We start from the raw sequence: 115,343 nt of genomic DNA, 5'->3' as shown, positions 1-115,343 counted from the left end.
GGCCTACGTCAACGCGCTGAACGCCCAGCAACTGGACATGATTAGCGAGCAGGAAGCCCAGGGCGAAACCCTGGTGATTGTGCTGCGTAATGGCGATGCGCTGGGTGCACTCGCGTTGCGCGATCGGCTGCGCAGTGAAACGCCTGCCGCGTTGCAGGCGTTAAAGGCGCTCGGCATCAACAGCATTATGCTCACAGGGGATAACCCGCGAGCGGCGGCTGTGGTGGCGCAACAACTGGATATCGCGTGGCACGCAGGCTTATTACCCGCCGACAAGGTTGAGCGGGTTCGCCAGCTCAGTCAGCATCAGGTTGTGGCAATGGTGGGCGACGGCATCAATGATGCGCCAGCAATGAAGGCGGCCACGCTGGGCATCGCCATGGGCAGCGGCACCGATGTCGCGCTGGAAGCAGCCGATGCGGCCCTGACGAGCAATCAGCTCAGCCATCTGGCTCCGATGATCGGTCTGGCGCGTCGCACCCGGGCAATTATTCGTCAGAATATCGGCATTGCGTTAGGGCTTAAGGCGCTGTTTCTGGTTACCACGCTTCTCGGACTGACCGGATTGTGGCTGGCGGTGCTGGCTGATTCTGGCGCGACCGCGCTGGTCACGGCGAACGCGTTGCGGCTGCTGCGCACGCGGGATTAACAACCTGACGGCGGCAGGTGCCGCCGTTATTCGCCCATCCCTTTTCTGATCAAAAACTGATAAGGCAGCGTGTCGGTTTGCGCGACCAACAGGCGATGCTCCATAAAGCGGCAAAAACCGGGAATATCCCGCGTGGTCGCCGGATCGTCAGCCACGATCAGTAGCGTTTCACCGTCCTGCATCCCGCGCACGGTTTTGCGAACCATCATGACCGGTTCGGGACAGCGCAGGCCTAATGCATCCAGTTGATGGTCGGCGGAAGAAAATGCATCACTCATCACGATCTCAATTCAGGTTGGCGGGCGCTTATTCTAGCGCGTCAGCCCTTTGACGCAAGGCGATAACGATTGCGTTAAAATTAGCCATTGCATTAATAGCACACCAGGGTAAGATGCGGCCGTTTTTTGTTCATGAAACCGTAGTGCGCGGACCGTTCTGCGCCCTGCAATGGGTTCCCTCACCCCACGATTAAAAAGGCTAACTATGCTCGCATTTACCCCGCGTCAGCGCACTTATGCGCTTTTCTGGCTGTCCCTGTTTCACCTGCTGGTGATTACCTCCAGTAATTATCTGGTGCAGTTGCCCGTCTCCCTTTTTGGTTTCCATACCACCTGGGGCGCCTTTAGTTTCCCGTTTATCTTCCTGGCGACCGATCTGACCGTCCGCATTTTTGGCGCGCCGCTTGCACGGCGGATTATTCTGGCGGTCATGGTGCCGGCGTTGTTTATCTCCTATACCATCTCCAGCCTGTTTTATCAGGGCGAGTGGCAAGGCTGGCAGGCATTGCAGCAGGTGAACCTGTTTGTCGCCCGTATCGCCTGCGCCAGCTTTATGGCTTACGCGCTGGGCCAGATTCTGGATGTGCATGTCTTTAACCGCCTGCGTCGCCTGCCGCAGTGGTGGATAGCGCCCGGCTGTGCCATGTTTTTAGGTAATATCAGCGACACGCTGGCGTTCTTTTTTATCGCCTTCTATAAAAGCTCCGATGCGTTTATGGCGCAGCACTGGGTGGAAATCGCCCTGGTCGATTACAGTTTCAAGGTGCTGATCTGCATGGTGTTCTTCCTGCCTGCCTATGGTGTGTTGCTCAATGCGGCGTTGAAACGTCTGGCCGAACGCCAGGCTCAACCACAGATACATTTCAGCTAACCGGCAATACAGCCTTTCCTGACAATCCGCTAAAATCTTCTGACAATACTCAGGTTGCGTTTGCAGCCTGATTCCTGTTGTATAAACGCCTGAGTGGAAATTTAAAAAGGGATTCTGATGCGTAATTTAGTGAAATATGCGGGAATTGGTTTGCTGGTCCTCGGCCTTGCCGCCTGTGACCAAAAGAAAGATGACGCGGCAAACGACAACGGCGCATCTGCCAGTCAGTCGGCACAAACCGTGACGCTGATGGATGGCAAGTTAAGCTTCGCCTTACCGCCGGGCATGTCCGATAAGAGCGGCAAGCTGGGCTCACAAAGCACCAATATGCACGTGTATGCTGATGAAAGCGGCGCGCGGGCGATTATCGTCATTGCAGGTGATCCCACTAACGAAGGGCTGGATGTTTTATCACAGCGCATGGAACAACAGCAGCGTAACCGCGATCCGCAGCTACAGGTTGTCTCTAACAAAGCGGTCACCCTGGGCGGCGAACCTGCACAGCAGCTGGACACCGTGATCTCAGCCAATAACCAGACCTCCTGGTCTTCCGTCGTGTTGGCAAAGGTGGATGGTAAGCTGATGACCATGCAGATCACGCTGCCGGGCCAGAACCAGCAGCAGGCGCAAAGCGATGCTGAAACGGTAGTGAAGAGCATTAAACTGAAATAACCGCAACAGGCCCTTGCCTGATATGGGTGTTATTTCAGGTTCCCGCCCTGAAAACAGCGAGCCGCGTGGGAAAGCACGTCTCCACACGGCTCGATTCTGGTTCTTTTCACGCCTGCTCGCGTGCCGTGCGCCAGTAATCAATCAAACGCAGATAGTTATCTTTTACAGCCGTTACCAGCGCCGCGTCGTCAATTTCACCCTGCAACCACTGACTTGAAGGCTGGGCAAAAATCGTCCGTCCCACCGCGAAGCCTTTCACCCATGGCGCAGCCGCAGCCGCAGCGAAACCGAGTTTCAGCGTCTCCTCTGGCGCATCCAGCCCGAGCAACAGGATACCGCGACAGTGAGGATCCTGCGCCTCAATCAGGGTGCCAATGGCCTGCCAGCTCGCTGTTGACAGGGGCGGTAATTTCCACCAGTCCGGCTTGATTCCCAACGCATAAAAGTGGCTCAGAACCGCCAGATAACAGGCTTCGTTACGGTCTGGCTGCCCCTCTGGCAGAATCACTTCCAACAGCAGTTCATGCCCGCTTTTGTTACAGCCTTTCCAGACATCCAGCAACACGGCATCCTGCTCTTCACGCAGTTCGGCGCTGTCATGCGGGTGATAAAACACCAGACATTTTACCACGTGCTCCATTGGCCAGTTGGCAAGCTGTGTGCCGATATCGCCGTGTTCAAGGCGTAACGGTCGGGATCCCGGTAACTCTATCGGCCGCCCGATCCATCTGTTCTTGCCGGTAATGGCGTTAAGCGTCCGTTGCCCGAAGGTGGTATCGGCCAGAATGCCGCTTTTGCTTTCAATGCCTGCCTGCTGTACCGCCTGCTCTGCGGCCTGGAGCAGCAGGAGCTTGAGTTGAGGAATGTGGCTGACGTCAGCCCCCGCTGCCTTGGCCATATCGACCAGTTGCTTACGATGGTCAAAGGCAAAGATATTGAGTTCCGGCCAGGCACGCTGCCGGGTGGTCACGCGGTGCAGGTGCGTTAATCGACTGTCCAGATCCGGACGCTTGACGGCGTTTTCGCGGCTCAGAAAATCGTCCAGTTCTTCTCGGGTCGGCATCGCCGGCGCGCAACCATGGCGTGAAACCACCAACGCACCGCAGGCATTGGCATAACGGCAGGCCTGCTCCCAGCCTTCATCATTTAACCAGCCACGCAGCAGGCCCGACATAAACGCGTCACCTGCGCCCAGCACGTTTAACACCTCGACGCGCACGCCGCTGTGCAGCGTTACCTGCTCCCAGCTTTCCGGAATCTCATGTTCAAAGACAACGCATCCCATTGCACCCCGCTTACAGACCAGCGTAGCCTTACTGACCTCACGGACATTTCTCAGCGCCGTCAGCGTATCGGTGCTGCCGCCCGCGATATGGAATTCTTCTTCGGTGCCTACGATAAGATCGAAATAGTGGACGACCTGCTGCAGTTGCGCCGTTACCTCTGACGATGCAATGAAACGTGTTTCACCGTCACCCAGCGAGGTTAATCCCCACAATACTGGCCGGTAGTCGATATCCAGCGCCGTTCGCAGGCCGTTTTTGCGGGCGAGCTCCAGCGCCTTTAGCACAGCCGCCCGGGTCTGGGGATGTGACAAGTGCGTGCCGGTGACCGCTACCGAGCGGGAGGAGGCGATAAAGGACTCCTCGATATCCTCTGGCACCAGCCCCATATCGGCGCAGTTATCACGATAAAAAATGAGTGGGAACGTTTCGTCGTCTTTGATGCCGAGAATCACCAGGGCAGTAAGGCGTTTTTTATCCGTTATCAGCGCATCGGTATTACACCCAACCCTTTGCAGGCTTTCACGTAAAAAACGGCCGTTATGCTCATCGCCCACGCGCGCCAGCATGGCTGAACGCAACCCCTGAATAGCGGTGCCATAAGCGACGTTACCCGATGAACCGCCAAGATATTTGGCAAAGGACGTGGTGTCCTCCAGTCGCGCGCCAATTTGCTGACCATAGAAGTCTACGGCGATGCGTCCAATACAAATCACATCAAGACGCTTCTGTTGTGTACTCATGCTTCTGGTTTCCTTCTGTGATGAGCAGACACTGTGGACAAGTTGGATATCGGGGTCTGAAGGTGTCTGATTAGCGATAAACACAGTATGAGGAACAAATATTCCAAACTCAATTCAAAATGAAACTTACAATGCAATTATGTGAACCAGTTAAAAATCTGTCGCTCCCCGGTACTTTATCGCCATGCCCTGCGCACCGCGTACCACAAGGCGGCAGACTCACCGCCCGTCTTTTAGGGCTGACCTGACAATGAAATGAAATATCTTAAAAAACGGCAACTCTCACCAATCATTCCAGTTCCCCCCTTTCCTGCGTATTACGTGGGATCGGCAGGAATGTAAATTTGATCCCCCTCGCAAAATGAAATATTTCTTCTGTAATTGTATTTTATGAAAAATGCATTTGTTTATAATCCTCTGACATTTCAGTTATCCCGGTAGCTCTCTCCGTTACGTCACGCCGTTTATACGCGGGGCCGGACGCCGCTACAGCCAGCACGTTGAGGAAAGTTTATGGCCACCATCAAACTGACTACCGCACAGGCATTAGTTAAATTTCTTGATAATCAATACATTGACGTAGACGGGCATGAGACGAAGTTTGTCCATGGCATTTTTGCCATTTTTGGCCATGGCAATGTACTGGGTCTGGGCCAGGCACTGGAACAGGACAGTGGGGATCTGGTGGTATACCAGGGACGCAATGAGCAGGGAATGGCGCACGCTGCAACCGGCTTTGCCAAACAATCCCTGCGGCGTCAGATCATCGCCTGCACCTCTTCTGTTGGCCCGGGTGCGGCCAACATGTTAACGGCGGCGGCCACGGCGACGGCGAACCGAATTCCCCTGCTGCTGCTGCCCGGTGACGTTTTTGCCACCCGACAACCTGACCCGGTGTTGCAACAGATTGAGCAATCCTGGGATCTGAGCATCAGCACCAATGATGCCTTCAGAGCGGTCAGTAAATACTGGGATCGCATCAGCCGCCCTGAACAGTTAATGAGCGCCTGTATTAATGCGATGCGCGTGCTCACCGACCCCGCTGAAACCGGGGCCGTCACGCTCTCTTTACCGCAAGATGTGCAAGGCGAAGCCTGGGATTACCCCGACTATTTCTTCCAGAAACGCGTGCACCGACTGGACCGTCGTCAGCCCACCGTGGCCCAACTTGAAGATGCGCTGAAGCTTATTATCCGCAAACGTAAGCCGCTGATTATCTGCGGCGGTGGCGTCAAATATTCGGGGGCGGGCGAGGCGCTGCAGGCGTTCGCTGAACGGTATCAGATTCCGTTCGCTGAAACGCAGGCCGGAAAAGGGACGCTGCTGTCCGATCATCCGCTCAACGTTGGCGGCGTAGGTGAAACCGGCTGTCTGGCGGCAAACCTGCTGGCAAAAGACGCCGATCTGGTGATTGGGATTGGCACACGCTATACCGATTTTACCACCTCATCGAAATGGATTTTCCGGCATCCGGAAGTGAGCTTTCTTAACATCAACGTCAGCAATTTTGACAGCTACAAACTGGACGGCGTGCAGCTGCTTGCCGATGCGCGTGAAGCCCTGCTGGCGCTCAGTCATGGGCTGGTTTCGCAGCACTACGGCAACGACTGGGGCACGCAGGTTGCCGAGGCGCGGCACCAGTTAGAAGAAGAAAGACAGCGCGTGTATCACGTTACACATAACGATGCTGAATTTGTGCCCGAGATTGCCGACCATCTGGATCGGGACGCCGTCTACGCCGAATTCAATCGCTTGACGCAGTCTCTGCTGACCCAAAGCAGTGTCTTGGGTACCCTCAACCAACATTTGCCTGCCGATGCCGTCATCGTCGGTGCTGCAGGCAGCCTGCCCGGCGACCTGCAACGCGTCTGGCGCACGCGCGGCTATAACGGCTATCACCTCGAATACGGCTATTCCTGTATGGGATATGAAGTGAATGCGGCGTTAGGCGTTAAGCTTGCGGAGCCCCAGCGGGAAGTCTATGCCCTGGTCGGCGACGGCTCTTTTATGATGCTGCATTCCGAGCTGGTGACCTCCATTCAGGAGGGTGCCAAAATCAACGTGGTGCTGCTGGATAACATGAGCAATGGCTGCATTAACAACCTGCAAATGGAGCACGGTATGGACAGCTTCATTACCGAGTTTCGCTTCCGCAATACGGACAGCGGTAAGCTAAACGGCAGCCTGGTGCCGGTAGACTTTGCCGCAATTGCTGCCGGTTATGGGTGCAAGACCTATCGCGTCAGCACGCTGGAACAGCTTAAGGCTGCGCTGGACGATGCGAAAACACAGCAGGTTTCTACGCTGATAGATATTAAAGTACTGCCCAAGACCATGATTCATAAATATTTCAGCTGGTGGCACGTTGGCGTTGCACAAACTGCCCAATCGGCGCGCACGCAGGATGTGGCGGACAAACTGAATGCGCATCTGGCACAGGCCCGCAAATACTGATTTCCGGGCCGTCTGACGGCCCTTGTTTCTTCTCTTCGATTTAACCCTACAGGTGTAATTATGACATTGAAACTTGGTGTGATTGGAACAGGCGCGATTGGTCAGGAACACATTCGCCGCTGCAACAATGTCTTACAAGGGGCAAGAGTGGTCGCGGTATCCGATATCAACGTTGAAGGCGCGCAGGCTGCACTGCAACGGCTGAATAGTGATGCGCAAGTCTGCAAGGATGGCTATGAGGTGATTCAGTCACCTGATGTGGATGCGGTGCTGGTGACCTCATGGGATCCGACGCATGAAGAGTTTACCCTGGCGGCCATCGCGGCGGGTAAGCCGGTGTTCTGTGAAAAACCGCTGGCCATGAGCGCAGAGGGTTGCCGTCGGGTAGTCGAAGCAGAAATTCAGCACGGTAAGCGGCTGGTTCAGGTGGGTTTTATGCGGCCTTACGATGCCGGCTACCGGGCGCTGAAAAAAGTGATTACCGACGGTGAAATCGGCGAGCCGCTCATGCTGCATTGCGCGCATCGCAATCCGACGGTGCCCGAAAATTACAATACGGAAATGGCGATCACCAATACGTTAATTCATGAACTTGACGTACTGCGCTGGCTGACGAGTGACGACTACAAAAGCGTGCAGGTGGTTTTCCCGCGCGTCAGTTCCAAAGCGCGTCCGCATCTGAAAGATCCGCAAATCGTCCTGTTTGAAACGCAAAAAGGGGTGCGCATCGATGTAGAAATTTTTGTTAACTGTACCTACGGCTACGACATTCAGTGTGAGGTAGTGGGTGAAGAAGGCATCGCCAGACTGCCGGAGCCTTCGTCAGTGCAGCTGCGCAAACAGGCCAAACTTTCCAACACCATTTTAGTCGACTGGAAAGACCGCTTTATCGAGGCTTACGACGTCGAACTGCAGGCGTTTATCAACGACGTGAAAGCCGGGCAGTTAACCGGTCCGTCTGCCTGGGATGGTTTTGCCGCCTCCGTCGCCGCTGACGCCTGTATCAAGGCGCAGAAAAGCGGTGCCATTGAACCGATTGAAATGCCCGCTCGTCCGGCATTCTATAACTAAATCTCTCGCCTTTGGAAGGTAAACAATGAACAACGATAACGTAAAGCTGGCGATAGCGCCCATTGGCTGGACAAATGATGATATGCCCGAGCTGGGCAGCGAGAATACCTTTCAGCAAACCGTCAGCGAGATGGCACTGGCGGGCTTCTCAGGGAGTGAAGTGGGTAGCAAATACCCACGCGATCCTGCCATTCTCAAGCCAATGCTCGATATTCGCGGCATTCAGATCTGCAACGCCTGGTTCAGCACATTTTTTGCGCAGGGTGACAAAGATGAGACCCTTGAGGGTTTTACGGCGCACATGAATTTTCTCTATGAAATGGGTGCCCGGGTGATCGGCTGTTCAGAGCAGAGTAAAAGTATTCAGGGCACAGCACGGGCAGTGTTCGATCACAAACCGGTGTTTAACGATGACGAGTGGCAGAGAACGGCGGAAGGCTACAATACGCTTGCCGACCTTGCCGCCGCGAAAGGGATGCGCGTTTGCCTGCACCACCATATGGGCACCGGCATTCAGACGCCCGCGGAAATCGACCGTTTCATGGCGCTCACGCATGACAATGTCGGTTTACTCTATGATACCGGCCACATCTATTATTCTGAAGGCTCACAGGACGTGATGCTGGCAGTGCTGAAAACCCATCTGCCGCGCATTTTCCACGTTCATCTGAAAGACGTGCGGGATGAGATTGTCGCAGAAGTGCGTGACCAGCACCTGTCGTTTCTGGACGGTGTGAAAAAGGGCACATTCACCGTTCCAGGCGACGGCGTGATTGATTTTAAACCGGTTTTCAAAATTCTTGATGACTACGGCTATCAAGGCTGGATGGTGGTTGAGGCTGAACAGGATCCTGCGTTGGCCAATCCGTTCGAGTACGCGGTAAAGGCAAGAAAATATATTCGGGAGAATACCGGACTGTAAGACTGTTATCCGCCTTGAAGAGAATGATCAGGTCTTGTGTAAGGCTGTGCCCTCATCGGATGCAGCCTGTTTTAGTGGCCAGCTCGCCCGCGCGTCGCCCCTGTCGCGGTGAATCTGTGAGTCATTTCATAAACCAATGAAATAAAAGCTGCATACATAACAAAAAAATGAAATTTTCCAACCATCTGATATCATAGCGTTCATTATCCAGCCACGTTTTCCGCAAATGAGCAGATGTCATGAGTAATAATCCCTCCCAACTTTCACTGCTGCAGGACGAGATTCGCCGTCGCTACGAAACGCTGAGCAAGCGTCTGAAGCAGGTGGCTCGTTATATCCTTGATAACAGTAACAGTATTGCTTTTGACACCGTGGCCTCTATTGCGCAGCAGGCCGACGTTCCGCCATCTACGCTGATTCGCTTTGCTAATGCATTTGGCTTCAGCGGTTTCAATGAAATGAAACAGGTTTTTCGTCAGCATCTGATGGAAGAGACCGTCAACTATACAGAACGAGCGCGGCTGTTTCGTCAGACAGCAGTGGACGATGCTGCGAATTCGCCCGAAAGTCCGGCTGAAATTCTCAATGTTTTCACCATGGTCAACAGTCAGGCCCTGCAGCAGCTGGCCATGCAGGTGAGCCCGGACCAGTTAGACAAAACCGTGCAGCTTCTGAACGAAGCCGAAAATGTCTACGTAATCGGCCTGCGGCGGTCGTTTAGCGTTGCCTCCTATCTAGTGTATGCCCTGCGCCATCTGGAACGCCGTGCCTTCCTGATTGACGGGCTGGGCGGCATGTTTACAGAACAGCTTAATCTGGTTACGCCCAAAGATGTGGTGATTGCCATCAGCTGTTCACCCTATGCAAGGGAGGCGGTAGAAGTGGTCGAGTTGGGGGCCAAACGCGGTGCCAGCTTAATCGCGATCACTGACAGCCAGGTCAGCCCACTTGCCGCCTTCAGTGACGTCTGTTTCGTTGTACGCGAAGCCCAGGTTGACGGTTTTCGCTCTCAGGTTGCCTCGCTGTGCCTGGCACAAACGCTGGCCGTATCCCTGGCGCTGGCGAATGCGCAGTCCGGTCAGCTCTCCTGACATGCCGCCAGCTGCGGCGGCACTGCTTACACGTCATACCTGAACACATGATACACGCGCCCTCAGTAAAGCCGGGAGCATGACGCCCCCGCGCGTCCCGGCGAGAAACGCCCTCTGCAGCAACAAAAACGCAGCCCTCAGGCTCAATGCTGGTCACTTAGGTGACCAGCTTTTTTTTATCGGCATATTTCCGTGATCTTATTCGCAGCTCCCGCGGGGAGTTTCGTTCTCTTCGCCCCGGCAGTATCAGCCATCTCGCCCTTTTCATACGGCGTTCTCAGTTCGCCCGGAACCGTGCCCGGGGTAACTCATCAGGAGCCGCGATATCTCACTGATAGCTCTGCTGAAGCTCAGCGGGAATAAGATCAGAGAGCGAGCGGGCGCGTTCGGGAAAAGTGGAATGAATGATGCCCAGAGCCTGTGAGAGTTCTATAAAAAAGGGTTCATGATGAACATGAACCCCTTTGATACCTGCCACTGGATCGGTCAACCGGGCCTTAAATGACCCGCATTAGCCCTCAGGCTGCCGTTTTGCTTTCAGCCGTGATTAACGTGACGGATAGCGATCGCTGTTGATCCAGGCATGATCCTGTTCCCAGCTGAATTTCCACAGGCGAACCGGCCCTGCCATAACGTTAAGGTAGTAATTGTTATAGCCAGCCAGGGTTGCTACAGGATGGTAACCGCGCGGTACGGTGACGACATCCCGGTTATAAACAGCCATGCACTCATCCAGAGAACGATCGTCCGTATAAACGCGCTGCATCGCGAAGCCCTGTTCGGGTTCAAAACGGTGGTAATAGGTTTCTTCCAGATAGGTTTCGTTCTCGCTGTTTTCCTGGTCGTGCTTGTGACTCGGATACGAACTGGTATTGCCCTCATCGGTAAACACTTCCACCACCAGCAAGCTATTTGCCGGTTCACTGTCCGGCAGAATGTTGTGCACAAGTCGCTGGTTGTGGCCTTTGCCGCGCCGCTCAACGCCGACATCTTCTGGCGCAATCAGTCGGGCGGGCAGGTTGTCGCCCTGCCCCGGTGCCTTGCAGACCGCCAGCTCAAGATCGCTGTCCGCTCTTACCGTCACTGCATCATCATGAGGGACATACACGGAATAAGGCGGCGTACGTTCAAACGGCGACATTCGCTTACCTAACCCCGGAAAGTTTGCATGACGCGTGCTAATCGAGGCCAGGCCTGCCACCAGCACCAGGCAAAGCTCGCTGTCACCGCTGGCCATGTCGAGCGTCTGTCCTTGTTTTAACAGGAAAGACTCGAAACCCACATAGCGCCAGCCCGCACTGTCTGGCGTTACCTGCTGTATGCGCCCCTGCTCATCGGGTTGTTTTACCTTTGAGAGTAATGACATCCGCCGTCTCCTAATCCATCGCCCTTTATCGTCAATACGCTGTCACTCAGCGCCCACTCAACCCAACGTCGGCATACTGAATTCAGAAACCGTTTGCTGGCCGCTCGGCCAACGGACGGTCGCTGTTTTCATGCGCGTATAAAAACGTACGCCGTCCGGACCGTGGACATTCAGTGCGCCAAACACCGAGCGCTTCCAGCCACCAAAACTGTGGAATGCCATTGGCACCGGCACGGGCACGTTGACGCCGACCATTCCGGCTTCGACGTTTTGGACAAATTCACGCGCCGTGTGACCATTACTGGTAAAAATGGCGCTGCCGTTGCCGAATTCGTGACTGTTAACCAGTTTCAGCGCACTGTCGTAATCCGGCGCGCGCATGATGCTCAGCACCGGGCCAAAGATTTCTTCACGCCAGATCACCATCTCTGGGGTTACGTGATCGAATAACGTTCCACCGACATAGTAGCCGTCCTCATAGCCTGCAACCTTCTGGTGACGACCATCCACAACCAGCGTTGCCCCTTCCTGCTCGCCGATGTCGATATAACCCAGCACTTTCTTCTGATGGGCGGCCGAAACGACAGGCCCCATTTCATTCTCGTCACTGCCCTTACTCATGCCCGGCCCGACGCGTAATGCTTTAATCAGCGGCGTCAGGCGCGAAATCAGTTTATCGGCGGTGTCATCGCCTACTGCGACCACGACAGGCAACGCCATGCAGCGTTCACCCGCCGAGCCAAATGCGCCCCCCATGATGGCATTGACCGTGGCGTCCAGGTCAGCATCAGGCATGACGATAGCGTGGTTTTTGGCCGCGCCAAATGCCTGCACGCGTTTGCCGTGCGCGCTGGCCGTTTTGTAAATGTGCTCAGCCACACCCGACGAACCCACAAAGCTAACGGCCGCAATTCGGGGATCTTTGTAAAGCTGTTCTGCATTCTCATTCGAACTGTGTACCACGTTGAAAACGCCATCCGGCAGGCCCGCTTCTTTCAGTAACTCCGCCATGCGCACGGCGGCAGACGGATCCAGCGCCGGGGGTTTAAGTACAAAGGTGTTGCCGCAGGCCAGGGCAATAGGGAACATCCACAGTGGCACCATGGCGGGGAAATTGAAGGGGGTAATCCCTGCAACCACGCCGACCGGCTGCATGAGCGAGTAGCTGTCTACGCCGCCGCCCACGTTAGGCGAGTTCTCCCCCTTAAGCAGGTGAGGAATGCCGCAGGCGAACTCAATCACCTCAATCCCGCGCGTCAGTTCACCCAACGCATCAGACCAGACTTTGCCGTGCTCGGACACGATCAGCGCCGCCAGCTCATCACGATGCTGTTCCATTAAGGCTTTAAAGTTGAACATCACGCGTGCGCGGCGCAGCGGGGCGGTTTTGGACCAGGCAGGAAAGGCTGCATGCGCCACGTCGATTGCCTGGGCCACTTCGTCTGCGCTGCATTGGGTAAGTTCACGGATCACCTTGCCGGTTGCCGGATCGAACACAGGAATGGTTTCGTTGCTGGCACTGAACGTGGTTTTACCGCCAATAAAATTTCCTACGATAGTCATGATGTTGCCTCTTTGGTATGTACGGTTCCAGCAGGCAAAGCACAAGAAGTGGCATGCTGGCTGGGCAGGAAAAGCCAAAAGCATGCTGAGAAGCTATTACAATGGAATAAATTTTTCAAATAAATATTTTTGAAAAATTACTTTTTAGCGGGGCAGATCGCATTTTTGCATGTCGCTCTGAACGGCTCGCCAGCAATGGCTGTACATGACTTGTCTGGGGGGAAGTTAGTGCCTGTATGCTGTGACGACAAGCGCCAGCGTGAAGCCTGCACTGATGCGGTCGTCCCTTCCCGGTCAGGCGTCAAAATAAGCAGGGAGAGACAAAACACCGCCTTCCTTTTAAGTTTCATTAAATCGCATAGTGAAATGAATATTTCTTTTTACGCACCTCTTGCCCTCAGCCTGCCTTTGACAAGGTTCACTCTGCTGGCGCAACGCCCTTAAGCCAAACTGGTGCACGACAGTGGTGCAAAATCCCTCAACCACGGCCATTTTCTGAACCAATAATTTCCTGATTGCAAATCAGGAATCATGTGTTTCACAGCTTACCGCCTTTCCTGCATCGCAGAGTAACGGTCTATCTGTATGATTATTAGCATTATTTATGAGATCCCTCGACACAACGCAAAACCTGGCCTGCTTTATGCAATATCGTCGGACCTCCCTGCACCCGAAAGAGATAATCATGTCTGACCCAAAAAACAGCGGCTTACTGTACGGACTGGACCAGCGAATCCCACCACTCCAGGCTTTCTTCAGCGCTTTACAGCATGTGCTGGCGGGCCTGGTTGGCATTATTACGCCCCCGTTGCTGATCGGCACGGCGCTGGGTCTGGATGCGTGGCTGCCTTATTTGATCAGCATGTCGCTCCTTGCCTCCGGCATCGGGACGTTTCTGCAGTCAAACCGGGTATGGGGCATAGGTGCCGGCATGATATGCATGCAGGGCACCAGTTTTGCCTTTCTTGGTGTGGCCATCTCCGGCGGCCTGTGGGTCAAAGCACAGGGCGGCAGTCCAGAAGACATCATGGCGATGCTGTTTGGCGTCAACTTTGTCGCGGCGCTGGTGCCGGTCATCGTCAGCCGCTTCATCGATACCTTAAAGCGGGTCTTTACGCCGGTGGTGACGGGGAGCGTGATTGCGCTGATTGGTATCAGCCTGATAAAAGTCAGTGTGATTAACTGGTGCGGCGGTGAGAAAGCCCAGGATTTTGCCAGCCTCAGTAACCTGGCGCTGGGTGCGTTAACGCTTGGCGTCATCGTTGTGCTGAGCTGCTCCGGTAACCGCTGGCTACGCCTTTCATCGGTCGTGGCCGGCATCGCAGCAGGCTGTATTGCCGCTGCCCTGAGTGGCAAATTTCAGGTTCACGATCTGGGTGAGAGCGTCTTTCGTTTACCCTCTCTGTTTCCGTTTGGCTTTCACTTCAACAGTACGCTTTTCATTCCGGTGGTGCTGGTCTCTCTGGTCTGCATCATCGAGGCGGTGGGCGATCTTACTGCTAACAGCCTGATTTCCGGTAAATCTATTACCGACAAGACCTTTAGCGCCCGTCTCAAGGGCGGCATTCTGGCAGACGGACTGAGCTGCATGATTGCGGCGATGCTGAGCGCCTTTCCCAACACCACCTTTGCGCAAAATAACGGCGTGATCCAGATGACGGGCGTGGCGAGTCGTTTTGTCGGCCGTTACGTCGGCGTCATTCTTATCCTGCTGGGGCTGTTTCCGCCTTTCAGCGAAGCGCTGCGTCAGATTCCCACACCGGTGCTGGGGGGAGCCACAATGGTGATGTTCGGCTGCGTCGTCACGGCGGGGATTCGCATCCTAAGCCAGGCTCCGCTAACGCGCAGGGAAATACTGATTGTCGGTCTGGCGTTTAGTTTCGGGCTGGGAATCGAATCCGTTCCCGCTTCGCTTTCCCATCTGCCGCCCATGTTTGAGAATCTGTTTGGCTCCGCGGCCACCACCGGCGGCCTGGTCGCCATTGTCCTGAATCTTCTTATTCCTGGCGCAGACAAGCCGGCACGTGAAGAAGTAGAAGAGGGCGAATCCGCACAGTCATTATAATCCTGCCACATTCACCCGCGACGCAGTCGTTGCGGGTGACCGCCTGTGCGCTCATGCCCCCTGCCCTTGATGTCTCCGACAGCTTTCTCACTGGATCCGCCCCAGAATCCTTTAACACCCAGACGGCAACACAGCAGGAAATCCGGCTTATTCCGCCATTTATCGGGTAAAAAACTCGCCTGATTTACCGTTTCCCTTAACAAATCAGACCGTTACTTTTCCTTCAACTACACTTTCATCAGTTATTTATGCGTAGAGATACAGAATGAACGCGTTACAGCAGGAAAAAATTGGACAAAATATCTTAATCAAACTCGCGATGCTGGTGATTATCCTTGCCGGGATAAGAGCGGCCTCCGACATTCTGGTCCCGTTACTTCTGGCGGCCTTTTTTGCCATCGTACTGAATCCGTTAGTCACGATACTGATGCGGCGCGGGCTGCGGCGGGGGTTGGCGATTACCCTGGTGATTACGGTGATTTTTATCGTGATTCTGCTGCTGGGAGCCATACTGGCAAGCTCGATGAGTGAGTTTTCCGACCTCTATCCTCAACTGCGCACCATCATGGAAAAGAAAATGGCGGTGGTTCAGCATCTGGCAGCCAGCATCCATCTCAATATCTCAACCGATGCCCTGGTTCAGCGCTTCGACCCTAATACCGTTATGAATCTGGCCAGTGTGGCGCTGAGTGGCTTTTCAGGCGCGATGACCAATACCGTGTTACTGATCCTCACCGTGGTCTTTATGCTGTTTGAGGTGCACCATCTGCCTTATAAAATGCGTAACTCGTTTGTGAACCCCAAAATTCGTATCGCCGGTTTACACAAGGCCTTAAAAGGGGTGACGCATTATCTGGCACTGAAGACGCTAATCAGCCTGATCACCGGCATCGCGGTCTGGCTGACGCTCTACCTGCTGGACGTGAAATTTGCGTTACTGTGGGGCGTGGTGGCCTTTATCCTTAACTTTATTCCCAATATCGGGCCGATTATTGCCGGTATTCCTCCTTTCCTGCAGGCGCTGCTGCTCAACAGCGTGTTTGACGCGGCGATGGTGGCGGCGCTGTTTACTGCCATTCACATGGTTTTCGGCAATATGCTTGAGCCACGCATCATGGGGCGCGGTCTGGGCTTATCAACATTGGTGGTGTTTCTGTCATTGATATTTTGGGGCTGGCTGCTGGGCCCGGTCGGCATGCTGCTGTCCGTTCCTCTGACCAGCATCACTAAAATTTTAATGGAAACCACCCCGGGCGGGAGCCGTCTGGCCATTATGCTGGGAACCGGCCGACCCAAGCCTTCGCGGCTGTTAACCAAGTAAACGCTGCTGCACATGCTGCAGATGATCTCTCATCGCCGCCTGTGCAGCCTGCTCATCACCGGACGCAATTGCCTCGGCGATGCGCTGATGGTCCGCGTTCATTTCATCTGCAAAGGTATTGTCGGCATAATGACGTTCCAGCCGGCGGAAATGGGCGCTGTCGCGTTTGTTCCACAGATTTTCCATCATTTCCCGCAACAGATCATTGCCGCTCATCTCGCTAATCAGCAGATGAAAGCCTTTGTCCTGCTCGATGAAAGCCGCGTCGTTTTCATTAAATGCCTGGAGCGCTGCGCTCAGGGACAGCAGCTGCTGACGCTGGGCCTCACTGCCGTTTCGCGCCGCCATGCCCGCCAGCATGCTCTCATAGGCTTCGCGCGCCTGTAGCAGATCCTGCAGGCTGAAGTTCTCGGTTTCTTTGCCTGCTGAAGGTTGCGGTAAGGTCTGAGCGACAAAAACCCCCGTACCGGTGTGGATGCTGACGTAACCCGTCATCTCCAGCGCTATCAGGGCTTCACGCACCGATGAACGACTGACGCCCAGTTGTCGGGCCAGTTCCCGTTCGGGCGGCAGCGCCCCGCCCGGCACGAAATCGCCGCCATGAATGCCCGCAATGATGGCATTAGCAATTTGCCGATAAAGCCGCTCAGTTTTCAGTACCGCTAACCCCATAACTCTCTCCTGTTGCAGGCCGCCTTTCTGGCATCAGATGATACGTATTTATATTGCTGCGATCCGGATCACGGCCTTAATTTACGCGCTATCTTACTCTTGGTCCAGCGGCCTGACCACTGGGCCACACGTCCACCAAGGAGCAATAATGGAACATACATGGCGCTGGTACGGCCCGAACGATCCTGTGTCACTTGACGATGCCCGCCAGGCAGGTGCAACAGGAATTGTCACAGCACTTCATCACATCCCTAACGGAGAAGTGTGGCCTGTAGCCGAAATCAAAGCGCGTCAGGCGCTGCTGGCGGAAAAAGGTCTTACCTGGTCAGTCGTTGAAAGCATTCCTGTGCACGAAACGATTAAGACCCAACGCGGCGATTATCAGCACTACATCGCCAATTATCAGCAGTCAATTCGCAACCTGGCAGCCTGCGGGATTGACACCGTATGCTATAACTTTATGCCGGTTCTTGACTGGACGCGTACCGATCTGGCCTGGGAACTGCCGGACGGCGCTAAAGCGCTGCGCTTTGATGCCGATGCCTTTGCCGCGTTTGAACTGCATCTGTTACAACGCCCCGGCGCGGAAAAAGATTACAGCGCCGCCGAACAACAGGCCGCCGCAACGCGTTTCGCCGCCATGACCGAGGAAGAGAAAGCTACGCTGGTGCGCAACATCATCGCAGGCTTACCCGGCGCAGAAGAGGGTTATACGCTCGAACAATTTCAGGCTCAGCTGGCGCAATACGACGGTATTGATAAAGCCAGGCTGCGCGAGCATATGGCCACCTTTCTGCGCGCCATCGTGCCGGTGGCGGAAGAAGTCGGCATTAAGCTGGCAGTCCATCCTGATGATCCTCCCCGTCCAATTCTTGGTTTGCCGCGCATTATCTCCACGCAAGAGGACATGCAGTGGCTGAAAGAAACGGTAGACAGCCTGCATAACGGATTCTGTTTCTGTACCGGTTCCTACGGCGTACGTGAGGATAATGCCCTTATCGAGATGGCAGAAACCTATGCCGACCGCATTAACTTTGTGCACCTGCGGGCAACAAAGCGAGAAACGAACCCCAACAGCTTCCACGAGGCGGCCCATCTGACAGGCGATGTGGATATGGTTGGCGTCATCAAAGTGATCCTGGCCGAGGAGCAGCGTCGCCGTAGGGCGGGCGAACAGCGAGCCATCCCGATGCGCCCCGATCACGGTCACCAGATGCTGGATGACTTGCGTAAGCGCACCAACCCAGGCTATTCCGCCATTGGCCGTCTTAAAGGGCTTGCAGAACTGCGCGGCGTCGAAGTTGCCCTGAAGCAAATCTATTTCCAGGACTAAACGTTGTTGCCCCGACGTCGTTATGCTGTCGGGGCACAGGGTAGTTTAGACAGGTTGCTGTACTCATATTTATGGCGCGTCATCAGTTGGTCAGCCGCGCTTTCCAGGTAACAAGAGGGTTCTCATTTCTCTCCCTTCTGGCTGCCGTGTTTTGGATTACTCCTCCCACGGCTTCGCTGCGGCACCCTTTTCAGGACGCCCCCAAGCTCACCTTTTCCACGACCGGTTTACAGCCGCCATCAAACTAATGTGTGAGCATTCACTAATAGCATGAATTTTTTGTCAATTAATTGCCTGCCAGGTCGATAATTGACCATATCGGAGAATAAGGGATTTCCGACCGTTCACCAGCGGCGTGAACTGGCGTGCTATGCTGCATTAACCCTTAGCACCTCTCAAAACACGATCACGATTCAGAGGTTTTTACGGTGCCGCTAATAAAAAGAAAACATGAGCATGCCAAATCGCTCATTGTCCTCGCAGGACTATTGCCGCTGCTCCTGGGGTTGTTGTTCACGATAATTGATGCCAGAAAAACAGTAAAAGAACAGCAAATTGATACGGCCGCGACCTTACTGTCTCAGGCAGAAAAAATCAGCGATAACGCCTGGAGCATGATCGCCTGGCTGCGCCAGTATGAGTACCAACCCTGTGAAAAGATAGAAAATACGCTACGGGTTAATAGCACTCTCCATCCCTATTTTCGCGGTATCGGCAAACTGGAAAGTAACACGGTAAGCTGCTCTTCTGCCTACGGTAACAAGCCCGCTACGCTTAAAGCCATGATTGGCGTCGCCCCGCCCGTGACCGGCAAAGACTGGTGGAGCCTGTCCATCGCGGGTTCTTACATCGTGCCAGACCGACCTGCCGTGATATTTGTGCGCCAGCTGGCAGCTGGCAGAGCCCTCTGGGTGATGGTTGAAGGGCAGTATCTTATTGATTTTATGAGCGCGCTGGGCAGTACGCATCATTATCAGATAACCATGCGTTTTAGTAACGGTGCGCCAATCGTGTCAGGCGATCGTGAAATGGCCGACGACAGGTGGCTTAAGCCTCAGGTCTATCATGCCACCTCTTCCCGCTATAGCATCAAGGTCACCCTGATAGCGCCCGGTGCTGAGCTGGTTAAAACATGGACGCAGCTTCTTTTCGTGTTTATGCCGATGGCGGCGATTTTTTCCGTGCTGTTTATGATTCTTACCGCCTCCTGGCTTCGCAGACGTTTTTCCTGGGGAGATGAAATTCGTCGCGCCATTCAGTCCCGTCAGTTCAGCGTGCATTATCAACCTACCTACAGCTGCACGCTGCAACGTTGCACGGGCGCAGAAGCCCTGTTGCGCTGGACCCTGCCCAACGGTAACAGCGTGCGCCCGGACACCTTTATTACCGCCGCAGAAGCGGAAGGGATGATTATCCCGATTACCCATCATTTGATGGCGTTGATCGTTGAAGACACGCAAAGCTGGGCGCCTAACCCCGGCTTTCATCTGGCGATTAACGTGGCTGCCGAGCATCTTCAGCACCCGGATTTTGTTGACGATATGCTTAATTTTGCTGACAGGATGGCGAGAACCGAATTCAACATTACTCTGGAACTGACGGAGCGGAGCCTGATCAAAGAAGGGAGCCTTGTCGCGGCTAAGCTGGCGCAACTACGTCAGGCAGGCATGAAAGTCGCTATTGATGACTTTGGTACGGGGCACTGCTCTCTGAGTTACCTGCAAACCTTTACGCTGGACTACCTAAAAATCGATCAGGGTTTTATCAATGCCATCGAATCCCTGGAGGGGGAAACGCCGGTGCTGGACGCCATTATCAGTCTGAGCCATAAACTGAAGCTGCAGGTATTGGGAGAAGGCGTCGAAACGGCAATGCAGTTCCGCTATTTACAGCAGCATGGTGTCACCTTTATCCAGGGCTATTTTTACGCCAGGCCCATGGATAACCCCACGATCGTGGCGTGGATGAAACAATATGGTCATTTGCCGGTTGAGGTTGAAAACACCTGAGCCGCAACTTACTGACGCACGCGGCACAATGACGGCGAAGAAGCGCTAAATCAACGCGCTTTTCGCTGTGCTGCACGCTGCTTACTCGCCGCCCGCATTGCCACCGCAATGGCCTCTTCCTGCTGAATGACGTGCTCAACAGGCGCACTGGCGCGCTGATTCAGCCGTTGCAGCGTAGGCATCGACTGCTGCAACAGTTGCTGGCACTCCTCGTATTCCGAGCGTTGCTTACCTGTCACGGTCGATGTTTGTAATGCTTCGCTCAATTGAGCCAGGCGGTCAATCCAGTATTTCGTGCGGCAGCTAAGCCATCCAGAACTGAGCTGCGCCTCAGGAGACCGGGAAGCCGTGGGCACCTCAGAGGAATTCATTAATTTTCTTTCTACACTATCTATCTGCGCCACCCAAGGGCTCTGGCAAGTAAGGGGGGAGTTCCTTGGCATTCTTCCTCCAAATCAAGGTGAAAGAGTATTGCTGAAGGCGTTCTGATAGGCAAGCCTCAAACCTTAACCCGCCCAATCCTTAATCTTTATTAATAGCTTTAAGCCAGACGGCTGAGTGAGCTCAAACCGCAGCGCTCACTTAACACGCAAACGCGCGCAGAACCTGACTTTTTTTCGCTTTAGGGGCTGCTATAAACCACCGGTAAAATTGTTCGTTTTCAGGTCAAACATGACAAATATCACACAAAAACGTTATACTCTGCGGCCGATAAATCAGATAACAACAGTATTTGTTGTTTTGATGGATCGACAGATAATGCTGTTTTACGGCTATGCTTAAATTTCCTCAACGCAGCGGTCTGAACGCTGTTTTCGGTTCGCGCCGTTGAGGACTTTCATGTTCCATTACAGGGTAATTCTATGAAATTGCGTAGGAAGCGTGTAAAACCGATTGGGATAGATGATGTCACCATCATTGATGATTCCCGTTTACGTAAAGCCATTACCGCCGCCTCTTTGGGTAACGCCATGGAGTGGTTTGATTTTGGTGTTTATGGCTTTGTGGCTTATGCCTTAGGTAAGGTGTTTTTTCCGGATGCCTCTCCAGGGATTCAAATGATTGCCGCACTGGCAACCTTCTCCGTTCCTTTCCTGATTCGTCCATTAGGCGGTCTGTTTTTCGGCATGCTGGGGGATAAATATGGTCGTCAGAAAATCCTGTCGATTACCATCGTCATTATGTCGGTCAGTACCTTCTGTATCGGCCTGATTCCCTCCTATGCCTCCATTGGCATCTGGGCGCCGGTTCTGCTGCTGTTGGCCAAAATGGCCCAGGGCTTCTCAGTCGGTGGGGAATATACCGGTGCCTCTATCTTTGTGGCCGAGTATTCGCCTGACCGTAAGCGCGGCTTTATGGGAAGCTGGCTGGACTTCGGTTCTATCGCCGGCTTCGTGCTGGGCGCGGGCGTCGTCGTCTTAATCTCTACCATCATCGGCGAAGAGAACTTCCTTGCGTGGGGATGGCGTCTTCCGTTCTTCCTGGCCCTGCCACTGGGTATTATTGGCCTGTATTTACGCCATGCCCTGGAAGAAACCCCCGCGTTCCAGCAGCACGTCGACAAACTGGAACAAGGCGATCGCGAAGGCCTGCGTGACGGTCCGAAAGTCTCTTTCAAAGAAATCGCCACGAAACACTGGCGTAGCCTGCTAGCCTGTATCGGTCTGGTTATTGCAACCAACGTGACCTATTACATGTTGCTGACCTACATGCCAAGTTACCTGTCGCACAACCTGCACTACTCTGAAGATCATGGCGTGCTGATTATCATCGCCATCATGATGGGCATGCTGTTTGTCCAGCCCGTGATGGGGCTGCTGAGCGACCGCTTTGGCCGTCGTCCGTTTGTGATTATCGGCAGTATCGCCCTGATGATCTTCGCCATTCCGGCCTTCATGATGATCAACAGTGGCATGCTGGGAATGATTTTCGCAGGGTTGTTGCTGCTGGCCGTTATCCTTAATGCCTTTACCGGCGTGATGGCTTCGTCACTGCCTGCTATGTTTCCGACGCACATTCGCTACAGTGCATTAGCCAGCGCCTTCAACATATCGGTACTGATTGCAGGCCTGACGCCAACGTTAGCGGCCTGGCTGGTAGAATCGACTAACAACCTTTATATGCCCGCTTACTATCTGATGGTGGTTGCAGTCATTGGCCTGATTACCGGCCTCTACATGAAAGAGACGGCGAATAAGCCCCTGAAAGGTGCAACTCCCGCCGCCTCTGACATGGAAGAAGCGCGCGAAATTCTGCAGGAGCATCACGATAACATCGAGCAGAAAATCGAAGATATCGACGCCGAGATGGCCCGCCTGGAAGCCAAACGTAAAAATCTGGTTGAACAGCACCCAAATATCAACGAGTAACGCCCCTCTCTCCCGCCCCTGAGGCGGGAGAATCTTTTGCTGCCTCTGCACACCGCACACAAACCTTCATCGCCTGCACCTAATCGGAGTAGACTGTGCGTCTTATTTAAACTGGCTACGTGAGTGTCTATGTCTGATTTTTCCCTTACCCAACGTCCCAGAAGATTGCGCGCCAGCGCGTCAATGCGTGCAATGTTTCAGGAGTCCAGCCTTAGCCTGAACGATTTGGCCCTGCCCATTTTTGTTGAGGAAGGTGTTGATGACTATAAAGATATTCAGGCCATGCCTGGCGTAAGACGTATTCCTGAAAAACGTCTTGCCTATGAAATTGAACGTATCGCTAAGGCGGGCATTCGCTCGGTCATGACCTTCGGGATTTCCCATCATACCGACGCGACCGGCAGCGATGCGTGGAATGAAAACGGCCTGGTGGCGCGTATGTCGAAAATCTGCAAAGACACCGTGCCTGAAATGATCGTGATGTCGGATACCTGCTTCTGCGAATACACCAGCCACGGCCACTGTGGCGTGCTGTGTGACCACGGCGTCGATAACGATGCCACCCTGATCAATCTGGGCAAGCAGGCCGTTGTGGCGGCGGCGGCGGGGGCCGACTTTATCGCGCCTTCTGCCGCAATGGATGGCCAGGTTCAGGCGATACGCCAGGCGCTGGACGCCGCAGGCTTTACCCAGACAGCGATCATGTCTTATTCCACCAAGTTTGCATCATCCTTCTATGGCCCCTTCCGGGAAGCGGCAGGTACGGCCCTGAAAGGCGATCGTAAAACCTATCAGATGAACCCGATGAACCGTCGTGAGGCTATTCGCGAGTCGCTAATTGACGCGGCTGAAGGTGCCGATGCACTGATGGTTAAACCGGCCGGAGCCTATCTGGACATTCTGCGCGATATCCGCGAGCGCACCGAACTTCCGCTGGCGGCCTATCAGGTTAGTGGTGAGTACGCGATGATTAAATTCGCAGCCCAGGCGGGCGCCATCGATGAGCGTAATGTCGCGCTCGAAAGCCTTGGCGCGATCAAGCGGGCTGGCGCAGATTTGATTTTCAGCTATTTTGCACTTGAGTTGGCCGAGAACAACCTGCTCTGAGCCATGGCCCTTCTGCGACGGTGCCTGCACCCTCGCAGAAGGCGTTATTCCTGTCCGGTAAACGGGGAAATGAACGCGATGCTTATTGGCGTGAATTAATCACATCACTCATTATGCCCTCTATTCAGTAAACAAATAATACACAAATCGCAACGTAATATAATCTTTTAGCCTTTACTTCCACATCGCAGGAAATAACCATTCACTTCCTTAAGAATCTTTACGCATGTAATGTTTTGAGAAACACAGGATAATTTACAATCACCTTCGAAATTTAAGGGGGTGTTATGAATGAGAACAAATACAATGAGAGCGTGATTATTTCTGTTACTGACTGGATTAATAAGAATCTGGACCAGCGCTTAAGCATTGACGACATTGCTGAAAAGGCGGGTTATTCAAAATGGTATCTACAAAAGTTATTTTCCCGTTATCATAATGAAACGCTGGCCCATTACATCCGTAGAAAGAAATTAATTGCCTGTATTAATGATTTAAAATACAGCCATGCGCCCATTATCAGCCTGGCGGTTAAATACCACTTTGAAAGTCAGCAGTCTTTTACCCGCTCCTTCAAGCAGATGATGGGCTGTACGCCTAGCGTATGCCGTAAAAGCCAGCGACTGAACGTTACCGACAGCAACGCCCATCCTTGCAGCGTATGTAGTAAGGCTGAACCCCCCCCAAAAAAGAAGTTATTTAGCGGAATAAACGAAACCTTCGGGGTTGGTCATTTAGTCCGCTTGCTTTAACCGTGGCAGCAAAAAACTAGTTATCATCAGGCTTATAGTACTGTACGCCAATCTGGATCCGCTCGCGACCACTGGCAACGCGATGACGATTGGTATCCCGTAGGGAGTAAACACAACCGCAATATTCCTGCTGATAAAAACTCTCACGCTTACTGATTTCAATCATGCGTGCCGATCCGCCGCCTTTACGCCAGTTGAATTCCCAGTAGGACAGATCGGGATAATGTGCGGCAGCACGGACGCCGCAGTCGTTAATTTGCTGCATGTTCTTCCAGCGGGAAATCCCCAGTGAACTTGTGATCACCGGGAAACCATTTTCATGGGCGTACAGCGCCGTGCGCTCGAAACGCATATCGAAGCACATGGTGCAGCGCTCACCGCGCTCCGGTTCCCACTCCATCCCTTTGGCACGTTTAAACCAGTCGTCACGATCGTAGTCCGCATCGACAAACGGCACGCCAAACTTTTCGGCAAAGCGGATATTTTCGTCTTTGCGCAGCTCATACTCTTTAAGCGGATGGATGTTCGGATTATAGAAATAGATGGTGTATTCAATGCCGGATGCCAGCATCGCCTCCATGACTTCTCCCGAACAGGGCGCGCAGCAGGAGTGCAACAGCACTTTTTTATGGCCACCCGGTAAGGGTAGCGGTTGTCGCTCGTAGGGCTGAGACATAAGCACCTTCAATCAATGTAATCAAAAGCGCAGTGTAATGCCGGGGCGTGGATGTTGCAAAATTTCACGCTGACGGGCTGCCATTATCCCTGTCAGCCCGTCAGCGTTGCTGCAACCTTTACCTCACCACTGAAGCGTTTTGCCCGCGTAGTCCAGATAGTGGTGGCCGCCACGTCCCCGACTGGCGGTTAACTGCGTGACAATCCCATTGGCGCTTTCTTCAGGCGTGAGCGGTGCCGCATCGCCTCCCATATCCGTTTTGACCCAACCGGGATGCAGGGTTAGTAGCGTGCCGTTTTGCGCCGCCACCGGTCTGGCCAGCGAGCGCGTGAGCATATTAAGAGCCGCTTTGCTGGCTGAGTAAAGTGGCGCTTCTGCATGTCGATTCTCATTCAGGCTGGCAAGTTGAGATGAGGTTAACGCCAGTACGCCGTGTTGCTGGTTCAGTAACGGCAGCAAAATTTCTGCGGTTCGTATCGGCGCAACGGCATTGGTCATAAACAGCTGGATTAGCTCAGCATCGTTGCTCTCTGACAGCTTCTGATGCGCAGGCCCGTAAATGCCGGCGTTGATCAGAATCGCGTCAAAAGGCTGCCCGCTCAGCCCAACCGCAAATTGCTTGACCGCCTCGGTCTGCGTCATATCGAGCCGACGCCAGTCAACCTGCGGGATTTCCCCCTGCGGGGGGACTTCACTGCGATGGGTTGCCGTGACCTGCCAGTTGTTGGCCGCAAACGCCTTGACGACCGCCAGTCCAATGCCACGTGATGCACCAATCACTAACGCTTTGCCTTGATAAGCCATAGAGTTTCCTCGTTGATGAACGCAGTAAACAGCGTAGATACGTATTGGCAAACACACTGCATCATCAATGCTATTTTGCATTCAGACAGCATTGATGGGGCAGTGAATACTTACGGACAGAGGTGTTGCTGTATTATTCAATTTGCTGGTCTGGCGGGGATGAATGGTCACCTTCACGACTTTTCTCAACGCTCTGCGGATGGTCTTCGCCCATTGACAGTGCAGTTGCGCTGGCGGGATCAAACAGTGAGAAGCTTTCAATCTGATCCACCATGATGACTTTTCGAAATGCCATCGCGTTTTTCGGCTCAGAATCCAGTGTGATGTCGTGCTCGGCATACCAACTGCTATAGTTATGCTCGACCGACAGTTTCAGCGTATGGCTGTCGCGGTAGCCGCTCAGCATCGGGATGAGCACGATATTGGCCGTGCGCTCATATTCAAAGGTGGCAGCGTGTACCATGCCGATATAAATACGACGGGATTTTAAGGTGATCCACGCCAGCTCTCCTTCTTCCATGCACTGGAACAGCATCTGTTCAACACCATTGGATCGTGAAAGCTTCTGATAAAGATCTTTGCGACCTGACACGTTCAGTTGTGCGCTGCCTGCCCAGTTTGACCGGTAGAGACAGAAGAGGATGGCAAAGCCCAGCATGATTACCACTGGGGCCTGAATACCGAGAAAACTCCAGTTCATGAACTTCATTTGCAGTTGCAAATGATCGCCAGGAAACGCATACAGGAAATTGGAAACGCTTGAAATAATAAACAAGATAAACCAGATAAGGGCGGTGACGAAAACGCCCTGCAGTACAAAAATACAGCCGTAAAGTGCGACAAGAAAATAGACATCCCATCCTGAAGAACGACGCATTTTGAAACGGCTGGACAGATCCCGGCTGGTGTACCAATAACCACTCACCATCAGTACCATAAAAATTGCGGTTCCCACCTCAAACTCCCTTTAAGGTATTGACGTGCCGATTAAAATCTTCCTTTACTTCATCACTGAGAATATTGACGGCAGCATTGCCATTTTCATCAATAATTATGCGCTCACCATCCGCAATGGAGTCGTTTATGTCCTGGCGGCTCATTATCTGCAGGAATTTATCCGGGCTGGCGAACAAAGAACGAACGAAGCTAATCATGATGTGTCACTTAACGAGTCAAAAAAGCAAGTATGTGACTGAATCGTGTTTACTGCCATTTTATTGCCGGTAAACATTCTTAAAAGTCACTTTAGCGAAGCGGTAATCAGCCATAATTTTTTCTGCATGCAAAAGGCCGCCGTTTTTAAAAAATCACGCCAGAAACAGGTTATTTTAACGCTGAATTTTCCCCTTCGCGGCCACCGCTGATTTTTGCTTTACCTCACTCCCTGGGGTTCAAAACGCGACCTGGAAAACCGATCGTCTCTGGCTGGCCCTCAGCATGACGAGTAATGTCTCCGCATCGTTCAGGCCACTCAGGCCTTGTCCTCAGACCTCGTAGCGCAACGGCCTTAACCGCGCTGACCGGGTCCGCGCCGTGCTGAACCGTTTTCTTCACCTGCATCACATTTCCCGCCGATTTTGTTGCCCCAATGTGATGCAGGTTTCAAATATGTTGCACCCTAATTGCGCCAGATTGATGGACGGGCTATTCACTCCTCTCACTCCCTTTACTTAATCCTCTGACGTGCGGCTTATTTTCATGCACCTCAGAAATATGGCATGCATTGTGCTTGTTACCTGACTAACAACGCAGCGGACAATGACAGCCAGGTAACATTGAGGACAACATGAGCGCGAACGAAGCCCTGTTCAAAAAAATCGAAGCCGCTTTTAGCCTGCAAACGCCAAGCGAAAAGCGGATTAGTTCGTGGCTGTTAAGTCATCCCGAGCAAATTCCGTTTGAAACGGCTGACAGCATCGCCCAGGCGACCGGTACCAGCGGTATAACCGTAGGGCGTTACCTGCGTAAGCTGGGATTTAAAAACCTTGATGATGTGAAAAACCTGCTGCGCGACGTCCCCAATACGCCCTACAAGCAATGGGGGGTTATTGACCGTCTTGATTCCTGGGAGCAGCAACGCACCCTGCCCGACCTGTCCAGCCAGTCCCTGCAGATGGAGCTGGATGCCATTCGCTATGTCTACCAGCTGGCCCAAACGGATACTTTCCGCCATATCAGCCAGCAAATCGCGGATGCCGACACGGTCATCGTGCTGGGTATTCAGTCTACACGCGGCATTGCCAACACCTTTTTCAGTCATCTGGAATATTTGCGCCCGCGCGTTACCTACGCCGATGGCAGCTCAGGCAGCTGGCTGGAGTCGCTGAATTCCGAGTCTTCAAGGCCTTACGTCATTCTTACCGATACCCGGGCCTATTCCACCGTAGCAAGGCAGTTTTGCCGGATTGCCACCGAGCGCCAGGTCGCGATGGCGCTCGTCACCGATATCTGGTGCCCATGGGCGCGTGATTACCCGGTTGATCTGCTTCAGGTAAAAACGGATACCGCCAATTTCTGGGACTCTCTTGCGCCCATTAGTTGCCTTTTCAACCTGCTGCTGTCTGCCATCGTGGAACGACTTGGCCCGGCGCTTTCTGAGCGTCTGGCACAGAACCGACTGTTGCAGCAGGAATTTGGCCAGTTTGAACATTAACAAAACAGGGATTACAGCATGATGCAGGAAACAGAGTTGGTCGATATTGCAGCGGCCTTTCCCGCGCTCACTATCGACCTGAAATATGCCACCGCCGATAACATCACGGGACAGCCCATCTACAGCGTCGCCTGCTGTCTGCTGCACCCCGATGCGGTCAGCGCGCTGGCGAAAAGCATCGCTATCGCAAAAGTGGCCGGATTGAGTCTGCTGGTGCTGGACGCCTATCGCCCGCAAAAAGCCCAGGAGCTGCTGTGGCACGCCTGCCCCGATCAGAATTACGTGGTGCCTTTATCGCAAGGATCCAACCATAGTCGTGGTACCGCCATTGACGTCACGCTGGTCGATGCCGAAGGTCAGATCCTGGATATGGGTACCGGATTCGATGAAATGCAGGCGTTGTCCCATCCCTATCATCCCGACGTACCGCTAACGGCTCAACGTAACAGGCTGCTGCTTAATGCCGTGATGTTTGGCGGCGGCTTCACTGGCATTGCCACGGAATGGTGGCATTTCGAATTACCGGAAGCGGCCCGTTATCCGCTGCTCAATGATGTTTTTACCTGCATATCCCCAGCCCAGACTGACGGAGTATTACCATGAAAATGACGCACACAGCACCCGGCTATTTTCGCCCTTTGTTACTGGCCATGACCCTTGCTGCCACCACGACATCCGTCCTGGCGGCGGTTCCCAAAGACATGTTGGTGATAGGTAAAGCTGCCGATCCCCAGACGCTTGATCCTGCCGTGACTATCGATAATAACGACTGGACCGTTACCTATCCTGCCTACCAACGATTGATCAAATACAAAACCGAGGACGGGAAGGGTTCGACAGACGTTGAAGGCGATCTGGCAGAAAGCTGGCAGAGCAGCGAGGACGGAAAGGTGTGGACGTTTAAATTACGTCCCGGCGCCGCGTTTGCGGATGGGTCAGCCGTTAACGCGGAGGCCGTTAAGCTGTCGTTTGAGCGCCTGCTGCGCATTAAGCAGGGGCCTTCAGAAGCGTTCCCGTCCGATCTCAACGTTGAGATCGTGGACCCGCTTACCGTGCGCTTCACACTGAAGACGCCGTTTGCGCCTTTCCTTTACACTCTCGCTAACGACGGCGCTTCCATCATCAACCCTGCCGTGCTGAAAGCGAATGCCGCTGACGACGCGCGCAGTTATTTGGCCGACCATACCGCGGGCTCTGGCGCCTACATGCTGCAGCGCTGGCAGAAAGGTCAGCAGCTCGTGCTGGTGCCGAATCCACATTTCTCCGGACCTAAGCCTGCCTTTAAGCGCGTGTCCGTAAAGATTATCAGTGAAAGTTCGGCCCGACGCCTGCAGCTGGCAAAAGGTGATGTGGACATTGCGGATGCCCTGCCGATGGACCAGTTTGCCGCCCTGAAAAAGCAAAATGAGGTGGCAGTGAGGGATTATCCCGCTCTGCGCGTGACCTATCTCTATCTCAACAACAGTAAACCGCCTCTGAACCAGCCCGATTTGCGCAGAGCGATCTCCTGGGCCACCGATTATCAGGGAATGGTGCAGGGCATTCTGGGCGGCAACGGTAAACAGATGCGTGGACCGATTCCGGAAGGCATGTGGGGCTACGATGCCAAGGCCATGCAGTACAGCTTTAATCTTGCGAAAGCCAAAGCGGAGATGGATAAAGTGGCCACTAAACCGCAGTCGCTGTCGTTCCTCTATTCTGACAACGATCCCAACTGGGAGCCGATTGCCCTGTCGATGCAGGCCAACCTTCAGGCTATTGGCATCAATGTGAAGCTGGAAAAACTGGCCAACGCCACCATGCGTGAGCGCATCGGTAAAGCAGACTATGACATCGCGATTGGTAACTGGAGCCCGGACTTCGCCGATCCCTACATGTTTATGAATTACTGGTTTGCGTCAGACAAAAAAGGCCTGCCGGGTAACCGCTCCTTTTATTCCAACCCTGAAGTCGATGCGCTGCTGAAAAAAGCGGTATCGACCACGAATCAGGCTGAGCGGACTGCCGATTACCAGCAAGCGCAAAATATCGTGATTAACGATGCAGCTTACGTTTACTTATTCCAGAAAAATTATCAGGTTGCGATGAACAAATCGGTTAAAGGCTACGTGTTTAACCCGATGCTCGAGCAAATATTTAACATCGCCACCATGCATAAAGAATAACACCGCTCACGCCCGTTCATGCAGGGCCTGCCTGGCCCTGCTGAGGAAGACATGATGAGTTACTGGAGTTTATTAAGACAGCGTAGCTGGGGACTGCTGTTGGTGGTCGCCGGCGTCTGCGTCATTACATTTATTATTTCGCATCTTATTCCCGGGGATCCTGCCAGGCTGCTGGCGGGCGACCGCGCCAGTGATGAAATCGTCCAGCACATCCGTCAGCAGTTGGGGCTGGATTTACCGTTATGGCGACAATTTATCCGTTATGTGGAGCAGCTGTTACATGGCGACCTGGGCACCTCTATCCGGACAGGTCGCCCGGTCCTGGACGATCTGCGGGCGTTTTTTCCCGCGACTCTGGAACTGGCCTTTTGTGCCCTGACCATCGCCCTGCTCGTTGGCGTGCCGCTGGGCGTGCTCTCTGCGGTGTATCGTAACCGCTGGCTCGATCATCTGGTTCGTCTGCTGGCGCTGACCGGGATTTCCACACCGGCCTTCTGGCTGGGCCTGGGGGCGATCGTGCTGTTCTATGGCAAGTTAAACCTGCTGCCCGGCGGCGGACGGCTGGATGACTGGCTCGATCCCCCTACGCGCGTTACCGGCTTCTATCTGATCGATGCCCTGCTGGAAGGCAACATCGAAGTCTTCTTTAATGCGCTTCAGCATCTGATCCTGCCTGCCACCACCCTGGCCTTTGTTCACCTTGGCATTGTGGCGCGCCAGATTCGCTCGGCCATGCTGGAGCAGTTGAGCGAAGACTATATTCGTACCGCGCTGGCCAGCGGGCTGCCGAAATGGACTATCGTCGTGCGCTATGCCCTGCCCAATGCCCTGATTCCCTCCGTAACCGTACTGGGCCTGGCATTAGGCGACCTGCTGTATGGTGCAGTATTAACCGAAACCGTGTTTGCCTGGCCAGGTATGGGCGCGTATGTGGTGTCTTCTATTCAGGCGCTTGATTTCCCGGCGGTGATGGGCTTCGCCATCGTGGTTTCCTTTGCTTACGTGCTGGTAAACCTGTTCGTGGATCTTCTTTATCTGTGGATTGACCCGCGAATGGGTCGGGGAGCGTAGAACATGATGATAACGCAAGAGCAGCCCGCCGTGCGTCAGGTAAAACCCAGCCTGTTCGCCTGGAAACGCCGCCTGTGGATGCTAAGTAAAAGCCCTCTGACCCTGTTGGGTGCCGCCATCATCACGCTGATGCTGGGATTAATGGTGTTTTCACCGTGGATTGTGCCGCACGATCCCAACGCCATTAGCCTGACCGATCGCCTCCAGCCACCCAGTGCCGCGCACTGGTTCGGGACTGATGAGGTGGGCCGGGATCTGTTCAGCCGTGTCCTGGTGGGGAGCCAGCAGTCGGTCGCAGCAGGGCTGGCGGTCGTGCTGCTGGCTGGCATAAGCGGCTCGTTACTGGGCTGTCTGTCCGGCGTATTAGGTGGCCGCAGCGATGCGATAATTATGCGCCTGATGGACATCATGCTGTCTATTCCTTCTCTGGTACTGACCATGGCGCTGGCTGCCGCGCTGGGGCCGAGCCTGTTCAACGCCATGCTGGCTATCGCCGTTGTGCGCATCCCTTTCTATGTCCGGCTGGCGCGCGGTCAGACGTTAATCGTCAAACAGCATACCTTTGTTGAAGCGGCAAAAACGTTCGGTGCTTCGCGCTGGCACCTGATTAGCTGGCATATCCTGCGCAATGCTCTGCCGCCCTTGGTGGTGCAGGCCTCCCTGGATATTGGCAGCGCCATTTTGATGGCGGCCACGTTGGGTTTTATCGGGCTGGGCGCTCAGCAACCGACGGCGGAATGGGGGGCAATGGTGGCTAACGGACGTAACTATGTTCTTGACCAGTGGTGGTACTGCACCTTTCCCGGGGCCGCGATTTTGATCACAGCGGTGGGATTCAATCTGTTTGGCGATGGCATCCAGGACCTGCTGGCCCCCAAAGCGGGAGGACGTAACTGATGCAAGAAAGAATTCTGACGATCGAGGATTTACGTCTCAGCTTCCCGGTTTATCAGGGAGAGGTGAACGTGCTGAATAGCGTATCAATGCACATCAATCGCGGCGAGATTGTGGGCGTTGTCGGCGAATCAGGTTCGGGGAAATCCGTCACCGCCATGCTGGCGATGCGGCTCATTCCGGAACACAGCTATCACATCAAAGGCGGCAGGCTGGAGCTGGCGGGTCAGGATGTCCTCGCCGCCAGTGAAGTGGACATGCGCAAAATGCGCGGCAATCGTGTTGCCATGATTTTTCAGGAGCCCATGACCGCGCTGAATCCGACCCGCCGCATTGGCAAACAGATGGTCGATGTGATCAGACAGCATCGTCCTCTGTCTGTCCGTGAGGCAAAAGCCCGGGCGCTTACGCTGCTGGGCGATATGCAAATTGCGGATGCGAAGAACGTTATGGAGCGCTATCCCTTTGAACTGTCAGGCGGAATGCGTCAGCGCGTCATGATTGCCCTGGCCTTTTCCTGTGAGCCAGACCTGCTGATTGCGGATGAACCCACGACCGCACTGGATGTTACCGTTCAGCGGCAGGTACTGCGCCTGTTGAAACAAAAAGCCGAAGCGACCGGCACCGCCGTGCTGTTTATCAGTCACGATATGGCTGTGGTTTCACAGCTGTGCGATCGGATCTACGTTATGTATGCCGGGTCCGTCATTGAAAGCGGCGTCACTGAAACCGTGCTGCGTTCACCACGCCATCCCTATTCCATTGGTCTGCTGGCCTGCTCGCCTGACGCGATTGAACCGCGTGCTCCGCTGGCATCCATTTCAGGCACCGTGCCTAATCTGGCCTGTTTACCCGCAGGCTGTGCCTTTCGCGATCGCTGTTTTGCGGCAGGAGAACGCTGCACCACCACGCCGCGCTTGCATACTACCGACAACGCCGCGCAGCAGGTTGCCTGCTGGTATCCACAACAGGAGGCGCAGCATGTCTGACGCTCTGCTTACGCTGCAAAACGTACATGTCACCTTCCCGGCCAAAAAGAACTGGCGCGGCAAAGTCACGGAACAGGTCCATGCGCTGAATGGCCTGGATATGGAGGTCAGACAGGGAGAAACGCTGGGGATTGTTGGCGAATCCGGCTGTGGAAAAAGCACCCTGGCCAAACTGTTGATGGGCATGCTCAGCCCAACCTCAGGCCAGCTCGAACTGGCAACAGCGCCTGCCGATAACCGGGGACGTCGCATGCAAATGGTGTTTCAGGATCCGCTCTCTTCACTCGACCCCCGCCTGCCCGTCTGGCGCATTATCACCGAGCCGGTGTGGATTCAGTCGCGTGCTTCAGAAAAAGCGCGGCGCGCGTTGGCGGAATCACTGGCTCACCAGGTCGGTATTCGCCCCGAATATCTGGACCGTCCGCCGCATGCGTTTTCCGGCGGCCAGCGTCAGCGCATCGCGATTGCCCGGGCCCTGTCATCGCAGCCCGATATTATCGTGCTGGATGAACCGACCTCGGCACTGGATATTTCTGTTCAGGCGCAGATTCTGAATCTGCTGGTAGAACTGCAAAAACAGCAAAACCTGACCTATATCCTGATATCGCACAACGTGTCGGTCGTGCGCCATATGAGCGATCGTGTTGCAGTCATGTATCTGGGACAAATTGTGGAGCTGGGTGAAACACAGCGCGTCCTTGACGCCCCGCAACATCCTTATACCCAGCTACTGATGGCGTCCGTGCCGCGCATCGGCGCAGTGCTGGATGGCGCGCCTGTGAACACCGAGCTACCGGGTAACCGCCACCTGCCAACGGGATGCTATTTCCGCGACCGCTGTCCGCAAGCCACCAGCGGCTGCGAGGCGCCTCAGTTACTCCTGTCGCAGGAAAAAGGCAGCGCGGTGCGATGCTGGCAGGCACAAAACCGGGTTCAGGCATAAGCCACAACGAGAACAGATGGTCCAGGCAACGCCTGCGCCATTGAGCGATAACGCATGCAGGATAACGATCAACATGAAAATTATTGTACTCGGCAGTGGTGTCGTGGGCGTAACAACCGCCTGGTATCTGCAGCAGGCCGGACATCAGGTGACCGTGATTGATAAAGAAGCCGGTCCGGCATTAGGCACCAGCGCGGCCAATGCCGGGCAAATTTCCCCAGGTTATGCCGCGCCCTGGGCCGCGCCGGGCGTTCCCTTAAAGGCGGTGAAATGGATGGTACAGCGTCATGCTCCCCTTTCCGTGCGCCCGGATGGCTCACGTTTTCAGCTTGCCTGGATGATGCAAATGCTGAAAAACTGCAATCCGCAGAGTTACGCCGAAAATAAGGCCAGAATGGTCAGGCTGGCAGAGTACAGCCGGGACTGCATCAGAGCACTGCGGGCCAGCACGGGCATTGAATATGAAGGGCGTCAGGGCGGCACGCTGCAGCTGTTTCGCACCGCTCAGCAGTTTGACAATGCGGCACGCGATATCGCCGTGTTGCAGGACGCCGGCGTTCCTTATCAACTGCTGGAAGCCTCACAACTGGCCGAGGTTGAACCGGCGCTGGCGGCGGTTAAGCATAAGCTGACCGGCGGGCTGCGACTGCCTAATGACGAAACCGGCGATTGCCAGTTATTTACCCAGCGGCTTGCGGCAATGGCGCGCGAGGCGGGCGTCGACTTTCGCTTTAACACAACCGTGGATGCGCTGCTGACACAGGGAGACAGGATCAGCGGTATGACCTGTGGCAGCGAAACGCTGACGGCGGACGGATACGTCATGGCGCTGGGTTCGTACTCCACGCCATTACTCCGGCCACTCATGTCTGTTCCGGTTTACCCACTCAAAGGCTACTCGCTGACGATCCCCATTGCCGATGCGTCAGCCGCGCCGGTGTCCACGGTGCTGGATGAAACCTACAAAATTGCCATTACGCGCTTTGATGATCGCATTCGCGTGGGCGGTATGGCGGAAATTGTGGGATACAGCAACACCCTGCTGCCTGCCAGACGGCAAACACTCGAAATGGTAGTGAACGACCTTTATCCCCGTGGCGGTCGCGTTGAGCAGGCAACCTTCTGGACCGGGTTACGTCCCATGACGCCTGACGGCACGCCCATCGTCGGCCATACACATTTCAGCAACCTGTGGCTGAATACCGGCCACGGTACGCTGGGCTGGACGATGGCCTGCGGCTCCGGCCAGCTGTTGAGTGATGTGATTTCAGGCAAACCGCCCGAGATTGCCCATGCGGACTATGCGGTTTCGCGTTATGCCTGAGTGCAGGGCGAGATGGCGACCTTACAGCGCCTGGGCACAGGCCCAGGCCGAACTCCAGGCCCACTGGAAATTATAGCCGCCGAGCCAGCCGGTCACGTCCACCACCTCACCGATAAAATACAGCCCCGGTACGTCCCGCGCTTCCATTGTCTTCGATGACAGTTGAGTAGTATCAACGCCACCGAGGGTCACTTCGGCGGTGCGATAACCTTCGGTGCCGTTAGGCTGAACCTGCCAGCCGTGCAGCGTCTGCACCAGCTCTGTTTGCTGCTTGCGGTTAAGTTGCTTCAGCGTCACATCCGGCACGACGTTCATATCCTGTAGGACCTCCACCAGGCGCTTGGGCAGAATTTTCGCCAGGCTGTTTTTCAGGCTCAGATTCGGATGCGCCTCACGTTGAATCGTCAGGAAATCCTCAAGACGGGTAGCCGGAGAGAGGTCCACAGTGAGGTATTCGCCCGGCTGCCAGTAGCTGGAAATCTGCAATATTGCCGGGCCGGACAGGCCGCGGTGGGTGAACAACATCGCCTCTTTGAACAGGGTGCCGTCTTTTGCCGCAATGGTCGTATCCAGCGCAACGCCTGACAGCGTCTGCAACTGTTCCAGGAGTGGTTTATGTAAGGTAAAGGGCACCAGTGCCGCGCGCGTGGGCAGCACCTTCAGCCCAAACTGCTCAGCAATTTTATAGCCAAACGGTGATGCACCCAGGCCCGGCATGGAAAGGCCGCCACTGGCAATGACCAGCTTCTCAGCCTGAACCGCGCTGCCGTTGAGCTGCAGGCTGTAGCCCGCATCATCCCGGGTTACGCTCAGTATTTCGCTGCGCAGCCGAACGGTGACACCACCTTTGTCACATTCGGCCATTAATAAATCGACCACCTGCTGGGCAGAATCATCGCAAAACAGCTGCCCCAGGGTTTTCTCATGCCAGGCGATACCGTGGCGATTCACCAGATCGATAAAATCCCATTGGGTATAGCGCGCGAGGGCCGACTTACAAAAGTGGGGATTATTCGACAGGTAGGCGGCCGGTTCAGTGTAGAGATTGGTGAAATTGCAGCGCCCACCGCCCGACATCAAAATCTTGCGTCCCGGCTTCTTGCCGTTATCCAGCAGTAATACGCGGCGACCACGCTGTCCGGCCTGCGCAGCACAAAAAAGCCCGGCAGCGCCTGCCCCAATTACGATAACGTCAAACTGTTCCACTGCTTTTGCCCACCTGGTAAGAGAGGGGCAGATTGTAGTGATCTGCTCCTGTGGATGCCAGTGTCAAAATTTTGCCGTAAATATGTCACAATGTAACCAGCTAATTTTTATAGCTTTTGTATCTGTTCACCGGGTTAATTGACACTTTTAGTCCAAATCATGACTATATTTTCCTTTCCCAGACAGCATGTTGTCGCGGATAATGCGCCGCGTTCATGTCCTCCAAAAATGGCGTAACGTCTATGCTACATCTGTTTGCTGGTCTCGATCTTAGCACCGGCCTGTTACTGATACTTGCTCTGCTGTTTGTATTGTTTTACGAAGCAATTAACGGCTTTCATGATACGGCCAACGCGGTTGCGACGGTCATCTACACCCGTGCCATGCGGGCGCAGCTTGCCGTTTTAATGGCAGGCGTCTTCAACTTCTTTGGTGTATTGCTCGGCGGATTAAGCGTGGCTTACGCTATCGTGCATATGCTGCCTACCGATCTGCTGCTGAATGTCGGATCGGCCCACGGTCTCGCCATGGTCTTTTCCATGCTGCTGGCGGCGATTATCTGGAACCTGGGTACCTGGTATTTGGGCCTGCCCGCGTCCAGTTCCCATACCTTAATCGGCGCGATTATCGGCATTGGCCTGACGAACGCGTTGATGAGCGGCACATCGGTCGTTGATGCGCTTAACATCCCGAAAGTGCTGAATATTTTCCTGTCTCTGATTCTTTCCCCTATTGTCGGACTGGTGATTGCGGGCAGCCTAATTTTTCTTCTCCGCCGTTACTGGAGTAACACCAAAAAGCGTGCGCGTATTCATATGACGCCCGCCGATCGCGAGAAGATTGATGGCAAGAAAAAACCGCCTTTCTGGACGCGCACGGCACTGATTATCTCCGCCATTGGTGTCAGTTATTCACACGGTGCGAACGACGGGCAGAAAGGCATTGGCCTGATCATGCTGGTTCTGATAGGCGTTGCGCCAGCCGGCTTCGTGGTGAATATGAACGCATCGGGTTACGACATTACGCGTACACGGGATGCGGTCAATCATCTTGAGCAGTATTATCAACAGCACCAAGCCTCACTGAACCACATCATCGAGATGGCGCCGCCTAAGCTGCCCACCCCGGAAGAAGTGGCGCCGGTATCATCGACAGAGTTTCATTGCGACAGTGCTCGTGCGCTGCAGGCCGTGCAACGTGCTCAGTTGCTGCTGAATAACCTGCAAAGCTACAGCGATCTGTCCGTCGAGCAGCGTAGTCAGATGCGTCGCCTGCTGCTGTGTATTTCCGACACCGCCGATAAAGCGGCGAAGCTGCCGGAAACCTCTCCAGACGATAAACGTTTCCTGGGCAAGCTCAAAGGCGATCTGTTGAACACCATTGAGTACGCGCCGGTATGGATCATCATGGCGGTTGCGCTGGCATTAGGCGTCGGCACCATGATCGGCTGGCGTCGCGTGGCCACCACCATCGGTGAGAAAATTGGTAAGAAGGGCATGACCTATGCGCAGGGCATGTCTGCGCAGGTGACGGCAGCCGTGTCGATAGGCATTGCCAGCTACACCGGCATGCCGGTCTCCACCACGCATATCCTCTCTTCTTCCGTTGCCGGCACCATGCTGGTTGACGGCGGCGGCTTGCAGAGCAAAACCATCAAAAACATCGCCATGGCGTGGGTATTTACCCTGCCGGTCTGTATTTTGTTATCGGGTTCGCTCTACTGGATAGCGCTGAAACTCATCTGATTCGGCGGCATACCAGGGCGACTTCGGTCGCCCTTTTTAATGCCAGATTGCCAGCGCAATCAGGCTGATAATCACCAATCCACACAGTGAACTGGTTAAGATAAACAGACCTCTCACCCGCTCACACCGGCGAATGAATTCGTCGTCATGATGATCAAGATAGCGCATTGCCCAGATGTAACGCACCAGCCGCACCTGCTTGCCGGGCTGACCATGGGATGTGAAAAACCCCGCGCCATCAACATACTGATAGAGCAGCGGATCACAGCCACGCAGAACCACCAACAGCGCACGCAGCGATGAGAAATAGCGCGCCATATTCACAATACATACCACACAAAGAGCCCAAAAAAGCGCGATAGTGCTGATCATGTCATCCTCCTTACCGGCACCGCAGCAGGGTGCTGAGCGCGCACCCTGTTGAACAGTCCCTGCAGAATTAGCCAACAACCCCATAAAGCGATTTGTAGTTTTATTTTTGAATCATCAGAAAAGTAGCAACCGTGTGACGCAGGCTGCTTTTTTCAGTTTAGGAGAAATGTTCAATTTTTTACCAGCGAGGATTTTCGTTTTATACGAGTAAAAATCGTTCATCATTGATCTTATTCACAACCCAGGCGGCTTCAGAAGCATTTGTTAACACACAGGGCTATACTTTCAGGTATAACAACATCATCGCCTGTGCTGTACATTAATCATCTCGGTGGCGCTCATCGCCCGTTCGCGCAATGGATTTCGCAACTGTGACGCGTCTGGAAACCGCTGCCATTCTGAATCTCGTGGAAGGAGTTATATCATGGCTTATAAACATATCCTGATTGCAGTCGATCTTTCGCCAGAAAGCCAGTTGTTAGTGGATAAAGCTGTCTCACTCGCGCGCCCTTACGACGCAAAAATCTCGCTGATTCATGTCGATGTTAATTACTCGGATCTCTACACCGGCCTGATTGATGTCAACCTCGGAGATATGCAAAAGCGTATTTCTGAGGAAACGCATCTGGCACTAAAAAGCCTGTCCGATGCCGCGGGCTACCCTATCACCGAAACCCTGAGCGGCAGTGGCGACCTGGGGCAGGTGCTGGTGGATGCGATTAAGAAATACGATGTGGACATGGTGGTGTGCGGTCATCATCAGGATTTCTGGAGCAAGCTGATGTCGTCTGCCCGCCAGTTGATCAATACCGTGCACATCGACATGCTGATTGTGCCGCTGCGTGACGAAGAGGATGAATAATTCGCTAGCGTTAAGCCGGTGCGACTGAGGTGCCGACCGGCTTAAAACCACGATTAAGACAGAGGCGGATAGATATCGAAGCGGTGGCTTTTGGTGACCACCGCACACTGCGTGGCAACACCGGCCAGCGGTGGCGCGTAGTCGGGACGCTTCACCACAATACGTTTCTTTGCCAGACGGCGAGCCGGTGCCAGCAGTGCGTCGGCATCTTCATCCGCCCCCACCAGCGACTGAAAGACCCGCATTTCTTTTTTTACCATGGCGCTTTTTTGCCGATGGGGATACATAGGATCGAGATACACCACGTCCGGCTGCGGGGTAATATCGGTCAGAGCCTGAATGCTGGAAGCATGAATCAGCGTCAGGCGTTCGCGCAGCCAGCCGCCAATTTCTGCATCTTCATAGCCACGCGTCAGCCCGTCCTCCAGCAGTGCGGCCACCACCGGATGGCGCTCCAGCATGCGAACCCGACAGCCCAGCGCGGCCAGCACAAAGGCATCCCGTCCTAATCCGGCGGTGGCGTCCACCACATCGGGCAGGTAGGTCCCTTTTATCCCCACTGCCTTCGCGACGGCTTCACCGCGGCCACCGCCAAAACGACGTCGATGTGCCAGGGCACCGGAGGCGAAATCCACAAAGATGCCTCCCAGTTTGGGCTCATCCCGTTTGCGCAGTTCAAGATGTGTGGCGGTCTTCACCAGCGCCAGCGCGGCGTCATCACAGTGCGTCAGTTGCCAGCGTGCGGCTAAAACAGGTAAGGCGCCGTCACCGGCACCTGTCTCATCAAGCAAACAGATTTTCACGTACGGCTTATCCCTGAATACCGTAGTGTTCCAGCATGGCATCCAGCTGTGGTTCACGGCCGCGGAAGCGTTTAAACAGCTCCATCGGTTCTTCTGACCCGCCGCGCGTCAGAATATTGTCGAGGAAGGACTGCCCGGTTTCCCGGTTGAAAATCCCCTCTTCTTCAAAGCGCGAATAGGCATCTGCTGCCAGCACATCGGCCCACAGATAGCTGTAATAGCCCGCTGCATAGCCACCCGCAAAAATATGGCTGAAGGCATGAGGGAAACGTCCCCACTCCGGGCTGGGGACCACGGCGACTTTGCTTTTCACTTCGCGCAGGGTTTCGAGAATCTGTGCACCTTTTTCCGGATTGAATTCGGTATGCAGGCGGAAGTCGAACAGGCCGAACTCAAGCTGGCGCAGGATAAACAGCGCCGCCTGGTAGTTTTTCGCCGCCAGCATTTTGTCCAACAGTTCTTTAGGCAGTGGCTCACCGGTTTCGTAGTGCCCCGAAATAAACGCCAGTGCTTCCGGCTCCCAGCACCAGTTCTCCATGAACTGGCTAGGCAGTTCCACGGCGTCCCATGGCACGCCATTAATGCCGGACACGCCCGCCGCCTCGATGCGCGTCAGCATATGGTGCAGGCCGTGACCGAACTCGTGGAACAGGGTAATCACTTCGTCATGCGTAAACAGCGCAGGCTTGCCGCTTACCGGACGGTTGAAGTTACAGGTCAGGTAAGCCACCGGTTTTTGCAGGCTCCCGTCCGCTTTACGCATTTGGCCCACGCAGTCGTCCATCCATGCGCCGCCGCGTTTGTGTTCGCGAGCATAGAGATCGAGATAGAAACTGCCGCGCAGCTCGCCGCTTTCATCGAACAGATCAAAGAAGCGGACATCCGGATGGTAAACATCGACGTCAGTGCGCTCTTTCGCGGTAATACCGTAAATGCGCTTCACCACTTCAAACAGGCCGGACACTGCACGCGACTCCGGGAAGTAAGGGCGCAGCTGTTCATCGCTGATGGTATAAAGATGCTGCTTCTGCTTTTCGCCGTAGTAGCTGAGATCCCATGGGTTCATGGTTTCTACGCCGAACGCTTTCTGCGCAAAAGCGCGCAGCTGCGCCAGCTCTTTCTCACCCTGTGGACGGGCGCGATCGGCCAGATCGTTCAGGAAATCGATCACCTGTGCCGGGCTCTGTGCCATCTTGGTGGCCAGGGATTTATCCGCGAAGGAGTCGAAGCCCAGCAGCTGCGCCAGCTCGTGCCGCAGCGCCAGCTCTTCCGCCATAATCGGACCATTATCCCATTTACCCGCGTTAGGGCCTTGATCGGAGGCGCGGGTCGAATAGGCGCGGTACATCTCTTCGCGCAGCGCGGCATTATCGCAATAGGTCATGACCGGCAGATAGCTGGGGATATCCAGCGTCAGTAACCAGCCTTCCTGCCCTTTGGCTTCCGCCTGGGCTTTCGCTGCGGCCAGCGCGCTTTCCGGCATGCCCGCCAGCTCGCTTTCGTCCGTAATCAGCTTGCTCCAGCCCATTGTGGCATCAAGCACGTTGTTACTGTAGGCCGAGCCCAGCTCGGAAAGACGCGCGGCAATTTCGCCGTAACGCTGCTGCTTGTCTTTTTCCAGACCGATACCGGAAAGCTCAAAATCACGCAGTGCGTTATCGACCGCTTTCTGCTTTGCCTGATCCAGCGAAGCATAATGACTGCCTTCTTTCAGATCGCGGTAGGCCTGATAAAGCCCTTCGTGTTGGCCCACCCAGGTGCTGTACTCAGACAGCAGCGGCAGCGTTTGTTCGTAGGCTTCGCGCAGTTCCGGACTGTTTTTAACAGAGTTCAGATGGCTGACCGGTGAAAAGATACGGCTCAGGCGGTCATCGGTTTCTGCCAGCGGCTGAACCAGGTTATCCCAGGTGTAAGGTGCGCCTTGCGCCACCACTTTTTCCACCATTGCGCGGCATTCATTCAAAACGTCGGTTACGGCGGGCACCACATGTTCAGGCTTAATCGCTGAAAACGGGGGAAGTGTGAACGAGGTGAGTAACGGATTGGTCATAGCGCAGTCCTTTAACAATGTGTGGGGCGCGACGGCTCGCGCGACGCAATTTAATTAACATGCGGTCGGATATCACGAAAATCAATGGCGCGACCGGCGGTGATTTCAACAATGGTGCGAATAGTGATCCTTCTGACAATGAGATCAATCATAGCTGACGCCAAAACAGGCTATCACTTTCCTGTCGCTGAATACGTAACGGAGGTTAACAGCCTGTGGCAGATTGCTATGCAAAGTGTAAAGCGGTCTGAACAGGGAAAACCGGCTTCACGGGCGACGGATGCGCGAAATGCCAGCAATTATTCCCGTCAGTCGGTATAATCGGGCCAATATCACTATTTTTAGCTTCAACCGCGGAAATCCCCTTTTTTATGCTGAGTTATCGCCACAGTTTTCACGCCGGCAACCATGCCGATGTGCTTAAGCACACCGTACAAAGCCTCATCATCACCGCCCTGAAAGAGAAAGAAAAACCGTTTTTCTATCTTGATACACATGCAGGCGCAGGACGTTATCAACTGAGCGGCGAGCATGCAGAGCGTACCGGCGAATATCTGGAAGGCATTGGACGCATCTGGCAGCAGCCGGATGCGCCCGCACTGCTGCAACCCTATTTTGATGCGATTCATGCCCTGAACCGCAGTGGAACGCTGCGTTACTATCCAGGCTCCCCACTGATCGCCCGCCACTTGCTCCGCCCGGAAGATAAGATTCAACTGACCGAGCTGCATTCCAGCGATTTTCCCATGCTGCGCACTGAGTTCAGTAAAGACAGCCGCGCGCGCGTTGAAAAGGCCGATGGCTATCAGCAGTTAAAATCAAAGCTGCCCCCGCTTTCACGCCGTGGGCTGGTGCTGATCGATCCGCCTTATGAAATGAAGAGTGATTACCAGGCGGTCGTCAAAGGCATTCAGGAAGGCCACAAGCGCTTTGGCACCGGCGTTTATGCCCTGTGGTATCCGGTTGTCATGCGTCAGCAAATCAAGCATATGCTGCGCGATCTGCAGGCGACCGGCATTCGAAATATCCTGCAAATTGAACTGGCCGTGCGTCCTGACAGCGATCAGCGCGGGATGACCGCCTCCGGCATGATTGTGATCAATCCCCCCTGGAAGCTGGCCGATCAGATGAATACGCTGCTGCCGTGGTTACACCAGAAACTGGTACCGGCAGGTACAGGTCATTTCAGCGTAAACCAGATCGTTCCTGAATAACGCCTTTCCCGTTTAGCGTCGCCGGTTCAGTTACGGCGGCGTGATATCGCAGGTCATTTTTATATGGATTATTCTGGCAGGCGCCCTGGCGGCTCTGCAACCGGCGAAACGCCTCTCTCTGTTACTGCTGGCACTGGCAACGGCTCTGGGTGTATACCAGAACGTGCTGGACTGGCCCGTTACCCTCGTTTTTGCTGCGGTGGCAGCGCTGGTCGCGTTTCGTATTTACGATCGCCGCAGTCGCGTGTGGCAGGGCATAAGCGAGGTGCTCCTGGTCGTGATGGCCGCTGCGCTGCTGCTGCATCTTATTCCCGGCTTTAACAATCCGCGTCAAATCGATGCCGTTCAGGTAGGCGCACGCAGCCTGCCCTTCTCTTTTTCATTTAATTTTGACAAAGCCCTGATCCCCTTCCTGTTGCTGGCCTGTATGCCGACGCTGTTCAAAGCTGAGGCGCACCCACCGCGCACGCCTCTGTTATGGCTGGTACCCGTGGCGGCGATTCCGCTGCTGTTAGTCAGCGCGGTAGGACTGGGTGGCCTGGCGTTTGAGCCACACCTGCCTGACTGGCTGGGCGCGTTCGCACTGGCCAACCTGTTTTTTGTCTCGCTGGCAGAAGAAGCATTTTTTCGTGGCTATCTACAGCAGCGGCTGCGCCAGAAATGGGGCGGCACAATCGCCCTGGTGGCCACCGCCTTGCTGTTTGGCCTGGCGCATGCGTCCGGCGGCGTACTGCTGATGATATTTGCCGGACTAGCCGGGCTAATTTATGGCCTGGTCTGGCACTGGAGCGGCCGGCTCTGGCTGGCAACAGCCTGCCATTTTGCACTCAACATGGTTCATCTGTTGTTGTTTACCTACCCGGCACTGATGCATTAGTCGTTACAGCGTAAAGACGGCCAGGTCATACGCCATCTCGGTTTCGGGGAAAATGGCCTGGCACTCTGCCAGCAAACGCGTCATGTCTCTGGCGAGATAGCGTGAGCTAAAATGCGTGGCGATCATCCGTTTTGCACCGGCCTGCTTTGCTACTGTAGCGGCCTGCACGGTAGTTGAGTGACCGCGCCCGTTGGCTTTTTCCGCCAGCGCATCCTCCAGCGTGGTTTCGTGCACCATCACATCCACATTGGCCGCCAGCTGTAACGCCACCTCGGTGGGCGCCGTATCGCCAAAAATCGCCAGGGTTTTTCCTTTGGTGGACGGCCCCAAATACGCCGCGCCATCAATGGTGCGTCCATCTTCCAGCGTAATACGTTCTCCCTGCTTCAGCTGTTGATACCACGGGCCACGTGGCACACCTTCCGCTTTGAGACGTGCGGCATCCAGAAAGCCGGGCTTGTCTCGCTGTTCAATACGATAGCCAAAGCAGTCAATAGTGTGATTCATCGGCCAGGCCGTGACACGAAACTCGCCATCATCCAGCACCTCGCCCGCCGCAATCTCGATCACCTCAAGCGGATAGTCGGTGTACGAGCTGGACAGGGAAAGTGCGCTATCAACAAAGGCTTTCAGTCCTTTTGGGCCGTAAACCGTCATCGGCGTGGTCAGCCCGGCCATTGAACGGCTGGTGAGCAGGCCCGGCAGGCCAAAAATATGGTCACCGTGCAAATGGGTAATAAAGATTTTATCGAGCTTGCCGGGTTTAAGATCGGATCGCATAAACTGAAGCTGAGTGCCTTCACCACAGTCAAACAGCCAGGTGTCGCCACTGCTTGCCCGGGTGAAGGCAATGGCGGTGACGTTACGCTGCAAGCTGGGCGCGCCACCGCCCGTGCCAAGAAAAGTCAGGTGCATGCTATGCTTCTCTGTAAGTAGTGGAAAAATATGGCCTGTTACAATCATAGGCGCAATTTTTGCGACACCGTGCCCTGCGGCGTTACACTCTATATCAATTTCCATGTAACCGGATGAGACTTCAATGACCCGACATTATGACTATCTCGCCATCGGCGGCGGCAGCGGCGGTATTGCTTCGATTAACCGTGCAGCAAGCTATGGCCAGAAGTGTGCCTTGATAGAAGCCAAAGCGCTGGGCGGAACCTGCGTCAACGTAGGCTGTGTGCCGAAAAAAGTCATGTGGCATGCCGCGCAAATCGCCGAGGCCATTCATCTTTACGGGCCTGATTATGGTTTTGATACCACGGTAAACCGCTTCGACTGGGGCACGCTGGTCAAAAACCGCAGCGCCTACATCGACCGTATTCACCAATCATACGACAATGTTCTGGGGAAAAATAAGGTCGATGTCATCACCGGCTTTGCCCGTTTTATTGATGCGCATACCGTTGAAGTCAATGGCGAAACCATTACGGCCGACCATATTTTGATCGCCACCGGGGGACGTCCAAGCCATCCCTCTATCCCCGGAGCGGAATACGGAATTGATTCAGACGGCTTCTTTGAACTGGATGCGCTGCCAAAACGGACCGCGGTGATCGGTGCCGGTTATATCGCGGTTGAGCTGGCAGGCGTGGTCAATGCGCTGGGCTCGGAAACCCATTTATTCGTCCGTAAACATGCCCCGCTGCGCAGCTTTGATCCGCTGATTACCGATACGCTGGTTGAGGTCATGAACGCGGAAGGCCCAACGCTGCATACCGAGGCGACACCAAAAGCCGTCGTGAAAAATTCCGATGGTAGCCTGACGCTGCAGTTGGAAAACGGCAGTGAATACACCGTGGATTGCCTGGTCTGGGCGATTGGCCGGGTGCCGGAAACCGACAGCCTGAATATCGAGGCGGCGGGCGTTGCGCTGGATGAAAAAGGCTATATCAAGGTCGATAAATTCCAGAATACCAACGTGCCAGGCGTTTATGCCGTTGGTGATAACACCGGCGCCGTTGAGCTGACGCCGGTAGCGGTGGCGGCAGGTCGTCGCCTGTCTGAGCGGTTGTTTAATAACAAACCCGATGAGCACCTGGATTACAGCAATATTCCTACCGTGGTGTTCAGCCATCCGCCGATCGGCACCGTGGGCCTGACGGAGCCGCAGGCGCGCGAGCAGTACGGTGATGACCAGGTAAAAGTCTACAAATCGTCCTTTACCGCAATGTATACCGCGGTGACCCAACATCGCCAGCCGTGCCGCATGAAGTTAGTCTGCGTCGGCCCGGAGGAGAAGATTGTGGGTATTCACGGCATCGGCGGCGGAATGGACGAGATGCTGCAGGGCTTTGCGGTGGCGTTGAAAATGGGCGCGACCAAGAAAGACTTTGATAACACCGTGGCGATTCACCCGACCGCGGCAGAAGAGTTTGTGACGATGCGTTAATCCGCCTACGCGCATAACCTAGCGCTGCCCGCTGACCCTGTGGTCTGCGGGCAGCAGCCTCAATTAAAATAGGTCTCCCGCAGCGGCGTCAACGCCGCGCCCAGCGCCGAACTGTCCCCTTCGATCTCGCTCAGCAGAATATCCGGATATTCCGCAGAAATGTTCCAGCGTTTACCCGAACTGATGCGCGGCATGGCTAAAAACATTTCGCCCAGCTTACGGGGAATCTCGCCCCCTAATATGATGGCTCCGGGATCGATCACCGCATTCATGGCATCCATTGCCCGATGCAGGTTTGGCGTGACGTCTTCTACCCACTGTTGCGCAATCGGCCAGGCCGGATCGAATTTATGATTGAGATCGCGAATATCTTTAATTTCAATACCACCGTTACGTAACCGATCGATCAAGATCCCCAGGGCCGGGCGCAGCTTGCCCTCTTCCGGCGTAAAAATACGGCTGATCTCCCCCGCATTTCCAAACGCACCCTGGAACGGTTTACCGTTAATCACGATGCCACCGCCAAAACCATAATTAAAAGAGAGATAGCCAAAGGTATCGTATTTCAGCCCGGCACCTAAAAAGGCTTCAGCGTGCGCCGCTGTTGTGGCGTTATTTTCAATCCATACTGGTCGATCAAATAACATAGTAATTTCACGGCGCAGATCGATGCCCATCCAGTTTTTTAAAGGTTCAGGCGGATTGAAATACTTTCGTGATTCATAAAGAAAGCCCGCCATGCTGTATCCCACACCACAGACTTTGTCTGGCGAAATACCGTATTGTTTCAAGGTATCCAGATAGTGATGTTTGATATTGAGTAAGGTACGGGCAGGATCGCGCGGATGCGTATCCAGTACGCAGTATTCTGTAATACCGCCCCGGAAATTAATCAGGCTGGCGGCAACGCTGTCTGAGTTAATAGAGATGCCGTAACCATAACGCGCATTCGCATTCAGTGATAACGATGGGCTGGGCTTGCCTCTTCCCTGGGACGGTGATTCCCCCAGGCTGAGAAAGCCGTTTTCGGTCAGCGTATCAACAATGCGGTGAACAGATGACTGATTCAGAATGGTTTGCGAAACCAGCGAAGAGCGGGAAATGCCATCGTTGCGGCGGACAAGCTCAAGAATGAGTTTTTCACTGCGATTAAGTTCGACTTCATGACCAGCGGAATATCCATGAACCACAGCGTTGTCCTCACCGTATTTAATAATGGGTTCTGTTAATACCCTAGCATGCTTTTATGCAGGACGAATAGTAAAGGCCCCTGCCTTTACCTTTTAATAAAATGTGCTGCTTTTCAGCTTCTCCGGCCCGGTTTTTCCCGATCATAAAAGCATCATAATAGTGAAACATAACGGAGAGACACTCTAATATCATGCAATGAGCATTATATTAAAAGCGAGCCTTATGTCCGGATGGGCACTTTCATGTGCGTAGGGTTCTGTCTTCATTCACATGCTTCTTCTTATACATCAGGTAAACAATGGAAACGCGCTTAAAGGTTGCTGAACGCATCGCACAAGAGGCTTCACTTTTGGCTCTTGACTACTTCAGACAGCTGAGTGAATTAGCGATCTGCGAAAAAAGGCCGCAGGATGTCTTCAGTGAAGCCGATCGGGAAGTGGAAAATCTGATTCGGCAGCGCCTGGAACACCATTTCCCACAGGATTCTGTTATTGGGGAAGAGCATGGCGGTGAGCTCAGCGCCAGCTACTGGTCTGTTGATCCTATCGATGGTACGAGTAACTTCCTGCGCGGCTCGTCATTGTGGGGGATTTCTGTTGGCTATGTGCACAATGGCGAGCCGGTTATGGGCGTGATCGTCCATCCGGTATTAAACCTCATGGTGAGCGGCGGCAAAGAGACAGGGGTTTATCTGAATGGTGAACCCTTTGAACGGCCAGTGGTCGCCGAGGCGCTGAAAACCGTGGCGATTGGCGACAGTCCATCATGGGATTTCACCCATCAGCTCTGTATTGAAAAGGCCTATCGGGACGACGGCTGGAATGTGGTGCGCTATCGCTGTGCCACCGTAGGCTTAACCTTTAGCGTGCTGGGTTACGTTGACGGTTATCAGGAATGTTTTAGCAGCATGTGGGACGTTTCTGCGGGTTATGCACTCTGTAAAGCGGCCGGACTGGATGCGCATCTTGCCGGTACACAGGAAAAAAGCAGTACACATGTTAGTGTCGGTACGGCTGAAATGAACCGCCTTTCCGCCCAGTTTATCCCTCACCCTCGTTTTACTCCCGCCTGACCACGCATTGCCCCCGGCTAACCTCATCACTGCATTTCAGGACAGCGTTCCCCCGCTGTCCTGCCCTCTGTGCGCTTGCTGATACAACAACCTTGTTCTTCGCCTCAAATATTAATCACAACGCATTAAAATAGTTAGCGCGTTAAACGTACGATTTCAAAGTAACCCTTCATTTAACTGTTATATATAGGTTTTAAAAACTTAATAAATTCTTAACCTGTCTGAAATTGCTTAAATTCACTACAGCAAATTATTATGCGTCTCGCATTAATTAAGAAGTCCCTGGCATTATATGACGGAGCAGCCCAACGTGAACACGCTAGAAATACACAATGCCATGCTGACGTTCGACGATTTTGTCGCGCTGAACGGCATTTCACTGCAGGCCAAAAAAGGACAATTTGTTTCCCTGCTTGGCCCATCTGGCTGTGGCAAAACCACGCTGCTTAAAGTTATTGCCGGCTTTTACAGTCTTGATAGTGGCGAAGTACTGATCCACCAGCAGGACATGCATCATGTAAAACCTGAACATCGCGACACGGCGATGTGCTTTCAGTCCTATGCGCTTTTTCCTCACCTTTCCGTTGCTGAAAATATCGGGTTTGGCCTCAAGCAAATGAAGATGGCGAAAACGGACATTCACGATCGCGTCGCGCAGACCGCCGCTCAGGTATCGCTGAATGCGCATTTGCCTAAACTGCCAGCACAGTTATCCGGCGGTCAGCAGCAGCGCGTGGCGCTTGCCAGAGCGCTGGCCGTGCGTCCGGAAATCGTGTTGTTTGATGAGCCGCTGTCAAATCTGGATGCCAAATTACGCGACAAGGTACGACTGGAGATCAGACAGCTTCAGCGCTCCCATGGGTTTACCGCCATTTATGTTACCCACGACCGTGCAGAAGCCTTGTCGATGTCTGACATTGTAGTGGTCATGAATGCCGGAAAAATTGAGCAAACCGGTACGCCGGATGAGATCTATTATTCCCCGGTAAACCGCTTTGTCGCCGGTTTCGTCGGTCAGGCTAACGTCATGAAAGCCCGCGTACTGGATAGCGACAGCAGCACCGGTATTTATCGCATTGCGTGCGTACTGGGCGAAATGGAGATTCATAGCCATGTGCCGCCCGTCTCGGACAAGGTCTATACCTTCTGGCGCCCTGAGGATGCCTTACTCAGCGAACACAGTGCCGGGAAAAACACGCTGGCCTTCGAGATCGGTCCGGTGAGTTTTCTGGGCAACCTTTCTGAACTCCAGGTTCATCCGCTGGGCCATGAAGAAACGGAATATCAGTGGTGTATCCAGCTGGTCGGTAAAAACCACATCCGCGAAGGTGACAACGTTAATTTCTCTATTGCGCCAGACAAGATCCGCTTTTTACGGGAAAGCTATTCATGAAAACGCGCAACCGGAACAGGCTCTGTTGGTTGCTGGTCCTGCCTGCGGTCGCGCCGGTCATCATCACTCTGGTGCTGATTGTGATCATGGCGTTGGCGCAATCCGTTGGCCTGTTTAATTTTGGCGCACCGGCGCACTTCACGCTTCAGTACTGGCAAACCATTCTGAATGACAGCCAGCTGTGGCGCGCGACAGGCTATTCGCTCAGAATCGGCGTGCTGAGTGCAGTGCTGTCCGTTGCCCTGGCGCTTCCGCTGGCACTGTGGCTGAGAAAGCCGTTTCCCGGCTCGATGCTGATGGGCGGCTTACTCAAAGCCCCGCTGATGGTACACGGACTGGTGGCTGCGCTGCTGTTTATCAACCTGATTTCCTGGCAGGGCTTTATTAACCTGGGCTTGCTCAAGCTGGGGATCATCTCGCACCCCATCAGAATGCAGAATGACCGCTGGGGAATTGGCGTGATTATTTTGCAGGTCTGGAAACAGCTTCCCTATGCGCTGCTTATCATTACCGGCAGCCTGCGCGCGATTGGTGACGAAATTTTTAATGCCGCGCGGGATTTAGGCGCCGGCAAGACTGCCCGGTTGTTACAGATCATCCTGCCCTTATCTATCAAGTCCGTTCAGGTATCGCTGGTGCTGATCTTCATCGGCGCCTTGGGTGACTTTTCATTTCAGGTCGTTGCGGGGCCAACCAGCGTGTTCTCTCTTTCGCAATACATGCTGCGCTTCCCTGAAATCAGCGCGCAGGGCTGGAATCTTGCGGCCGTTGTCGCGGTAATTTTGATGCTGGCGGCTTTTATCGGTGCAGTGGTGCTTGCCACCCTGGCGAAGTGGCTACAACAAGCCGGAGAACAGAGATAATGAAAGCCAGAGAGACGTTATCCCCGCTGCGAATCGTCATGATGATCCTTATCACCGCCCTGTTTATGCTGTGGCTGGTTATTCCCTTTATGTTGACCGTCCTGTGGTCACTGGTCGATAAAACCCATCCGTGGGCATGGCCAGACGCCCTGCCGCCGGTTCTCTCACTGGGACGCTGGGTGGAGGTATGGACCACGACCGCGTTACCCCAGGCGCTCAGGAACAGCTATTTACTGGCGGCAACCGTCTCCGTCTGCACGCTGATGTTGGCTCTGCCTGCCGCGTGGGCGTTTGGCAGAATGTCGTTTACGGGCAAACACCTTTTACAGAATGCGATCTTACTGCCGCTTATCGTTCCGGGCTTTGTCGTCGCGCTGTTTTTTTCCATGTTGCTCAACGTGGCGGGCATTCACAGCCGGTTTGGTGGCATTTTGCTGGGGCATATTATTATCTTGATGCCTTATGCCGTGCGCATTCTGACCCTGTCATTTTCGCAGATACGCCAGGACACGCTCGATGCAGCACGAGATATGGGCGCTTCGGTGATCAACCGTTTTTTAGTGGCCTGCCTGCCCACCATCAGACCGGGAATATTTGCTGCATTAATTATTGTCTTTACGTTATCAATAGAAGAGTTCGCCATAAGTTTCATTGTTGGCTCACCCGATTTTATTACCGTCCCTACCATTCTGTATTCTTATCTGGGTTATAACTTTATTCGACCCAACGCGGCGGTTATTTCTTTAATGCTGGTTGTGCCAAATGTCATGTTGATGTTGATTGCAGAAAAATTACTGACAAAAAATCCTGTCGCCTCCTTTGCAGGAAAAGGCTGACAGTCTTTAACACGCGTTATTGGGGAAAAATATGTTCAGACTCGTTGCTGCAATATTATTGCTGGCCGGGGCTTTCTGTAGCCAGGCTCAGGATTTAACCTCGATGAACTGGGAACAGATTGTCGAACAGGCGGAAAAAGAAGGGAAATTAACCTGGTATCAATGGTATTACCAGGACCGTTTAAAAGAGCAGGTCAGCCTGTTTGAAAAACAGTACGGTATTAACGTTACCCTGTCTGAAGGCACATTACAGGGCAACATTAATAAACTCATGGCCGACCGGGGACGGGAAACGGGCGATATTGATGTGTTTTCGATTGGCGGGGGCGCATTCGGTACCGTATCGCCTCAGCAAACGTTTTTTGGCCCGCTTAATACACTGCTGCCGGAAGGCAAAACCCTGAACTACACCATTGAGGGAACGGACAGTAAAGGCTATGGCGTGGCATTTTGGGGCAACCAGACCGGTCTGGCCTACGATTCGCGCCGCCTGAAAGAAAGTGAGTTGCCACGAACCCTGCCGCAGATTACGTCCTTCCTGCAAAGTCATCCTCAGGAATTTGGCTTCAACGTTGAAAACGGCGGTTCCGGCCCGGCCTTTATTGAATCGGTAACGCGCACGCTGGTACCGGGTTTTGATTTCACCAAAGGCGACGCAGATGTAAAAAGCCTGACGGCTCTGCAGCCCGCCTGGAACTGGTTCAAACAGCAGCGCCCCAACTACATCATTACGGCCTCCAACGCCGACAGCGTCACCCGACTGGTCAGCGGTGAGTTCCTGCTGGTCCCCGCCTGGGAAGATTACCTAGTGGGATTAGAAAACCACGGTGAAGTCCCGAAAACTATCCGGCTGTATATCCCCGATTTCGGCATGCCCGGCGGCGGAAATATGGTGGCGATACCTAAAAACGCGCCCCACAAAGCGGCAGCGTTGCTGTTTATCCACTGGTTGACGCTGCCCACCACCCAACGGCTGTGCCAGCAGGTTTATGGCATTACGCCTCAAAACAAAGAAGTGAATCGTGATGCCGGGCTGATCAACAGCAAAGAGCGCGTTCATGGCACTCAGTTCATGCCTAAACCGCTGGGTGATGAAGTCAGGACCGAATTCTCTAACCAGGTTTTGCTTAAGTAGACCTGCGATAAAACCCTAACAGAAGGTAAAGCCAAGAATGTCGACCAAAAAACACCCTGCACGCGTAGTGAACGCCCGCCTGATTGCCCATCGGGGAGCACCGCTGCTGGCACCGGAAAACACGCTACCTTCGTTTCAGGCGGCGGTTGAACGCGGAGCGACGTGGATAGAGGTGGATGTCAAACTCACCAAAGATATGCACCCGGTCATTATTCATGACGATTCCGTAGACCGGACAACGAATGGCAAAGGCTATGTGGCAAATTTAACCCTGGATGAGATCCGGTCGCTGGAGGCTGGCGTGTGTTACGGCCACCTCTTTAAAGGCGTGAAAGTGCCTACGCTGGCTGAAACTGTGGGCTTTGTACTGGATAAAGGCGTCGGGCTGCAACTGGAAATCAAACCCACCTCCGGGCAGGAAGTGGAAACGGCGGAGATTGCGATCGCTCAGTTGAAGTCGCTGTGGCCAGCGAGCGAGAAGAAGTTATTTATCAGCAGCTTCTCTGAGATTTCGCTGCAGGTTGCCGCCAGGCTGATGCCTGACGTACCGCGTGGGCTGGCGGTTTGCGTCCCGCCAAAAGACCCGGCGGCGCTCCTCGCCAGAACAGGTTGCCAGATCCTGCATTTCCTGGGTGACTTCGCAACGGACGAAGACCTGACGCGCCTGGCCCGTTCAGGTATTGAATTCGCGATTGCCACAATCAACGACCCGGTGCTTGCCCGAAAATATATTGATGCGGGCGCACAAACGGTATTAAGCGATATACCCGACTTGGCATTTTGAATAAAAAGTTCATCAGGATGCTCTCTGCCTGAATGCAATAACACCAGGGAAAGCCATTATAAAAAATGGCCATAAATTTTATGGCCGCTATACCCATTTTATTATTTAGTCATTAAATAAGACGAAAGTGATATTGAAATAAATACCGCCCTGAGCGGTAACATCCTCATGCTTCAGTTAACTGATAAGGGTAGATGATATGCACAATAAAATAAAAACAGTCGCGCCGTATGCAATGTGTTTTCTGGTCTCATTTTCTGCATGCTCCGCCGAGATTTATAATAAAAGTGGAAATAAGCTCGACCTGTACGGTAAAGTCGATGCGCGCCATGTTTTCTCAGATAATATTGCAGAAGATGGCGACAACTCTTATGCACGCCTGGGTTTTAAAGGTGAGACGCAAATTAATGATAAGCTTACCGGTTATGGTCAATGGGAATATAATTTCCAGCTGAATCACAGTGAAGGCGGTAGCGATGCGCAAACGGGTAATGCCACACGTTTAGGGTTTGCCGGTCTGAAACTCGCCGACTTCGGCTCGTTCGATTATGGCCGTAGCTTTGGGGTACTGTATGTTGCCTCTGCCTATACGGATATGGCACCGATCTACGGTTCCGGCACCATGACCACCAACGATAACTTCCTGTCAAAACGCTCAACCGGCCTCGCGACCTGGCACTCTCCGGACTGGGGCGGGTTAAAGTTAACCCTGCAGTATCAAGGGAAAAATGACCGCTCAACCGCCAAACTGGCTAACGGAGATGGTTACGGTGCTGGCCTGACTTACAGCATTACCGATGGGCTGAGCATTGCGGCAGCAGGGATGAAAGCAAAACGGACACTGACTCAGCAAGCTGACGGTCAGGGAGACGATGCCACCGCCTGGGTAACCTCTGCAAAATATGACGCCAACCAGATCTATCTGGCCGCCATGTATGGCGAAGCCAATGACGTTACGCCTTATGGACAGCTGGCACAGGTCGCCGACAAAACCCATAACTTTGAGGCGATTGCACAGTACCAGTTCCTGAACGGTTTGCGCCCTTCTGTCGGTTTTGTCACGCAGCGTGGCGAAAACCTGCAGGGCGCTGGGAATTTTGCCGGGGGCAGCCAGACGATGCAGAAATATATTGCGGTGGGCACCTATTACTACTTCAACAAGAACATGCTGACCTACGTGGACTACCGCATTAACTTACTGAAGGAAAACGATTTTACGCGCGCCACCGGCATTACGACGAAAAACAGTATCGGTATGGGCCTGACCTATCAATTCTGATCCGCCTGTTGCTGCTTCGTCCTGTGTTGCTTCAATCCTGATCATCGCTCATTTAGCGAGGCCGGCAAATGCCGGCTTTTTTTACGCCTGCCGCAGGAAGCGTCAGTCAGGACAGAACGGAGGCGTGCCTGACCGCCAATGCGCCCTGACTGAGGTTTTCCAGCCATTTAACATAGGCCTGATCCCACAGCGCGGCAGGTGTACCCGCTTTGCCGAGTCCAAAACCATGCCCCCCGCTGGACAGCTGAATCAGCTGCACCGGTACGCGGTTGCGGCGACAGGTGTCACGCATGAGCTGGGTGTTAAAGGGTTTTGAGGTGTGATCGTCTCCGGCCTGAGCCAGGAACGTGGGCGGATAGAGATTCGTCACATAGTTTTGTACTGACCAGCTGGCTTCTTCTTGCGGACTGGCGTCATTGCCCACCATCATAAGGTGCGTGTTGGTATGCTGATAGGGCGCTTCAAGCGTAATCACCGGGTAAATCAGCCCAACACTGTCGGCTTTAGGGACTTCCTGATCCAGCCTGTCCACCGGCGGATATGACTGAAATTCCGGGCGCGCCGCCGCCATGCCCAGTAAATGCCCCCCAGCCGAAAACCCCAGGACATGCACTTTTCGTTCAAACGAACGTATCAGGCGCAGCGCGCGCTGTGCATCCTGTAAGGGCGCGAGGTTGCCAGCCTGCCATTTCTCGCGCGGTAAGCGGTAGCTGAGCACATAGGCGGTATAACCGTTAGCATTTAACCAGTGCGCGACGGGCCAGGCTTCGCGTCCCATACCAATCCACCGGTAGCCTCCCCCGGCCGCAATCAGCACCGCTTCGCCATTGGGATTTTCTGGCCTGAAGCGTTGAATCGCCGGGCTGACAATATTCGACCATGAACCCCAGGCGTCCACGCGCAATGTTCCAGACGGCCCACCGCCGCCGGGCGGTTCGTCCGGCCAGAGAGGAATAATATCATCGCGGGCAAACAGTTTGCTGGTAGCCAGTGAAAGCGCAAGCGCTCCTGTGCCGAAAATAAAGCGTCGACGCGTAATCATGATGCCTGTTAAATCAATGCCATAAAGGTCAGCCGACCCTTTTGGCCCGCTGCGTTTTTATTATGTATCGCACATTTGGTTAAGACGCTGGCGATTATGTACGCAATCGGTAGGGAAAATCCATTAAAAAACGCGCCATTTTAGCGCGTTTATTGGCGAATTAACTGCGGTTAATCTTCCTGCTGAAACTGCGTCATCACCGTTTGTTCACACTGTTGAGTATTGGTGCGGAGTTTGGCGCGTTCTTCATCACCCAGCTGCAGCCAGGCGCTGGCCACTTCATTGGCCAGCTCTTCATCAAATTCAGGCTTGCTGACGGCAGAGGAGGACTGCGATCCTGCCACGCTGGCCTTCATTTTTTCCACATACTGGTCGGCTGTCGAAACGCTTTTTTCACTGCTGACAATGTGACACAGCTGGCTTGCATACACGCTTTCTTCACTATTGTCTTCCGCCAGCGCACTGCCCGACGCCAGCATGCTCAGCAACAGTATCTGAGATATTTTCATCATCTACTCCCGTTATCAGTTAATTCACTCTCATGACTGGCGTTGTTTCGCCTCCAGTCGGGCCTGGCGCCAGTTGAGCAGCGGCGTCACCGAAATGCCGTGAACCACGATACTGCACACCACCAGCGTCAGCGCCATATCAGCCATTATCGTTGCTTCTGCGCCCCCCATGCCATGGACCCAGGCGAACGCAATATAGTTAAGGCTCCCAATACCGCGGATACCCAGCCAGCCAATCAGCAACCGCTGAGGAAGCGGCATGCCCGTCCCGAGGGTAACCAACCACACCGCCAGGGGGCGCACCACGATAAACAGCAGCAGTCCAAGGAAGATGCCCTGAATGTTCCAGTGGTATGCCATGGTTACGCCCAGTACCACCATCATGATGGCAGCCAGCAAACGTTCAATAGTATCGCCAAAAGAAAGCGCGTCGCCTACTACTAAACCAACGGATTTCACCATGCCACTGCTGCGTTGCTGCAGGCGCTTGTTGGGATTGACCAATGCCTCTGCAGGCAGTAACCGATCGTCGTCCGACATATCGTCTGGCTGGTAACGTTTAAAGACGCCCAGCTCAGCACGGCGCAGCCCAAGACCGGCGGCAAAGGTGGCCAGAAAGCCTGAAGCACCCAGCCATTCCGCCAGGGCGTAGCTAAGCGCGATCAACGCCAGCGCCAGAAAGTCGTTGGGGGCGCAATCCCCATGCGCATTGCGAAGCCGGGTGGCCAGTAAGCCAACGAGTCGGCCCAGGCCAAATCCCAGCAGGATACCGCCGCCGATGGCCCACACGACGTCGACAGCAGCCCAGTGCGCCAGCATGCCTGCACTGAGGTTTTCGCCGTTGAACAGCAGCAAAGCCAGCACCAGCAACGGCAGCGCTGAACCATCATTCATGCCCGCCTCGCTAGAAATGGCGACGCGCAAGGCGTCATCGTCCTGCGCGTCGCTCACCGAAATCAGGCTAGCCAGTACCGGGTCGGTGGGCGCAACAATTGCGCCAAACGCCAGTGCAACGGGCCAGGACAACCCGACCAGCCAATGAGACAGCAGCGTCATGGCCGCCACCGTCATCAACATCGCCGGAAAGGCCAGTAAGCCTCCGGCTCGCCAGCTTTTCGCTTTAAGCGGCAAGCGTAATTTGAGCCCCGTAATAAACAGTGACGCAGCCATCGTGATTTCGGTAATGTGCGTCACCAGTTCCGCATGGCGAATGATATCAATCTCGATAACATCAAACATCCACGGCCCACAGGCGATCCCGGCTAACAAGAAAAGACCAAAAGAGGTCACTGGGCCACGGTGGATCCACCCTGATGCCAGTGACATTAATAACAGAAGACAGCCCGTCGCGGCTGTCCAGGCAATAAAGTTCATAACGCACCGTTTTAATTGAGTTTATGACTAAGCCTGGCACATTTGCTGACGGGCGGAAGGATCAGTCCTTGAGGTGACGACTGGCGAGCCGCACCATCAGACTGGCAGCGGCGGCAAGCGTGGACAACACCACAACGCCATTCCAGCCCCAGTGGGCAAGCGCCAAGCTGCCCAGCGCTGCACCGCTGGCCATGCCGATAAACACGATGGTAAACAGTAGGGCGTTAAGACGACTACGTGCATCGGGTACCAGACCATAAATCAGCGTTTGATGGGCGACCAGCGTGGCCTGCACGCCTAAGTCGAAACCAAGCGTGCTGATAACGATGACGACCAACTGACCGGGGAGCGACAGCAGCGGCAGCAAAAACATCAGGGCGAAGGCCGCCGTGACCAGGCCGGCACCAAACTGGGTCACGCGTGCCGGGCCGAGTCGATCGGCCAGGTTACCCGCCAGCGGCGCGGCCAGTGCACCCGCCGCCCCTGCCAGACCAAAGGCACCGGCGATGGCACTGTCAAAGTGAAAACGTTCGCTGAGCATGATCGCCAGCGTAGACCAGAAGGCGCTGAAGCTGACAGAAAGCAGTCCCTGAGCCAGGGCCGCGCGCCGCAGGGTCTGGTGTTCGCGCCACAGGTGAACCAGCGATAAAAGCAGGCGGGGATAGCTTACCGACGTGCCGGGCGTAAAGCGCGGCAGTACACGCCACAACGTCAGGCTAATCAGAAACACAGCCAGGGCCGCGATAATATACATGGTGCGCCAGCCAAAATACTCTGCCACCACGCCGCTGACGACCCGGGAGAGTAAAATGCCTACCAGTAATCCCGTCATTACCGTACCCACGGTTTTACCCCGGCTGTGCGCCGGTGCCAGCGCCGCCGATGCCGGAACAATATCCTGCGCCACGGTCGCCGTCAGGCCGGTGACAAAGCTGGCGATGAGCAGCGCGCTGATACCGCCGGAAAACCCACACAGCAGCAGCGCCATCACCAACAGCAGCCCTTTGATCAAAATTATCGTGCGGCGATCGTGGCGATCGCCAAGCGGGGCCAGCAGCAGAATACCTAAAGCATACCCGGCCTGCGTTAGCATCGGCACCATGCCTACGGTGCTCACACTGACCTGAAACTGCTTACCGATGATATCCAGCATCGGCTGACTGTAGTAAATCGAGGCCACGCTCAGGCCCGCGCCGGCAGCCAGCGTAAAGACCAGGGGGGCGGGCAGGCGTTCAGTTGAGTGGGGAGTCATAGTTTTTACCGCTGACATGGTTACATCCTCAAAAAATAGTGTGGCAAGTAAAGCCTGTTTTTGACATACGCGGTAGACTAATAAAAAGCAAAACTGTTATACGTGGAACGCATGAGCAATTTCAGTAACAGCGATCGTATCGAACTGATGCACACCTTTATTCGCATTGTCGAAAGCGGCAGTTTGTCTGCCGCAGCGTTGCAACTGGGTATTACGCAACCGACAATCAGTCGCCGGTTGCAGTCTCTTGAGCAGGGGCTGGGGCTGAAACTGATTCTGCGCACCACCCATGCGCTAAAGCTGACTGATGATGGTGAGCGTTGCTATGCACAGGCCCGGCAGCTCCTGGCAACCTGGCACGCGCTGGAAGATGAACTGACCGGCGCCGGCAGCGATCCGGTTGGCATTTTGCGGGTGCGCGCGCCCCACGCTTTTGGCCAGGATCAGCTGGTCACACCGCTGGTGAACTTTATGCGCCGCTATCCGCGTTTGCGCATTGAATGGATGCTGAACGACAGGACGCCAGACTTCGTCGCCGAGAACGTGGACTGTGCGATTCAGGTGGGGGCGCTGACCGACCCTTCTGTTGTAGCCGTGCTGCTGGCCGAAGTGCCGCGCATTGTTGTCGCTGCGCCCGCGCTGCTTCAGCAATATCCCCCGATTAACCAGGTGGCGCAACTGGGCGATTTGCCGTGGCTGGCGCTGACGAGTTTCTACCGTAACGAGATCGCATTACAACATAAAGACAAGGGGGAACCGATGAATCTGCCTATCGTTCCCCTGCTCAGCAGCGACAGCCTCTTCGCCGTGCGCAAAGCTGCGCTGGCGGGGCTGGGAACCGCTATTCTGTCGACATGGGTCATTCAGGAGGATCTGGCACAGGGCAATCTGATTCAGCTTATGCCGGAATGGCAGGCTCCCCCGTTGCCAGTCTGGCTGACCTATCCCTGGGCGAGCTATTATCCCGCCAGGCTGACCGCCTTCTTTGCCATGATCAAAGCGGTATTTCCGCATCTGACGGGCGCGCGGCCCGCTTCAGGCTGAAACAGGCCTCCCCCACCGGGGAAGCCGTGGAACCAGACGGCGTCCAGGGGGTTGCCGTCGATCAGACGTTTTTCTTTTCCGCTCGCGACATGTTGTCCAGCCAGCCCATCACGAAGGCAGACAGGACAAAGGTCAGGTGGATGATGACGTACCACATCAGCTTGTCGTTTTCGACATTGCGCGCATCCATAAACACCCGCAGCAGGTGAATGGAGGAAATCGCCACAATCGAGGCCGCGACTTTATTTTTCAACGAGCCGGAATCCATCTTGCCCAACCAGCTCAGCTTCTCTTTGCCCTCGTCAATGTCGAGTTTGGACACAAAGTTTTCGTAGCCTGACAGCATAACCATGACCAGCAGCCCACCCACCAGCGTCACATCCACCAGCGACAGCAGCAGCAAAATCAGATCGTTTTCTGCAATGCTAAAAATGTTGGGCAACAGGTGAAAAATTTCCTGGAAAAATTTGACGGTGAGCGCCAGCAGTCCCAGCGAAAGTCCAATGTAAACCGGAGCCAACAACCAGCGCGATGCATACATCAGGTTTTCGGTAAAACGTTCCATAATTTCCCAATCATAATCAGTAAGGTCGCGCATTATAACCGATCATCTGTGAAGTTATTTCAAGCCTTCAGGAGAAATTTCAGGAACGGGTGGAAGTGGTAAAGAGAGACGAAAGCAGGCACCGCCTTCAGCACGATTTTCCGCCCAGATCTGACCGCCGTGGCTTTCGATAATCGTTTTACAAATCGCCAGTCCCAGCCCAACGCCCGGTACGGCCGATTCTTTATCACCGCGTGAAAATTTGTCGAAAATCCGCGTCAGGTCGTTTTGGGCGATGCCCGGCCCGCCGTCCCAGATGGCGATTTCCAGCCGGGTATTTTCACACCAGGCACGTATGCCGCGGGGCGCACAGTTGCCAGCGTACTTCAGGCTGTTTTCAATCAGGTTGGTAAATACCCGCTCCAGCAACGTACTGTCGCCTTTGATCAGGACAATATCTTCAGGCAGATCGAGTTCGACCTCTCTTCCCTTGAGCGACGGCGCCATGCTACTGAGCGCGCCACCAATCACCTCTTCCAGCGCCAGCCACTCTTCGCGTAAATTCAGGCCGCCTGACTGAATACGCGCCATATCCAGCATGTTGCTGACCAGACGAATGGTACTCAGGGTTTGTTCACGAATCTGGCTGGCCTGGGGCACATACTTTGAGTTATCGCTGGCCAGGTCCAGCATCAGCATTTCTGCCTGACCAAACAGCACCGTCAGCGGGGTACGTAAATCATGGGAGAGCGCCGACAGCAAAGCATTACGCAGCTGCTCACGTTCAGCTGACAGCCGGGAAGCCGCCTCACTCTGGGACAGCGCCATCCGCTCCAGGGCATTGGCAATCAGCACGGTGAAGGTTTCCAGCAGCCGTTGCTGTTCCGGCACCATCAGCTGACGCACATTCTGCGGTTCAACCACCAGCAATCCGCGACACAGATCGCCCACTTTCAGCGGCAGAATCTGATAGGGCACCGCCGGTAAGGTGTCCGTGCCTGCGCCTGCTGGCTGGCCCTTGCTGAAGCTCCATTTCGCGATAGCCCAATCCGGTTCGTTGCCCGGCAGCGCGTTGCCCAGCGTGTGCAGTTCGCCCTGCTCATCGGGTAGCAGCAGCAGGCATCGCGCCTGTAAGGTCGCCTCCAACACCCGCTGGCTGGTCGCGGCGATATCTTCAGGCGTCAGGCCGCTTCCCAGCGACTTGGCCATTTCGTAAAGCTGCCGCGTGCGCTGCTCCCGGTAGCGGGCAACCCGCGCCTGGTAGCGAACGCCGGCCGTCAGGTTGCCAACAATGACCCCGACCGCCAGCATCACCCCAAAGGTCACCAGGTATTGCAAATCCGAGACCGCGACCGTGCCGGTAGGTGCGACGAAAAACAGGTCAAAGGCAATGATGTTCATGACGGTGGCGATAACGGAGGGCCATCGTCCATAGCGCAACGCGACGATCACCACCGCCAGTAAATAGATCATCACACAGTTGGCCGGATCGAAGCTGATCAGCACCGACTGCCCTGCGGCGGTGACCACAATACACAGCACCAGCGCCATCAGGACGCCGCGCAGCTGCAGCCGCCATTTGTCGCTGTTAACCCGATCCTCGGCTAACGGATGGGGCGCATCCTGGATAGGCTCATTGAGCGCCACGACCAACAGATCCAGATCGGGACCCAACTGCCCCAGCCGCTCGGCAAAGCTGTCACGCCGCCAGCGGCGCGCCGGGCGTCGGCCTGTCACAATCTTACCCAGATTATGTTCCCGCGCGTAACGCAGGACCGCCTGCGCCTCATCAGGGTCGGACAGCGTCGCCGTCTCCGCCCCCATATCCTGCGCCAGCTTCAGCGTGCGTAAAATGGCCCGACGCCGCGCTTCCGGTAGCCGGTTAAGCCGGGGCGTTTCCACGTAAACGGCATGCCATTCGCTGCCCAGCCTGGCGGCCAGCCGCGCCGCCGTCCGCACCAGTTTTTCACTGCCGGTATCGTCCCCAATACACAATAAAATGGCATCACGCGTGTGCCAGACCCGATCGCGGCCTTGACTGTCGCGCCAGGCGCGCATCTGGTCATCGACCCGGTCGGCAGTGCGGCGCAGCGCCAGCTCACGCAGGGCATACAGGTTGCCCTTACGAAAGAAATTTTCGATGGCGCGTTCGGCACGATCGCCAATGTAGACCTTGCCCTCTTTCAGGCGCTGGCGGAGATCGTCAGGCGGGAGATCAACCAGTACCACTTCATCGGCAGCGTCGAAAAAGGGATCGGGAACGGTTTCACGCACCTGAATGCCGGTGACGCCACCGACCACATCATTCAGACTTTCCAGATGCTGAACATTCACTGTCGTCAGGACATCAATGCCCGCCTCCAGCAGTTCCTCAATATCCTGCCAGCGTTTGGGATGACGTGAGCCCTTCACGTTCGTGTGCGCCAGCTCATCCATCAAAATTACTGCCGGATGGCGCGCCAGCGCGGCATCAAGGTCGAACTCCGCATGCCGCGAACGGCCCGTCGCCCGGCGCGGCAACAGCACCAGTCCGTTAAGAAGCTGCGCTGTTTCCGGACGTTCGTGCGTTTCCACTACGCCCACCAGCACATCCAGCCCCTGGGCACGCAGCCGCTGCGCCTCCTGCAACATGGCATAGGTTTTTCCTACGCCCGCACAGGCGCCAAAATAGATTTTCAGTTTGCCGCGATGGCTGTCGCTGCTGGTCTGCAGCAGCGCATCCGGATCGGGGCGCAGCGGTTCGTGGTTCATAGCATCCTTACAGTTATTTGAGGTCGTTCAGCGCCAGATTAAGCTGCAGCACATTGACAGTCGGTTCGCCGATAAAGGGCAGCAGCGGGCGCTGCGTCATGCTGTCTACCAGGGCATCCACTTTCGCCAGCGGCAGCTGACGTGCCGCCGCGATACGCGGTGCCTGCCACAGCGCAGCCTCAGGCGAAATCTCCGGGTCCAGTCCACTGGCCGAGGTGGTTACCAGCTCGACCGGTACCGCCCCGTTAGCCTGCGGATTCGCCGTGCGCAAAGCCGCCACGCGCTCGGCTACAGCCTTATCCAGCGCCGGGTTGCTGGCCGCCAGGTTGCTGCCGCTGGAGGCCAGAGGATTATAAGGCTTATCACCGGTTGCAGAAGGACGCCCCCAGAAATAACCGGGCTGGCTAAAATTCTGACCAATCAGCGCTGATCCCCGTTCTTCGCCATCGACATTCAATACTGACCCGTTAGCCTGCCAGGGAAACAGCAGTTGCGACAGTCCCGTGGTAAGCAAAGGATAAACGACGCCGCACACAACCGTTAGCAGCAAAAGCAGGAAAATCGCCGGACGTAACTGACTCATTTTAATCTCCTCAGGCCATACCAGACAGCACGAGCAACATATCAATCGCTTTGATGCCGACAAAGGGCACCAGCAGCCCACCTAACCCATAAATCAGTAAATTACGGCGCAACAGCGATGCGGCACTCAAGGGGCGATAGCTGACACCTTTAAGCGCCAGAGGGATCAGGAATACAATCACTAGGGCGTTAAAAATCACGGCCGACAGGATGGCCGATGCGGGCGAGTGCAGCTGCATCACGTTGAGCATATTTAACTGTGGATAGGTTGCAGCAAAGGCGGCCGGGATGATGGCGAAATACTTGGCAACGTCATTGGCGATACTGAAGGTGGTCAAGGAACCGCGCGTCATCAGCATCTGCTTACCAATGTGCACCACTTCCAGCAGTTTGGTGGGGTTCGAGTCCAGATCGACCATGTTGCCCGCTTCTTTCGCCGCCTGAGTACCCGAGTTCATGGCGACCGCCACGTCCGCCTGGGCCAACGCTGGCGCGTCATTGGTGCCGTCACCGGTCATCGCGACTAAGCGCCCCTCCGCCTGATACTGACGAATCAGTGCCAGCTTGGCTTCCGGCGTCGCTTCTGACAGAAAGTCATCCACCCCTGCCTCTGCCGCGATGGCGGCGGCGGTGAGCGGGTTATCACCGGTGATCATCACGGTTTTAATGCCCATCTTGCGCAGTTCCGCAAAACGTTCTTTGATGCCACCTTTAACGATATCTTTTAGCGCCACCACGCCCAGCACCTTTGCGCCTTCCGCCACCACCAGCGGTGTGCCACCGGCCCGCGCCACCTCTTCAACCCGGGCGTTCACCTCAGCCGGAAAGGCACCGTGGCTGGCTTCAATATGACGGCGCACCGCATCGACCGCACCTTTACGGATCAGGCGGTCCTGTACGTTGACGCCGCTCATACGGGTTTGAGCCGAGAAGGGAATAAAGCTGGCGCCCATGCTGCTCAGGTCACGTTCACGCAGGTTAAACTTTTGCTTCGCCAGCACCACGATGCTGCGCCCTTCCGGCGTTTCATCCGCCAGGGACGCCAGCTGCGCCGCATCCGCCAGCTGTTCTTCCGTGACGCCGGGAGCCGGTAAAAACTGCGTTGCCTGACGGTTACCCAGCGTGATGGTGCCGGTTTTATCCAGCATCAGCACATCCACGTCGCCAGCGGCTTCAACAGCGCGGCCACTGGTGGCAATGACGTTAGCGCCCAGCATCCGGCTCATCCCGGCCACGCCGATAGCGGACAGCAGACCGCCAATGGTGGTCGGGATCAGGCATACCAGCAGCGCCACCAGTACGGTGATGGTGACCGGCGTGCCGCCCCAGGCTGAAAAAGGCCACAGCGTGACGGTGGCTAACAGAAACACAATGGTGAGCGACACCAGCAGAATGGTCAGGGCAATCTCATTCGGGGTTTTACGACGCTGTGCGCCTTCGACCATGGCGATCATCCGGTCCAGGAAGGTTTCGCCTGGGTTGGCGCTGCAGGTAATGACCAGCCAGTCAGACAGAATGCGTGTCCCGCCGGTCACCGAGGCGAAATCCCCGCCCGATTCACGGATCACCGGTGCCGATTCACCGGTGATCGCGCTCTCGTCTACCGATGCGCCCCCTTCCACGACTTCACCGTCGCAGGGGATCACATCACCGGCCTCTACCAGCACGGCATCCCCTTTACGCAGCGCATCGGCCGCCACCTGCTGCCACGCTGCACCGTAGTGCGCCGCCGACAGTTTTTTGGCGAAGCTGGTCTTTTTAACGCCTTTCAGGCTGTTTGCCTGGGCTTTACTGCGCCCTTCCGCCAGGGCTTCTGCCATGTTGGCAAACAGCACGGTGAACCATAACCACAGGGCAATCGCGCCGGTAAAGCTGGCGCTGCCGCTCTGGTGTCCGGTAAACATCATTATGGCCAGAATCGAGGTCAGGATACTGCCCAGGTAAACCACAAACATGACCGGATTGCGAAACTGCACGCGAGGATCGAGTTTTTTTACCGCATCGATCGCTGAGGTACGTAACAGCGCTGCGTCAAACACCTGTTGTTGACGACTCATGATTATTGTCCCTGAATAAGTTGCAGGTGCTCGGCGACCGGACCCAGCGCCAGAGCAGGAATAAAGGTCAGCGCGCCGACCAACAAGACGGTACCAACCAGCAGTGCGATAAACAGCGGACCGTGCGTAGGGAGCGTGCCGTTACCTACCGGCTGCACTTTTTTCACCGCCATTGCCCCCGCAATCGCCATGACCGGAATAATGATGCCGAAGCGACCTACGAACATGCACACCGCCAGCAGCAGGTTCCAAAACGGCGTATTGGCGCTCAGGCCCGCAAAGGCGCTGCCATTGTTATTGGCGGCCGACGAAACGGCATACAGGACTTCACTAAAGCCATGCGTTCCGGGGTTTGCCATACCTGCGCGTCCGGCGTCGGTCATCATCGCAATCGCCGTACCGATCAACACCAGCGCGGGCGTGACCAGAATCGCCAGGGCCGTCATTTTCATTTCCCATACGTCGATTTTCTTGCCGAGGAATTCCGGTGTGCGGCCAATCATCAACCCGGCAATAAACACCGCCAGTAAGACAAACAGCAGCATCCCGTACAGACCGGCACCCACGCCGCCAAACACCACCTCGCCCAGTTGCATCAGCAGCATCGGCACCATACCGCCCAGCGCCGTAAACGAGTCATGCATCGCGTTTACCGCACCGCAGGACGCCGCCGTCGTAATCACCGCAAACAGGCTGGAGTTGAGAATGCCGAAGCGCGTTTCTTTGCCTTCCATATTGATGGCGCTGTCAGCCCCTAGCGTCAGAAAGTGCGGGTTGCCACGTAGTTCGGCCCACATCACCAGCGCAGCAGCCACGACAAACATCAACGTCATGGACCACAGCAACATTGAGCCCTGGCGCCGATCTTTAACGCTTTCGCCAAAGGCAAAGCAGAGTGCTGCAGGAATCAGGAAGATACTAAGCATCTGTACGAAATTGCTCAGCGCGGTAGGGTTCTCAAACGGATGCGCAGAGTTGACGTTGAAAAAGCCGCCGCCGTTGGTGCCCAGCATTTTGATGGCTTCCTGAGAGGCAACCGGCCCCATTGCCAGCGTTTGCTGCGCACCTTCCAGGCTGGTGACGTTGTGATACGGCAGGAAGTTCTGGATGCTGCCCTGGCTGACAAAAAACAGCGCCATCAGCAGGCTGATCGGCAACAGGACATAGAGTGTAATGCGCGTTAAATCGCGCCAGGCGTTGCCCAGGGTTGCCACCGAACGATTAGCAAAACCGCGAATCAGCGCAAACGCCACGGCGATGCCGGTGGCGGCGGAAACGAAGTTCTGCACCGTCAGCCCGACCATCTGGCTGAAGTAACTCAGGGTGCTTTCACCGGCATAAGACTGCCAGTTGGTGTTGGTGACAAAACTGATAGCGGTATTCAGCGCCAAATCCCAGCTCAGTCCGGGAAGATGTTGCGGATTGAGCGGCAACGCTCCCTGAAACATCAGGATGGCGAGCAGCACCACGAAGCCAAGCAAGTTGAACACCAAAATTGCCAGCAGGTAGTGCTGCCAGCGCATACCGCCTTCTTGTACACCCGAAAAACGCCACAGCAGGGCTTCAGCACGTGCAAAGAGGGGTTTATCGGCAACCAGCGCGGCCAGCCCACGCCCCAGCGGTTGCGCCATCACCATCAGCAACAGCAGATAAACCGCGATCAGTAAAAACGCATTGGCCGCCATCAGAAGGCCTCCGCATTTAACAGGGCATAGATCAGATAGCCCAGCAACAACACTACCAGCACAATGCCGGTTATTACGCCTGCACTCACAGCAACCTCCAGAGGATTGGATTTGCTGAGTAGCTTGCGCTGGCGCACATAAAGAAAGGGTTAAAATGCGGGTCGGGGATGTAAAAAATGTATAAAAACGACCCGCAATATCAGGCGGCGTCCAGCAACCAGATTCGGCGCAGATCGACGTTGTCCCAACGGCCGTTATCTTCGGCACACACAATGCTGTCAGTACAAAAACTGTCGCCCAGATCCAGCACCTCAGGTTTGATTTCCCGCTGCGCGTGCAGTGACCAGAAGACATGCACCGTAGGTCGCTGTAATGACTTATCGCCGACCTTCACCACCAGCGCAATGCGTCCAGACGCCAGGCGAACCAGGGAACCGACGGGATACATCCCTATCGTACTGACGAAAGCGTGCAGTAAGGTACTGTCGAAATGCCCCGGCCAGCTCAACATCATTTGCAGGGTTTTGGCTGGGGTCCAGCCTTTACGGTAAGGCCGCGTTGAGGTCAGCGCATCGTAAACGTCACAAATCGTCGCCATGCGGGAATACACGCTGATCTCATGGCCTTTCAGGCCATAGGGATAGCCGCTACCGTCATATTTTTCATGGTGATGCAGCGCGATATCCACAAGATCATCGCCTGCCTGTGCATCCATCAGCATTTGCGCACCGGCAATCGGATGTTCACGCATGATCTTAAACTCTTCGTCGTTGAGCGTGTCCGGTTTGTTGAGGATAGCGAGTGGTACGGCTGCCTTACCCAGGTCGTGCAGTAATCCGCCCATCCCCACCCGCTGAAGCTGCTGAGCATCCAGCCCCAGTTTTTTTCCAAAGGCGATCATGAGCCCACAGACCGCCATGGAATGCAGGTAGGTGTAATTGTCATGATCCTTTAGCTGCGCAACGCGTAACAGCGCAGAGGGCTCACGCTCAATAGAGCCCGCAATCTGATCGACAATGGCAATCATGTCATTGAGATTCAGACCATGGCCCAGGCGTGCCTCGCTGAACATGGCCAGCACTTTTGGCTTTCCCTGTTCAAAGATATGCTGCGCCTGCTCCATTTCCTGAGAAAAAGGCGCACGCAGGCCTGAATCGACCTTTTTCGGCACAGATGGCGTCACTGAAATCGATTTCTCCATATCGATCCATAAACGCTGTATGCCCTCATGACGAAACATCGAAACCTGACGTTGATCGGTGATCAACATCTGATTACGAATGCGTTTGTCTTTAAACCACCAGACTTCAAGCTTGTGGACGAACATACCCGGTTTTAGTTCGTCAATGGTGATGAGTTTAATCACAATCTCCCTCCAGAGTATCAGCGGGTGATATCGTGATATCGGCAGGCACTCGGTTTTGTGCAGGTCATTTTGTGCGAACTGTGGCACAGCACAAATTTTAGTCGTCGAAGGGAGATTTTTCCTGTTAACCGGTAAAAAAGAGCGTGGTCAGGCTGTCTCAGTGAGCAATTTTGCCATCATCACCACATCGTGAAATTTGCCTTCACGCAGTGACGCCTGGCGGCGGATGCCTTCGCGTTCAAAACCCAGTCGCTCATACAGCGCCAGCGCCCGGTGATTATCGTGAAACACCTCCAGTTCCATACGGGTGATGCCCAGCCAGTTGCGCGCATAATCCATGGCGTTACGAATCAAATGCTCTCCGATTCCCCGACCAGAGAAGGCGGGATCGACGCCAATACCGAAACTGATGCAGTGGCGGGTACGCGGATTATGATTGGTAAACAGCGTGAGTTCGCCCACCATTTCCCCCTCAACTTCGGCGATAAAATTGATAAAGCCTTCCGCATCCATCTTTGCAAACTTCTTTTCCCAGGTCGCGACGCTGGGGAAAGGCAACTGAAGCGTCCAGGGATAAACCGCCGGATTACCGTAAAGACGTTGGTATGCCGCAGCATCGCCAGGCTCGCGGCCGCGCAGAGTGATATCCATATTTAATCCTTTTTAATCGGGCGTACACATGCACTAAGCTGTAACTCTTCCCGAACGGAAAGAGTGACTCTATGTTGTATCGTCGTTTCGAACGTTTTATCAATATTTTTCAGGATGCGCCAACCGATATGCCGCCTTCACGGGTCTGGCCATTTTACTTTTACTATCTGCGTCAGGTGTGGCCGAGCTTCGCCGCACTACTGGTGGTGGGATTAATTGGCGCACTGATTGAGGTTGCACTGTTCAGTTATCTGAGCCGCATTATCGATTTGGTGAATCACGCTACGCCAGCAACGTTGTTCAGGGATAACTGGCAAACGTTGTTATGGATGGGCTGTGTCGCGCTGATACTGCGCCCGGTGTTTATTGCACTGCACGATATGCTGGTCCATCAGAGCATTAACCCCGGCATGACCAGTATGATCCGCTGGCAGCACCATAATTATGTCCTGCGGCAGAGCATGAACTTTTTTCAGAACGACTTCGCCGGGCGGATTGCGCAACGTATTTTGCAAACCGGTAATTCGCTGCGCGACTCGGCAGTACAGTTGGTGGATGCGATCTGGCATGTGCTGATCTATGCCGCAACGGCGATGGTCCTGTTTGCAGAAGCCGACTGGCGTTTGATGATTCCGCTGATAATCTGGATTGTGGCCTACGTTGCCGCGCTGCGCTTTTTCGTCCCCCGGGTAAAAGCCCGTTCGGTGGTGTCATCGGAGGCCCGTTCGAAGCTGATGGGCACCATTGTTGACGGCTATACCAACATCGCCACCATCAAGCTTTTCGCGCACAGCGATCTGGAACGTCAGTATGCCCGCGAAGCGATTCAGGAGCAGACGGATAAGACGCAGCAGGCTAACCGGATGGTGACCAGCATGGACCTCACCTTATCAACGCTGAACGGAATCCTGATTGTCTCAACGTCAGGACTGGCGCTGTGGCTGTGGAGCGAGTCGCTGATCAGCGTTGGTGCCATTGCCCTGGCAACCGGCCTGGTGATCCGCCTGGTCAACATGTCCGGCTGGGTGATGTGGGTGGTAAACGGGATTTTTGAAAACATCGGTATGGTGCAGGACGGGCTGAATACCATTTCACAACCGCTTAGCGTGCAGGATTCCTCAAAGGCAACACAGCTAAAGGTGACGCAGGGCGAGATTCGTTTCGACGCTATCCGTTTTGACTATGGCGGCGGCCGTCAGGTCATTGATGGCCTGAACCTGACCATCAAACCCGGAGAAAAAATTGGCCTGATTGGGCCTTCCGGTGCGGGTAAATCCACCCTGGTGAACCTGCTGCTGCGCCTGTACGACCTCAACGGCGGTCGTATCCTGATTGACGGTCAAAATATTGCTGAAGTGACGCAGGAGAGCCTGCGCAGCCAGATCGGGATGATCACCCAGGATACCTCGCTGCTGCATCGCTCTATTCGCGAAAACCTGCTGTACGGGCGACCAGATGCCAGCGAAGAAGAACTCCAGTTAGCCATTCATCGCGCCCGCGCCGATGAGTTTATCCCCTTGCTGTCGGATTCTCAGGGCCGGTTTGGTCTGGATGCACACGTGGGCGAACGCGGGGTGAAACTGTCAGGCGGGCAGCGCCAGCGCGTAGCTATCGCCCGTGTCCTGTTGAAAGATGCGCCGATCCTGATTATGGATGAAGCGACGTCCGCGCTCGATTCCGAAGTGGAAGCCGCGATTCAGGAAAGCCTGGAATCCCTGATGCAGGGCAAAACGGTGATTGCCATCGCCCACCGCCTGTCCACCATTGCCAAAATGGATCGTCTGGTGGTGCTGGAAAAAGGCCAGATTGTGGAAATCGGTAGTCACTCTGAGCTACTGGCTCAAAATGGCCTGTATGCCCGTCTGTGGCAGCATCAGACGGGAGGATTTGTTGGCGCAGATTAATCGCCGCGTCGATATGGCAGGGCGTCACGGGCTTCTTCGGCCCAAAGATGGACGCCTTGCCGCTCCTGCTGCAGAAAGTCATCCACGGCCGCGCGCAGGCCGGGATGGCACAGATAGTGCCAGGAGTGGGTCATCTGGGGTTCAAAACCACGTACCAGTTTGTGCTCGCCCTGCGCGCCCGCATCAAAGCGTTGCAGCCCTTCCGCAATGGCGAAATCCATCCCCTGATAAAAACAGGTTTCGAAGTGAAGCCGGTCAAATTCCGCCAGGCAGCCCCAGTAGCGGCCATACAGGCTTTGGCCGTCCTTGAGGTAAAAGGCCATCGCCGCCGGTTGTTGCTGCAGACGGGCAATGACCACGCGAATATTGTCCGGCAGCCTCTCAGCCAGCAGGCTGAAGAAGGCGCGGGTCAGATAGGGCCGCTGGCCGCGCACTGCATAAGTATTGGCGTAGCAGGTATAGACAAAGTCCCACTGATCCTCGCGCAGTTGATCGCCGCGATACCAGTCAAATTCAAAACCGCTCTGCACCACCTGCTCGCGCTCTTTTCGCAGCTGTTTACGTTTACGCGACATCAGCGTATCCAGGAAATCCTGAAAGTCGCGATAGCCTCGATTGTGCCAGTGATACTGGCAGCCCAGGCGTGACAGCCAGTCAGGTTGCGCCGCCAGCAAGGCGTTCGCTTGCGGGTCGGTGAAGTTGATATGCGCACCACTCAGCCCCTGTTCAGCCAGCGCGTCCGGGAGAGCCGCAAGCAGTCGGGCGGCGGCATCCGCTGCGCCGAGTACGCGTGCCCCTGTGACCGGGCTGAAAGGAATCGCGCCCAGCCATTTCGGATAGTACGGAATCCCGGCGCGCTGACAGGCATCTGCCCAGGCGTGATCGAAAACGTATTCACCCTGAGAATGAAACTTTTGATAACCGGGAAGCGCGGCGCGAAGCACACCGGCCTCACGCCAGAGAAGGTGATCGGGCTGCCAGCCCCTTTCCGGCCGGACGCTGCCACTTTCTTCCAGGCTCAGCAAAAACGCGTGGCGTAAAAAAGGCTGTTGATCGGGTAACAGCGCATCCCATTCAGCGGCAGAGATATCTGAAAGCGAACTCAGGTGGAACAACGACATGCATAACTCCAGACAGCAACCGATGACACGTCAGTCAAGCAGGTTTTAGGGTTCAGGGAAAGCAGAACGGCACGGAATGCCTCATGCCAACGCGCGACCTGAAGCGTCGTTAGGTTTTGACGTTAATCCCGCCAGCTGTTCAAATGCCTGCAGAATCTGACAAAACAGCGAAGGAACGGACATGGCAAAAGCATTGGTGATCTTCCTGCACGGCGTGGGCAGTAACGGCGACGATCTGGCCCCCATTGGCGACGACTGGGCAACCCTGCTCCCGGATGTGGCCTTTGCCTCACCGGATGCGCCTTACGTCTTTGAGCATGGCGCGGGCTATCAGTGGTTTAGCCTGGCCGGGATTACGCCGGAAAATCGCCCGGGTCGGGTGCGTGAAGCCCGCGAGGCCTTTGACCACGTTATTCGTCATCTGATGGCGCAGCACGGAATGGCAGATCGCTGGGAAAACGTCATTCTGGTGGGCTTTTCGCAGGGCTCAATTATGGCGCTGGATCTGCTGGCTTCCGGGCGTTATCCGCTCGCGGGCGTGGTGGCGTTTTCCGGACGCCTGGCCTTTGACGGCCCGCTGACGCCAGCACCTCACACGCCAGCCCTGATAATTCATGGCCGTGCTGATACGGTCATACCGGCCAGTGAAAGCGAGTCGGCGGCCACTCGCCTGAAGGCGGCTGGCGTCCTGGTCGAAGCGGTATTTGAGCCGCAGACCGGTCACACGATTTCGGGTCAGGGCGCGATGCACGCCGCCGGGTTTATTGCTCAGTGCTTGCAGGACTAAACCGCAGACATGCCGGTTTGGCCCTCAGGCTAGCCCAACAGGTTAATGAGCGCGAAACCGGCAAAACTCATCAGTAACGAGCCAATGACATGCACCAGCGCACTGCTCATCGCCCACAGGTATTTGCCGGTCTGCAATAAGGTCATTAACTCTGCTGTAAACGTGGAAAACGTGGTGAGCCCGCCGCATAAGCCCGTAATGATGAGTAACCGCCAGGCGGGATCGAGTGAGGGATTTTTGATAAACCAGGCCATTGCACCGCCAATCACGAATCCGCCAATCAAATTCACCAGCAAAGTCCCCGGTGGCAGATTGGGGAAAAACGCATTAAAACGCATACCGAACCACCAACGCAGTACACAGCCCACACTGCCGCCCAAAATCACAGCCAATAGCGGTTTTAACATCACAGACTCCATTTCAGGATTTGCGCAGAAGAGGGTGGAGGGCCAGAAAAAATGTATGCACCTGACACTCCAGCTCCCGCGAAAGGATTAAGGATAATGTCAGGCGTCATCAGCCGCAGGTTACGCCTGCAGGCGGTTGGGAAAGGTGGAACGCCATCACCTTATGCGCGCCATAATACGACGCCTTTTTCTGACTGGCAACCACAGTTGAGCGGGGAAATCAGCAATGCCAACCGACGCCGCCTGGACAGATGCCCCCGCTCAGGCTGCCGCAAAGCAGACGGTTTTGGGCCACACAATTCAGGTTTCCTCTTGAGCCGTTTTCCGCTTAAATGGTGACCTGCCAGCGGCCTTAAAGGGCCGTTTAATGCCCTTCACGCATAGCGAAGGGATGAGCCTGTTCTGGAGCGGCCTGTGCGAACTGTCATTTTAGATACTGATATCGGCGTAGACGATGCCTTTGCTCTGGCTTATGCCGCCCGCACCCAACATTTGCTGGGCATTACTACGGTGTTTGGCAACGTTGCCGTGGGACAGGCCGTGAAAAACGCCCGGCTGTTTTGCCACAAAATGGCGATTGAGGTGCCGGTATACCGGGGCTGTTCACGTCCATTGGCCCTGGCGCCGAGCGCGCCTGCCCGACTGCATGGTGAAGATGGTTTAGGTGACGCGTTTGATAATCCCTTCAGCGATGAGGCACCCGGTGCCGTTCAGTTTATTATCGACAGCGTGCGGGCCAGTCCGGGTGAAATCACGCTTGTCGCGATAGGTCCGCTGACCAATATCGCCAGCGCAATCAATCAGGCGCCGGATATTATTCCGCTGGTGAAAGAGCTGGTCATGATGGGCGGCGCATTTGGCACGGATGGGCACAGCGGGAATGTCACACCCTTCAGCGAATTTAATATCTGGAAAGATCCTCACGCCGCCGATCAGGTTCTCTCTTCCACCTTGCCGATCGTGGTGATCCCGCTCGATGTCACGCATAACGTCTTGATCCACAGCGATGAGGTCGATCGACTTCATCAACCCGTCCTGCATGCGATCTGCCGCCCCTATCTGGCATACAGCCTTGAGAAAGAAGGCTTTTCTGGTATGGCGCTGCATGACACGCTGACGATATCCTGGCTGTGTTTGCCTGACGCGTTCACGCTGGTGGAAAGCCCGCTTCGTGTCATTACGGAAGGCATTGCCTGCGGCCAGACGGTGCGTCAGTTGAGCGCCCTGGCGTCCCGGCATGATCCCTTCCGCAATCTGCCTCGACAGCGCATCGCACTGGGGGTTGATGCGGAGGCCGTGCGGAAACACTTTTTTCAGTTGCTCAGCCGATAAGCCTGGCGGCGAGACGGCTCCTGTCATCCACCGTTAGCGATCAAAATCGATAACGCCTTTAATCAACTCACGATTGTTGATAACCGCTTCCTCAAAGTGCTCTGCCAGCGTAGAGAAGGCGAAATGGCGGTTCAGCATCATGTCTGCTCGCAGTTTCCCGGCGGCCATGAGTTCACGCACCCGGTCAAAATCTTCGCGCGTAGCGTTCCGGCTGCCCATCAACGTACTCTCTTTTTTGTGGAATTCACTGTCGGGGATGACCAGGTCGCCTTTGTGCAGGCCTACATAAACCACCGTACCGCCATGCCGAATCAGGTTAACCGCCGCGTTCATGGCCGCCGGGTTGCCCGTGGCATCGATCAGGGTTAACGCCAGCTGACCGTTAAATCCAGCGCGCAGCTTGGTGATGAAATCGGCGTCAGCCGGGTTAAGCGCGGGAAGACCCAGCTGTTGACTGACGTGCTGGCGGCGGTATTCACTGGTGTCCGCCACGATGACCTGCGCGCCATTGGCCGCCGCGATGGCCGCCGCCCCCAGCCCAATAGGGCCAGCGCCCACCACCAGCACGGCATCGCCCTGTGCCACTGCCGCACGCCTTACCGCATGGGCGCTAATCGCAAAGGGTTCAATCAGCGCCGCCGCCTCAGGTGCCAGCGCATCCACGGCCAACAGGTTTGACGCAGGCACGCTCAGATAGTCACAAAAGCCACCATCCTGATGTACGCCAATAACTGAGATATGTTCACAACAGTTGGTTTTACCACTTTGGCAGGCATCGCACTGATAACAGGAGAGATAGGGGATCAGCGCCACGCGCTGGCCAACGGCAAACCCCTCCACGGCGCTGCCTGTTTCAACAATGTCTGCGCAGAGTTCATGCCCGAGTACCCGTGGATAGCTAAAAAAAGGTTGGTTTCCCGCCCAGGCATGGATATCCGTGCCGCAGATGCCCGCGCTGACAATTTTAATCAGCACCTCCCCTGGCGCGGGTTGAGGCGTTGCGCGCGTGGTCCAGACCATATTGCGTGGTTCGGCGATGACTAATGCTTTCATTGTTGTCATGGTAAGACTCCCGTTATCGTTAGCGCAGTTATGGCTAATCTTGCCGTGACAAGGCATTTCCTTTGCGCGTTCTGTGAAGCGTGACGGTTTTTTTGGGCCTTCAATGGTTTTTAATGCATAAAAAACCGGAGCCGCTCATGAGCCGTAGTCAGAATTTACGTCATAACGTGATCAACCATATGCTGGAAAGCATTGCCCAGGGTCATATTCAGTCGCCCCTGCCGCCACAGGCCGCCCTGGCTGAAATGTTTAATATCAGCCGCACTACGGTGCGGCATGCTCTGCGTTATCTGCACCAACGCGGCGTGCTGGAGAACGTAAAAGAGAGCTGGGTCATCGTGCGCGAGCCTGAAGAGCAAGACAGCCTCAGCGCCGTCACGCCAGCCATAGAGCTGCAGGCCAGCCAGGTGGAAAAACGCTTTTTTGATATGATTAATCAGCGACTGCTGCAGCCCGGTGACACGTTCAGCGAACTGCAACTGGCAAAACAGGCCAACGTCAGCCCGGTAGCGGTACGGGAATTCCTGCTGCATTTTATGCGTTATAACCTGCTGGAACCGGTTAAACGCGGCCACTGGCAGATGAAAAAGTTTTCACAGGAGTACGCCGAAAAGTTATTTGAGCTACGCGAGATGCTGGAAACTCATGCGCTTACCCGCTTTCTAAATTTGCCCAGAGAGGATGAACGCTGGATCCAGGCCAGAGATCTGCTGGATCGCCACCGATCGATGCGCGAAACGATCGCCAGCAACTATCGCCATTTTGCTGCCCTCGATAAAGAGCTGCACTGGCTGATCCTGTCTGCCGCCAACAACCCCTTTTTTAATCAGTCGCTGGAGATTATTTCAGTGATTTTTCATTCGCATTATCAGTGGGATGAAAGCGATCTTAAGCAGCGCAACATCGTCGCGCTGGAAGAGCATATGGCGATTCTGTCCGCCCTGATTGGCCGCCGGGATGTGGATGCGCTGTGCGCATTGCATAACCACCTGGCTACCGCCAAGCGCTCTATGGTACGGAGCATTAATCAGTACAATTAAAACCCGATTAAAAACCACAAAGCATTAGCTCCCGCACGATTTTGAAACAACTTTACAACATATCCTGTTCATTCCCCCTACTCTCAGCGCAACGCCCCGACGGCCTTGTACCGCCGGGCGACCGTAATACTCACAATAATGATGAATCGCCTGCCCGGGGAGATTGCCATGGAACACAGATCGGTTGTTGATCACGCGAACCCGTCCGACACTTCGCCCGATGAGGCGTTTGTGCCGTGGCGCAGTGATATCGTGCGCTCGCCGCGCATTCGTAAAGTCCAGATTACTGCCATGCTGCTGCTGCTGTTTGCTGCCGTCATTAACTACCTGGATCGCAGTTCGCTGTCTGTGGCCAACATGACCATTCGTGATGAAATGGGGCTGAGCGCCACCGAGATCGGCGTGCTGTTGTCTGCGTTTTCGCTGGCCTATGGGCTGGCGCAGTTGCCCGCCGGTGCGCTGCTAGACCGTAAAGGACCGCGTATTATGCTGGGCCTGGGAATGTTTATCTGGTCCCTGTTCCAGGCCGCGTCCGGACTGGTGCATAACTTTACGCAGTTTGTCCTGGTGCGTATTGGGCTCGGCATTGGTGAAGCCCCCATGAATCCGTGCGGGGTCAAGGTCATCAACGACTGGTTTAACATTAAAGATCGCGGTATGCCGATGGGGATGTTTAACGCCGCCTCGATGATTGGCTTATCCATCGCGCCGCCGATCCTGGCGGCCATGATGCTGGTTCTGGGCTGGCGCGGCATGTTTGTCACCATCGGGATTCTGGGTGTGTTTCTTGCCATCGGCTGGTACCTGGTTTACCGCGATCGCGATAACAAACAGCTAAGCGCTGAAGAGATCCACTACCTGCAGGCAGGCAGCGTGGCATCGCGTAAAGAGCCGATCAGCTTTCAAGAATGGCGTGGGCTGTTTAAACAACGCACCATGTGGGGCATGATGATTGGCTTCAGCGGCATCAACTATACCGCCTGGCTGTATATCGCCTGGCTGCCGGGCTATCTGCAATCCACCTATCATCTCGACCTGAAAAGCACGGGATTACTGGCGGCCATTCCCTTCCTGTTCGGTGCCGCAGGCATGCTGTTAAATGGCTATGTGGTTGATGCGCTGGTCAGGCGCGGCTGGGATGCGGTAAAAACCCGTAAAGTCTGCATTGTCAGCGGTATGATTCTGTCTGCCGGGTTTACCGCTATCGTTACGCGCGCGACCGACACCACCAGCGCCGTGACGCTGATTGGGATGGCGCTGTTTTGCATCCACTTTGCCGGTACTTCCTGTTGGGGTTTGATTCATGCCAACGTCACCGCGCGTATGACGGCGTCCGTGGGCAGCATTCAAAACTTCGCCAGCTTTATCTTTGCCTCGTGTGCGCCGGTCGTGACCGGATGGGTACTGGATACCACCAAATCATTCAGCCTGGCGCTGATGATTTGCGCCTGCGTCACCCTGGTTGGCGCCCTGGCGTACCTGCTGCTGGTGCGTAAACCCATCACGGACGGCGCCTGATATCCCCGATTCAGGTCAGCGGGTGGAGGGTCACGCCGTGGCGCGCACCATAACGCTGAATGCCCGCAATCGTTTTATCAATACTGAGCGGCGGCGGCGCAGGCAGTAGCGGGGCGCGCTCCCGGAGCGCCGAATCGAACCGGGAAAAGGTGGCAAAATCGTGGGGGAAGCGCGTTTCATCTACCCCGACTAATGCGCCCTCTTCCCTGGCGAAGGCTAACAGCTGTTTCCAGCGATCGATGTCCGCCAGGCCAATGCTGTCGGTGCCGTGCGAATACAGCATCATATCGATATGGTTGAAAGGCGGCTGCTTTTCAAGAAAGCGCTGTAGCGCATCAGCCGACGGCACGGATGGAAACATCAGCCAGAACGGAATCGCGTGCTGCTGCATGCTGCACCAGGGATCCATGAGTAAAAAGCTGTCTACCGTCAGCCGGGCAGGCAATATGCCCGCCGCCAGATACCAGTCGCGATAAATTTCAGCGACCACGAAACTCAGCGCTTCGGGATGGTCGTAGCGAATCTCCATCAGCCGCCAGCGCTGGGCTTCTGCCAGCTTTTTCAGTGGCGAAATCAGGTAGCCATCCAGCCCCCATTCGGCTTCAGGGACGTGGTCGGTGATAGCAGGCGGTTCCCAACGCGCCCGATCCACGCCTGCCCGCGCCAGATATTCCGCCACTCTCGGCCCGCCCTGCAAATACTCCTTTTCGGTTGCGCCGCCGGGGGCGCCAAACTGAAAGAAAGAGCGGTCACTGGTGCGCGTTACCGGCCACTGTCGCGTACAGTGATTAATGAACAGTGTTGATCCCGCCGGTAATCCTCCCAGCAGAAACTCATTGAAGGCCAGCGGCATGTCGCGCAGCTTCAGGCGGAAATAGTGCATTTTTTCCAGCAGGAGGCGATCCTGACTCGGATCCTGCATGTGGTGCACGGCAAGCTTAGGCCAGGTCGCCAGCAACGCTGCTGCCACGGCCTTGCCGTTTTCAAATTCGGACTGGGCGTCATCCGGATCGCTCTGCTGTACCCGCACCGGGCACAAAAACGTTTGCGGTAGCCACGGCGTTCCCATCGCCGCGGCCAGATGCACCATGGCACCGTTAGTGGCACCGACAAACGCAGCCGGATAATCGCGCTGCGGATAGGTACTGACCATCCATTCGGCGATGCCTTCGACGTCCAGTTCACTGGCCTGTTTGTGACTGATGCCCTCGGCCAGGCCACTGACCGCATAGCCCCACTCACGCAGCCGGGTCGGTAACCGATCAAGCGAAGGCAGTAAGCGGTCTAACATGGGCGACTGGCCTGGACTGGCAAAAGGCCGATCGTGCAGCGCATTCGCTAAGGCCAGCAGCATGGTGGCGGCTGAATCAAACCGGGCAATGCCCTTAGGAGGTTTACTCATGCTGGCTCTCCTGCTGAATACGCGCCAAAAAAGGTCGGATGGCGTGGCAGAAACTCCACGGATAGACATAGTGCAGCCGGTGCGTGCCGCCGCGCAGGGTGATTTTTTCACTGTGCGGCAGCAGCCCCGCCAGCTCATCCAGCCAGCGCGCCGGGCAAACCGGATCGCGCGAGCCTCTCAGCAAGAGGGTTGGCGCGGTGAGATAGGTCAGGTGGTGTTCGATAGGATCGTTCAGCATGGCGCGCAGGGTGCCAAAGGCTCGCGGCAAACCGGCTTTCGCCCAGTCAATTCGGGCCAGCGAGTCGGGCGATCGATGCGCTTCCATTCGGCTGTTACGCCAGCCTCGCCATATCTGACGAACCACGCTGCGCGCGTGGCGATCGGCGGTGGGCCCCTGTAATACCAGGCCTGCCACCGCTTCGGGGTATTTATCCGCCAGAGCCGCCAGCACCTGGCAGCCAAAAGCGCTCCCAACCCAGATCGCCCGCTGAAAACCGTTATGCTGTAACCATTGCCACAGGATATCGGCCAGCGCTTTCACCGAAAGAACCGGTGCGGATGCGGGCAACGCACTACCGCCAAAGCCTGGCAGGTCGGGCACCAGAACGTGATAATCCCGTCCCAGCGCCAGTGCCAGTGATTCCATCGACCGCCCCGACATTACCAGGCCGTGAATCAGCACCACGGGCAACCCCTGAGGTTCCTCAGGCGTGACGCGGGTAAACATGCGCCAGTCACCGATCTGTTGATAATAACCCGCCAATCCCGCGTGATGACTGCGTGGTGAAACCGGCGGCGTTTGCTTCATTTGCTGCCAGCGTTTCGTGCCCCACATGACCGCCGCGACACCTAAGCCGATCCCGGCGGCAAGCGCCATGCCCTGCCGCTTTCTACACTGGATGGTACGCCTCATCAGCTGCTCCTGTTCCTGGGTATCCATTGAGTGTAGGACGGGAATGGCAGAGGCAGGCGGTTAATGCATTGGGTCAGGCAATGGTATGGCGCAGGCGGCCGATTTTTTCGATCTCAACCTCAACCACATCGCCACTGAACATGAACAGCGGCGGCGTGCGTTTTTTACCCACGCCGCCCGGTGAACCCGTGATAATCACATCGCCTGGCGACAGCGGGCTAAAGGCGGAAACGTATTCAATAATGTTGGCTACCGGATGCACCATGCTGCCGGTGGTATCGTTTTGTACTTCCTGACCGTTCAGCACCGTTTTAATGGTCAACTGCTGCGGATCAGGGATCTCGTCGGCGGTAGTCATCCAGGGCCCGAAGCCTCCGGTTTGCGGCCAGTTTTTCCCTGCGGTAAACCAGGTAAACTGCATGTCGCGCACCGTCGCATCCATAAAGCAGCTGTATCCTGCCACCGCGCTCAGCGCCTCTTCCGCCTTAACCTGATGCGCAGGCTGGCCGATGATCACCGCCAGTTCCCCCTCGTAATCAAACTCCTGGGTGGTGGTGGGTTTTTGCAACGGTTGCTCATGGCCGACCAGGGAGTCAGCAAAGCGTACAAATAACGTGGGGGCATCCAGCGTGGCGGCGAATTCCTGGCGTTTATCGGCATAGTTCATGCCCACGCAAAACACTTTACCAGGCTGCTCGATGACGGGCAGAAACTGCACAGTTGACCAAACATGATCGGCGGGCATCGCCTCAAAAGCAGTCAGGTCGGCCAGTGACGAGCGCGTCAGGAAGGTTTTTAAATCCGGGCAGGCTTTTCCCAGGCGCATACCGACATCCACTACGCCTTGAGCCTTAACGATACCAAAGCTTTTCTTCCCCTGTTCAGGAAGGTAAAAACTGCATAGCTGCATGACCGCCTCATGATGGTTGCGGGTTATAACCGCATGTTTTACAAGAAATTGGCGCGCAGAGTAGCAAAAATAGCGATGAAAATCGTACCTCGTTTGGTACATCGGATGTCCAGATGTATCACGTTGTGTCAACAGGAGGATGTCAGGAAGGTCGCGCAGATAAGGTTGTCGTTATGACAGGGGACAATCAAAAGGGGGGCGAGATAACGAGGTGATAATCACCGGTCAATCCCTGACCGCGACTATCGAGGGTATTCGGTGGGCGCTTAGTTCAGCGCGCCTGGCGGTACGTGTTTAAAGGTTTCGACATAAGCGTGGAACACGTACTTAAAAAAACGTTTCATACATCATCCGGTTAAAAATTTGTTGAATATCTACAGCAAAAGTATAGCGTCTGCTGTTTAAAGCATCAATAAATTTTGAACCAGATCACAAAATTCACTTTTAACTGCGTTACTGAAACAGGGCCAGGTGCTCTGCAAGAATGGTTGACCCAATAGCAATCAGGACGAGGCCGCCCAGCACTTCAGCCCATTTGCCCAACACCGGTCCGATAAAACGCCCAATCAGCACGCCGGTGGTGGCCATTACGGTGGTTGCAGCACCGATAGTCAGGGCCGTGGTCACGATATTTACCTGCAGGAACGCCAGTCCAACCCCGACGGCCAGGGCATCAAGACTGGTTGCGACCGCCGTGGTGGCCAGTACCATGAAGCCGTGACTCTGCGGTGCTTCACAAGGCTCTGTGGCTGTTTTGCGGAAGCCTTCCATCATCATACGCGCGCCAAGAAAGGCCAGCAGGAAAAAGGCAATCCAGTGATCCCATGCCGCTACGTACTGGCTGGCTGCCAGGCCCAGCGCCCAACCGATAAGCGGCGTCAGGGCTTCGATACAACCGAAAATCAGACCGGTCCGCACGGCTTCCTTCAGGCCAGGACGATGCAAGGTTGCACCTTTGCCCAGTGCGGCGGCAAACGCGTCCATTGACATTCCAAAAGCAAGAATAAGCGTGGCAATAAAGGTCATGATTCGTTCACTTGGGATGAAAAAGCACGGCTTCATGCTAAATCCATCACACAATTTGCTCGGTTATTTAAAAAGTGCGCGCAGTCTATCACGCGATAATAGATATAAAAAGACAATAAAATCAGGGATTTAAGTATAGCAAAGGCTATAACTCATAACAGTCGCTATGAATGCCGCTAAGTTAATGTCATTTAAGCCTTTTCTCGACAGCTTTCCTCCGGGAATGACAGGTAGCGGCAGAGCATGATTGAACCTCTGCACGGAATACCGGAAAATGTCCGGCTGATAAACAGAGAACACTGCTCATGAATAACCCTTTCGAGTCCTTAATCCTTCCCGGTGGCATTTTACTGCTGGGCTTTCTGTCTGCCCTGCTGCTACCCGCACCGGCTTTTAGCCTGACGGTGGCGCAGCATTTGCAGCAGCTGTTTCATTTACAGGATCTGAGCCAGCTGTACACCCTGGTGTTCTGCCTGTGGTTCCTGGTGCTGGGCGCGCTGGAGTTTTTTGTTATCCGCTTTGTCTGGCGTCGCTGGTTCAAGGTGTGACAACGCTGTCCTGCAAAAGCGGCCTGGATACAGGGCTGCCGGGCGGTTGGCCCTGGCCGGTTTTCTGTTCTGAAGAAAATCTTAAAATTGCGCTGTCACGCGTATTTCCTGAGGCGTCGCAACCGTGCTGGCATCCTGCATGGGGCAACTCCTGAGGTCACAAAAATGTAACATTTGTTTTACACAAATGGGCCAGATACACCAACGATTAAAAATTCACCTCAAAGAATAAAATTAAATAAACGCCATTTTTCATAAGTTTAAATTATTCCTTCCCTTGGGTGACATTTTCACCCTGCACCATAAAGAGGCAATCTCGCAACATCCATTTTAACTTAACTCACTGAGTTAAAAGAAAAATCTCCCTTATACCCAGCCAGGCATTATGATTATTTCTTATGCTGAATCATTTCTGCATTTAAAAAATAAACAAATGTTTAAATCCGATACGAGAATGTTATATTTGGCCAACAAAGCATAACGTTGAGTTAACTCGTTATCGTCGCTTTAACCCATACCTGAGTCTTAACCCGGAAATAGCGCAACGCGCTCATCAGAAGCGTGACTATTTCGCCTGCAACGCTGTTGAGCTTCAGGTCAACAGAAGAGGAGATGTCGCCTCATGTGCAAATCAGCTGTAAATCTTGCGCTCATGATGAGTGTTAGCGGAAAGGACACCACCAGGGCGCAGGAGCGTAAAGACGTTGATGTACTGCTTATTGGCGCAGGCGTCATGAGTGCTACGTTAGGAACCTGGCTTCAGGATCTGGAACCTGACTGGTCCATCGAAATGGTGGAGCGGCTGGGACACGTAGCGGAAGAGTCTTCAAATGGCTGGAACAACGCGGGTACAGGCCATGCGGCGCTGGCCGAGTTGAACTATACGCCTCAGCGAGCCGATGGCAGTATCGATATCGCCAAAGCCGTTGCGATTAACGAGTCATTCCAAATTTCTCGCCAGTTCTGGGCTTATCACGTTCAGAAAGGCAACCTGCATACGCCGAAAAGCTTTATTCACAGCACTCCGCACATGAGCTTTGTCTGGGGCGATGATAATGTCGCGTTCCTGCGCAAGCGCTTTACTGCCTTACAGAAAAGCACGCTGTTCCGCGGCATGGCTTACTCTGAAGATCCGCAACAAATCGCACAGTGGATTCCGCTGGTCATGAAAGGCCGTGCGTCGAATCAGAAAGTGGCAGCAACCTGGACAGACATGGGTACCGACGTCGATTTCGGTGAAGTAACGCGCCAGCTGATTGCTTCACTGGAGCAAAAAGCCAACTTCCGTTTACGGATGCATCAGGAAGTGCGCGAGATTACCCGCCTTAATGATGGCCGCTGGCAGGTGACGCTCGTCTGCATGAAAGAGGGTACACGCCGCACGTTGACGGCTGGAAAGATCTTTATTGGCGCGGGCGGTGCGGCGCTGCCGCTGCTGCAGAAGGCCGGCATTCCGGAAGCCAACGGCTATGCGGGCTTCCCGGTTGGCGGTTCCTTCCTGGTCACCGAGAATCCAGACGTCGTGAAACAGCACATGGCGAAAGTCTATGGCAAAGCCAGCGTGGGCGCGCCACCGATGTCCGTGCCCCATGTCGATACGCGTGTGCTGAACGGCAAGCAGGTGCTGCTGTTTGGTCCCTTTGCGACCTTCTCGACCAAATTCCTGAAGCAGGGCTCGCTGCTGGATATGTTTGCCTCACTCAACAGCACCAACGTAATGCCCATGATCAAGGTCGGACTGAAAAGCTTTGATCTGGTGAAATACCTGATGGATCAGGTGCTGCAAAGTGACCGCGATCGTATGGATGCACTGCGTGCTTATGTGCCACAGGCGAAACAGGAAGACTGGCGCCTGGTGACGGCCGGGCAGCGCGTGCAAATCATCAAGAAAGATGAGAAAGAAGGCGCAGTGCTGCGTTTAGGCACGGAAGTGGTGTCGTCCGAAGACGGCTCTGTCTCAGCGCTGCTGGGTGCCTCGCCAGGTGCCTCGACCGCCGCGCCGATTATGCTGGAGCTGCTGCATAAGGTCTATCCGGAGCAGATGGCGTCGCCGGAGTGGCAAAATAAAATCCGTGCCGTGGTGCCGTCCTGGGGCCGTAAGCTGAATGGCGATGTGGCGCTGACTGAAAAAGTACTGGCAGAAACCAGCCGTATCCTGCAGCTCAAATACACGCCGGTTACGCCAGTGGCTGCCAACGATGAAGGCCGTGAAACCGCCTATGTCATAGGCAAATAACCCACGGCAGCTCGCAAAACATCATCGCTACGTGCGCATTCGTGGCGATGATGTGTCGGAAATCCAGAACGAAACGTCGCCCTTGACGACCGCGTCAGGCCCACCGGACTAGAGAAGCCTGAAGGCATCGACCAGCATCCAGATCGTGGTCGCCACCAGCGACAGCGCCATCAGGCTGTTAAACAGCTGGCGTTTCCAGTTGATTTGCAGGTGACCGCGCAGGCGGTCACCCAGTGCAGCCCACAATAAAATGCACGGCAGATTGAGCAACATAAAAGCCCCCATCACGGTCAGCACGCCACTGCTGGCGCTGTAGAGCAGTGCCACGTTGCTGGCCATTAACCAGGCTTTTGGATTGATAGCCTGAAAACAGGCCCCACCCACCAGGGTCATGGGCTGCGGCTTTGCGCGCGCTTCGGGGGCATTCGCCCGAAATATTTTCCATGACAGCCATAACAAATAACCACATCCCACCAGCGTCAGCGGCAGACGCACAGATGCCATCCAGTGCAGCAGGACTTCCAGCGCCAGCCCCGCAATGGCGGTTTGTAGCGCACAGCCAATCAAAATGCCAAACACCATCGGTAACGTCCGGCGCATACCAAAGTTAACACCGGAAGTGGCGAGCAACAGATTATTTGGCCCCGGCGTAATCGACATCACGGTGACATAACTAAAGAAGGAAGGATCGAGCATAGTGGCGTTCCTGATGAAAGAGAGAACACCATGCTACGATCAGAAAAGCTATGGTAACAGAGACAAGAAATCGCTATTTTGATGGGTACAATCAGAACTGATTCCAACTGTACCTGTTACTTGCGGAGGCAATTGTGTCCCCTGAAACCCAGTCCGAGCACAGACTTTATCAGCAACTGGCCGACAGCTTTGCCGAGGCCATTCACAAGGGCACGCTAAAACCGGGCAAGCGCTTGCCCGCCATCCGGCGCGTTGCTCAGTCACATCAAGTCAGCGTGAACACCGTGCTGAATGCCTGGCAGCTGCTGGAGAATCGCGGTCTGATTGAGGCGCGCCCGCAATCGGGCTACTACGTGCGCGGCGTGCTGCCGGTGGTGACGCGAGATGCCCAGCACTCTTCCCGGGTGGTTCGCGATCCAGGCAACGAGAAGCTGGACTTGATTGATAAGGTTTTCGCCGCACAAAATCATCCGGATTACACCAATATTTCGCTGGCCTGTCCGCAGGACAGTGACCTGTTTCCGTCAGCCAGACTGGCGCGCATTACGGCCTCTCTGCTACGTCGCGATCCACAACTTATTGGTCGCTACGCGCTTCCGCCGGGTAGTGAGCGCTTACGGGAGGAGATTGCGCGACGTGCCTTGCATAGTGGCCAGTCGCTCGCCGCCGATGAGATCACCCTTACCCATGGCTGCATGGAGGCACTTCAGCTGGCACTCAGGGCGGTGACCCGGCCGGGTGATTGTGTCGGTCTGGAATCCCCCACCTATTTCTTCCTGTTTCCCCTGCTGGCATCGCTGGGCCTGAAGGCACTGGAGATTCCTACCGATCCTCAGCGCGGCCTGTCGCTGGATGCACTTGAGATGCTGCTCCAGGAAAAGCGTATTCAGGCGCTGGTTGCCATGCCCTCTGCGCAGAACCCGCTGGGCTTTGGAATGTCGTTGCCCGACAAGAAAAGGCTCGCAAAGTTAGTAAACACTTACAACGTTCCTTTGATTGAGGACGGGCTTTACGATGAGTTGCAGTTTGACTGGCCGCTGTCTCCTACGGTGAAGTCATTCGATCAGCATGGCTGGGTGCTCTACTGCACCAGTTTCACGAAAACCGTTGCGCCCGATTTTCGCATCGGCTGGATTGCAGCCGGCCGCTTTCATGATGCCATTGCACGCCTTAAAGCCGTGTCATCCATGGCGGAATCGGCCCTGCTGTCTGAAACCCTGGCAGAATTTCTTGCCAACGGAGGTTACGACCACCATCTGCGCAGCCTGCGCCGTAGCTATGCCAGCAATCTGGATGAAGCGCGCGGTTTGATTGCGCAGCATTTTCCTCAGGGTACCCGGGCTACGTTACCGCGCGGCGGCTTCGTTTTTTGGGTCGAACTGCCCGGCAATGTGAATACCACAGAGATGTTTACCCGTCTGTTGAAAGAGCAGATTTGTGTCACGCCAGGTGCACTGTATTCGCTGAGCGAGCGCTATAACCATGCATTGCGCCTCTCATGCTGCTATCCATTTGATCAGCGCTATGTTCGCGCCATCATCCGCGCGGGGGCGGTTGCCTGCGAACTCGCTGGCCTGCCGCCGGGCCGGGATCAGGGCGTGCCATTACGTCCCCAAATGGTATAGCCATGCCGTTCAGTGAGGCGTTCGTAGTAGGTCCGCACGGCCGGTAAATCAGGATGGTCAAGCGGCGTTTCAAACCAGCGGTTAACGGCCAGCCCAATAGGGATGTCCGCCAGACTGAAGTTGCGCCCGGCAACGTAGCGACCGGTATGTTCCAGCTGCTGATTGAGGATGCCCATGGTGTGGGACCAGCCTTTACAGGCGGCGGCCAACAGTCTTGGGTCCTGATGGGCGGGCGAATTACGCACCAGTGACATAAACGCATAGCGCCATGAGGTGTTAAGTTCCGTCGACTGCCAGTCCATCCACTGATCCACCGGCGCACGCGCACGCGGATTGTCGGGATAGAGCCAGTCGCCACCGTAGGCGGTGGCCAGATAGCGTAGAATGGCGTTGGACTCCCACATCGTCAGGTCTTCATCAATCAGCACCGGGATCATGGCGTTAGGATTAAGCGCGATAAATTCAGGAGAGTGCGTGGATTTGTACCCTTCTCCCCACTCTTCACGTTCGTAGAGCAGGTCCAGTTCGTCACACAGCCAAAGTACTTTGCGCACGTTGATTGAGGAGGCGCGTCCAAGAATTTTTAACATAGCAGGCTCCATCCAGTTGCTTAACTTATTCATAGCCCTGTTAACTGACATAAGCAATTGCCGGAGCAAGAAAAAACATCTTTACCTCATTCACAAGGAGTCAAAATGCACGTTGCGTTTAAACAAGTAGATGTATTTACTTCGGCCGCGTTTAACGGCAATCCCCTGGCCGTCATCATGGATGCACAAGGTCTGGACGACAGCCAGATGGCGGCCATCGCACGCTGGACTAACTTATCTGAAACGACCTTTGTCCTGCCGCCGCAGGATAATCAGGCCGACTACCGCGTGCGTATCTTCACCGTAGAGGGCGAACTGCCCTTTGCCGGCCATCCGACGCTCGGTACCGCTCATGCTTTACTGGAAGCGGGCTTCCAGACAAAAACGCCGGGGGTAATAATTCAGGAATGCGGCGTAGGCAACGTGAAGATAAAAATTGCCGACGACAGCACGCTGGCCTTTGCCGCGCCAAAAGCCACCTTAACATCGTTTCATGATGCGCTTATCAGCGCGGCGCTCAACAGCCATGCGCTCGATACCGCGCAGGATGCCGTGGTGGTCGATATGGGCATCCGCTGGCTGCTGATCCCGATGATCAGTGCCGATGCGGTCCTGGCAATTAAGCCTGATATTGCGGATTTACAGCGGCTTGTCCATCACGCCAACGTCACTGGCATTATGCCATTCGGCCCACTGCCCGCAGGAGAAGCGGAACAGTACGAGGTTCGCGGCCTGATAATTGAGCATGGAAGCCTGACCGAAGATCCGATCACCGGCAGCGCCAATGCCTGTCTGGCACGTTACTTCGCCGCTCAGGGCAAGACGCAAAATTATCGTGTCCGTCAGGGTACTCAGGTAAACCGACAGGGACGCGTGACGGTGGAATATCAGGGCGATACGATCTGGATCGGGGGGAAAACCGTGACGGTGATAGAGGGCACCATCAGGCGCTAACCCGGAAGCTGGCACAAGGGCGGCAAAGCCGCCCTAAAATTACAGCGCCTGACCACCCGATGCTTCGATACGCTGCGCAGTGATCCAGCTGGTTTCCTCACTGAGGATGGCGCAAACGGCATCGCCGATATCGTCTGGCAGGCCCACCCGGCCCAGGGCGGTTAATGCGGCGATAGTGTCATTGACCGTTTTATCATCGCGCACGCGCCCGCCGCCAAAGTCGGTCTCAATGGCACCCGGCGCCAGGATGTTAACGCGAATGCGCCGCTCGCCCAGTTCTTTAGCCTGATAGCGCGTCAGCACTTCCATCGCGCCCTTCATTGAGGCATAGGTTCCGGAACCGGGGTACGTCAGGCGGGTTAATCCGCTGGAGATATTCAGAATGCGCCCGCCGTCTGCTATCGCAGGCAATAGCGTCTGAGTCAGGAAGTAAGGCCCCTTGAAATGCACATTCATCAGCGCATCAAATTCAGCCTCGGTGGTCTCAATAAAAGGTTTATAGTGCCCATGGCCGGCATTGTTCACTAAATAATCAAACGTCTCACGCTGCCAGTGCTGTTGCAGTGCATTTTTCACTTCAGACATGAAACGATCAAACTGGCTCAGGTCGCCGACATCCAGCTGGAGCGCCACTGCGCGGCCGCCTGCGCTTTCAATTTCCCTTACCACGTCCTGCGCTTCATGTTGATGACTGCGGTAGGTCAGAATGATATCCCGGCCCTTAGCCGCCAGTTTTACCGCTGCATTCCGGCCTAAACCGCGATTAGCGCCCGTGATCAAGACGATTTTACGATTCATGTTGATTTCCTGTTGCAAAATTGAACACAGGTTGAGGATATTCTTTAGTAATTGTTCTATAAACGCTTAAGAACGAGCAGCACTGTTCCACTTACAACAACAATCGGCAGGCCATATGGATAAAATTCATGCAATGCAGGTTTTCGTCAGAGTTGCAGAGATGGGCAGTTTTACGGCAGCAGCAGAAAGTCTTGGGCTGCCAAAAGGAAGCGTCTCGCGACAAATTCAGGCGCTGGAAAATCAGATGGGAACGCGTCTTTTGCACCGCACCACTCGTCGGGTGCAACTTACCCAGGATGGCTTAGTTTATTACGACCGCTGTCTGGATTTGCTGTCGATGATTAGTGATATGGATAGCCTGTTCCAGCACGATCCCGCCACTTTAAGCGGTAAGCTACGGGTGGATATGTCCGCCGCGATGGCGACCGATCTGATCCTGCCCCGCCTGCCAGAATTTTTGCAGCATTATCCCGGCGTTGAAATCGAGCTCAGCAGCAACGATCGCCAGGTTGACGTTATCCGCGAAGGGTTTGACTGCGTGATCCGCGTTGGCGAGCTGAAGGATTCGGGCCTCATCGCCCGCCGTATCGGCACCCACACCTTAATTAACTGCGCCAGCCCTGGCTATCTTTCACGTTTTGGCCGGCCGATTCGGCTTGAAGAGCTGTCGCAGCATGCCATGGTGCATTACAGTCAGCAGCTCGGCCAGCCTGCCCAGGGCTTTGAGTTTTTCGATGGCAAGCAGTGCCACTATGTGCACACCGGCGGGGTTGTCACCGTCAACAGCACCGAAACCTATCGCGCGGCCTGCCTCGCGGGGCTGGGCATTATCCAGGTGCCGACCGTGGGGATTCACAAATATCTGGAAAGCGGTGAGTTGGTGGAGGTGCTGCATGCCTTCCCGGCAAAACCGATGCCGATTCATTTACTTTATCCCCATCGCCGTAACGTCGCCCGTCGCGTTCGGGTATTTATGGAGTGGTTAAGTCAGGTGCTTCAGGAGTATGTCACCTGAGAGGCTATAATGTGTTTTTTACGTTTAACAGGAAGTGAATGTCTATGACAGACGAACAGGACAACGCAAAAGACGCACAGTCACCCAAACCACTGATTGATATCAAAACAGGTAACAAGTCTGTCGATCGTTCGATCGTGCGGGTTTCACGTTTTGCCACCTGGTTTCAGGCCATACCCGCCGTTGCCCATTTTATTCGTGCGCTTGACCGGTTTAACGATCGTCTCGGTAGCCAGTTTGGCGCAGCCATTACCTATTTTTCATTTTTATCATTAATCCCGATTTTAATGGTGTCCTTTGCCGCCGTGGGTTTTGTGCTGGCATCGAATCAGGATCTGCTGACCGATATCATCAACAAAATCGTCAGCAGCATCAGCGATCCCTCACTGGCAACGACCTTGAAAAATACCGTCAACACGGCCATTCAACAGCGCGCGACCGTGGGGATTACGGGTCTGCTGTTGGCGCTATATTCGGGCCTGAACTGGATGGGCAACCTGCGGGAAGCGATTCGCGCTCAGTCGCGTGACGTCTGGGAACGCCAGCCCGACGATAAAGAGAAAATCTGGAAACGCTATATTCGCGACTTCTTATCGCTGACAGGATTGATGCTGGCTCTGGTCATTACCCTGTCGTTAACCTCTGTCGCAGGCTCTGCCCAGGCGATGATCGTGAGCGCGTTAGGTCTGGATGGCATCGAATGGTTACGTCCTGCGCTGACAATTATCGCGACCTCGATTTCCGTAATGGCAAACTATTTGTTGTTCCTGTGGATTTTCTGGATTTTGCCTCGCCATAAGCCCCGTAAGAAGGCGCTGCTGCGCGGTACGCTGCTGGCGGCAGTGGGTTTCGAAATCATCAAGTTTGTCATGACGCTGACCTTACCAAAACTGGCCACCTCGCCCTCAGGTGCCGCATTTGGGTCGGTATTGGGATTAATGGCCTTCTTTTATTTCTTTGCTCGTCTGACGCTGTTTTGCGCCGCATGGATTGCCACCGCGAAATACAAAGACGATCCGCGTATGCCGGAAAAAGGCGCGCTAACCACTCACAAATGACAATACTGCGTTAAACCAGCGTAAAATATCCCCCTCCGGTTATTTATTCATCAACTTACAGGATGAATAACTGAGGGGTCACTTTTCTTCAGCGCTTTCTTAGAGTATCTCGCCATATTTGCGTCACTTAACGCTGCCATTCTCCGGCATTTAACACATCACAAAAATTTTCCACTTTTGCCGGCGCAACGTCGCTAACCACGCGGCTTTCCGCCATTGAATGCCGTTATACAGGTGCGTAAGATTCCCTATCTGTCATTAAAAATAAGAAACATTTATGCAAGCCTCCATCTCAGAACCGCTCGATCAGCAAAACGATCCCACGCCAGTAAACTCACGAAGTAAAGTGGTTATCGCCTCGCTGGTTGGCACCGCTATCGAATTCTTCGATTTCTATATTTATGCCACCGCAGCCGTCATCGTTTTCCCTCATATCTTCTTTCCTCAGGGTGATGCGACCGTCGCGACGTTGCAGTCGCTGGCCACCTTTGCGATTGCGTTCATCGCCCGTCCCATCGGCTCTGCCCTGTTTGGTCACTTTGGCGATCGCGTAGGCCGTAAAGCCACCTTGGTTGCCTCACTGCTGACGATGGGGATCTCGACCGTGGTTATCGGTTTATTACCCAGCTACCAGAGCATTGGCGTTCTGGCTCCGCTGCTGTTGGCGCTGGCGCGTTTTGGTCAGGGGTTGGGCCTGGGCGGTGAGTGGGGCGGCGCAGCCCTGCTGGCGACGGAAAATGCACCTGCCAAAAAGCGGGCGCTGTACGGCTCCTTCCCGCAGTTGGGCGCACCGATTGGCTTTTTCTTTGCCAACGGCACCTTTCTACTGCTCTCCTGGCTGCTGACCGATGAGCAATTTATGCAATGGGGCTGGCGCGTCCCTTTTGTTCTGTCTGCCGTACTGGTCTTGATTGGTCTGTACGTACGCGTATCGCTGCATGAAAGCCCGGTATTCGCCAAAGTACAGAAAGAGAAGAAACAGGTACGTGTGCCGATTGCCTCGCTCCTGAGCAAACATCTGACGGCAACGATACTTGGCACCTTTATCATGCTTGCCACCTATACGCTGTTTTACATCATGACCGTTTACTCAATGAGTTACGGCACCGCCGCCGCGCCAGCCGGACTGGGGATATCCCGTAACAGTATGCTGTGGATGCTGATGATGGCGGTGATTGGATTTGGCGTGATGGTGCCGATTGCGGGCCTGCTTGCTGACCGCTTTGGTCGCCGTAAAACCATGATCGTCATTACGCTGATGATTATTGGCTTTTCATTCCTGTTTCCGGCCATGCTGGGATCCGGCTCTCAGGCGCTGGTGATGGCGTTCCTGCTGCTGGGCTTGAGCATTATGGGGCTGACGTTTGGCCCGATGGGTGCGCTGCTGCCTGAGCTGTTCCCGACGGAAGTGCGTTATACCGGCGCATCCTTCTCCTATAATCTGTCGTCGATTTTAGGTGCGTCGGTTGCGCCCTATATTGCGACCTGGCTGAACGCGCACTATGGCTTGTACGCTGTCGGATTGTACCTGGCTTCCATGGCTTTCCTGACGCTGATTGCACTGATTGCCTGCAAAGAAACCCGGCATCAAACGCTGTATGAAGTGTGATACCCGATAACGCTAAAGATACTCAACCCGGCTCAGGCCGGGTTTTTTATCGTTTCCGATCACGCTATTTCGCTTTAAGCCAGGCCATAAAATCGTCGATAAAGACACGGGTTTTTAGTGGTAACAGACGGTTGGGTAAGGTAATGGCGTAAGTGGTCATTGAGAGCGTATTTTCAATCCGCCAGTCTGGTAACACGCGGCGTAACTGCCCGTTGAGCAAATAACCATTTGCAATAAAGGTGGGGATTAACGCAATACCCACACCCTGCAATATCGCATCGATCATGGCATCACTGTTATTTATCATCAGCCGGGGCGTGAGTGTAACGCTCTCCATCGTGTCGTTTAACCAGAAACGCCATTCACCGCGAAACTGTGCGTCGTCAGGGAAGAAAATATTATGCTGTTTGAGGTCGCCCGGCATATCAGGCAGCCTTTGATCGTAGTGCTCTGCACATACTAAAACATAGTCAACAGGCATTAATGCCCGCGCTACCATATTGATGGGTGGCGTATCCGTGACGCGCAATGCCAGGTCGTACGACTCATGCGTGAGGTTAATCAGATGGTCAGTGAGATTGAGCTCAATATTGATTTCAGCATAGCGTCGCAGAAAACCAGGCAGGAACGGCGTCAGTAAAATCTTCCCAAGCGTTGTCGGCGCAGTAATACGCAGTAACCCCTTAGGGACATCGCTGTAACTGTCTGCCTGAGAAAACAGGGATTTAGTTGCGGCGATAACTGATAAAGCCTGGTGATATATTTCCTGTCCGGCCTCGGTCACAGCGAGCGCGCGCGTCGAGCGGGTAAAGAGTAAAACATTTAGCCTTTTTTCCAACCTGTCTATCATACGACTCACTGAAGACGGCGTCATGGATAGCGCTCTGGCAGCTGAGGAAAAGCTACCACTTTCAACCACCTGAACAAACAAAACCAATCCAGGCAAGACTTCCGTTAATTCATTTATGTTCTTCACGCACAGCTCTTTTGCATCTCAACTATCTAGCCAAGCTAGCACTGAACAGTATGATGTTCAACAGAGGTTTACATCCGTGAAACCTTATTATTCTTAATACTTTAATTACAGGCTAGCTATGTTTGAACATGCAGTAATCAAACGCATTGAACAACATGACGTATTAAATGTTGGTGTGAGTTTAGGTTTTAAAGGCCTTTCGCAGCGCGATCCCCTCAACAACAGCTGGAATGGATTTGATATTGATTTGGCACGCGCTGTGGCTATCAGCGTGCTGGGAGACGGCGGCAAAATCCATTTTATACCTTTGCAATCGGCTGATCGCTTCCAGGCCCTACGTGATGGCGTCATCGATCTTGGCACCTTTAACGCTAGCGTGACCTTTCAGCGCGAAGCGGAGTACGGCATTAATTTCCTACATCCGATGTTGTTTGATGGGGAAGTGCTGATGACTCCGCGCAGTAACCTCACTGAAGAAACGCCACAAGCCAGGTTCACTCGTCAGCGTCGTATTGCTGCGATGCGTGGCTCAACAACTGAAGAGAACCTCACTCGCTATTTTGATGAACTTAACCTGCCCTGTGAGATTCTGCTATTTGACTCTCCGCAGCAAGCGAGGCAAGCCTACGAATCAGGAGAATGTGATATCTACTGTCTGGATGGTTATCTGCTAGCGGGTGAACATCACCAGTTAACAGACAGCAGCCAACATCTTATCCTGGACGATCGCATTTCACTTGAGGCAATGGCACCCGCCGTTAGCGCCAGTGATTCACAGTGGTATATTGCGACAAAATGGGTTATGCGCGCACTGATTGAAGCTGAGAATCTGGGTATTACCCAAAAAAACATTTTAGAAAAAAGTGATAATCCTGAGGGTTATTTAAAAACGTTTCTCTATCCCGATGTGAATTTGTGTTCGCAACTCGGTCTACAACCTGACTTTATTAGAGAGATAATACGTAAAATTGGCAACTATGGTGAGATTTTTGAGCGTAACCTGGGTAAAAACTCAGAATTAAAACAACAGCGCCGCGACAATAAACCTTGGGCGGAAGGCGGAATGCTCTGGTCACCTCTTTTTATTTGATTTCTTAAATTCAATGGCATGGAAACATTATGACTGATTTACTGACCTTAGAACCTACGCAAACAATATTAACGGGTTCAAAAAAAACAAACTTTGGCTATCTGGAATCAACAGATGGCGTTATTAACTTCTCCATTGTTAAAAACATTATTCTTAACGGCCATCATCATGGCAATGTTTTATATGTTATTCGTAATTACGCATCAAAAGCCGTGTGCGAAAAACTTGCAAAAAACTTTGATTACAGGGTCACCCAAAGTGGAGGGAATCGCGCTGACGATGGCTTTGTTTTAACCAATCAGATCGGTGCAACGCAGTTTTCGCGTAATGGTGAACAATATATTCATGAGGTCAATCGTGTGAACCAAAGCGTCGCCGACCTGATGAAAGCAACCAGCGCAGAAGATAGTGAATCACTTTTCCTCAACCTGACGCTGGAAAAAGAATTTTTAGAACGAGGTATTCATTTTGGTCCGGCACGATTCAAAAACGGCTATGCCTGTTTTGCAACCTTTCGTCGCTGGCTTGATAACGGTGTGATGTCACTTATGCCACATGAAGATATGGCACAGGTTGACTTTGCAAAAGAAGACGGCTTTGAGATTGCGAATACTCAAACTGTAACAGCCTATAATGTTTGTCTGGAAGCTGCGCAGGGTGGTGGCCAACTTAAAATCTGGAATCTCATTCCCGACCAGGTGTGCCGTGAAACACTTGGCGTAACACGAACAGGTTATCCTTATCCACCCCATCTGTTAAATGAAACCGAATCCCTTTCTGTTCAGCTTAATGCTGGCGATCTTTACTTTATGAATGCTTGTCACTTACACGGCGTAAGCAGTGTAAGTGAAGGAAGCCGACTCACTGCTGGACGATTTATTGGAAAACTGAATGACCGTAAGGTGGTTTACTGGACATAGCTTATGGAATGTATTTAAAACTATCCTTTTAATGCAGAGATAAATAAACGATGGAATATGCAACGCATCTCTCCAGGCAAGGCTATGCCTTTATTCCCGGTGATTATTATCGTTCAACTGAAGCCATGCAGTTTTCGAATAAAGAAGATTTCTTAGATGAGCTGGAAGAATTAAAAAAAGGCTATGAGAATTTACTTCTTGATCCTTATTCGCCAGGAAACCGCTGGCGCGGTTATGCTCAATGCAAAAAAAATGAAAAGGGCGAATTAACCTTTGGAAAATTCAACCCTTATAAACAAACAAAAGCTTTTAATCCTGATACTGGTGATATTGTTCGCGATTATCCGCTATTGCCTGAAGCGATCACCCGCAATCGTCTGTTTCAAACGCTGTTGCACGATGATTTATCGTTAGTAGACGCTTATGAAAGCATTGGCCCTGTCGACAGCCTGACCATTGGCATTCATTTTTTTCGTTATCAGGCCACGGAAAATGAGCCTGCTTATAGCTCGCCCGTCTGGCTGCATAAAGACGATGAAGACGTGGTGTTTGTGCATATGATTAATGCCTCACCGAACATGCTGGGCGGAGACAGTCTGATTGCCAGCCATCCTCGCAGCATTGATCGCGTGCTGCGTCTGGAACAGCTTTTTGACACCTTAGTGGTTAATCACGACAAACTTCATGCCGTCACTCCCGTTGGCGCACGTGAAAACAGTGGCCCTGCTCAACGCGACATCATTCTGATCACGTTTCAGAAAAACGAGGAGAAGACAGCATGTCCGGTCTGAAGCTTAAAGCCATTATCACGGGGGCATCCAGCGGAATTGGCCGCGCGCTGGTCAAGGCTTTCCTGGACAAAGGTTATCAGGTTGAGGGTATCGATCGTTCATCATCGGAATTTAACGATACGTCAGCCTATCGCCATCATCAGCTGGACGTGACTGACTCAGTCAGCCTGGCTGCACTTTTCGAAACTCTGGAGTACGGCGAGGCTAATAACGTTCTGATTAACTGTGCCGGTACGCGTGAAATTTGCAGTATCGCGGATTTAACGCTGGCGCAGTGGGAATCCGTTTTTGCCCTTAACGTGACAGCCAGTTTTATAGCAGGTCGTGCTTTTTGCCAACAGTTGGTAAACCAGAACCGCCCCGGAAATATGGTTAATTTGGCCTCCGTTTCAGGATTGATGGGCGAGCCTGATCGAACGGCTTATGTCTCATCAAAACACGCCGTCATCGGCCTGACGAAACAACTGGCACTCGAATACGGCAAACACGGTATTCGTGTCAATGCGATTGCGCCCGGCGTTATTCGTACGCCACTGACGGAGTCTTATTACCACGATGACTCGCAGCTTGAAAAAATTAAGCGTGGCCAGTTTTTACCGGTACTAGGTGAGACAGGTGACGTTGCCGCAGCGGCACTTTATCTGACCGCCCCGGAGAATCGTTTTGTCACAGGTTCAACACTGGTCATCGATGGTGGCTGGACGCTGGGAAAAGATCTTTAACTTTCTTGGGTCAGATAAACGGCCCAACCTCTTTGCAGGAGAAGCAACATGGATAAGCGTTATATATTAATCTTAGGCGGCGAGTTTTCCCTTCGTGAACGTGTATTAGCCGGTGCACTGCGCGCAGCAGGCGGAATGCAGGTGCTCACCATGGCAAAAAATCGTACCAGTGCCGCAATCAAATTTTTTGACGGCTATTTGTCAGGTGATGTCGCCGATGAAAACGCCGTATTGGATGCGGTAAAAGCCCATGAGGCCTCAACCGGATGCAAACCCGCCGCGGCTATCCCCATGAATGATTTCACTGTCCGCGCCGCCAGTCTGGTGGCTGAACATTATCAGCTTCACGGTAATAGTCGTCAGACTATTCATAATTGCCGTGACAAGTTTGTCATGAAGCAACTGCTGGAGAAGGCCGGATTACCGGTGCCACGTTTTGCCGCATTCAGTACGCTGGAAGAACTCAGACACCATATTCGTGATATTGGGCTGCCTGTCGTTATTAAGCCCCGTGAAATGGCAGGTAGTCTTGGTGTTCTGAAGATTACCCGTGAAGAGGAGATTGAACCGAGCTTTGCCAGAAGTGTGGCTGACGTCATCTCACTTAACGGTGAATCCTATGCTCCCGAAGACCTGTTCCAAGTGGAAGAGTACATTCCCTCCCTTCAGGAAGTCAGCGTCGAGGTAATAAATCAAGGTGACTACCACAAAGCTATTGCGGTAACGGATAAATACCTGGGCGAGGAACCTCATTTTGTTGAAGTGGGGCACAGTGTCCCTTCCGTTCATGCCAGTAACCCACAGTTGCGGGATATCGCGGAGCGCGCCTGTCATGCCCTGGGCATTCATTATGGCGTGGCGCATTTTGAAGCGCGAATTACCCCCGCCGGAGAGATCAAAATCATTGAAGTGGGTGCCCGCACCGGCGGCGACACGATTATGGATCTGGTTGAACGGAGCTATGGCATTAATCCTTATGAGCTGCATGTAGCAAGCCATTTAAACGCCCTTAAACCTCTTGCAGAACCTTTAGTGCCGAAAGGCCTGAGTGCGGTGGCCTTTATAAAAGCGCCTGTCGGTACAATTGAGAAAGTGACACTTCCTGCCAGCCTTCCTGATCACATTGTGAATATGCAGATCACCGCAAAACCGCTGGATACATCGAAGAAGCTCGAGTCCTGGAAAACACGTGAGGGATCGGTAGAGTTTTTTTGGCCCAGCCGGAAACCGGAAACCGGTTTTAATGAGCATCTACGCACAGCGGATGACCTGGCGACTACGCTCTTTACCTTACGCCAGGCGTAATTATTTTTGAGCCGCTGCAAAGCGGCTTTCAAGCAGGAGTACCCTTATGTCTGCTGAAAACTTCGGTTTAAAGCGCTTCGTTTTTTCCCGTTTTGTCGGCGCGTTGTGCGATCAGTTCTTACTGTTTGCTGTTCCTCTGGCTATTCTCAAGGCGACAGGGTCGCTTACGCTTTCATCCCTGGCCTTTGTCATTGAATGGCTGCCACGCATTATTTTCTTCCCGTTATCGGGATTTATGGCTGACCGCATCAAGCCCCGTTTCATCTTTTTCAATGTCGATGCTCTTCGTGCCTTACTGATGGGGGCCGTCTTCGCCCTTCTTTACTGGTATCCGGGGTCAACTTTTCCGGCCCTGGCCGCGATGATGGCTTTGTTGTCTGTAGCCTATGTACTCAACTTTGTGGCCACGGATGCCCTCTTGCCTCGTCATTTGTCCAGTGAAGCCTTGCCGAAAGCCCACTCCATGCTCCAGGGCGTCGATCAAATCACTATGGTATTGGGGCCTGCTATCGCGGTTGCGATTTCTTCGTGGGGCGGCATCGACAGCATTTTGATCGTCGCAGCTGTTCTGTTTGCCATTTCGGCTATTAATTATCTTTTTTTGGAAACACACGATCTAGAGGTGACGGAAAAGCTAGGGTTTCATACCTTACTGGCATCTAACCGAACGGCATTGCACGTGCTCAAGAAAAACAAAATACTGCTGCATCTTTGCGCCCTGACCTGGGTCGTGAATCTGGTTTACGGCGCGGCACTGGTCGTGAGCGCAGCGGTCATTTTAAAAGAGTTCAACCTGTCCGATCGCTACTTTGGCGCCTTGCAGACAACAGCAGCTCTCGTCACTATCGTGGCATTCTTCTTTGTTCCCAGGTTTGCCAGCCGCTTTGGTTTGTCCACGTTGGGAACATTTTCGTTTTGCGCCATGATTCTTGCGGGTGCCGTAATGTCGCTGTCCGTTGATTACGCAATGTATCTGGCAGGCTATGCTGTGCTGATGGCTTTTGACGGTGCATTCAGTGTTTATTTGCGCACGTTGAGAAGCCAGGTCATTCCTAAAGAACATTTAGGGAAAACCATGGGAATTATTGGCTTGATGAACATGTGTTCAGTACCGGCGAGTGGGGCTGTGGTATCGCTGCTGTCCGGGCATTTTATGCCGCTGCAAATCATTAGCATTATTCTGGTTGCCGCATTAGTGTTTGGCTTGCTTTTGATTTTCTTCGGGCGCCGTGTCTTTGGCTATAAAAGTTTATTACCCCCAGTGATCGTGTCAGAGCCATCCTGTTAACTTTTTTCATACCTGAATTTTCATAACAAGCCGCAGGCTTAATACATAAAAAGGGCGCAGCCAGATGGCTGCGCCCTTTTTGCATGTGCTGTTTTGCTGAAAACAGTGGCGGTGCGGCTTAGCCCGCAACCGCGATGCGTTTCATATCCGTCATGTAGCCACGCAGTTTGCGACCTACCTGCTCGATAGGATGCTGACGAACGGCCTCGTTAACGTCGCGCAGCTGTGCGTTATCCACCTGAGTGCCTTCAATGGCTTTGCCCAGATCGCCCGGCTGCAGCGTGGTCATGAACTCTTTCAGCAGTGGAACGGCCGCGAAGGAGAACAGGTAGTTACCGTACTCAGCGGTATCAGAAATCACCACGTTCATTTCGTACAGGCGCTTACGGGCAATGGTGTTGGCAATCAGCGGCAGCTCATGCAGCGATTCGTAGTAAGCCGACTCTTCGATGATGCCTGCATCAACCATTGTTTCAAATGCCAGCTCAACGCCCGCTTTGACCATCGCAACCATGACAACGCCTTTATCGTAGTACTCCTGCTCTTCGATTTTGCCATCGAACTGAGGTGCGGTTTCGAACGCAGTTTTACCGGTCTCTTCGCGCCAGGTCAGCAGTTTCTTATCGTCGTTAGCCCAGTCGGCCATCATGCCCGCAGAGAAATCGCCGGAAATGATGTCATCCATGTGCTTCTGGAACAGAGGGGCCATGATGCCTTTCAGCTGCTCAGACAGCGCGTAAGCACGCAGTTTGGCCGGATTCGACAGGCGATCCATCATCAGCGTAATGCCACCAAACTTCAGGGATTCGGTGATGGTTTCCCAGCCAAACTGAATCAGTTTTTCGGTGTATGCCGCATCGTGACCTTCTGCCACCAGCTTGTCGAAGCACAGCAGAGAACCGGCCTGCAGCATGCCGCATAGAATGGTCTGCTCACCCATCAGGTCAGATTTCACTTCCGCAACGAAAGAGGATTCCAGCACGCCAGCACGGTCGCCACCGGTGGCAGAAGCCCAGGCTTTGGCGATCGCCATGCCTTCACCTTTTGGATCGTTTTCCGGGTGAACCGCGATCAGCGTCGGAACACCGAAACCACGCTTGTATTCTTCACGCACTTCGGTGCCGGGGCACTTCGGCGCAACCATCACGACGGTGATGTCTTTACGGATGGTTTCGCCCACTTCAACAATGTTGAAACCATGTGAATAGCCCAGCGCGGCACCGTCTTTCATCAGTGGCTGTACAGCCTGAACAACGGCGGAGTGCTGTTTGTCCGGCGTCAGGTTGACCACCAGGTCCGCCTGTGGAATCAGTTCTTCGTAAGTGCCAACTTTAAAACCATTTTCTGTCGCTTTACGGAATGAGGCACGTTTTTCAGCAATCGCTTCTGCACGCAGCGTATAGGACACATCCAGACCCGAATCACGCATGTTCAGGCCCTGATTCAGACCCTGAGCACCACAGCCCACAATCACAATCTTTTTGCCTTTCAGGAAGCTGGCGCCATCCGCGAATTCGTCACGCCCCATAAAACGACATTTGCCCAGTTGCGCTAACTGGTTGCGCAGATTCAGTGTATTGAAGTAATTAGCCATGGGTACTCCGGTTAAATGTTGTGTTTGCTTTTGTCTGATGACGGCATAAGGTTCAGCGCCGCGAATGACCCCATCATATGACAGGATTTCTGTTGCTTAAATTGATATATTAACAACGTTACATTGCAATAATTGCAATGCCGTCCTGAGGTGGACCCCCTATGGATTTACGCGATCTCAAATTGTTTTTGCATCTGGCAGAAAGCTGCCATTTTGGCCGCACCGCACGCGCCATGCACGTCAGCCCTTCCACGCTGTCGCGCCAGATCCAACGCCTGGAAGAGGATGTGGGCCACGCCTTATTTCTGCGCGATAACCGCACCGTGGCGCTCACCGAAGCGGGCGAAAGACTTAAGCTGTTTGCCCAACAAACCTTACTGCAGTATCAACAATTGCGCCACGCTATGGATCTCAATGGTCCTTCACTTAGTGGTGAACTGCGCCTGTTTTGCTCGGTGACCGCCGCGTACAGCCATCTGCCCCCTATTCTGGATCGCTTTCGCGCCGAGCATCCTCAGGTCGAAATCAAACTCACCACCGGCGATGCGGCGGATGCGATTGAAACGGTGCAGTCGGGCAATGCAGACCTGGCTATCGCGGGCCGGCCTGAGTCGCTACCGGCCAGCATCGACTTCACCACACTGGGGCTGCTGCCGCTGGGGCTGATTGCGCCTGCGCTGCCCTGCCCGGTACGCAGTCAGGCAACGGAAGAGGCACCTGACTGGACGCAGATTCCGTTTATTTTGCCCGAGCAGGGGCCGGTTCGTCGGGCCATTGAACTGTGGTTTCGTCGTCACCGCATTGTTAACCCGTTGATTTACGCCACGGTTGCGGGCCATGAAGCGATCGTTTCCATGGTGGCGCTTGGCTGTGGCATTGCCCTGTTGCCGGATGTGGTGCTGGAAAACAGCCCTGAGCCGGTACGTAACCGGGTGTTACCGCTGGAGAACGTGGAGTCCGTTGCACCGCTAGAGCTGGGGGTTTGCGTACAAAAAAAGCGGCTCGGGGAGCCGCTTATCAGTGCGTTCTGGCATCAGTTGTAGTTACTGACCGGCCAGGAAAAAGCGGAACGCCGGGTTATGGGTTTCGTCGTGGAAATCATAGCCCAGGTCGGTAAGGTGCTCTTCAAAACGTGGCTCATCGCTGCCGAGCTCAAACGCCGTGAGCACCCGACCATAATCCGTGCCGTGGCTGCGGTAATGGAACAACGAGATATTCCAGTGCGTGCCCAGCGTTTGCAGAAATTTGAGCAACGCACCGGGCGCTTCCGGGAATTCAAAGCTAAACAAACGCTCACGCAGCGGCTTGGAAGGCCGTCCGCCCACCATGTAACGCACATGCAGCTTCGCCATCTCATCGTCAGACAGATCCACCACCTGATAGCCGTTTTCCGTTAACTGACTAATGATCTCTGCTCGCTCTTCCATCCCGCGCGTCAGGCGCACCCCCACAAAGATGCAGGCTTTGTCGGTGTCGGCATAGCGATAGTTGAATTCGGTAATCGAGCGACCACCCAGCGTCTGGCAGAACTTCAGGAAACTGCCCTGCTGTTCCGGTATGGTGACGGCCAGAAGCGCTTCACGTTGTTCACCCAGCTCGCAGCGTTCAGAAACATAGCGCAAGCCATGGAAGTTAACGTTAGCACCCGACAACACGTGCGCCAGGCGCTCGCCTTTGATGTCATGCTGCTGAACGTATTTCTTCATGCCTGCCAGCGCCAGCGCCCCTGAAGGCTCCGCCACGGCGCGCACATCTTCAAACAGATCTTTCATGGCCGCGCAGATCGCATCGCTGTCCACGGTGACGATATCGTCGAGAAATTCCTGACACAGGCGGAAGGTTTCATTACCGATGCGTTTCACCGCCACACCTTCGGCAAATAATCCCACGCGCGGTAAATCTACCGGCTCACCGGCGTCCAGCGCTGCCTTCAGGCAGGCTGAATCCTCTGACTCTACGGCAATCACTTTGATTTGCGGCATCAGCTGTTTGATCAGGACGGCCACACCGGCAGCCAGACCACCGCCGCCCACCGGGACAAAGACCCGATCGAGATGGGCGTCCTGCTGCAGCAGCTCCATCGCCAGCGTACCCTGTCCGGCAATAACCGCCGGATGGTCAAACGGTGGGACAAAGGTGTAACCCTGCTGCGTCGCTAACTCAATAGCTTTAGCTTTTGCCTCATCAAAGTTGGCACCAAACAGAAAGGCTTCTCCGCCAAATGCAAGCACGGCATCCACCTTAATGTCGGCAGTGGCAAGCGGCATCACGATCAGCGACTTGATGCCCAGCTTCGTGGCGGATAAGGCAACGCCCTGAGCATGGTTGCCCGCAGACGCGGTGACGACGCCGCGTGCTTTCTGCTCTTCGTTAAGTCCGGCAATCATCGCGTAAGCACCGCGCAGTTTAAAACTGTGCACCGGCTGGCGATCTTCTCGCTTGACCAGAATGGTATTGCCCAGACGCGCCGAGATTTTTTCCATCTTCTGCAGCGGGGTAACCTGTGCCACTTCGTATACCGGTGAACGCAATACAGCGCGCAAATACTCGGCGCCGCAGGGCGCCTCGGGTAGCGGTTGAGCCTCAGCCATTTTAGCCTCCCAGCTTACTCTTATCGCGCACGGCACCTTTGTCGGCACTGGTGGCAAGCGATGCATAGGCGCGCAGGGCAAACGACACTTCGCGCTGACGGTTCATCGGCGTGTAAGCGGCATCGCCACGTGCTTCCTGCTCTTCACGGCGCGCGTGCAGTTCATTATCCGGCACGGCCAGCTTGATGCCGCGGTTAGGAATATCAATTTCAATGGTATCGCCATCTTTAACCAGCGCGATGGTGCCGCCATTAGCTGCCTCGGGTGAGGCATGACCAATGGAGAGGCCAGAGGTACCGCCAGAGAAGCGACCGTCGGTGATCAGGGCACAGCTCTTACCCAGCCCCATTGATTTCAGGTAGGTGGTGGGATACAGCATTTCCTGCATGCCCGGTCCGCCTTTTGGCCCTTCGTAGCGAATCACAACCACGTCACCTGCCACCACTTTGCCACCGAGGATGGCTTCTACTGCGTCATCCTGGCTTTCATACACCTTGGCCGGGCCGCTGAAGGTCAGAATCTCTTTATCGACGCCCGCCGTTTTCACGATACAGCCATCTTCGGCGATGTTGCCGTACAGCACGGCCAGACCGCCATCCTGAGAATAGGCGTTTTCGCGCGTGCGGATACAGCCTTCAGTACGGTCATCATCCAGCGTGTCCCAACGGCAATTCTGTGAGAACGCCTGGGTGGTGCGAATACCGGCCGGGCCCGCGCGGAACATGTCCTTCACGGCCTGGTCCTGGGTCAGCATGATGTCGTACTGATCGATCGTTTCACGCATGCTTTGCTGCAGGATGTTGCGTGCGCTGGTGTCAATAAGTCCGGCACGATCCAACTCGCCGAGAATACCGATCACGCCACCGGCGCGGTGCACATCTTCCATATGGTATTTGGGGGTACTGGGTGCGACTTTGCACAGCTGAGGCACTTTGCGCGACAGGCGATCGATATCAGAGATATTGAAGTCGATCTCGCCTTCCTGCGCGGCAGCCAGCAAGTGCAGCACGGTATTCGTTGAGCCGCCCATGGCGATATCCAGCGTCATGGCATTTTCAAACGCAGCCTTAGTGGCGATGTTACGCGGCAGCATGTTGGCATCGTCCTGCTCGTAATAGCGTTTGGTCAGGCTCACGATGCGCTTACCGGCGTTGATAAACAGTTCTTTACGGTCGGCGTGGGTGGCCAGCAGAGAACCGTTACCCGGTTGCGACAGGCCCAGCGCTTCAGTCAGGCAGTTCATGGAGTTTGCAGTGAACATGCCTGAACAGGAGCCGCAGGTCGGACAGGCGGAGCGTTCAATCTGCTCGCTGTCGGCATCGCTGACGTTCGGGTTAGCGCCCTGGATCATGGCATCCACCAGATCCAGCTTGATGATCTGATCGGAGAGCTTGGTTTTACCGGCTTCCATCGGGCCGCCGGACACAAAGATAACCGGAATGTTAAGGCGCAGTGACGCCATCAACATGCCGGGGGTGATTTTGTCGCAGTTAGAGATGCAGACCATGGCATCGGCACAGTGCGCATTCACCATGTACTCGACGGAGTCAGCAATCAGTTCCCGGGAAGGCAGAGAATACAGCATGCCGCCATGGCCCATGGCAATACCGTCATCCACCGCTATCGTGTTGAACTCTTTGGCCACGCCACCAGCCGCTTCGATTTGCTCGGCAACCAGCTTACCCAGATCACGCAGGTGAACGTGGCCCGGCACAAACTGGGTGAAGGAGTTCACGACGGCGATAATCGGTTTGCCGAAATCATCGTCGGTCATTCCTGTTGCGCGCCAGAGGGCACGGGCACCGGCCATGTTGCGGCCGTGGGTGGTGGTAGCGGAACGGTACTTAGGCATGCTCTTTACTCCAGTGAAAATAAGTTCGCGGACATCCAGCGACATCCGCGCAGGTCTGGTTATGCGTTAACCGGGTCCAGCCAGCCCCATTTGTCTTCAGTCTCGCCGGTGAACAGGCCGAAGAAGGCCTGCTGAACGCGTTTGGTGACGGGGCCGCATTTGCCTGCGCCAACCTGAATGCGGTCAACGCTACGCACTGGGGTAATTTCAGCTGCGGTGCCAGACATAAAGACTTCATCAGCCAGATAGAGCGACTCACGGGACAGCGTCTGTTCACGTACTTCGATGCCCATATCACGCGCCAGCGTAATAATGGCATCGCGGGTGATGCCCGGCAGTGCAGATGAGGTAAACGGCGGGGTAAACAGCACACCGTCTTTCACTTCAAACAGGTTTTCGCCTGCGCCTTCTGAGATCAGGCCATTGGTGTCCAGTGCAATGCCTTCCTGATAACCATGGCGGCGCGCTTCGCTGCCCACTAACAGTGAGGAAAGGTAGTTGCCGCCTGCTTTCGCCGCGGTTGGCAGCGTATTGGGCGCAACACGGTTCCATGAAGAAACCATCGCATCAATACCGTTTTCCAGCGCTTCAGCACCCAGATAAGCGCCCCACGGGAAGGCCGCAATGATCACGTCGGTCGTAAAACCATCCGGCGGGTTCACGCCCAGTCCCACATCACCGACGAAAGCCAGCGGGCGGATATAGGCGCTTTTCAGGTTGTTGACGCGAATGACTTCACGGCAGGCTTCCATCAGTTCATCAACGCTGTGTTTGATTGGGAAACGGTAGATTTTGGCGGAATCGTGCAGGCGCTGCATGTGCTCACGGTGACGGAATACAACCGGCCCTTTATGGGAGTCATAACAGCGAACGCCTTCAAATACCGATGTGCCGTAGTGCAAAGCGTGAGACATCACGCTGACTTTTGCCTCTTCCCACTTAACCATTTCGCCGTTGAACCAAATAAAGTCTGCTTTCTTCGTGCTCATTATTATTTCCTATAGCGACTACGCGCGTATTTGTTGTGATGTCTGTTGTTGAGTCTGGACGCAGGCGACATCCATCAGTTTTCTTAGCTGGGAAGACAGTAAATCGACAGAGCGCTGGCTGGCAACGGTCATTTCGATATTAATGTTTTCAGTGTTAGCCACGGTGGCCATGTTCATGGAACACACCTGAAAACCACGATGGCGTACCACACGTAAAATACGTTCCAATATTTCAGGTCGAAAGCGCGCTTCGATAGACAATTGATGCTGGTTCATACGGTTTTCTCCATCATGTTGGCGTTGCTGGCACCAGGCGGTACCAATGGCCAGACGTTTTCATGCTCATCGATTGAAACATGCAGGAAGTAAGGTCCTTCACTGCTCAGCAGAGCATCGAGTGCGGCGTCGACCTGATCTTTACGGGTGATGCGCTGGCCTGGGATATCAAACGCGCTGGCCAGCGTAAGGAAGTCGGGATTATCAGTCAGGATGGTTTCACTGTAGCGACCATCAAAAAACAGTTGCTGCCACTGGCGCACCATGCCTAAACGCTGGTTGTCCAGCAGCAGAATTTTTACAGGCAGCTTGCCACGCTTGATGGTGCCCAGCTCCTGAATGTTCATCATGATCGAGCCATCGCCCGAGACGCAGATAACCGTATCGTTGGGACGCGCAACCTGCGCACCGATCGCCGCGGGCAGCCCAAAGCCCATGGTGCCTAATCCGCTGGAGGTGATGAAATCTTCAGGCGCGTCACAGGAGATATGCTGGGCCGCCCACATCTGGTGCTGGCCGACGTCGGTCGTGATCACGGTGTTAGCAGGCTTGCGGTCGGACAGTTGTTTCAATAATAACGGCGCATAGATCGCTTCGCCGGGATGATCGTAGCGCCATGCATGCTGGGCTTTCAGGGCGGCGACTTCGTCACGCCATGTCTGAATCTGTAAAGGCTGGCTCAAGGCTGGCAGGACATGGTTAAGATCGCCCTGCAGTGAAACATGCGCACGGCGCAACTTGTTCAGTTCTGCGGGATCAACATCCAGATGAATCACGCTGGCCAGCGGGGCAAACGTATCCAGTTTACCGGTGACGCGGTCGTCAAAACGCGCGCCAACGGCAATCAACAGGTCACAGGACTGCACGGCAAGGTTTGCGGCCTTAGTACCGTGCATGCCCAGCATGCCCAGATAGCCTTCGCTGTGGGCGTCAACACTTCCCAGGCCTTTCAGCGTGGCGACAGCAGGGATGCCGGTCTCCTGCATCAGCGCGCGCAGCGCCGGCACGGCCTGCGCCATCCCTACACCGCCGCCCACATAGAATATCGGCTTTTTAGCCTGAGCCATCATGGCGCGCGCTTCAACAATGGCCTGGTGCGGCATCGACATCACTTCTTCGACCGGCATCAACTGCGGCGAAGGCTCGCCTTTTGCCATCTGGATATCTTTCGGGATATCCACTAATACAGGACCGGGGCGACCTGACTGGGCAATAGCGAAGGCTTCGGCCATGACGGAAGGCAACTCGTCCAGAGACTCAACCATAAAGCTGTGTTTCGTGCAGGCTAATGACAGGCCAAGAACATCGATTTCCTGGAATGCATCCGTGCCGATGAACGCAGAGGCGACCTGCCCGGTTAAGGCGACGACCGGAACAGAGTCCATCATGGCGTCGGCAAGACCGGTGATCAGATTCGTCGCGCCGGGGCCAGAGGTTGCGATGCAAACGCCGGTTTTGCCGGTTGAACGGGCATAGCCGATTGCGGCCATTACCGCGCCCTGCTCATGACGGCACAACAGGTGTTCAACGCCGCCGTCGTATAGCGCATCGTATACTGGCATGATCGCGCCACCAGGATAGCCAAATACGATATCAACGCCCTGTGCGCGTAAAGCCTGAACTACCCATTGTGCACCTGTCATCGCTATTCTCCTGTATTCCGAGGGGAACAACAGAATTTTATGCTACTGTTCATTGTTTGTTCCTTGCAGATTTACTAAGTTTTTGCCAGGTCAAAAAAAAACCCCCGGACCTTTCGGTGCGGGGGGTTTTTTAGAGTTCTGGCTTGATTTTTAAGCCTTTCTTGCTCCAAGCGTTGCCCCGCACAGTGGGTTAATAATCACCACCACGCTAATCACGACAAGGCTAATCACTAGTAGAAGGGCTTTCATAACGTATTCGATTCTTTAACTCGTTCGAAGTAATGCCTACAGAGTTATCATAGTTACCTCTCTAATTACAATATTTTTTATCAGGTTTTTTAATCACGCAGGTTTACCGTATTCATTATCGAATTGTTATTAAAAGATTATTTTATCATCCGGGGTTCCGGACAAAAAAAGGCCGCTCATTGCATTTTGACGATTTCACAGTCTGCTTCTGCAAAATGTGAAACCCGATGTATGGCAGATAAAAAGTTTGCTGGGCGACATACATTTCCTTGTTCTGGGCTTCGCTACACCTGAATTCCGGGTACAGAATGGCCGCATTTGGGGGCCGCTATGTCATTGTCAAAGGTGCTGACACGGGCAGCCATCGGTGTTGAAGCGCCGCTGGTGACGATTGAAGTACATATCAGTAACGGATTGCCCGCCCTCACGTTGGTAGGGTTGCCTGAAACGACCGTGAAAGAGGCGCGTGAACGCGTACGCAGTGCCATTATCAACAGCGGTTTTGACTTCCCTGCCCGACGTATCACCATCAACTTAGGCCCGGCAGATTTACCCAAAGAAGGCGGCCGCTATGATTTGCCTATGGCTATCGCCATTCTGGTGGCCTCTGAGCAGCTTCCTGCGGACAGGCTCAACCACTACGAGTTTCTGGGTGAGCTGGCGCTTAACGGTGGCCTGTGTGGCGTTAAAGGCGCCATTCCGGCGGCACTGGCTGCGACAGGAGCCGGCCGGCAGCTGGTGCTCTCTGCTGAAAACCAGCCTGATGTGGGATTGATACGTCAGGGCGCGACTTTAGTCGCCGCACATTTGATCGAGATTTGTGCCTTTTTGCACGGTAAGTGTGAGTTAGCGACCGCAACCGCTCATGTTAAAGATGATGACGGCATTACCGAAGATCTTCGCGATATTGTGGGTCAGGAGCAGGGACGGCGTGCCCTGGAGATTACCGCTGCAGGTGGACATAATCTGTTGCTGATCGGTCCGCCGGGAACCGGTAAGACCATGCTCGCCACACGCTTACCCGGTATCATGCCGCCGTTAAGCGATCAGGAAGCCCTGGAGTGCGCCGCCATCGCCAGCCTGAGCCAGACATCTGCATTACATCTGCGATGGCGTAAGCGGCCTTTTAGAGCCCCTCATCACAGCGCTTCGCTGTATGCCCTTATCGGGGGCGGTGCGTTACCACGACCCGGAGAAATCTCGCTGGCACATAACGGCGTGCTGTTTCTGGACGAACTGCCTGAGTTTCAGCGCAGCGTGCTGGACGCGTTACGTGAACCCATTGAGTCCGGCGAAGTGGCCATTTCGCGGGCCAGGGCCAACGTCGTTTATCCCGCACGCTTTCAGTTAATCGCAGCAATGAATCCCAGCCCAACCGGACACTATCAGGGACAACATAACCGTACGTCGCCACAGCAGGTTTTACGCTATCTCAGTAAACTTTCTGGTCCTTTCCTGGATCGCTTTGATCTGTCACTGGAAGTTCCGCTGCTTCCTGCGGGAATGCTGAGTCAGCAACGGCAGGCAGGGGAAAGCTCTGCAGAAGTGCGTGAGCGCGTTTTTGCCGCGCGTCAGATACAGATGGCGCGCTCAGGGAAGATTAATGCGCAGTTGGCTAATTCAGATGTACTACAGTGGTGTCAGATTTCGCCGTCGGATGCACGGTGGCTTGAGTCTGTTTTAAATCAGCTGGGCTTATCGGTGAGGGCGTGGCAACGTATCCTGAAAGTGGCGCGCACGGTGGCCGATTTAGCGGGGGAAGAGGTGATTGGACGTCATCATCTTCAGGAGGCCGTAAGCTATCGAAGCATTGACCGACTGATGATCTATTTGCACAAAAGCTTGCAGTAAAAAGGGGCTTTCACCCCTTCTCGTTAATCGTCGCTTTCGGTGTAGTCTTCAACGGTATCCATCTGTGGTTTACCGCCTGACAGCGTGTGAAAACGCTTAGGACGCTTAATACGTGTCATGTATTTGGACCATACACGTTCTGCTTCCGTTTGTGGCTCACGCACGCCACGACAAACCTCAATGAACAGACGCTCTTCTTCTGTCGCTGGCTCACGCTTGGCGAGGTCCAGCTCATTAAACGCTACGCCGTGACGTTCAAGTAGCTGTGCTTCTTTAATCGTAAAGTCACCATGTCGCGAAAAACCGCGTGGGTAATGTTTGTTGTCAAAGAAACGATTTTCCGTTGAGAAGCTTTCCGCCATGTTACACGCTCCTGTTTCTCTTATGGCCGTGCTATTTATGGCGCGGAGTATTAGATAGGCTTGACAGAGTGTAAAACAAAACATTTAAATCTATACGACAAACAAATTTTGGGAGAACGCTGTGGATACGGAATTACTGAAAACTTTCTTGGAAGTGAGCAGAACTCGCCATTTCGGGCGCGCTGCAGAAGCACTTTACTTAACGCAGTCTGCTGTCAGTTTTCGCATCCGCCAGTTAGAAAATCAGCTTGGTGTTAATCTTTTTACCCGACATCGTAACAATATCCGTCTGACCTCCGCAGGTGAGCGGCTGCTGCCCTATGCGGAAAGCCTGATGAATACGTGGCTGATGGCCAAGAAAGAAGTGTCGCATACGCAGCAGCACCATGAGCTCTCCATTGGTGCCAGTGCCTCGTTATGGGAGGCGTATTTAACACCCTGGCTTCAGACGCTCTATGAGAACCGTGAAAGCCTCCATCTGGAAGCGCGCGTGGCACAACGCCATTTACTGGTTAAGCAGCTTCACGAACGTCAGCTGGATTTATTAATCACCACTGAAGCGCCGAAGATGGATGAGTTAACCAGTCAGCAGATCGGTCATATCTCACTGGCGCTGTTTCGCTCACGACAGACAGACAAGCGTGAAAAATATGATTATATAAAACTGGAATGGGGAGCCGACTTTCATCAGCATCAAAGCTATCTCTCTGGCGGTGACGATGTGCCCGTGTTAACAACCACATCCGCCCAGGTGACGCGTGAGTTGCTTCACACGACAGGTGCATGTGCGTTTCTACCTGATTTCTGGCAAAGCCTTTACAGCGATCTGATGGTAATGCCTGATACTTCTGTAGCCGTTCGCCCTCTTTATGCGGTGTGGTTACAAAACAGCGATCAGCAAACGTACATCCGTCAGCTGTTAAAGTTTCCTGTGGTACCTAATTAAAAACAGGAGGAAGTCAAAGAGGATTGGGCCAGTATCTGCTGGCTGGTTTTCTTTTTCACTTTTTTGCAGGCAAAAAAAAATCCTTCGCCGAAGCAAAGGATTTTTCTCTTTCTGGCAGGGGCGGAGGGACTCGAACCCCCAACACCCGGTTTTGGAGACCGGTGCTCTACCAATTGAACTACGCCCCTAAAAAGGGTGGCGGAACGGACGGGGCTCGAACCCGCGACCCCCTGCGTGACAGGCAGGTATTCTAACCAACTGAACTACCGCTCCACCGATTCTGTACTGACGTCAGAAAAACGTTCT

Annotated in this window: 104 protein-coding genes, 2 tRNA genes and 1 riboswitch (1 of these 107 running past the window's edge); of the genes, 56 read left to right on the top strand and 50 right to left on the bottom strand. The window is 54.4% G+C overall.

Translation table 11 applies throughout. From position 1 onward, the window contains the following. On the top strand, positions 1 to 649 hold the 3' end of the coding sequence (locus ACPXSQ_RS20355; protein WP_426144259.1) for a zinc/cadmium/mercury/lead-transporting ATPase. The gene continues 1,637 nt to the left of window position 1, outside the view; 649 of the gene's 2,286 nt are visible here — the last part of the coding sequence; its start codon lies beyond the left edge, outside the window; the stop codon is at positions 647 to 649. Between the two features lie 26 nt (positions 650 to 675). On the opposite strand, the gene tusA is transcribed toward ACPXSQ_RS20355, so the two are convergent. After that, entirely contained in the window at positions 676 to 927 is a 252-nt protein-coding gene (tusA, locus tag ACPXSQ_RS20350; RefSeq protein ID WP_014604827.1) for a sulfurtransferase TusA, read from the bottom strand. 205 nt (positions 928 to 1,132) lie between these two features. On the opposite strand from tusA, the gene ACPXSQ_RS20345 reads away from it, so the two are divergent. Both ACPXSQ_RS20345 and ACPXSQ_RS20340 read left to right on the top strand, forming a co-directional pair. After that, positions 1,133 to 1,798 (top strand): 7-cyano-7-deazaguanine/7-aminomethyl-7-deazaguanine transporter, encoded by a 666-nt coding sequence (locus ACPXSQ_RS20345; protein WP_019106371.1) that lies wholly within the window; start codon positions 1,133 to 1,135, stop codon positions 1,796 to 1,798. 117 nt (positions 1,799 to 1,915) lie between these two features. Further along, positions 1,916 to 2,470 (top strand): DcrB family lipoprotein, encoded by a 555-nt coding sequence (locus ACPXSQ_RS20340; protein ID WP_013027570.1) that lies wholly within the window; start codon positions 1,916 to 1,918, stop codon positions 2,468 to 2,470. 106 nt (positions 2,471 to 2,576) lie between these two features. Here the strand turns inward: ACPXSQ_RS20340 and ACPXSQ_RS20335 are convergent, their stop codons facing one another. Continuing rightward, positions 2,577 to 4,496 carry a bifunctional 5-dehydro-2-deoxygluconokinase/5-dehydro-2-deoxyphosphogluconate aldolase gene (locus ACPXSQ_RS20335; protein WP_019106370.1) on the bottom strand — a complete coding sequence of 640 codons (1,920 nt, stop codon included), beginning with the start codon at positions 4,494 to 4,496 and terminating at the stop codon, positions 2,577 to 2,579. 513 nt (positions 4,497 to 5,009) lie between these two features. Between ACPXSQ_RS20335 and iolD the strand changes: the two genes are divergently transcribed. The 4 genes from iolD (at position 5,010) to ACPXSQ_RS20315 (ending at position 10,034) form a co-directional block, all read left to right on the top strand. Next, positions 5,010 to 6,950, top strand: coding sequence for a 3D-(3,5/4)-trihydroxycyclohexane-1,2-dione acylhydrolase (decyclizing) (iolD, locus tag ACPXSQ_RS20330; RefSeq protein WP_019106369.1), 1,941 nt, complete (start codon positions 5,010 to 5,012; stop codon positions 6,948 to 6,950). A 60-nt stretch (positions 6,951 to 7,010) separates the two neighbouring features. Next, positions 7,011 to 8,021 (top strand): Gfo/Idh/MocA family protein, encoded by a 1,011-nt coding sequence (locus ACPXSQ_RS20325; protein ID WP_013027573.1) that lies wholly within the window; start codon positions 7,011 to 7,013, stop codon positions 8,019 to 8,021. Positions 8,022 to 8,046: 25 nt separating this feature from the next. Continuing rightward, positions 8,047 to 8,943: a myo-inosose-2 dehydratase gene (iolE, locus tag ACPXSQ_RS20320; RefSeq protein WP_013027574.1), complete on the top strand. Its 897-nt coding sequence runs from the start codon at positions 8,047 to 8,049 to the stop codon at positions 8,941 to 8,943. Positions 8,944 to 9,182: 239 nt separating this feature from the next. Beyond that, positions 9,183 to 10,034 (top strand): MurR/RpiR family transcriptional regulator, encoded by an 852-nt coding sequence (locus tag ACPXSQ_RS20315; protein WP_426144258.1) that lies wholly within the window; start codon positions 9,183 to 9,185, stop codon positions 10,032 to 10,034. A gap of 547 nt (positions 10,035 to 10,581) precedes the next feature. Here ACPXSQ_RS20315 and iolB read toward each other — a convergent pair. Both iolB and ACPXSQ_RS20305 read right to left on the bottom strand, forming a co-directional pair. Continuing rightward, complete coding sequence (gene iolB, locus ACPXSQ_RS20310) at positions 10,582 to 11,400, bottom strand: 5-deoxy-glucuronate isomerase (protein ID WP_014604822.1); 819 nt, start codon at positions 11,398 to 11,400, stop codon at positions 10,582 to 10,584. 57 nt (positions 11,401 to 11,457) lie between these two features. Then, entirely contained in the window at positions 11,458 to 12,963 is a 1,506-nt protein-coding gene (locus ACPXSQ_RS20305; protein ID WP_014604821.1) for a CoA-acylating methylmalonate-semialdehyde dehydrogenase, read from the bottom strand. A gap of 685 nt (positions 12,964 to 13,648) precedes the next feature. Here ACPXSQ_RS20305 and ACPXSQ_RS20300 point away from each other — a divergent pair. Both ACPXSQ_RS20300 and ACPXSQ_RS20295 read left to right on the top strand, forming a co-directional pair. Continuing rightward, positions 13,649 to 15,028 carry a nucleobase:cation symporter-2 family protein gene (locus tag ACPXSQ_RS20300; protein ID WP_026021056.1) on the top strand — a complete coding sequence of 460 codons (1,380 nt, stop codon included), beginning with the start codon at positions 13,649 to 13,651 and terminating at the stop codon, positions 15,026 to 15,028. A 265-nt stretch (positions 15,029 to 15,293) separates the two neighbouring features. Continuing rightward, positions 15,294 to 16,349 carry an AI-2E family transporter gene (locus ACPXSQ_RS20295; protein ID WP_013027580.1) on the top strand — a complete coding sequence of 352 codons (1,056 nt, stop codon included), beginning with the start codon at positions 15,294 to 15,296 and terminating at the stop codon, positions 16,347 to 16,349. On the opposite strand, the gene ACPXSQ_RS20290 is transcribed toward ACPXSQ_RS20295, so the two are convergent. Next, positions 16,338 to 17,021, bottom strand: coding sequence for a FadR/GntR family transcriptional regulator (locus ACPXSQ_RS20290; protein ID WP_013027581.1), 684 nt, complete (start codon positions 17,019 to 17,021; stop codon positions 16,338 to 16,340). The genes ACPXSQ_RS20295 and ACPXSQ_RS20290 overlap by 12 nt on opposite strands. A 148-nt stretch (positions 17,022 to 17,169) precedes the next feature. Between ACPXSQ_RS20290 and uxuA the strand changes: the two genes are divergently transcribed. Both uxuA and ACPXSQ_RS20280 read left to right on the top strand, forming a co-directional pair. Next, positions 17,170 to 18,354, top strand: a complete 1,185-nt coding sequence (gene uxuA, locus ACPXSQ_RS20285) for a mannonate dehydratase (protein WP_014604819.1) — start codon at positions 17,170 to 17,172, stop codon at positions 18,352 to 18,354. A gap of 428 nt (positions 18,355 to 18,782) precedes the next feature. Next, entirely contained in the window at positions 18,783 to 20,363 is a 1,581-nt protein-coding gene (locus ACPXSQ_RS20280) for an EAL domain-containing protein (RefSeq protein ID WP_013027583.1), read from the top strand. 50 nt (positions 20,364 to 20,413) lie between these two features. Here the strand turns inward: ACPXSQ_RS20280 and ACPXSQ_RS20275 are convergent, their stop codons facing one another. Next, positions 20,414 to 20,734 (bottom strand): hypothetical protein, encoded by a 321-nt coding sequence (locus ACPXSQ_RS20275; protein WP_013027584.1) that lies wholly within the window; start codon positions 20,732 to 20,734, stop codon positions 20,414 to 20,416. 492 nt (positions 20,735 to 21,226) lie between these two features. Here ACPXSQ_RS20275 and proP point away from each other — a divergent pair, with 492 nt between their 5' ends. From proP to ACPXSQ_RS20260, 3 genes are all read left to right on the top strand, one after another. Further along, positions 21,227 to 22,732 (top strand): glycine betaine/L-proline transporter ProP, encoded by a 1,506-nt coding sequence (gene proP / locus ACPXSQ_RS20270; protein ID WP_013027585.1) that lies wholly within the window; start codon positions 21,227 to 21,229, stop codon positions 22,730 to 22,732. A 129-nt stretch (positions 22,733 to 22,861) separates the two neighbouring features. Beyond that, positions 22,862 to 23,839, top strand: coding sequence for a porphobilinogen synthase (hemB, locus tag ACPXSQ_RS20265; RefSeq protein WP_041457848.1), 978 nt, complete (start codon positions 22,862 to 22,864; stop codon positions 23,837 to 23,839). 287 nt (positions 23,840 to 24,126) lie between these two features. Beyond that, a complete protein-coding gene (locus tag ACPXSQ_RS20260; RefSeq protein ID WP_015699366.1) occupies positions 24,127 to 24,591 on the top strand; it encodes a helix-turn-helix domain-containing protein in 465 nt (154 codons plus the stop codon). 16 nt (positions 24,592 to 24,607) lie between these two features. Here ACPXSQ_RS20260 and ACPXSQ_RS20255 read toward each other — a convergent pair whose 3' ends face one another. The 4 genes from ACPXSQ_RS20255 to ACPXSQ_RS20240 form a co-directional block, all read right to left on the bottom strand. Next, positions 24,608 to 25,267: an epoxyqueuosine reductase QueH gene (locus ACPXSQ_RS20255; protein ID WP_014594818.1), complete on the bottom strand. Its 660-nt coding sequence runs from the start codon at positions 25,265 to 25,267 to the stop codon at positions 24,608 to 24,610. A 123-nt stretch (positions 25,268 to 25,390) separates the two neighbouring features. Next, positions 25,391 to 26,071 (bottom strand): SDR family oxidoreductase, encoded by a 681-nt coding sequence (locus ACPXSQ_RS20250; RefSeq protein ID WP_015699365.1) that lies wholly within the window; start codon positions 26,069 to 26,071, stop codon positions 25,391 to 25,393. A gap of 133 nt (positions 26,072 to 26,204) precedes the next feature. Beyond that, positions 26,205 to 27,026 (bottom strand): hypothetical protein, encoded by an 822-nt coding sequence (locus ACPXSQ_RS20245; protein WP_013027590.1) that lies wholly within the window; start codon positions 27,024 to 27,026, stop codon positions 26,205 to 26,207. A 1-nt stretch (position 27,027) separates the two neighbouring features. Further along, positions 27,028 to 27,225 (bottom strand): hypothetical protein, encoded by a 198-nt coding sequence (locus ACPXSQ_RS20240; protein ID WP_013027591.1) that lies wholly within the window; start codon positions 27,223 to 27,225, stop codon positions 27,028 to 27,030. A 632-nt stretch (positions 27,226 to 27,857) separates the two neighbouring features. On the opposite strand from ACPXSQ_RS20240, the gene ACPXSQ_RS20235 reads away from it, so the two are divergent. From ACPXSQ_RS20235 to ACPXSQ_RS20200, 8 genes are all read left to right on the top strand, one after another. Then, positions 27,858 to 28,724 (top strand): MurR/RpiR family transcriptional regulator, encoded by an 867-nt coding sequence (locus ACPXSQ_RS20235; RefSeq protein ID WP_013027592.1) that lies wholly within the window; start codon positions 27,858 to 27,860, stop codon positions 28,722 to 28,724. Positions 28,725 to 28,742: 18 nt separating this feature from the next. After that, positions 28,743 to 29,327 (top strand): D-alanyl-D-alanine dipeptidase, encoded by a 585-nt coding sequence (gene ddpX / locus ACPXSQ_RS20230; protein ID WP_426144257.1) that lies wholly within the window; start codon positions 28,743 to 28,745, stop codon positions 29,325 to 29,327. Continuing rightward, positions 29,324 to 30,889 (top strand): ABC transporter substrate-binding protein, encoded by a 1,566-nt coding sequence (locus ACPXSQ_RS20225; RefSeq protein WP_014604815.1) that lies wholly within the window; start codon positions 29,324 to 29,326, stop codon positions 30,887 to 30,889. Before ddpX ends, ACPXSQ_RS20225 begins: the two co-directional genes overlap by 4 nt. Before the next feature lie 54 nt (positions 30,890 to 30,943). Beyond that, complete coding sequence (locus tag ACPXSQ_RS20220) at positions 30,944 to 31,960, top strand: ABC transporter permease (protein WP_041457851.1); 1,017 nt, start codon at positions 30,944 to 30,946, stop codon at positions 31,958 to 31,960. A 3-nt stretch (positions 31,961 to 31,963) separates the two neighbouring features. Continuing rightward, a complete protein-coding gene (gene ddpC / locus ACPXSQ_RS20215; protein WP_426144256.1) occupies positions 31,964 to 32,857 on the top strand; it encodes a D,D-dipeptide ABC transporter permease in 894 nt (297 codons plus the stop codon). Continuing rightward, positions 32,857 to 33,843: an ABC transporter ATP-binding protein gene (locus tag ACPXSQ_RS20210; RefSeq protein ID WP_013027597.1), complete on the top strand. Its 987-nt coding sequence runs from the start codon at positions 32,857 to 32,859 to the stop codon at positions 33,841 to 33,843. Before ddpC ends, ACPXSQ_RS20210 begins: the two co-directional genes overlap by 1 nt. Next, positions 33,836 to 34,786 (top strand): ABC transporter ATP-binding protein, encoded by a 951-nt coding sequence (locus ACPXSQ_RS20205; RefSeq protein ID WP_041457852.1) that lies wholly within the window; start codon positions 33,836 to 33,838, stop codon positions 34,784 to 34,786. Before ACPXSQ_RS20210 ends, ACPXSQ_RS20205 begins: the two co-directional genes overlap by 8 nt. 73 nt (positions 34,787 to 34,859) lie before the next feature. Next, a complete protein-coding gene (locus ACPXSQ_RS20200; RefSeq protein WP_022622536.1) occupies positions 34,860 to 36,110 on the top strand; it encodes a D-amino acid dehydrogenase in 1,251 nt (416 codons plus the stop codon). A gap of 21 nt (positions 36,111 to 36,131) precedes the next feature. On the opposite strand, the gene ACPXSQ_RS20195 is transcribed toward ACPXSQ_RS20200, so the two are convergent. Further along, entirely contained in the window at positions 36,132 to 37,316 is a 1,185-nt protein-coding gene (locus ACPXSQ_RS20195; protein ID WP_013027600.1) for an NAD(P)/FAD-dependent oxidoreductase, read from the bottom strand. 242 nt (positions 37,317 to 37,558) lie between these two features. Here ACPXSQ_RS20195 and pitA point away from each other — a divergent pair, with 242 nt between their 5' ends. Then, entirely contained in the window at positions 37,559 to 39,061 is a 1,503-nt protein-coding gene (gene pitA / locus ACPXSQ_RS20190) for an inorganic phosphate transporter PitA (RefSeq protein ID WP_128574381.1), read from the top strand. Positions 39,062 to 39,097: 36 nt separating this feature from the next. On the opposite strand, the gene uspB is transcribed toward pitA, so the two are convergent. After that, positions 39,098 to 39,433, bottom strand: coding sequence for a universal stress protein UspB (uspB, locus tag ACPXSQ_RS20185; protein ID WP_426144255.1), 336 nt, complete (start codon positions 39,431 to 39,433; stop codon positions 39,098 to 39,100). Between the two features lie 424 nt (positions 39,434 to 39,857). Here uspB and uspA point away from each other — a divergent pair, with 424 nt between their 5' ends. Further along, positions 39,858 to 40,295, top strand: coding sequence for a universal stress protein UspA (uspA, locus tag ACPXSQ_RS20180; RefSeq protein WP_014604808.1), 438 nt, complete (start codon positions 39,858 to 39,860; stop codon positions 40,293 to 40,295). Between the two features lie 53 nt (positions 40,296 to 40,348). Here uspA and rsmJ read toward each other — a convergent pair whose 3' ends face one another. Further along, positions 40,349 to 41,098: a 16S rRNA (guanine(1516)-N(2))-methyltransferase RsmJ gene (gene rsmJ / locus ACPXSQ_RS20175; protein WP_275273036.1), complete on the bottom strand. Its 750-nt coding sequence runs from the start codon at positions 41,096 to 41,098 to the stop codon at positions 40,349 to 40,351. Positions 41,099 to 41,105: 7 nt separating this feature from the next. Next, the gene (gene prlC, locus ACPXSQ_RS20170) at positions 41,106 to 43,148 is read right to left on the bottom strand and encodes an oligopeptidase A (protein WP_029569250.1); all 2,043 of its coding nucleotides are present in this window, start codon (positions 43,146 to 43,148) and stop codon (positions 41,106 to 41,108) included. Positions 43,149 to 43,519: 371 nt separating this feature from the next. On the opposite strand from prlC, the gene ACPXSQ_RS20165 reads away from it, so the two are divergent. Together ACPXSQ_RS20165 and ACPXSQ_RS20160 are read left to right on the top strand one after the other, a co-directional pair. Next, positions 43,520 to 44,362, top strand: a complete 843-nt coding sequence (locus ACPXSQ_RS20165) for a 23S rRNA (adenine(2030)-N(6))-methyltransferase RlmJ (RefSeq protein ID WP_013027606.1) — start codon at positions 43,520 to 43,522, stop codon at positions 44,360 to 44,362. Positions 44,363 to 44,423: 61 nt separating this feature from the next. Beyond that, positions 44,424 to 45,239 (top strand): CPBP family intramembrane glutamic endopeptidase, encoded by an 816-nt coding sequence (locus ACPXSQ_RS20160; RefSeq protein ID WP_022622537.1) that lies wholly within the window; start codon positions 44,424 to 44,426, stop codon positions 45,237 to 45,239. A gap of 3 nt (positions 45,240 to 45,242) precedes the next feature. On the opposite strand, the gene rnz is transcribed toward ACPXSQ_RS20160, so the two are convergent. Beyond that, positions 45,243 to 46,154: a ribonuclease Z gene (gene rnz, locus ACPXSQ_RS20155; protein ID WP_014604804.1), complete on the bottom strand. Its 912-nt coding sequence runs from the start codon at positions 46,152 to 46,154 to the stop codon at positions 45,243 to 45,245. A 124-nt stretch (positions 46,155 to 46,278) separates the two neighbouring features. Between rnz and gorA the strand changes: the two genes are divergently transcribed. After that, positions 46,279 to 47,631: a glutathione-disulfide reductase gene (gene gorA / locus ACPXSQ_RS20150; protein ID WP_029570766.1), complete on the top strand. Its 1,353-nt coding sequence runs from the start codon at positions 46,279 to 46,281 to the stop codon at positions 47,629 to 47,631. 59 nt (positions 47,632 to 47,690) lie between these two features. Here gorA and ACPXSQ_RS20145 read toward each other — a convergent pair whose 3' ends face one another. Beyond that, positions 47,691 to 48,821: an ROK family transcriptional regulator gene (locus ACPXSQ_RS20145; RefSeq protein ID WP_014604803.1), complete on the bottom strand. Its 1,131-nt coding sequence runs from the start codon at positions 48,819 to 48,821 to the stop codon at positions 47,691 to 47,693. A gap of 299 nt (positions 48,822 to 49,120) precedes the next feature. On the opposite strand from ACPXSQ_RS20145, the gene ACPXSQ_RS20140 reads away from it, so the two are divergent. The 7 genes from ACPXSQ_RS20140 to ACPXSQ_RS20110 all read left to right on the top strand — a co-directional run bounded on the left by ACPXSQ_RS20140 (position 49,121) and on the right by ACPXSQ_RS20110 (position 56,184). Continuing rightward, a complete protein-coding gene (locus ACPXSQ_RS20140; RefSeq protein WP_042678014.1) occupies positions 49,121 to 49,894 on the top strand; it encodes an inositol monophosphatase family protein in 774 nt (257 codons plus the stop codon). A 292-nt stretch (positions 49,895 to 50,186) separates the two neighbouring features. Further along, positions 50,187 to 51,287, top strand: coding sequence for an ABC transporter ATP-binding protein (locus tag ACPXSQ_RS20135; protein ID WP_014594833.1), 1,101 nt, complete (start codon positions 50,187 to 50,189; stop codon positions 51,285 to 51,287). Beyond that, a complete protein-coding gene (locus tag ACPXSQ_RS20130) occupies positions 51,284 to 52,150 on the top strand; it encodes an ABC transporter permease (RefSeq protein ID WP_014594834.1) in 867 nt (288 codons plus the stop codon). The genes ACPXSQ_RS20135 and ACPXSQ_RS20130 overlap by 4 nt, the downstream gene beginning before the upstream one ends. Then, on the top strand, positions 52,150 to 52,986 hold the full coding sequence (locus tag ACPXSQ_RS20125) for an ABC transporter permease (RefSeq protein ID WP_014594835.1): 837 nt from the start codon (positions 52,150 to 52,152) through the stop codon (positions 52,984 to 52,986). The genes ACPXSQ_RS20130 and ACPXSQ_RS20125 overlap by 1 nt, the downstream gene beginning before the upstream one ends. 31 nt (positions 52,987 to 53,017) lie before the next feature. Further along, positions 53,018 to 54,121: an extracellular solute-binding protein gene (locus tag ACPXSQ_RS20120; protein WP_426144254.1), complete on the top strand. Its 1,104-nt coding sequence runs from the start codon at positions 53,018 to 53,020 to the stop codon at positions 54,119 to 54,121. A 37-nt stretch (positions 54,122 to 54,158) separates the two neighbouring features. Then, on the top strand, positions 54,159 to 54,905 hold the full coding sequence (locus ACPXSQ_RS20115) for a glycerophosphodiester phosphodiesterase family protein (RefSeq protein WP_013027616.1): 747 nt from the start codon (positions 54,159 to 54,161) through the stop codon (positions 54,903 to 54,905). A gap of 199 nt (positions 54,906 to 55,104) precedes the next feature. Continuing rightward, positions 55,105 to 56,184: a porin gene (locus ACPXSQ_RS20110; protein ID WP_013027617.1), complete on the top strand. Its 1,080-nt coding sequence runs from the start codon at positions 55,105 to 55,107 to the stop codon at positions 56,182 to 56,184. A 106-nt stretch (positions 56,185 to 56,290) separates the two neighbouring features. Here the strand turns inward: ACPXSQ_RS20110 and ACPXSQ_RS20105 are convergent, their stop codons facing one another. The 4 genes from ACPXSQ_RS20105 to ACPXSQ_RS20090 form a co-directional block, all read right to left on the bottom strand. Further along, on the bottom strand, positions 56,291 to 57,226 hold the full coding sequence (locus tag ACPXSQ_RS20105) for an alpha/beta hydrolase (protein WP_013027618.1): 936 nt from the start codon (positions 57,224 to 57,226) through the stop codon (positions 56,291 to 56,293). 170 nt (positions 57,227 to 57,396) lie between these two features. Continuing rightward, the gene (locus tag ACPXSQ_RS20100) at positions 57,397 to 57,735 is read right to left on the bottom strand and encodes a hypothetical protein (RefSeq protein WP_015699351.1); all 339 of its coding nucleotides are present in this window, start codon (positions 57,733 to 57,735) and stop codon (positions 57,397 to 57,399) included. Positions 57,736 to 57,765: 30 nt separating this feature from the next. Beyond that, a complete protein-coding gene (locus ACPXSQ_RS20095; protein WP_013027620.1) occupies positions 57,766 to 59,109 on the bottom strand; it encodes a cation:proton antiporter in 1,344 nt (447 codons plus the stop codon). 61 nt (positions 59,110 to 59,170) lie between these two features. Continuing rightward, positions 59,171 to 60,379: an MFS transporter gene (locus ACPXSQ_RS20090; protein WP_014594837.1), complete on the bottom strand. Its 1,209-nt coding sequence runs from the start codon at positions 60,377 to 60,379 to the stop codon at positions 59,171 to 59,173. A gap of 93 nt (positions 60,380 to 60,472) precedes the next feature. Between ACPXSQ_RS20090 and ACPXSQ_RS20085 the strand changes: the two genes are divergently transcribed. Beyond that, the gene (locus ACPXSQ_RS20085) at positions 60,473 to 61,405 is read left to right on the top strand and encodes a LysR family transcriptional regulator (protein ID WP_014594838.1); all 933 of its coding nucleotides are present in this window, start codon (positions 60,473 to 60,475) and stop codon (positions 61,403 to 61,405) included. Between the two features lie 61 nt (positions 61,406 to 61,466). Here the strand turns inward: ACPXSQ_RS20085 and ACPXSQ_RS20080 are convergent, their stop codons facing one another. The 8 genes from ACPXSQ_RS20080 to ACPXSQ_RS20045 form a co-directional block, all read right to left on the bottom strand. Beyond that, positions 61,467 to 61,970, bottom strand: a complete 504-nt coding sequence (locus tag ACPXSQ_RS20080; RefSeq protein WP_426144290.1) for a TIGR00645 family protein — start codon at positions 61,968 to 61,970, stop codon at positions 61,467 to 61,469. Between the two features lie 54 nt (positions 61,971 to 62,024). Further along, positions 62,025 to 64,700 carry a two-component system sensor histidine kinase KdpD gene (gene kdpD, locus ACPXSQ_RS20075; protein WP_013027624.1) on the bottom strand — a complete coding sequence of 892 codons (2,676 nt, stop codon included), beginning with the start codon at positions 64,698 to 64,700 and terminating at the stop codon, positions 62,025 to 62,027. Between the two features lie 13 nt (positions 64,701 to 64,713). Continuing rightward, a complete protein-coding gene (kdpC, locus tag ACPXSQ_RS20070; protein ID WP_014594840.1) occupies positions 64,714 to 65,283 on the bottom strand; it encodes a potassium-transporting ATPase subunit KdpC in 570 nt (189 codons plus the stop codon). Positions 65,284 to 65,293: 10 nt separating this feature from the next. Then, entirely contained in the window at positions 65,294 to 67,339 is a 2,046-nt protein-coding gene (gene kdpB / locus ACPXSQ_RS20065; RefSeq protein WP_013027626.1) for a potassium-transporting ATPase subunit KdpB, read from the bottom strand. Between the two features lie 2 nt (positions 67,340 to 67,341). Then, positions 67,342 to 69,024 (bottom strand): potassium-transporting ATPase subunit KdpA, encoded by a 1,683-nt coding sequence (gene kdpA / locus ACPXSQ_RS20060; protein WP_013027627.1) that lies wholly within the window; start codon positions 69,022 to 69,024, stop codon positions 67,342 to 67,344. After that, complete coding sequence (gene kdpF / locus ACPXSQ_RS20055) at positions 69,024 to 69,113, bottom strand: K(+)-transporting ATPase subunit F (RefSeq protein WP_015699348.1); 90 nt, start codon at positions 69,111 to 69,113, stop codon at positions 69,024 to 69,026. The genes kdpA and kdpF overlap by 1 nt, the downstream gene beginning before the upstream one ends. 110 nt (positions 69,114 to 69,223) lie before the next feature. Further along, positions 69,224 to 70,390: an HD-GYP domain-containing protein gene (locus ACPXSQ_RS20050; RefSeq protein WP_019106351.1), complete on the bottom strand. Its 1,167-nt coding sequence runs from the start codon at positions 70,388 to 70,390 to the stop codon at positions 69,224 to 69,226. Between the two features lie 147 nt (positions 70,391 to 70,537). Further along, positions 70,538 to 71,041: a GNAT family N-acetyltransferase gene (locus ACPXSQ_RS20045; protein ID WP_028724494.1), complete on the bottom strand. Its 504-nt coding sequence runs from the start codon at positions 71,039 to 71,041 to the stop codon at positions 70,538 to 70,540. 71 nt (positions 71,042 to 71,112) lie between these two features. On the opposite strand from ACPXSQ_RS20045, the gene ACPXSQ_RS20040 reads away from it, so the two are divergent. After that, on the top strand, positions 71,113 to 72,945 hold the full coding sequence (locus ACPXSQ_RS20040; protein ID WP_014594844.1) for an ABC transporter ATP-binding protein: 1,833 nt from the start codon (positions 71,113 to 71,115) through the stop codon (positions 72,943 to 72,945). Here the strand turns inward: ACPXSQ_RS20040 and ACPXSQ_RS20035 are convergent. Then, positions 72,942 to 74,066, bottom strand: coding sequence for a GNAT family N-acetyltransferase (locus ACPXSQ_RS20035; RefSeq protein ID WP_029569256.1), 1,125 nt, complete (start codon positions 74,064 to 74,066; stop codon positions 72,942 to 72,944). The two genes, ACPXSQ_RS20040 and ACPXSQ_RS20035, sit on opposite strands and share 4 nt — an antisense overlap. A gap of 181 nt (positions 74,067 to 74,247) precedes the next feature. Here ACPXSQ_RS20035 and ACPXSQ_RS20030 point away from each other — a divergent pair, with 181 nt between their 5' ends. After that, positions 74,248 to 74,853 carry an alpha/beta hydrolase gene (locus ACPXSQ_RS20030; RefSeq protein ID WP_072138376.1) on the top strand — a complete coding sequence of 202 codons (606 nt, stop codon included), beginning with the start codon at positions 74,248 to 74,250 and terminating at the stop codon, positions 74,851 to 74,853. A 29-nt stretch (positions 74,854 to 74,882) separates the two neighbouring features. Here ACPXSQ_RS20030 and crcB read toward each other — a convergent pair whose 3' ends face one another. Next, positions 74,883 to 75,260 (bottom strand): fluoride efflux transporter CrcB, encoded by a 378-nt coding sequence (gene crcB, locus ACPXSQ_RS20025; RefSeq protein WP_015699341.1) that lies wholly within the window; start codon positions 75,258 to 75,260, stop codon positions 74,883 to 74,885. A gap of 93 nt (positions 75,261 to 75,353) precedes the next feature. Next, a riboswitch (Fluoride riboswitch) is annotated at positions 75,354 to 75,430 on the bottom strand. A 244-nt stretch (positions 75,431 to 75,674) separates the two neighbouring features. Between crcB and ACPXSQ_RS20020 the strand changes: the two genes are divergently transcribed. Beyond that, on the top strand, positions 75,675 to 76,592 hold the full coding sequence (locus ACPXSQ_RS20020) for a nucleoside hydrolase (protein ID WP_015699339.1): 918 nt from the start codon (positions 75,675 to 75,677) through the stop codon (positions 76,590 to 76,592). A gap of 33 nt (positions 76,593 to 76,625) precedes the next feature. Here the strand turns inward: ACPXSQ_RS20020 and ACPXSQ_RS20015 are convergent, their stop codons facing one another. Continuing rightward, positions 76,626 to 77,654: a zinc-binding alcohol dehydrogenase family protein gene (locus tag ACPXSQ_RS20015; protein WP_022622550.1), complete on the bottom strand. Its 1,029-nt coding sequence runs from the start codon at positions 77,652 to 77,654 to the stop codon at positions 76,626 to 76,628. Between the two features lie 137 nt (positions 77,655 to 77,791). On the opposite strand from ACPXSQ_RS20015, the gene ACPXSQ_RS20010 reads away from it, so the two are divergent. Both ACPXSQ_RS20010 and ACPXSQ_RS20005 read left to right on the top strand, forming a co-directional pair. Then, the gene (locus tag ACPXSQ_RS20010) at positions 77,792 to 78,694 is read left to right on the top strand and encodes a GntR family transcriptional regulator (protein ID WP_015699337.1); all 903 of its coding nucleotides are present in this window, start codon (positions 77,792 to 77,794) and stop codon (positions 78,692 to 78,694) included. 168 nt (positions 78,695 to 78,862) lie between these two features. Beyond that, positions 78,863 to 80,212 carry an MFS transporter gene (locus ACPXSQ_RS20005; protein WP_426144253.1) on the top strand — a complete coding sequence of 450 codons (1,350 nt, stop codon included), beginning with the start codon at positions 78,863 to 78,865 and terminating at the stop codon, positions 80,210 to 80,212. A 10-nt stretch (positions 80,213 to 80,222) separates the two neighbouring features. Here the strand turns inward: ACPXSQ_RS20005 and ACPXSQ_RS20000 are convergent, their stop codons facing one another. From ACPXSQ_RS20000 to mntP, 5 genes are all read right to left on the bottom strand, one after another. After that, positions 80,223 to 81,614 (bottom strand): hypothetical protein, encoded by a 1,392-nt coding sequence (locus ACPXSQ_RS20000; RefSeq protein ID WP_029570775.1) that lies wholly within the window; start codon positions 81,612 to 81,614, stop codon positions 80,223 to 80,225. Beyond that, the gene (locus tag ACPXSQ_RS19995; RefSeq protein ID WP_015699334.1) at positions 81,607 to 82,527 is read right to left on the bottom strand and encodes an alpha/beta fold hydrolase; all 921 of its coding nucleotides are present in this window, start codon (positions 82,525 to 82,527) and stop codon (positions 81,607 to 81,609) included. Before ACPXSQ_RS19995 ends, ACPXSQ_RS20000 begins: the two co-directional genes overlap by 8 nt. A gap of 73 nt (positions 82,528 to 82,600) precedes the next feature. Then, complete coding sequence (locus ACPXSQ_RS19990) at positions 82,601 to 83,437, bottom strand: fumarylacetoacetate hydrolase family protein (protein ID WP_014604789.1); 837 nt, start codon at positions 83,435 to 83,437, stop codon at positions 82,601 to 82,603. A gap of 266 nt (positions 83,438 to 83,703) precedes the next feature. Beyond that, a complete protein-coding gene (gene azuC / locus ACPXSQ_RS19985) occupies positions 83,704 to 83,781 on the bottom strand; it encodes a stress response protein AzuC (protein WP_112900613.1) in 78 nt (25 codons plus the stop codon). 109 nt (positions 83,782 to 83,890) lie between these two features. Beyond that, a complete protein-coding gene (gene mntP, locus ACPXSQ_RS19980; RefSeq protein ID WP_024472222.1) occupies positions 83,891 to 84,463 on the bottom strand; it encodes a manganese efflux pump MntP in 573 nt (190 codons plus the stop codon). Between the two features lie 305 nt (positions 84,464 to 84,768). Here mntP and ACPXSQ_RS19975 point away from each other — a divergent pair, with 305 nt between their 5' ends. Continuing rightward, positions 84,769 to 85,011, top strand: a complete 243-nt coding sequence (locus ACPXSQ_RS19975; protein ID WP_013027643.1) for a DUF1158 family protein — start codon at positions 84,769 to 84,771, stop codon at positions 85,009 to 85,011. A 622-nt stretch (positions 85,012 to 85,633) separates the two neighbouring features. Then, positions 85,634 to 87,247 (top strand): malate dehydrogenase (quinone), encoded by a 1,614-nt coding sequence (gene mqo / locus ACPXSQ_RS19970; protein ID WP_014594855.1) that lies wholly within the window; start codon positions 85,634 to 85,636, stop codon positions 87,245 to 87,247. Between the two features lie 108 nt (positions 87,248 to 87,355). Here the strand turns inward: mqo and ACPXSQ_RS19965 are convergent, their stop codons facing one another. Next, the gene (locus ACPXSQ_RS19965; protein WP_013027645.1) at positions 87,356 to 87,943 is read right to left on the bottom strand and encodes a LysE family translocator; all 588 of its coding nucleotides are present in this window, start codon (positions 87,941 to 87,943) and stop codon (positions 87,356 to 87,358) included. A 134-nt stretch (positions 87,944 to 88,077) separates the two neighbouring features. On the opposite strand from ACPXSQ_RS19965, the gene ACPXSQ_RS19960 reads away from it, so the two are divergent. Further along, on the top strand, positions 88,078 to 89,568 hold the full coding sequence (locus ACPXSQ_RS19960) for a PLP-dependent aminotransferase family protein (RefSeq protein WP_064411843.1): 1,491 nt from the start codon (positions 88,078 to 88,080) through the stop codon (positions 89,566 to 89,568). Here ACPXSQ_RS19960 and ACPXSQ_RS19955 read toward each other — a convergent pair. Then, a complete protein-coding gene (locus ACPXSQ_RS19955; RefSeq protein ID WP_014604785.1) occupies positions 89,535 to 90,158 on the bottom strand; it encodes a glutathione S-transferase family protein in 624 nt (207 codons plus the stop codon). The genes ACPXSQ_RS19960 and ACPXSQ_RS19955 overlap by 34 nt on opposite strands. A gap of 105 nt (positions 90,159 to 90,263) precedes the next feature. Between ACPXSQ_RS19955 and ACPXSQ_RS19950 the strand changes: the two genes are divergently transcribed. Then, a complete protein-coding gene (locus ACPXSQ_RS19950; protein ID WP_426144252.1) occupies positions 90,264 to 91,112 on the top strand; it encodes a PhzF family phenazine biosynthesis protein in 849 nt (282 codons plus the stop codon). Between the two features lie 39 nt (positions 91,113 to 91,151). Here the strand turns inward: ACPXSQ_RS19950 and ACPXSQ_RS19945 are convergent, their stop codons facing one another. Continuing rightward, entirely contained in the window at positions 91,152 to 91,910 is a 759-nt protein-coding gene (locus ACPXSQ_RS19945; RefSeq protein WP_014594859.1) for an SDR family NAD(P)-dependent oxidoreductase, read from the bottom strand. Positions 91,911 to 92,025: 115 nt separating this feature from the next. Here ACPXSQ_RS19945 and ACPXSQ_RS19940 point away from each other — a divergent pair, with 115 nt between their 5' ends. From ACPXSQ_RS19940 to ACPXSQ_RS19930, 3 genes are all read left to right on the top strand, one after another. After that, on the top strand, positions 92,026 to 92,925 hold the full coding sequence (locus ACPXSQ_RS19940) for a LysR family transcriptional regulator (RefSeq protein WP_013027650.1): 900 nt from the start codon (positions 92,026 to 92,028) through the stop codon (positions 92,923 to 92,925). A 38-nt stretch (positions 92,926 to 92,963) separates the two neighbouring features. After that, positions 92,964 to 93,983: an inner membrane protein YhjD gene (yhjD, locus tag ACPXSQ_RS19935; RefSeq protein WP_014594860.1), complete on the top strand. Its 1,020-nt coding sequence runs from the start codon at positions 92,964 to 92,966 to the stop codon at positions 93,981 to 93,983. 277 nt (positions 93,984 to 94,260) lie between these two features. Then, the gene (locus ACPXSQ_RS19930) at positions 94,261 to 95,592 is read left to right on the top strand and encodes an MFS transporter (protein WP_013027652.1); all 1,332 of its coding nucleotides are present in this window, start codon (positions 94,261 to 94,263) and stop codon (positions 95,590 to 95,592) included. A gap of 64 nt (positions 95,593 to 95,656) precedes the next feature. Here the strand turns inward: ACPXSQ_RS19930 and ACPXSQ_RS19925 are convergent, their stop codons facing one another. After that, positions 95,657 to 96,568, bottom strand: coding sequence for a LysR family transcriptional regulator (locus tag ACPXSQ_RS19925; RefSeq protein WP_013027653.1), 912 nt, complete (start codon positions 96,566 to 96,568; stop codon positions 95,657 to 95,659). 118 nt (positions 96,569 to 96,686) lie between these two features. Here ACPXSQ_RS19925 and ACPXSQ_RS19920 point away from each other — a divergent pair, with 118 nt between their 5' ends. Genes ACPXSQ_RS19920 through ACPXSQ_RS19895 form a run of 6 tightly spaced genes read left to right on the top strand, consistent with a single transcriptional unit; the run spans position 96,687 to position 102,684 of the window. After that, positions 96,687 to 97,658: an amino acid ABC transporter substrate-binding protein gene (locus ACPXSQ_RS19920; protein ID WP_014594862.1), complete on the top strand. Its 972-nt coding sequence runs from the start codon at positions 96,687 to 96,689 to the stop codon at positions 97,656 to 97,658. Between the two features lie 29 nt (positions 97,659 to 97,687). Continuing rightward, entirely contained in the window at positions 97,688 to 98,578 is an 891-nt protein-coding gene (gene hilA / locus ACPXSQ_RS19915; RefSeq protein ID WP_014594863.1) for an L-isoleucine 3(1)-dioxygenase, read from the top strand. Between the two features lie 50 nt (positions 98,579 to 98,628). Then, on the top strand, positions 98,629 to 99,369 hold the full coding sequence (hilB, locus tag ACPXSQ_RS19910; protein ID WP_272848864.1) for a 3(1)-hydroxy-L-isoleucine 4-dioxygenase HilB: 741 nt from the start codon (positions 98,629 to 98,631) through the stop codon (positions 99,367 to 99,369). Next, entirely contained in the window at positions 99,357 to 100,091 is a 735-nt protein-coding gene (locus ACPXSQ_RS19905) for an SDR family NAD(P)-dependent oxidoreductase (protein WP_014604781.1), read from the top strand. Before hilB ends, ACPXSQ_RS19905 begins: the two co-directional genes overlap by 13 nt. A 48-nt stretch (positions 100,092 to 100,139) precedes the next feature. Beyond that, complete coding sequence (locus ACPXSQ_RS19900) at positions 100,140 to 101,396, top strand: ATP-grasp domain-containing protein (protein WP_013027658.1); 1,257 nt, start codon at positions 100,140 to 100,142, stop codon at positions 101,394 to 101,396. 46 nt (positions 101,397 to 101,442) lie between these two features. Then, positions 101,443 to 102,684, top strand: coding sequence for an MFS transporter (locus tag ACPXSQ_RS19895; protein WP_024472214.1), 1,242 nt, complete (start codon positions 101,443 to 101,445; stop codon positions 102,682 to 102,684). Positions 102,685 to 102,802: 118 nt separating this feature from the next. On the opposite strand, the gene ilvC is transcribed toward ACPXSQ_RS19895, so the two are convergent. Further along, complete coding sequence (gene ilvC / locus ACPXSQ_RS19890; protein ID WP_013027660.1) at positions 102,803 to 104,278, bottom strand: ketol-acid reductoisomerase; 1,476 nt, start codon at positions 104,276 to 104,278, stop codon at positions 102,803 to 102,805. A gap of 161 nt (positions 104,279 to 104,439) precedes the next feature. Here ilvC and ilvY point away from each other — a divergent pair, with 161 nt between their 5' ends. Further along, entirely contained in the window at positions 104,440 to 105,321 is an 882-nt protein-coding gene (ilvY, locus tag ACPXSQ_RS19885; protein ID WP_013027661.1) for an HTH-type transcriptional activator IlvY, read from the top strand. Here the strand turns inward: ilvY and ilvA are convergent, their stop codons facing one another. The 6 genes from ilvA to ilvL all read right to left on the bottom strand — a co-directional run bounded on the left by ilvA (position 105,322) and on the right by ilvL (position 111,878). Further along, a complete protein-coding gene (gene ilvA / locus ACPXSQ_RS19880) occupies positions 105,322 to 106,869 on the bottom strand; it encodes a threonine ammonia-lyase, biosynthetic (RefSeq protein WP_426144251.1) in 1,548 nt (515 codons plus the stop codon). It abuts the gene before it with no gap. Position 106,870: 1 nt separating this feature from the next. Then, positions 106,871 to 108,721 carry a dihydroxy-acid dehydratase gene (gene ilvD / locus ACPXSQ_RS19875; protein WP_014604778.1) on the bottom strand — a complete coding sequence of 617 codons (1,851 nt, stop codon included), beginning with the start codon at positions 108,719 to 108,721 and terminating at the stop codon, positions 106,871 to 106,873. 59 nt (positions 108,722 to 108,780) lie between these two features. Next, on the bottom strand, positions 108,781 to 109,710 hold the full coding sequence (locus tag ACPXSQ_RS19870; RefSeq protein WP_014604777.1) for a branched-chain amino acid transaminase: 930 nt from the start codon (positions 109,708 to 109,710) through the stop codon (positions 108,781 to 108,783). 18 nt (positions 109,711 to 109,728) lie between these two features. Further along, complete coding sequence (gene ilvM, locus ACPXSQ_RS19865; RefSeq protein ID WP_013027665.1) at positions 109,729 to 109,986, bottom strand: acetolactate synthase 2 small subunit; 258 nt, start codon at positions 109,984 to 109,986, stop codon at positions 109,729 to 109,731. Then, positions 109,983 to 111,629, bottom strand: a complete 1,647-nt coding sequence (gene ilvG / locus ACPXSQ_RS19860) for an acetolactate synthase 2 catalytic subunit (RefSeq protein ID WP_014594867.1) — start codon at positions 111,627 to 111,629, stop codon at positions 109,983 to 109,985. Before ilvG ends, ilvM begins: the two co-directional genes overlap by 4 nt. Positions 111,630 to 111,779: 150 nt before the next feature. Next, positions 111,780 to 111,878, bottom strand: coding sequence for an ilv operon leader peptide (gene ilvL / locus ACPXSQ_RS19855; protein ID WP_071785161.1), 99 nt, complete (start codon positions 111,876 to 111,878; stop codon positions 111,780 to 111,782). A gap of 330 nt (positions 111,879 to 112,208) precedes the next feature. Here ilvL and ACPXSQ_RS19850 point away from each other — a divergent pair, with 330 nt between their 5' ends. Next, a complete protein-coding gene (locus ACPXSQ_RS19850; protein ID WP_426144250.1) occupies positions 112,209 to 113,729 on the top strand; it encodes a YifB family Mg chelatase-like AAA ATPase in 1,521 nt (506 codons plus the stop codon). Between the two features lie 23 nt (positions 113,730 to 113,752). Here ACPXSQ_RS19850 and ACPXSQ_RS19845 read toward each other — a convergent pair whose 3' ends face one another. Beyond that, positions 113,753 to 114,091, bottom strand: a complete 339-nt coding sequence (locus ACPXSQ_RS19845; RefSeq protein WP_006121163.1) for a DUF413 domain-containing protein — start codon at positions 114,089 to 114,091, stop codon at positions 113,753 to 113,755. 121 nt (positions 114,092 to 114,212) lie between these two features. Here ACPXSQ_RS19845 and hdfR point away from each other — a divergent pair, with 121 nt between their 5' ends. Beyond that, positions 114,213 to 115,037 carry an HTH-type transcriptional regulator HdfR gene (hdfR, locus tag ACPXSQ_RS19840; protein ID WP_013027669.1) on the top strand — a complete coding sequence of 275 codons (825 nt, stop codon included), beginning with the start codon at positions 114,213 to 114,215 and terminating at the stop codon, positions 115,035 to 115,037. A gap of 112 nt (positions 115,038 to 115,149) precedes the next feature. Here hdfR and ACPXSQ_RS19835 read toward each other — a convergent pair. After that, a tRNA-Trp gene (locus tag ACPXSQ_RS19835) sits at positions 115,150 to 115,225 on the bottom strand. A gap of 8 nt (positions 115,226 to 115,233) precedes the next feature. Next, a tRNA-Asp gene (locus tag ACPXSQ_RS19830) sits at positions 115,234 to 115,310 on the bottom strand. Positions 115,311 to 115,343 lie beyond the last annotated feature (33 nt).

It is taken from the genome of Pantoea sp. EEL5, from assembly GCF_049892805.1.
GTDB lineage: Bacteria > Pseudomonadota > Gammaproteobacteria > Enterobacterales > Enterobacteriaceae > Pantoea > Pantoea ananatis.
Note: the sequence above shows the minus strand (reverse complement) of the source record. Positions and strands in the feature narration are given on the sequence as shown.

Coding starts and splice junctions, on each gene's coding strand:
- ACPXSQ_RS20290 (WP_013027581.1), bottom strand. CDS start 17,021: ATGGGGTTAGCGGTACTGAAAACTGAGCGGCTTTATCGGCAAATTGCT.
- ACPXSQ_RS19845 (WP_006121163.1), bottom strand. CDS start 114,091: ATGGCGGAAAGCTTCTCAACGGAAAATCGTTTCTTTGACAACAAACAT.
- ACPXSQ_RS19870 (WP_014604777.1), bottom strand. CDS start 109,710: ATGAGCACGAAGAAAGCAGACTTTATTTGGTTCAACGGCGAAATGGTT.
- ACPXSQ_RS20040 (WP_014594844.1), top strand. CDS start 71,113: ATGTTGTATCGTCGTTTCGAACGTTTTATCAATATTTTTCAGGATGCG.
- ACPXSQ_RS20030 (WP_072138376.1), top strand. CDS start 74,248: ATGGCAAAAGCATTGGTGATCTTCCTGCACGGCGTGGGCAGTAACGGC.
- ACPXSQ_RS20295 (WP_013027580.1), top strand. CDS start 15,294: ATGAACGCGTTACAGCAGGAAAAAATTGGACAAAATATCTTAATCAAA.
- hemB (WP_041457848.1), top strand. CDS start 22,862: ATGTCTGATTTTTCCCTTACCCAACGTCCCAGAAGATTGCGCGCCAGC.
- proP (WP_013027585.1), top strand. CDS start 21,227: ATGAAATTGCGTAGGAAGCGTGTAAAACCGATTGGGATAGATGATGTC.
- ddpX (WP_426144257.1), top strand. CDS start 28,743: ATGATGCAGGAAACAGAGTTGGTCGATATTGCAGCGGCCTTTCCCGCG.
- ACPXSQ_RS19990 (WP_014604789.1), bottom strand. CDS start 83,437: ATGCAGCTATGCAGTTTTTACCTTCCTGAACAGGGGAAGAAAAGCTTT.
- uspA (WP_014604808.1), top strand. CDS start 39,858: ATGGCTTATAAACATATCCTGATTGCAGTCGATCTTTCGCCAGAAAGC.
- ACPXSQ_RS20010 (WP_015699337.1), top strand. CDS start 77,792: ATGAGCCGTAGTCAGAATTTACGTCATAACGTGATCAACCATATGCTG.
- ACPXSQ_RS20090 (WP_014594837.1), bottom strand. CDS start 60,379: ATGTCAGCGGTAAAAACTATGACTCCCCACTCAACTGAACGCCTGCCC.
- ACPXSQ_RS20120 (WP_426144254.1), top strand. CDS start 53,018: ATGTTCAGACTCGTTGCTGCAATATTATTGCTGGCCGGGGCTTTCTGT.
- azuC (WP_112900613.1), bottom strand. CDS start 83,781: ATGAAACGTTTTTTTAAGTACGTGTTCCACGCTTATGTCGAAACCTTT.
- ACPXSQ_RS20220 (WP_041457851.1), top strand. CDS start 30,944: ATGAGTTACTGGAGTTTATTAAGACAGCGTAGCTGGGGACTGCTGTTG.
- iolD (WP_019106369.1), top strand. CDS start 5,010: ATGGCCACCATCAAACTGACTACCGCACAGGCATTAGTTAAATTTCTT.
- ACPXSQ_RS19920 (WP_014594862.1), top strand. CDS start 96,687: ATGTTTGAACATGCAGTAATCAAACGCATTGAACAACATGACGTATTA.
- ACPXSQ_RS20240 (WP_013027591.1), bottom strand. CDS start 27,225: ATGATTAGCTTCGTTCGTTCTTTGTTCGCCAGCCCGGATAAATTCCTG.
- ACPXSQ_RS20225 (WP_014604815.1), top strand. CDS start 29,324: ATGAAAATGACGCACACAGCACCCGGCTATTTTCGCCCTTTGTTACTG.
- ACPXSQ_RS19930 (WP_013027652.1), top strand. CDS start 94,261: ATGCAAGCCTCCATCTCAGAACCGCTCGATCAGCAAAACGATCCCACG.
- ACPXSQ_RS19995 (WP_015699334.1), bottom strand. CDS start 82,527: ATGAGGCGTACCATCCAGTGTAGAAAGCGGCAGGGCATGGCGCTTGCC.
- iolE (WP_013027574.1), top strand. CDS start 8,047: ATGAACAACGATAACGTAAAGCTGGCGATAGCGCCCATTGGCTGGACA.
- ACPXSQ_RS20260 (WP_015699366.1), top strand. CDS start 24,127: ATGAATGAGAACAAATACAATGAGAGCGTGATTATTTCTGTTACTGAC.
- kdpA (WP_013027627.1), bottom strand. CDS start 69,024: ATGGCGGCCAATGCGTTTTTACTGATCGCGGTTTATCTGCTGTTGCTG.
- kdpB (WP_013027626.1), bottom strand. CDS start 67,339: ATGAGTCGTCAACAACAGGTGTTTGACGCAGCGCTGTTACGTACCTCA.
- prlC (WP_029569250.1), bottom strand. CDS start 43,148: ATGACCAATCCGTTACTCACCTCGTTCACACTTCCCCCGTTTTCAGCG.
- iolB (WP_014604822.1), bottom strand. CDS start 11,400: ATGTCATTACTCTCAAAGGTAAAACAACCCGATGAGCAGGGGCGCATA.
- kdpD (WP_013027624.1), bottom strand. CDS start 64,700: ATGAACCACGAACCGCTGCGCCCCGATCCGGATGCGCTGCTGCAGACC.
- mqo (WP_014594855.1), top strand. CDS start 85,634: ATGTGCAAATCAGCTGTAAATCTTGCGCTCATGATGAGTGTTAGCGGA.
- tusA (WP_014604827.1), bottom strand. CDS start 927: ATGAGTGATGCATTTTCTTCCGCCGACCATCAACTGGATGCATTAGGC.
- ACPXSQ_RS20345 (WP_019106371.1), top strand. CDS start 1,133: ATGCTCGCATTTACCCCGCGTCAGCGCACTTATGCGCTTTTCTGGCTG.
- ACPXSQ_RS19965 (WP_013027645.1), bottom strand. CDS start 87,943: ATGCTCGATCCTTCCTTCTTTAGTTATGTCACCGTGATGTCGATTACG.
- ACPXSQ_RS19945 (WP_014594859.1), bottom strand. CDS start 91,910: ATGAATCGTAAAATCGTCTTGATCACGGGCGCTAATCGCGGTTTAGGC.
- ACPXSQ_RS20110 (WP_013027617.1), top strand. CDS start 55,105: ATGCACAATAAAATAAAAACAGTCGCGCCGTATGCAATGTGTTTTCTG.
- ACPXSQ_RS20165 (WP_013027606.1), top strand. CDS start 43,520: ATGCTGAGTTATCGCCACAGTTTTCACGCCGGCAACCATGCCGATGTG.
- ACPXSQ_RS19900 (WP_013027658.1), top strand. CDS start 100,140: ATGGATAAGCGTTATATATTAATCTTAGGCGGCGAGTTTTCCCTTCGT.
- hilA (WP_014594863.1), top strand. CDS start 97,688: ATGACTGATTTACTGACCTTAGAACCTACGCAAACAATATTAACGGGT.
- pitA (WP_128574381.1), top strand. CDS start 37,559: ATGCTACATCTGTTTGCTGGTCTCGATCTTAGCACCGGCCTGTTACTG.
- ACPXSQ_RS20105 (WP_013027618.1), bottom strand. CDS start 57,226: ATGATTACGCGTCGACGCTTTATTTTCGGCACAGGAGCGCTTGCGCTT.
- ilvA (WP_426144251.1), bottom strand. CDS start 106,869: ATGGCTGAGGCTCAACCGCTACCCGAGGCGCCCTGCGGCGCCGAGTAT.
- ACPXSQ_RS19850 (WP_426144250.1), top strand. CDS start 112,209: ATGTCATTGTCAAAGGTGCTGACACGGGCAGCCATCGGTGTTGAAGCG.
- ACPXSQ_RS19955 (WP_014604785.1), bottom strand. CDS start 90,158: ATGTTAAAAATTCTTGGACGCGCCTCCTCAATCAACGTGCGCAAAGTA.
- rnz (WP_014604804.1), bottom strand. CDS start 46,154: ATGCACCTGACTTTTCTTGGCACGGGCGGTGGCGCGCCCAGCTTGCAG.
- ACPXSQ_RS20250 (WP_015699365.1), bottom strand. CDS start 26,071: ATGGCTTATCAAGGCAAAGCGTTAGTGATTGGTGCATCACGTGGCATT.
- ACPXSQ_RS20115 (WP_013027616.1), top strand. CDS start 54,159: ATGTCGACCAAAAAACACCCTGCACGCGTAGTGAACGCCCGCCTGATT.
- ilvC (WP_013027660.1), bottom strand. CDS start 104,278: ATGGCTAATTACTTCAATACACTGAATCTGCGCAACCAGTTAGCGCAA.
- mntP (WP_024472222.1), bottom strand. CDS start 84,463: ATGACCTTTATTGCCACGCTTATTCTTGCTTTTGGAATGTCAATGGAC.
- ACPXSQ_RS20255 (WP_014594818.1), bottom strand. CDS start 25,267: ATGTCTCAGCCCTACGAGCGACAACCGCTACCCTTACCGGGTGGCCAT.
- ACPXSQ_RS20045 (WP_028724494.1), bottom strand. CDS start 71,041: ATGGATATCACTCTGCGCGGCCGCGAGCCTGGCGATGCTGCGGCATAC.
- ACPXSQ_RS20335 (WP_019106370.1), bottom strand. CDS start 4,496: ATGAGTACACAACAGAAGCGTCTTGATGTGATTTGTATTGGACGCATC.
- gorA (WP_029570766.1), top strand. CDS start 46,279: ATGACCCGACATTATGACTATCTCGCCATCGGCGGCGGCAGCGGCGGT.
- ACPXSQ_RS20305 (WP_014604821.1), bottom strand. CDS start 12,963: ATGACTATCGTAGGAAATTTTATTGGCGGTAAAACCACGTTCAGTGCC.
- ACPXSQ_RS20095 (WP_013027620.1), bottom strand. CDS start 59,109: ATGAACTTTATTGCCTGGACAGCCGCGACGGGCTGTCTTCTGTTATTA.
- ACPXSQ_RS19940 (WP_013027650.1), top strand. CDS start 92,026: ATGGATAAAATTCATGCAATGCAGGTTTTCGTCAGAGTTGCAGAGATG.
- ACPXSQ_RS19975 (WP_013027643.1), top strand. CDS start 84,769: ATGAATAACCCTTTCGAGTCCTTAATCCTTCCCGGTGGCATTTTACTG.
- uspB (WP_426144255.1), bottom strand. CDS start 39,433: ATGATCAGCACTATCGCGCTTTTTTGGGCTCTTTGTGTGGTATGTATT.
- ACPXSQ_RS20235 (WP_013027592.1), top strand. CDS start 27,858: ATGAGCGCGAACGAAGCCCTGTTCAAAAAAATCGAAGCCGCTTTTAGC.
- ACPXSQ_RS20080 (WP_426144290.1), bottom strand. CDS start 61,970: ATGGAACGTTTTACCGAAAACCTGATGTATGCATCGCGCTGGTTGTTG.
- ACPXSQ_RS20200 (WP_022622536.1), top strand. CDS start 34,860: ATGAAAATTATTGTACTCGGCAGTGGTGTCGTGGGCGTAACAACCGCC.
- ACPXSQ_RS19905 (WP_014604781.1), top strand. CDS start 99,357: ATGTCCGGTCTGAAGCTTAAAGCCATTATCACGGGGGCATCCAGCGGA.
- ilvD (WP_014604778.1), bottom strand. CDS start 108,721: ATGCCTAAGTACCGTTCCGCTACCACCACCCACGGCCGCAACATGGCC.
- ACPXSQ_RS20130 (WP_014594834.1), top strand. CDS start 51,284: ATGAAAACGCGCAACCGGAACAGGCTCTGTTGGTTGCTGGTCCTGCCT.
- ACPXSQ_RS20325 (WP_013027573.1), top strand. CDS start 7,011: ATGACATTGAAACTTGGTGTGATTGGAACAGGCGCGATTGGTCAGGAA.
- ACPXSQ_RS20125 (WP_014594835.1), top strand. CDS start 52,150: ATGAAAGCCAGAGAGACGTTATCCCCGCTGCGAATCGTCATGATGATC.
- ACPXSQ_RS20300 (WP_026021056.1), top strand. CDS start 13,649: ATGTCTGACCCAAAAAACAGCGGCTTACTGTACGGACTGGACCAGCGA.
- ACPXSQ_RS19950 (WP_426144252.1), top strand. CDS start 90,264: ATGCACGTTGCGTTTAAACAAGTAGATGTATTTACTTCGGCCGCGTTT.
- ACPXSQ_RS19895 (WP_024472214.1), top strand. CDS start 101,443: ATGTCTGCTGAAAACTTCGGTTTAAAGCGCTTCGTTTTTTCCCGTTTT.
- crcB (WP_015699341.1), bottom strand. CDS start 75,260: ATGTTAAAACCGCTATTGGCTGTGATTTTGGGCGGCAGTGTGGGCTGT.
- uxuA (WP_014604819.1), top strand. CDS start 17,170: ATGGAACATACATGGCGCTGGTACGGCCCGAACGATCCTGTGTCACTT.
- ACPXSQ_RS20085 (WP_014594838.1), top strand. CDS start 60,473: ATGAGCAATTTCAGTAACAGCGATCGTATCGAACTGATGCACACCTTT.
- hilB (WP_272848864.1), top strand. CDS start 98,629: ATGGAATATGCAACGCATCTCTCCAGGCAAGGCTATGCCTTTATTCCC.
- kdpC (WP_014594840.1), bottom strand. CDS start 65,283: ATGAGTCAGTTACGTCCGGCGATTTTCCTGCTTTTGCTGCTAACGGTT.
- ilvG (WP_014594867.1), bottom strand. CDS start 111,629: ATGACAGGTGCACAATGGGTAGTTCAGGCTTTACGCGCACAGGGCGTT.
- ACPXSQ_RS20005 (WP_426144253.1), top strand. CDS start 78,863: ATGGAACACAGATCGGTTGTTGATCACGCGAACCCGTCCGACACTTCG.
- ACPXSQ_RS20035 (WP_029569256.1), bottom strand. CDS start 74,066: ATGTCGTTGTTCCACCTGAGTTCGCTTTCAGATATCTCTGCCGCTGAA.
- ACPXSQ_RS20140 (WP_042678014.1), top strand. CDS start 49,121: ATGGAAACGCGCTTAAAGGTTGCTGAACGCATCGCACAAGAGGCTTCA.
- ddpC (WP_426144256.1), top strand. CDS start 31,964: ATGATGATAACGCAAGAGCAGCCCGCCGTGCGTCAGGTAAAACCCAGC.
- ACPXSQ_RS20210 (WP_013027597.1), top strand. CDS start 32,857: ATGCAAGAAAGAATTCTGACGATCGAGGATTTACGTCTCAGCTTCCCG.
- ACPXSQ_RS20205 (WP_041457852.1), top strand. CDS start 33,836: ATGTCTGACGCTCTGCTTACGCTGCAAAACGTACATGTCACCTTCCCG.
- ACPXSQ_RS20340 (WP_013027570.1), top strand. CDS start 1,916: ATGCGTAATTTAGTGAAATATGCGGGAATTGGTTTGCTGGTCCTCGGC.
- ACPXSQ_RS20100 (WP_015699351.1), bottom strand. CDS start 57,735: ATGAAAATATCTCAGATACTGTTGCTGAGCATGCTGGCGTCGGGCAGT.
- ACPXSQ_RS20015 (WP_022622550.1), bottom strand. CDS start 77,654: ATGACAACAATGAAAGCATTAGTCATCGCCGAACCACGCAATATGGTC.
- ACPXSQ_RS20315 (WP_426144258.1), top strand. CDS start 9,183: ATGAGTAATAATCCCTCCCAACTTTCACTGCTGCAGGACGAGATTCGC.
- ACPXSQ_RS20000 (WP_029570775.1), bottom strand. CDS start 81,614: ATGAGTAAACCTCCTAAGGGCATTGCCCGGTTTGATTCAGCCGCCACC.
- ilvL (WP_071785161.1), bottom strand. CDS start 111,878: ATGAAAGCCCTTCTACTAGTGATTAGCCTTGTCGTGATTAGCGTGGTG.
- ACPXSQ_RS20135 (WP_014594833.1), top strand. CDS start 50,187: ATGACGGAGCAGCCCAACGTGAACACGCTAGAAATACACAATGCCATG.
- ilvY (WP_013027661.1), top strand. CDS start 104,440: ATGGATTTACGCGATCTCAAATTGTTTTTGCATCTGGCAGAAAGCTGC.
- yhjD (WP_014594860.1), top strand. CDS start 92,964: ATGTCTATGACAGACGAACAGGACAACGCAAAAGACGCACAGTCACCC.
- ACPXSQ_RS20275 (WP_013027584.1), bottom strand. CDS start 20,734: ATGAATTCCTCTGAGGTGCCCACGGCTTCCCGGTCTCCTGAGGCGCAG.
- ilvM (WP_013027665.1), bottom strand. CDS start 109,986: ATGAACCAGCATCAATTGTCTATCGAAGCGCGCTTTCGACCTGAAATA.